This window comes from Lacinutrix jangbogonensis, from assembly GCF_000797445.1.
Lineage (GTDB): Bacteria > Bacteroidota > Bacteroidia > Flavobacteriales > Flavobacteriaceae > Lacinutrix > Lacinutrix jangbogonensis.
Genome location: NZ_JSWF01000024.1, coordinates 1 through 115,343, shown reverse-complemented (window position 1 = coordinate 115,343; position 115,343 = coordinate 1). Strand labels below are relative to the sequence as shown.

At 31.7% G+C, this 115,343-nt stretch carries 103 protein-coding genes, 1 pseudogene and 1 riboswitch (1 of these 105 running past the window's edge); of the genes and pseudogenes, 62 read left to right on the top strand and 42 right to left on the bottom strand.

Translation table 11 applies throughout. From position 1 onward, the window contains the following. Window positions 1-40, top strand: partial view of a dihydrolipoyl dehydrogenase gene (lpdA, locus tag RH82_RS06560; RefSeq protein WP_034059172.1) — the 3' portion only. It extends 1,361 nt beyond the left edge of the window; only the last 40 of its 1,401 coding nucleotides appear in the window; its start codon lies off the left edge, out of view; it ends in the stop codon at window positions 38-40. Window positions 41-43: 3 nt separating this feature from the next. After that, window positions 44-1,234, top strand: coding sequence for an enoyl-ACP reductase FabV (fabV, locus tag RH82_RS06555; RefSeq protein WP_034059171.1), 1,191 nt, complete (start codon window positions 44-46; stop codon window positions 1,232-1,234). Window positions 1,235-1,361: 127 nt separating this feature from the next. Here fabV and RH82_RS06550 read toward each other — a convergent pair whose 3' ends face one another. Together RH82_RS06550 and RH82_RS06545 are read right to left on the bottom strand one after the other, a co-directional pair. Next, window positions 1,362-2,072 carry a LytR/AlgR family response regulator transcription factor gene (locus tag RH82_RS06550; RefSeq protein WP_034059170.1) on the bottom strand — a complete coding sequence of 237 codons (711 nt, stop codon included), beginning with the start codon at window positions 2,070-2,072 and terminating at the stop codon, window positions 1,362-1,364. Continuing rightward, entirely contained in the window at window positions 2,065-3,135 is a 1,071-nt protein-coding gene (locus tag RH82_RS06545; protein ID WP_034059169.1) for a sensor histidine kinase, read from the bottom strand. The genes RH82_RS06550 and RH82_RS06545 overlap by 8 nt, the downstream gene beginning before the upstream one ends. A 191-nt stretch (window positions 3,136-3,326) precedes the next feature. Between RH82_RS06545 and RH82_RS06540 the strand changes: the two genes are divergently transcribed. Together RH82_RS06540 and RH82_RS06535 are read left to right on the top strand one after the other, a co-directional pair. Then, on the top strand, window positions 3,327-3,713 hold the full coding sequence (locus tag RH82_RS06540; protein ID WP_034059168.1) for a MotA/TolQ/ExbB proton channel family protein: 387 nt from the start codon (window positions 3,327-3,329) through the stop codon (window positions 3,711-3,713). A gap of 73 nt (window positions 3,714-3,786) precedes the next feature. After that, window positions 3,787-5,025: an alpha/beta hydrolase-fold protein gene (locus tag RH82_RS06535; protein ID WP_034059167.1), complete on the top strand. Its 1,239-nt coding sequence runs from the start codon at window positions 3,787-3,789 to the stop codon at window positions 5,023-5,025. Here RH82_RS06535 and RH82_RS06530 read toward each other — a convergent pair. Both RH82_RS06530 and RH82_RS06525 read right to left on the bottom strand, forming a co-directional pair. Then, window positions 5,020-5,610 carry a hypothetical protein gene (locus RH82_RS06530; RefSeq protein ID WP_034059166.1) on the bottom strand — a complete coding sequence of 197 codons (591 nt, stop codon included), beginning with the start codon at window positions 5,608-5,610 and terminating at the stop codon, window positions 5,020-5,022. The genes RH82_RS06535 and RH82_RS06530 overlap by 6 nt on opposite strands. A gap of 191 nt (window positions 5,611-5,801) precedes the next feature. Then, entirely contained in the window at window positions 5,802-7,157 is a 1,356-nt protein-coding gene (locus tag RH82_RS06525; protein WP_034059165.1) for a DEAD/DEAH box helicase, read from the bottom strand. Window positions 7,158-7,301: 144 nt separating this feature from the next. Here RH82_RS06525 and RH82_RS06520 point away from each other — a divergent pair, with 144 nt between their 5' ends. The 8 genes from RH82_RS06520 to RH82_RS06490 all read left to right on the top strand — a co-directional run bounded on the left by RH82_RS06520 (window position 7,302) and on the right by RH82_RS06490 (window position 27,302). Then, a complete protein-coding gene (locus RH82_RS06520; protein WP_034059164.1) occupies window positions 7,302-8,600 on the top strand; it encodes an anthranilate synthase component I family protein in 1,299 nt (432 codons plus the stop codon). 35 nt (window positions 8,601-8,635) lie between these two features. Then, a complete protein-coding gene (tilS, locus tag RH82_RS19080; RefSeq protein ID WP_316930905.1) occupies window positions 8,636-9,205 on the top strand; it encodes a tRNA lysidine(34) synthetase TilS in 570 nt (189 codons plus the stop codon). Between the two features lie 8 nt (window positions 9,206-9,213). Next, a complete protein-coding gene (tilS, locus tag RH82_RS19075; protein ID WP_316930904.1) occupies window positions 9,214-9,951 on the top strand; it encodes a tRNA lysidine(34) synthetase TilS in 738 nt (245 codons plus the stop codon). Beyond that, entirely contained in the window at window positions 9,948-11,957 is a 2,010-nt protein-coding gene (locus RH82_RS06510) for a protein-disulfide reductase DsbD family protein (protein ID WP_034059163.1), read from the top strand. Before tilS (RH82_RS19075) ends, RH82_RS06510 begins: the two co-directional genes overlap by 4 nt. Window positions 11,958-12,079: 122 nt before the next feature. Further along, a complete protein-coding gene (gene ade, locus RH82_RS06505) occupies window positions 12,080-13,699 on the top strand; it encodes an adenine deaminase (RefSeq protein ID WP_034059162.1) in 1,620 nt (539 codons plus the stop codon). A 330-nt stretch (window positions 13,700-14,029) separates the two neighbouring features. Then, complete coding sequence (locus RH82_RS06500) at window positions 14,030-21,886, top strand: T9SS-dependent choice-of-anchor J family protein (RefSeq protein ID WP_034059161.1); 7,857 nt, start codon at window positions 14,030-14,032, stop codon at window positions 21,884-21,886. Window positions 21,887-22,075: 189 nt separating this feature from the next. Then, window positions 22,076-25,657 (top strand): T9SS type A sorting domain-containing protein, encoded by a 3,582-nt coding sequence (locus RH82_RS06495; protein WP_034059160.1) that lies wholly within the window; start codon window positions 22,076-22,078, stop codon window positions 25,655-25,657. Between the two features lie 106 nt (window positions 25,658-25,763). After that, window positions 25,764-27,302, top strand: a complete 1,539-nt coding sequence (locus RH82_RS06490; RefSeq protein WP_034059159.1) for a YifB family Mg chelatase-like AAA ATPase — start codon at window positions 25,764-25,766, stop codon at window positions 27,300-27,302. Window positions 27,303-27,340: 38 nt separating this feature from the next. On the opposite strand, the gene RH82_RS06485 is transcribed toward RH82_RS06490, so the two are convergent. Next, entirely contained in the window at window positions 27,341-27,922 is a 582-nt protein-coding gene (locus RH82_RS06485; protein WP_034059158.1) for a class I SAM-dependent methyltransferase, read from the bottom strand. Between the two features lie 165 nt (window positions 27,923-28,087). On the opposite strand from RH82_RS06485, the gene RH82_RS06480 reads away from it, so the two are divergent. Continuing rightward, on the top strand, window positions 28,088-28,465 hold the full coding sequence (locus tag RH82_RS06480; protein ID WP_034059157.1) for a hypothetical protein: 378 nt from the start codon (window positions 28,088-28,090) through the stop codon (window positions 28,463-28,465). Window positions 28,466-29,389: 924 nt separating this feature from the next. On the opposite strand, the gene RH82_RS06475 is transcribed toward RH82_RS06480, so the two are convergent. From RH82_RS06475 to panB, 19 genes are all read right to left on the bottom strand, one after another. Then, window positions 29,390-30,016: an outer membrane beta-barrel protein gene (locus tag RH82_RS06475; RefSeq protein WP_034059156.1), complete on the bottom strand. Its 627-nt coding sequence runs from the start codon at window positions 30,014-30,016 to the stop codon at window positions 29,390-29,392. A gap of 73 nt (window positions 30,017-30,089) precedes the next feature. Further along, entirely contained in the window at window positions 30,090-31,637 is a 1,548-nt protein-coding gene (locus RH82_RS06470) for an IS1182 family transposase (protein ID WP_052158242.1), read from the bottom strand. Window positions 31,638-31,823: 186 nt separating this feature from the next. Then, a complete protein-coding gene (locus RH82_RS06465) occupies window positions 31,824-32,924 on the bottom strand; it encodes a DUF1254 domain-containing protein (protein WP_034059155.1) in 1,101 nt (366 codons plus the stop codon). A 202-nt stretch (window positions 32,925-33,126) separates the two neighbouring features. Next, complete coding sequence (locus RH82_RS06460) at window positions 33,127-33,888, bottom strand: sulfotransferase family protein (RefSeq protein ID WP_034059154.1); 762 nt, start codon at window positions 33,886-33,888, stop codon at window positions 33,127-33,129. A gap of 480 nt (window positions 33,889-34,368) precedes the next feature. Then, window positions 34,369-34,602 (bottom strand): VOC family protein, encoded by a 234-nt coding sequence (locus tag RH82_RS06455; RefSeq protein ID WP_316930903.1) that lies wholly within the window; start codon window positions 34,600-34,602, stop codon window positions 34,369-34,371. A gap of 168 nt (window positions 34,603-34,770) precedes the next feature. Then, window positions 34,771-34,980: a helix-turn-helix domain-containing protein gene (locus RH82_RS06450; protein ID WP_034059153.1), complete on the bottom strand. Its 210-nt coding sequence runs from the start codon at window positions 34,978-34,980 to the stop codon at window positions 34,771-34,773. Between the two features lie 3 nt (window positions 34,981-34,983). Continuing rightward, window positions 34,984-35,520, bottom strand: coding sequence for a DUF2975 domain-containing protein (locus RH82_RS06445; protein WP_034059152.1), 537 nt, complete (start codon window positions 35,518-35,520; stop codon window positions 34,984-34,986). 360 nt (window positions 35,521-35,880) lie between these two features. Further along, entirely contained in the window at window positions 35,881-36,633 is a 753-nt protein-coding gene (locus RH82_RS06440) for a CPBP family intramembrane glutamic endopeptidase (protein ID WP_034059219.1), read from the bottom strand. Window positions 36,634-36,856: 223 nt separating this feature from the next. Continuing rightward, window positions 36,857-38,047 (bottom strand): MFS transporter, encoded by a 1,191-nt coding sequence (locus RH82_RS06435; RefSeq protein ID WP_034059151.1) that lies wholly within the window; start codon window positions 38,045-38,047, stop codon window positions 36,857-36,859. Between the two features lie 172 nt (window positions 38,048-38,219). Beyond that, window positions 38,220-38,711 (bottom strand): nuclear transport factor 2 family protein, encoded by a 492-nt coding sequence (locus tag RH82_RS06430; protein WP_034059150.1) that lies wholly within the window; start codon window positions 38,709-38,711, stop codon window positions 38,220-38,222. A gap of 152 nt (window positions 38,712-38,863) precedes the next feature. Beyond that, the gene (locus RH82_RS06425; protein ID WP_034059149.1) at window positions 38,864-40,603 is read right to left on the bottom strand and encodes an amidohydrolase family protein; all 1,740 of its coding nucleotides are present in this window, start codon (window positions 40,601-40,603) and stop codon (window positions 38,864-38,866) included. 142 nt (window positions 40,604-40,745) lie between these two features. Then, on the bottom strand, window positions 40,746-41,174 hold the full coding sequence (locus RH82_RS06420) for a hypothetical protein (protein ID WP_034059148.1): 429 nt from the start codon (window positions 41,172-41,174) through the stop codon (window positions 40,746-40,748). Between the two features lie 379 nt (window positions 41,175-41,553). Then, window positions 41,554-42,819 carry a serine hydrolase domain-containing protein gene (locus tag RH82_RS06415; protein ID WP_034059147.1) on the bottom strand — a complete coding sequence of 422 codons (1,266 nt, stop codon included), beginning with the start codon at window positions 42,817-42,819 and terminating at the stop codon, window positions 41,554-41,556. Between the two features lie 137 nt (window positions 42,820-42,956). Continuing rightward, the gene (locus RH82_RS18360) at window positions 42,957-43,115 is read right to left on the bottom strand and encodes a hypothetical protein (RefSeq protein WP_156112431.1); all 159 of its coding nucleotides are present in this window, start codon (window positions 43,113-43,115) and stop codon (window positions 42,957-42,959) included. Beyond that, window positions 43,096-43,407, bottom strand: a complete 312-nt coding sequence (locus RH82_RS06410) for a hypothetical protein (RefSeq protein WP_034059146.1) — start codon at window positions 43,405-43,407, stop codon at window positions 43,096-43,098. The genes RH82_RS18360 and RH82_RS06410 overlap by 20 nt, the downstream gene beginning before the upstream one ends. A gap of 238 nt (window positions 43,408-43,645) precedes the next feature. Continuing rightward, window positions 43,646-45,016: an aldehyde dehydrogenase gene (locus tag RH82_RS06405; RefSeq protein WP_034059145.1), complete on the bottom strand. Its 1,371-nt coding sequence runs from the start codon at window positions 45,014-45,016 to the stop codon at window positions 43,646-43,648. Window positions 45,017-45,093: 77 nt separating this feature from the next. Beyond that, entirely contained in the window at window positions 45,094-45,792 is a 699-nt protein-coding gene (locus tag RH82_RS06400) for an RluA family pseudouridine synthase (protein ID WP_034059144.1), read from the bottom strand. A 99-nt stretch (window positions 45,793-45,891) separates the two neighbouring features. Then, window positions 45,892-46,158 (bottom strand): four helix bundle protein, encoded by a 267-nt coding sequence (locus tag RH82_RS06395; RefSeq protein ID WP_316930902.1) that lies wholly within the window; start codon window positions 46,156-46,158, stop codon window positions 45,892-45,894. Between the two features lie 84 nt (window positions 46,159-46,242). Continuing rightward, entirely contained in the window at window positions 46,243-47,061 is an 819-nt protein-coding gene (gene panB, locus RH82_RS06390) for a 3-methyl-2-oxobutanoate hydroxymethyltransferase (protein WP_034059143.1), read from the bottom strand. Between the two features lie 104 nt (window positions 47,062-47,165). Between panB and RH82_RS06385 the strand changes: the two genes are divergently transcribed. Further along, the gene (locus tag RH82_RS06385; protein WP_034059218.1) at window positions 47,166-47,624 is read left to right on the top strand and encodes a nuclear transport factor 2 family protein; all 459 of its coding nucleotides are present in this window, start codon (window positions 47,166-47,168) and stop codon (window positions 47,622-47,624) included. A gap of 75 nt (window positions 47,625-47,699) precedes the next feature. Here the strand turns inward: RH82_RS06385 and RH82_RS06380 are convergent, their stop codons facing one another. Next, on the bottom strand, window positions 47,700-49,124 hold the full coding sequence (locus tag RH82_RS06380) for an L-serine ammonia-lyase (RefSeq protein WP_034059142.1): 1,425 nt from the start codon (window positions 49,122-49,124) through the stop codon (window positions 47,700-47,702). A 122-nt stretch (window positions 49,125-49,246) separates the two neighbouring features. Then, complete coding sequence (locus RH82_RS06375; protein WP_034059141.1) at window positions 49,247-49,750, bottom strand: hypothetical protein; 504 nt, start codon at window positions 49,748-49,750, stop codon at window positions 49,247-49,249. Window positions 49,751-49,963: 213 nt separating this feature from the next. Here RH82_RS06375 and dnaK point away from each other — a divergent pair, with 213 nt between their 5' ends. Continuing rightward, complete coding sequence (gene dnaK, locus RH82_RS06370) at window positions 49,964-51,868, top strand: molecular chaperone DnaK (RefSeq protein WP_034059140.1); 1,905 nt, start codon at window positions 49,964-49,966, stop codon at window positions 51,866-51,868. A gap of 54 nt (window positions 51,869-51,922) precedes the next feature. Here dnaK and RH82_RS06365 read toward each other — a convergent pair whose 3' ends face one another. Next, complete coding sequence (locus RH82_RS06365) at window positions 51,923-52,825, bottom strand: Brp/Blh family beta-carotene 15,15'-dioxygenase (RefSeq protein ID WP_034059139.1); 903 nt, start codon at window positions 52,823-52,825, stop codon at window positions 51,923-51,925. 133 nt (window positions 52,826-52,958) lie between these two features. Between RH82_RS06365 and RH82_RS06360 the strand changes: the two genes are divergently transcribed. From RH82_RS06360 to RH82_RS06335, 6 genes are all read left to right on the top strand, one after another. Beyond that, window positions 52,959-53,690, top strand: coding sequence for a bacteriorhodopsin-like (locus RH82_RS06360; protein WP_034059138.1), 732 nt, complete (start codon window positions 52,959-52,961; stop codon window positions 53,688-53,690). 129 nt (window positions 53,691-53,819) lie between these two features. After that, window positions 53,820-54,554 carry a class I SAM-dependent methyltransferase gene (locus tag RH82_RS06355; RefSeq protein WP_034059137.1) on the top strand — a complete coding sequence of 245 codons (735 nt, stop codon included), beginning with the start codon at window positions 53,820-53,822 and terminating at the stop codon, window positions 54,552-54,554. A gap of 68 nt (window positions 54,555-54,622) precedes the next feature. Next, complete coding sequence (locus RH82_RS06350) at window positions 54,623-55,570, top strand: NAD(P)H-dependent flavin oxidoreductase (RefSeq protein ID WP_034059136.1); 948 nt, start codon at window positions 54,623-54,625, stop codon at window positions 55,568-55,570. A gap of 312 nt (window positions 55,571-55,882) precedes the next feature. Beyond that, the gene (locus tag RH82_RS06345) at window positions 55,883-57,196 is read left to right on the top strand and encodes a metal-dependent hydrolase family protein (protein WP_034059135.1); all 1,314 of its coding nucleotides are present in this window, start codon (window positions 55,883-55,885) and stop codon (window positions 57,194-57,196) included. Between the two features lie 170 nt (window positions 57,197-57,366). Then, a complete protein-coding gene (locus tag RH82_RS06340) occupies window positions 57,367-59,124 on the top strand; it encodes a serine hydrolase (RefSeq protein ID WP_034059134.1) in 1,758 nt (585 codons plus the stop codon). Between the two features lie 129 nt (window positions 59,125-59,253). Further along, window positions 59,254-59,383, top strand: a riboswitch (cobalamin riboswitch). Continuing rightward, a complete protein-coding gene (locus RH82_RS06335) occupies window positions 59,384-59,962 on the top strand; it encodes a PAS domain-containing protein (RefSeq protein WP_052158241.1) in 579 nt (192 codons plus the stop codon). 227 nt (window positions 59,963-60,189) lie between these two features. On the opposite strand, the gene RH82_RS06330 is transcribed toward RH82_RS06335, so the two are convergent. After that, entirely contained in the window at window positions 60,190-60,822 is a 633-nt protein-coding gene (locus RH82_RS06330) for an alpha/beta hydrolase (protein ID WP_034059133.1), read from the bottom strand. 48 nt (window positions 60,823-60,870) lie between these two features. On the opposite strand from RH82_RS06330, the gene RH82_RS06325 reads away from it, so the two are divergent. From RH82_RS06325 to RH82_RS06305, 5 genes are all read left to right on the top strand, one after another. Then, window positions 60,871-61,296: a PaaI family thioesterase gene (locus tag RH82_RS06325; protein ID WP_034059132.1), complete on the top strand. Its 426-nt coding sequence runs from the start codon at window positions 60,871-60,873 to the stop codon at window positions 61,294-61,296. 38 nt (window positions 61,297-61,334) lie between these two features. Then, complete coding sequence (locus RH82_RS06320) at window positions 61,335-62,471, top strand: chorismate-binding protein (RefSeq protein ID WP_034059131.1); 1,137 nt, start codon at window positions 61,335-61,337, stop codon at window positions 62,469-62,471. A gap of 39 nt (window positions 62,472-62,510) precedes the next feature. Continuing rightward, window positions 62,511-64,247, top strand: a complete 1,737-nt coding sequence (menD, locus tag RH82_RS06315; RefSeq protein ID WP_034059130.1) for a 2-succinyl-5-enolpyruvyl-6-hydroxy-3-cyclohexene-1-carboxylic-acid synthase — start codon at window positions 62,511-62,513, stop codon at window positions 64,245-64,247. A 114-nt stretch (window positions 64,248-64,361) separates the two neighbouring features. Further along, on the top strand, window positions 64,362-64,700 hold the full coding sequence (locus tag RH82_RS06310) for a DUF2853 family protein (RefSeq protein ID WP_034059216.1): 339 nt from the start codon (window positions 64,362-64,364) through the stop codon (window positions 64,698-64,700). Window positions 64,701-64,848: 148 nt separating this feature from the next. Then, on the top strand, window positions 64,849-65,685 hold the full coding sequence (locus RH82_RS06305) for a CvfB family protein (RefSeq protein WP_034059129.1): 837 nt from the start codon (window positions 64,849-64,851) through the stop codon (window positions 65,683-65,685). A 2-nt stretch (window positions 65,686-65,687) separates the two neighbouring features. Here the strand turns inward: RH82_RS06305 and RH82_RS06300 are convergent, their stop codons facing one another. Then, the gene (locus RH82_RS06300; RefSeq protein ID WP_034059128.1) at window positions 65,688-66,782 is read right to left on the bottom strand and encodes a C1 family peptidase; all 1,095 of its coding nucleotides are present in this window, start codon (window positions 66,780-66,782) and stop codon (window positions 65,688-65,690) included. Window positions 66,783-66,838: 56 nt separating this feature from the next. Between RH82_RS06300 and RH82_RS06295 the strand changes: the two genes are divergently transcribed. The 4 genes from RH82_RS06295 to RH82_RS06280 all read left to right on the top strand — a co-directional run bounded on the left by RH82_RS06295 (window position 66,839) and on the right by RH82_RS06280 (window position 69,983). Continuing rightward, window positions 66,839-67,678 (top strand): 1,4-dihydroxy-2-naphthoyl-CoA synthase, encoded by an 840-nt coding sequence (locus RH82_RS06295; RefSeq protein WP_034059127.1) that lies wholly within the window; start codon window positions 66,839-66,841, stop codon window positions 67,676-67,678. 64 nt (window positions 67,679-67,742) lie between these two features. Continuing rightward, a complete protein-coding gene (gene menA, locus RH82_RS06290; RefSeq protein ID WP_394330725.1) occupies window positions 67,743-68,678 on the top strand; it encodes a 1,4-dihydroxy-2-naphthoate octaprenyltransferase in 936 nt (311 codons plus the stop codon). 11 nt (window positions 68,679-68,689) lie between these two features. Then, on the top strand, window positions 68,690-69,268 hold the full coding sequence (locus RH82_RS17740; protein ID WP_052158240.1) for an SPOR domain-containing protein: 579 nt from the start codon (window positions 68,690-68,692) through the stop codon (window positions 69,266-69,268). Between the two features lie 37 nt (window positions 69,269-69,305). Continuing rightward, complete coding sequence (locus tag RH82_RS06280; protein WP_034059124.1) at window positions 69,306-69,983, top strand: metal-dependent hydrolase; 678 nt, start codon at window positions 69,306-69,308, stop codon at window positions 69,981-69,983. Here the strand turns inward: RH82_RS06280 and RH82_RS06275 are convergent. Next, window positions 69,980-70,879 (bottom strand): sterol desaturase family protein, encoded by a 900-nt coding sequence (locus RH82_RS06275; protein WP_034059122.1) that lies wholly within the window; start codon window positions 70,877-70,879, stop codon window positions 69,980-69,982. The genes RH82_RS06280 and RH82_RS06275 overlap by 4 nt on opposite strands. Window positions 70,880-71,184: 305 nt before the next feature. Between RH82_RS06275 and RH82_RS06270 the strand changes: the two genes are divergently transcribed. The 12 genes and pseudogenes from RH82_RS06270 (at window position 71,185) to RH82_RS06215 (ending at window position 86,810) form a co-directional block, all read left to right on the top strand. Next, window positions 71,185-71,871, top strand: coding sequence for a DUF2490 domain-containing protein (locus RH82_RS06270; RefSeq protein ID WP_034059121.1), 687 nt, complete (start codon window positions 71,185-71,187; stop codon window positions 71,869-71,871). 41 nt (window positions 71,872-71,912) lie between these two features. After that, window positions 71,913-72,671, top strand: coding sequence for a carbonic anhydrase family protein (locus RH82_RS06265; protein WP_034059119.1), 759 nt, complete (start codon window positions 71,913-71,915; stop codon window positions 72,669-72,671). 126 nt (window positions 72,672-72,797) lie between these two features. Beyond that, window positions 72,798-73,829 carry an o-succinylbenzoate synthase gene (locus RH82_RS06260; protein WP_034059118.1) on the top strand — a complete coding sequence of 344 codons (1,032 nt, stop codon included), beginning with the start codon at window positions 72,798-72,800 and terminating at the stop codon, window positions 73,827-73,829. A gap of 3 nt (window positions 73,830-73,832) precedes the next feature. After that, the gene (locus RH82_RS06255; protein WP_034059116.1) at window positions 73,833-74,789 is read left to right on the top strand and encodes a CPBP family intramembrane glutamic endopeptidase; all 957 of its coding nucleotides are present in this window, start codon (window positions 73,833-73,835) and stop codon (window positions 74,787-74,789) included. A gap of 3 nt (window positions 74,790-74,792) precedes the next feature. Next, complete coding sequence (locus tag RH82_RS06250) at window positions 74,793-75,878, top strand: AMP-binding protein (RefSeq protein ID WP_034059114.1); 1,086 nt, start codon at window positions 74,793-74,795, stop codon at window positions 75,876-75,878. 50 nt (window positions 75,879-75,928) lie between these two features. Then, window positions 75,929-77,689 carry a signal peptide peptidase SppA gene (sppA, locus tag RH82_RS06245; protein ID WP_034059113.1) on the top strand — a complete coding sequence of 587 codons (1,761 nt, stop codon included), beginning with the start codon at window positions 75,929-75,931 and terminating at the stop codon, window positions 77,687-77,689. A 325-nt stretch (window positions 77,690-78,014) separates the two neighbouring features. Continuing rightward, complete coding sequence (locus tag RH82_RS06240; RefSeq protein WP_034059111.1) at window positions 78,015-79,658, top strand: carboxypeptidase-like regulatory domain-containing protein; 1,644 nt, start codon at window positions 78,015-78,017, stop codon at window positions 79,656-79,658. 307 nt (window positions 79,659-79,965) lie between these two features. Beyond that, window positions 79,966-80,610: a vWA domain-containing protein gene (locus RH82_RS06235; RefSeq protein WP_034059109.1), complete on the top strand. Its 645-nt coding sequence runs from the start codon at window positions 79,966-79,968 to the stop codon at window positions 80,608-80,610. Window positions 80,611-80,718: 108 nt separating this feature from the next. Next, window positions 80,719-83,589: a VIT domain-containing protein gene (locus tag RH82_RS17735; protein ID WP_081979199.1), complete on the top strand. Its 2,871-nt coding sequence runs from the start codon at window positions 80,719-80,721 to the stop codon at window positions 83,587-83,589. 27 nt (window positions 83,590-83,616) lie between these two features. Further along, the gene (locus RH82_RS06225; RefSeq protein ID WP_156112430.1) at window positions 83,617-84,045 is read left to right on the top strand and encodes a YfaP family protein; all 429 of its coding nucleotides are present in this window, start codon (window positions 83,617-83,619) and stop codon (window positions 84,043-84,045) included. A gap of 171 nt (window positions 84,046-84,216) precedes the next feature. Beyond that, window positions 84,217-86,422: pseudogene (locus RH82_RS06220) on the top strand (YfbK domain-containing protein). Window positions 86,423-86,429: 7 nt separating this feature from the next. Next, complete coding sequence (locus RH82_RS06215; protein WP_034059106.1) at window positions 86,430-86,810, top strand: carboxypeptidase-like regulatory domain-containing protein; 381 nt, start codon at window positions 86,430-86,432, stop codon at window positions 86,808-86,810. A gap of 34 nt (window positions 86,811-86,844) precedes the next feature. Here RH82_RS06215 and RH82_RS06210 read toward each other — a convergent pair whose 3' ends face one another. The 4 genes from RH82_RS06210 to RH82_RS06195 are packed head-to-tail and all read right to left on the bottom strand — an operon-like array spanning window position 86,845 to window position 90,191. Continuing rightward, window positions 86,845-87,336 (bottom strand): hypothetical protein, encoded by a 492-nt coding sequence (locus tag RH82_RS06210; protein WP_034059104.1) that lies wholly within the window; start codon window positions 87,334-87,336, stop codon window positions 86,845-86,847. Next, complete coding sequence (locus RH82_RS06205) at window positions 87,311-87,721, bottom strand: hypothetical protein (protein WP_034059103.1); 411 nt, start codon at window positions 87,719-87,721, stop codon at window positions 87,311-87,313. Before RH82_RS06205 ends, RH82_RS06210 begins: the two co-directional genes overlap by 26 nt. Continuing rightward, a complete protein-coding gene (locus RH82_RS06200; protein ID WP_034059102.1) occupies window positions 87,718-88,560 on the bottom strand; it encodes a hypothetical protein in 843 nt (280 codons plus the stop codon). The genes RH82_RS06205 and RH82_RS06200 overlap by 4 nt, the downstream gene beginning before the upstream one ends. Before the next feature lie 2 nt (window positions 88,561-88,562). Next, on the bottom strand, window positions 88,563-90,191 hold the full coding sequence (locus tag RH82_RS06195) for an acyl-CoA carboxylase subunit beta (protein WP_034059101.1): 1,629 nt from the start codon (window positions 90,189-90,191) through the stop codon (window positions 88,563-88,565). A gap of 139 nt (window positions 90,192-90,330) precedes the next feature. On the opposite strand from RH82_RS06195, the gene RH82_RS06190 reads away from it, so the two are divergent. The 5 genes from RH82_RS06190 (at window position 90,331) to ettA (ending at window position 94,433) form a co-directional block, all read left to right on the top strand. Continuing rightward, window positions 90,331-90,861, top strand: a complete 531-nt coding sequence (locus RH82_RS06190) for an NADPH-dependent FMN reductase (protein ID WP_034059099.1) — start codon at window positions 90,331-90,333, stop codon at window positions 90,859-90,861. Window positions 90,862-90,863: 2 nt separating this feature from the next. Then, on the top strand, window positions 90,864-91,301 hold the full coding sequence (locus RH82_RS06185; protein WP_034059098.1) for a MarR family winged helix-turn-helix transcriptional regulator: 438 nt from the start codon (window positions 90,864-90,866) through the stop codon (window positions 91,299-91,301). A gap of 96 nt (window positions 91,302-91,397) precedes the next feature. After that, window positions 91,398-92,267, top strand: coding sequence for a pirin family protein (locus tag RH82_RS06180; RefSeq protein WP_034059213.1), 870 nt, complete (start codon window positions 91,398-91,400; stop codon window positions 92,265-92,267). Window positions 92,268-92,358: 91 nt separating this feature from the next. Further along, window positions 92,359-92,535 carry a CAL67264 family membrane protein gene (locus tag RH82_RS18615; RefSeq protein ID WP_164483829.1) on the top strand — a complete coding sequence of 59 codons (177 nt, stop codon included), beginning with the start codon at window positions 92,359-92,361 and terminating at the stop codon, window positions 92,533-92,535. A 206-nt stretch (window positions 92,536-92,741) separates the two neighbouring features. Next, window positions 92,742-94,433 carry an energy-dependent translational throttle protein EttA gene (gene ettA / locus RH82_RS06170; RefSeq protein ID WP_034059095.1) on the top strand — a complete coding sequence of 564 codons (1,692 nt, stop codon included), beginning with the start codon at window positions 92,742-92,744 and terminating at the stop codon, window positions 94,431-94,433. A 71-nt stretch (window positions 94,434-94,504) separates the two neighbouring features. Here ettA and RH82_RS06165 read toward each other — a convergent pair whose 3' ends face one another. Continuing rightward, on the bottom strand, window positions 94,505-95,278 hold the full coding sequence (locus RH82_RS06165) for an MBL fold metallo-hydrolase (protein WP_034059094.1): 774 nt from the start codon (window positions 95,276-95,278) through the stop codon (window positions 94,505-94,507). A 302-nt stretch (window positions 95,279-95,580) separates the two neighbouring features. On the opposite strand from RH82_RS06165, the gene RH82_RS06160 reads away from it, so the two are divergent. The 10 genes from RH82_RS06160 (at window position 95,581) to RH82_RS06120 (ending at window position 105,527) form a co-directional block, all read left to right on the top strand. Then, window positions 95,581-96,924 (top strand): hypothetical protein, encoded by a 1,344-nt coding sequence (locus RH82_RS06160; protein ID WP_034059092.1) that lies wholly within the window; start codon window positions 95,581-95,583, stop codon window positions 96,922-96,924. Between the two features lie 357 nt (window positions 96,925-97,281). Beyond that, window positions 97,282-98,337, top strand: coding sequence for a hypothetical protein (locus tag RH82_RS06155; protein WP_034059090.1), 1,056 nt, complete (start codon window positions 97,282-97,284; stop codon window positions 98,335-98,337). Window positions 98,338-98,509: 172 nt separating this feature from the next. Further along, entirely contained in the window at window positions 98,510-100,423 is a 1,914-nt protein-coding gene (locus RH82_RS06150; RefSeq protein WP_241148015.1) for an AAA family ATPase, read from the top strand. A 67-nt stretch (window positions 100,424-100,490) separates the two neighbouring features. After that, window positions 100,491-101,069, top strand: a complete 579-nt coding sequence (locus RH82_RS06145) for an NUDIX domain-containing protein (RefSeq protein ID WP_034059089.1) — start codon at window positions 100,491-100,493, stop codon at window positions 101,067-101,069. After that, entirely contained in the window at window positions 101,069-102,304 is a 1,236-nt protein-coding gene (locus tag RH82_RS06140) for a DUF6638 family protein (RefSeq protein ID WP_034059087.1), read from the top strand. The genes RH82_RS06145 and RH82_RS06140 overlap by 1 nt, the downstream gene beginning before the upstream one ends. A 136-nt stretch (window positions 102,305-102,440) precedes the next feature. After that, window positions 102,441-102,572 carry a four helix bundle protein gene (locus RH82_RS18780; RefSeq protein WP_241148014.1) on the top strand — a complete coding sequence of 44 codons (132 nt, stop codon included), beginning with the start codon at window positions 102,441-102,443 and terminating at the stop codon, window positions 102,570-102,572. 214 nt (window positions 102,573-102,786) lie between these two features. Next, the gene (locus RH82_RS06130) at window positions 102,787-103,314 is read left to right on the top strand and encodes a hypothetical protein (RefSeq protein WP_034059086.1); all 528 of its coding nucleotides are present in this window, start codon (window positions 102,787-102,789) and stop codon (window positions 103,312-103,314) included. Between the two features lie 80 nt (window positions 103,315-103,394). Continuing rightward, entirely contained in the window at window positions 103,395-105,143 is a 1,749-nt protein-coding gene (locus tag RH82_RS06125) for a hypothetical protein (RefSeq protein ID WP_034059085.1), read from the top strand. A gap of 80 nt (window positions 105,144-105,223) precedes the next feature. Next, window positions 105,224-105,337, top strand: coding sequence for a GIY-YIG nuclease family protein (locus tag RH82_RS19220; protein ID WP_394330723.1), 114 nt, complete (start codon window positions 105,224-105,226; stop codon window positions 105,335-105,337). Further along, window positions 105,309-105,527: a GIY-YIG nuclease family protein gene (locus tag RH82_RS06120; RefSeq protein WP_241148013.1), complete on the top strand. Its 219-nt coding sequence runs from the start codon at window positions 105,309-105,311 to the stop codon at window positions 105,525-105,527. Before RH82_RS19220 ends, RH82_RS06120 begins: the two co-directional genes overlap by 29 nt. Before the next feature lie 204 nt (window positions 105,528-105,731). On the opposite strand, the gene RH82_RS06115 is transcribed toward RH82_RS06120, so the two are convergent. Genes RH82_RS06115 through RH82_RS06105 form a run of 3 tightly spaced genes read right to left on the bottom strand, consistent with a single transcriptional unit; the run spans window position 105,732 to window position 107,504 of the window. Beyond that, window positions 105,732-106,202, bottom strand: coding sequence for a GNAT family N-acetyltransferase (locus tag RH82_RS06115; protein ID WP_034059084.1), 471 nt, complete (start codon window positions 106,200-106,202; stop codon window positions 105,732-105,734). Between the two features lies 1 nt (window position 106,203). Next, window positions 106,204-106,497: a hypothetical protein gene (locus tag RH82_RS06110; protein WP_034059082.1), complete on the bottom strand. Its 294-nt coding sequence runs from the start codon at window positions 106,495-106,497 to the stop codon at window positions 106,204-106,206. A 2-nt stretch (window positions 106,498-106,499) separates the two neighbouring features. Beyond that, window positions 106,500-107,504, bottom strand: a complete 1,005-nt coding sequence (locus RH82_RS06105) for a formimidoylglutamase (RefSeq protein WP_394330722.1) — start codon at window positions 107,502-107,504, stop codon at window positions 106,500-106,502. A gap of 127 nt (window positions 107,505-107,631) precedes the next feature. Here RH82_RS06105 and RH82_RS06100 point away from each other — a divergent pair, with 127 nt between their 5' ends. Next, window positions 107,632-108,540, top strand: coding sequence for a hypothetical protein (locus RH82_RS06100; protein WP_034059079.1), 909 nt, complete (start codon window positions 107,632-107,634; stop codon window positions 108,538-108,540). A gap of 51 nt (window positions 108,541-108,591) precedes the next feature. Here RH82_RS06100 and RH82_RS06095 read toward each other — a convergent pair whose 3' ends face one another. From RH82_RS06095 to fumC, 4 genes are all read right to left on the bottom strand, one after another. Continuing rightward, a complete protein-coding gene (locus RH82_RS06095; RefSeq protein ID WP_034059078.1) occupies window positions 108,592-109,161 on the bottom strand; it encodes a hypothetical protein in 570 nt (189 codons plus the stop codon). Next, on the bottom strand, window positions 109,145-110,380 hold the full coding sequence (hutI, locus tag RH82_RS06090) for an imidazolonepropionase (RefSeq protein WP_034059077.1): 1,236 nt from the start codon (window positions 110,378-110,380) through the stop codon (window positions 109,145-109,147). Before hutI ends, RH82_RS06095 begins: the two co-directional genes overlap by 17 nt. Window position 110,381: 1 nt before the next feature. Beyond that, a complete protein-coding gene (locus tag RH82_RS06085) occupies window positions 110,382-110,666 on the bottom strand; it encodes a hypothetical protein (RefSeq protein ID WP_034059076.1) in 285 nt (94 codons plus the stop codon). 147 nt (window positions 110,667-110,813) lie between these two features. Continuing rightward, window positions 110,814-112,211, bottom strand: coding sequence for a class II fumarate hydratase (gene fumC, locus RH82_RS06080; protein ID WP_034059074.1), 1,398 nt, complete (start codon window positions 112,209-112,211; stop codon window positions 110,814-110,816). Window positions 112,212-112,805: 594 nt separating this feature from the next. On the opposite strand from fumC, the gene RH82_RS18355 reads away from it, so the two are divergent. From RH82_RS18355 to RH82_RS06065, 4 genes are all read left to right on the top strand, one after another. Then, window positions 112,806-112,952, top strand: coding sequence for a hypothetical protein (locus RH82_RS18355; RefSeq protein ID WP_156112429.1), 147 nt, complete (start codon window positions 112,806-112,808; stop codon window positions 112,950-112,952). Window positions 112,953-113,129: 177 nt separating this feature from the next. Continuing rightward, window positions 113,130-113,339, top strand: a complete 210-nt coding sequence (locus RH82_RS06075; protein ID WP_162182449.1) for a hypothetical protein — start codon at window positions 113,130-113,132, stop codon at window positions 113,337-113,339. A 34-nt stretch (window positions 113,340-113,373) separates the two neighbouring features. After that, a complete protein-coding gene (guaD, locus tag RH82_RS06070) occupies window positions 113,374-114,705 on the top strand; it encodes a guanine deaminase (protein WP_034059071.1) in 1,332 nt (443 codons plus the stop codon). A gap of 385 nt (window positions 114,706-115,090) precedes the next feature. After that, the gene (locus RH82_RS06065; RefSeq protein ID WP_034059070.1) at window positions 115,091-115,270 is read left to right on the top strand and encodes a hypothetical protein; all 180 of its coding nucleotides are present in this window, start codon (window positions 115,091-115,093) and stop codon (window positions 115,268-115,270) included. The last annotated feature ends 73 nt before the right edge of the window (window positions 115,271-115,343 follow it).

The window sequence follows — 115,343 nt, the reverse complement described above, 5'->3', positions numbered from 1 at the left end:
AGCTTTAGCAGCAACAGAAGATCGCGCTTTACACGTATAAATTATGATAATAGAACCAAGAACAAGAGGCTTTATATGTTTAACCGCACATCCAAAAGGTTGTGAGCAAAACGTATTAAATCAAATAGAATATATTAAAGAACGACCAGTAAAAGAAGGTCCTAAAAAAGTATTAGTAATCGGCGCATCCACAGGTTTTGGATTAGCGTCACGTATTACAAGTGCTTACGGATCTGGTGCAGCTACTATTGGTGCTTTTTTCGAAAAGCCACCAAAAAAAGGACGTACAGCATCTCCTGGTTGGTACAATAGTGCAGCCTTCGAAGCGCAAGCTCATAAAGATGGTTTGTATGCAAAAAGTATAAATGGTGATGCGTTTTCAAATGAAATAAAAGCAGAAACTATTGACTTAATTAAACAAGATTTAGGAGAAATAGATTTGCTAATTTATAGTTTAGCTTCTCCTGTAAGAACACATCCAGATTCTGGAGAACGTTTTAAATCAGTTCTAAAACCTATCGGAAAAACATTTACAAATAATACTGTAGATTTTCATACTGGTGAGGTAAAGGAAATTTCAATAGAACCTTGTAATGAAGAGGAAATTGAAAATACTGTAACTGTAATGGGTGGTGAAGATTGGCAAATGTGGATCGATCAACTGAAAGCTGCTGGAGTTTTATCTGAAAATTTTAAGACGGTGGCTTATTCATATATTGGATCTTCATTAACTGAAGCGGTGTATAGAAATGGGACCATTGGTAAAGCAAAAGACCACTTAGAAGCAACAGCATTTAAAATTACAGATAGTTTAAATGATATCAACGGAAAAGCATACGTCTCTGTAAATAAAGCATTGGTAACACAAGCGAGTTCTGCTATTCCAGTAATTCCTTTGTATATTTCTTTATTATATAAAGTAATGAAAGCTGAAGGCACTCATGAAGGCTGTATTGAGCAAATTGAACGTTTATTTAATGCGCGCTTATATGCTGAAAATTTAGACTTAGATGAAGCTGGACGTATTAGAATTGACGATTGGGAAATGCGAGACGCTGTACAAGCGAAAGTTTTAGAACTTTGGAAACAAGCGACAACTGAAACATTACCGGAAATAGGAGATTTAAAAGGTTATGAAACAGATTTCTTTAATCTTTTTGGTTTTAAAGTTGAAGGTGTTGATTATGATGAGGATGTTGAAGAAGTCGTTAACGTTCCAAGTATAAAAGAATAAATTTTTATTATAAATATTTAAAAAAGCGAACTTTTAAGTTCGCTTTTTTTGTTTTAATACTGTTCTAAAATATTAAAAACGCCCTTTTGTCATTCCTGCTTTCGCGGGAATGACAAGCTCAATTATTTTAATACTTCTTCAAAACCGTCAAAACCTCCTTTTTATAACTCCTGCTTATTGGTAGTGCTTTATCCTCGATAGTAATATGCTCATTGGTAAAAGAAGTAATATGCTTTATAGAAATAATATACGAACGATGAATACGCATAAATTGCTGCTTTGGTAATTTAGCCTCAATAGCACTTATGGTTTCTCGCGTAACTATAGTTTCGTTTGGTAACATAATTTTGATGTAATCGCTATAGCTCTCAATATAAATAATAGATTTGAAGTCAATTTTTTGCATGCGCCGGTCTGAACGAACAAACATAAAATCGGTGTCCTCTTCGGTTTTACTTGCTATGCTTTCTATTGTATTGTAAACATCAAAATAGGTGTTTACGGCTTTTAATAAGCGTTCAAAAGCTATAGGCTTCAATAAATAATCTACGGCTTGCAATTCAAAACCTTCAACGGCATAATCACGATAGGCAGTTGTGAAAATAACTTTAATGTCTTTGTTTATTGATTTAGCGAATGCAATACCCGAAATTTCGGGCATATTAATATCAAGAAAAACCAAGTCTATTTTGTTATTACTTATGCAGTTAAAAGCTTCGATAGCATTACTACAACTTTTAACGATTTCTAGATTTTTTATTTTTGAGACATGAGACGCAATAATGTCTCTTGCGATAGGTTCGTCGTCTACAATAAGACAAGAGATTTGTTTAGACATTTTGTATTACGTTTTTTGTATCTAATTTGAAGAGTACTTCAAAAGTGGCTTCATTATCAGTAATTTCAAGTGTATATTGATCTTTATATAGCAATTCTAATCGCTTTTTAATATTCTCTAAACCAATTCCTGGTTTAGTATTAGTATTAGCTTGAGACGTGTTTTTTATGTTGAATATTAAATTATTTTCTTCACAAGAAATAGTAATGTCTATCTTAAGTGTTCCATTTTTTATGACGCCATGTTTAAAACTATTTTCAACAAATGGCATTAATAACATGGGTGCAATATTGGTGGTTTCTATAATGTCTTCTGCAATAAATGAAACAGATAGCGTATCATTAAAACGTAATTGCTCTAATGCGATATAGTCTTTTATATGGTTTGTTTCTTCAGTTAAACTAACAAAAGGTTTGTCGACTTGGTAAAGTATGTAATCCAAAAGATTTGATAGTTTTAGAATCATTTCAGGAGTTTCATCTGCTTTTTTTAAAGCAAAACCATACATCGTGTTGAGTGTATTAAATAAGAAATGCGGATGAATCTGCATTTTTAAATACTTCAATTCTTGTTCTTTTAATTTAAGTTGTGTTTCTAGTATTTTCTTTTCTAATTGATTGGTTTTAGTCGCGTTTTTTAAATTTAGCTTTAATAATTTAAAAGCACTAACTATAATAACTACGAGGTAAACACCTGTCGTTACAAAAAGCAGGTTTTTACTTATAGGATTCATTTTATCGTATTCGAAATCTGATAAAAAGATGAGGCTAAAAAAGATGGAAACAAAGATTAAATAAGCAGATACAATTAACGTGTATAGACTGTATAAACTAAAACGGAAATACTGTTTTGTAATTAAATAATTAGGAATTAATATATAAATAGAAACATAAGTTGTCGCTATTGTGATTGGCATTAAAAATAATGAAAAGTATAATGTTTGATTAAAATTAGTACTACCAACACCAAAAAAGTAAGTGTAAAACAAAAGCACGCCAAACCAGAAAAAGACATGTAATAATCCTTTACCAATTTTTTTTAAGATGTATTCCTTGTTCAGCATTATTTATAAATTATATTACAATAATAATATATTTTTATTTGAGAATAAATATTTGTAGGCGAATGACGGATTTAGCAATTGTTTTAACCTATTGTAAAATCGGTTGCTAAATTGGTAATCTGTCGCTTTTTATTTTTTAAAGTATAAATCTAAGCTATGTTTGAAGAATCTTAATCAAAACACTAACAATTATGAACGTATTATTTTCAAGATTTCTTGTAATGAATCCATTTATGGAAGGCGGGCCATTATTTATGTCACTTATTTTACTTTGCTTATTACTTTCTGTTTTCTTTATTATTAAAGGTTTTTTAAATCGTAAAAGAGACGAAGCACTTTCCAGGAGAATGCTTAAACTTACTATCGATTCAAGTCTTTTAGGTTTAGTTTTAGGTTTTCTGGGAGCAGTTATTGGTTTAATTACTGCTTTCGATTCTATCCAATCTATGGGTGATATGGATCCAGGTGTGTTTGCTGGCGGACTTAAAGTGTCTTTATTAACGGCAACTTTTGGGCTTTTTAGCTTTGTTATTTCTAGAATAGGCATTTTGCTTTTAAGGGCATTTTTTAAAGACTGATTTTTAAGCTTCTAAATAATTAATTTTCATCATCAATCAATCAATCAATCAATCAATCAATCAATCAATCACAATGCGAATAGTTATATCTATTATTTTTATTATTTTTTGTCATTTTACAACAGATGCTCAAGAGACTGAATTTGTTCATCGAAGTGGCATATTAGACAGTCTTTATTCTAAAACACTTAATGAAAATAGATCCATCTATATTCAAGTACCAGAAAGTTATCAATCTAATAGTACTAGAAAATATCCTGTAGCTTATATTATTGATGGTGAAGTATTCATGCCAGCTTTAAGTAATGTTCTAGAATATTATAGTGGTGGTTTTATGCCAGAAATGGTACTTGTTGGTATTTCTAATTCGGAAAATAGAACTAGAGATTTAACAATTTCTAAAGTAACTTCTAGGCAAGGAATGCCATTTAACCAAGAAAATGGTGAAGCAGATAACTTCCTGAAATTTATAAGCGAAGAATTGATTCCTTATGTAGAGCGCAACTATCCAGTTACTCGTTATAGAACTTTAATAGGGCATTCTTATGGCGGTTTGTTTGCAATCTATTCTTTAATTCATGAGCCTCAATTATTTGCTAATTATTTAAGCATAGATCCAAGTTTAGATTGGGATAATCAAACACTATTAAAACAAGCTGAAGAAACGCTAGCGAATAATAATTTGGATGGTAAAGCATTATATATGTCTTTAAGCGGTCAATTACATTGGCAGGATTCTAAAATTACAATAGATAATGTTATGCAAGACACTTCAGATTTTACTGTCTTTGCACGTTCTAATATAGCGTTTTCTAATATGATTAGTGAAAACAAGCAAAGCAAACTCTTTTATAAATGGCAGTTTTATCCTAATGATTTGCATGGTACAATACCATTACCTTCTATTAAAGATGGATTGTTAGCTCTTTTTGAGTGGTATCAGATGGAAAACACAGATCAAATAAATGCATTTGATACGACAAGGGATGAGCTATTAAATATTATTACACATAGAGAGCATAAACTTAGAAATCATTTTGGATATACAGAACCTCCATATTCAGAAGAACTTTTAAACACGTGTGGTTATATGAATATGGAAATGAATAAAACTGAAAAAGCAAAAATGTATTTTGAATTAGCTATTAAATATTTTCCAAATAGTGCTAATACTTACGATTCGCTTTCCGAATATTATGAATCACAAAAGGACTATGACAATGCTATTAAATTAGTTGCTAAAGCTTTTGAAATTAGTAAAAGTGAATTTCATAAAAACAGAATGGAATCTCTTAAGGCTAAAAAATTATAATTCTCTTATTAAATCTCTAATACGTAACCTGTTACTGTAATCGTTTTCATTGATATCTCTAACAAAGCAGAACGGACTAATAGTTTCAGATTTGACCTTTTTTGTGAGGTCTTCAACTGTAAAAGGTCCAAATTCTTTAGACTTTTCGATGTAATAAAACTCATGATCAAAAATGAGATCATTAGCTTTAGTCTTGTATTTTTTATGCAGAAACTGTTGCACATCTTCTAAAGAATTTAAAGCACTAGAATAACTGCTTTCATTTATAAAAATAGCACAATCGTCGGTTTCTAATCTATTAAGAATTAATACATCATTGTCTTTAAAATAAGCTTTAACAGTGGTTTTTCCATCTTCAGTTACAATAGAAAAAGTATTTTTTGTTTCTATACACCATGACGTTTCTGTAGTTGTTTCACTTTCAGAAATATGAAGTGTTTTTTCATCTTTAAAAACATAGATTGCTTTCTTTTTTGAAATGCCATTGACCAAAACCCAATGTTGATTTAAAAACAAATCTGTATAATGCGTTTCGTGATGAAACGGTTGCAAGTTTGGTAGTAAATTAAAAATAGCAGCGGACATAGTTAGGTTTAGAGCGTTTTTATAACAAACGAAAAACTAAAGATAATATTTTAAGTTGAAAGAAATTGCAATTGAAACCGCAGTTGAAAATGAACTCGATTTTGAAAATGAGAAAAAACACCGTTTCAAAAGAAAATTATTTTTTAATACTATATACTACTGACTCCAAACTGATTATTGCCTACTGAGGACTATTTATTCTTATTATACCTCTGATAATTTTTATCACCTCGTGTTTTAGGTTTCTTATATTTTGCTGCAATTTTAAACTTATAAGAGCCGCCTAGATTTTCTTTAGAATTCTTCTCAGATTTTTCATGAAAAGCAGGTCCTGGAGCATCTTCGTCTTTTAAACGTTTGTGAGGATTATTATGCTCTTTAATTTGTGGTCTTTCTTCTTCAATTAACTCTTTAGAAATCTCAACTTGAGAAGGTAATTGTTCAACATCAATGGTCATTTTCATTAATGTCTCGATATCTTCTATGGCATGATCATCCTTTTCAGTAGTAAACACATGAGCGTGTCCTTCGCGTTCAGCACGACCAGTTCTACCAATTCTATGCATGTAGTTTTCGGGAAAATCTGGAGTGTCGAAATTTATAACATGCGAGACATTATCAATATCTAATCCACGAGCCATTACATCTGTAGCAACTAATATTCTATTTGCGCCTTCGCGAAATTGCTCGATACTGCGCAATCTATAGTTTTGCGTTTTGTTAGAGTGTATTACGCAAAGCTCATCGTTGTATTCTTCTTCTAAAGCTTCAAAAAGGCGATCGGCCATTTTTTTATAGGCAACAAAAATTAAAACTTTATTATACGTCTCTTCATCTTGAAGTAAATGCTTTAGTAAATTTAACTTCGTATAAAAATTAGGAACTTTATAGCGTGTTTGCTTAATGTTTTCTAACGGTGTTCCAGAAGTTGCAATCGATACTTTTTCTGGAGACTTGAAGAAATCTACTATTAATTCATCTACATCTTTAGTCATAGTTGCAGAGAACATAATATTTTGACGACGTTCTGGTAGTAAATCGAAAATATTAATAAGTTGATGTCTAAAACCTAAATCTAGCATAACATCGACTTCATCGATAATTAATTTTTGAATAGATTTTAATTGTAATACATGACTTAAAGCTAAATCGTACATACGACCAGGAGTAGCCACCAAAATATCAATTCCTTCAGCAATAGCATGCTTTTGGGTATTAATATTTGTACCACCATAAACACCTAAAACACGTGTGTTTATGTATTTAGTTAGCTTTTCTATCTCATCGACTACTTGTACTACAAGTTCTCGAGTGGGTACTAAAACCAATATTCTCGGATTGTCTTGCTTAGAAAATTCTAAGTTTTTAAGCACAGGAAGCATATAACCAAAGGTTTTTCCAGTTCCAGTTTGTGCAATTCCAACCATGTCTTTTCCGCTGGCAACAACGCTAAAAGCTTCCGCTTGAATAGGAGTTGGCGTTGTAAAGCCTAAATCGTCAAGCGCGTTATATAATGGTGTATTTAAGTTTAAATCTCTAAAAGTCATGCTGCAAAGTTACTTTGTTAATATTGAATTCACTAATCATTTTTGTTTTGTATCATTATTATGAAGAGTTTCTACCTAAAATTTCACTTTCAGTTTAAAAAACGATTTAATTTTCGGTACTTTGGCATATGCAATCTGAAGCCATTGAGAACAAAGCAAAAACACACTATTAAAAACACTAAAATATTCAAGCAAAATCTATTGTCTTGGGCACAACAGTTTGATGAAGTGCTGTGGTTGGATTCTAATAATTACAGTCAGAAGTATTCTAGTTATGATGCTATTTTGGCTGTAGATGCGTTTACAGCAATACAAACCGATTATTTCAACGCCTTCGAAAAGCTTAAGGAATATTACAATACTACTAGCGATTGGATTTTTGGTTACTTAACTTACGATTTAAAGAACGATATAGAAGCTTTAAAATCTAATAATGATGATGCTTTAGAGTTTCCAGATTTGTATTTTTTTCAACCCAAAAAAATATTTTTGATTAAAGGAAACACGGTTGAAATGCTCTATTTAAAAGCAGTTGATGATGAGTTTAAAACCGATTTAGTCGAAATAGAACGATCTAAGAATCCAATAATAGAACAAGCGAGCACTATTAATCCCATAAAAATCAAACTAAAAATACATAAAGACGAGTATTTTGAGAAAGTAACAAAAGTACTATCACATATTAATAGAGGAGATATTTACGAAGCCAATTTTTGTCAAGAGTTCTTTGCCGAGAACACGAATATTAATGCTCTAGAAACCTACAATAAGCTTAACGCAATTTCAAAACCACCTTTTGCAACGTTTTTAAAACTAGGAACAAACTATTTATTATCTGCTTCTCCAGAACGTTACATAAAAAAAGAAGGTTCTAAAATTATTTCGCAACCTATTAAAGGGACTGCGAAACGCGATACAGATCATATTATGGATTCCATTTTAAAAAACGATTTACTGAGTGACGAAAAGGAGCGAAGTGAAAATATTATGATTGTTGATTTGGTTAGAAACGACCTTTCTCAAACGGCAAAAAAGGGTAGTGTTATGGTGGAAGAACTTTGTAATATTTATAGTTTCGACCAAGTGCATCAAATGATATCTACAGTAGTTTCAGATGTTAAAGACCGCACAAACCCTATCGATATTATTAGAACTACGTTTCCAATGGGAAGTATGACAGGAGCACCAAAAATTTCAGCAATGAAAATTATTGAAGACCTAGAAGAAACCAAACGTGGTTTGTATTCAGGAAGTGTTGGTTATATTTCGCCAGATGGAGATTTCGATTTTAATGTCGTGATAAGAAGTATTTTGTATAGTGAAGCAAACCAATATGTCTCTTATTCTGTTGGAGGAGCTATTACCGCTAAAAGCGAACCGCTTAAGGAATATGAAGAATGTTTAGTTAAGGCAAAGGCAATGCGAACAGTTTTAGAAAATTAGTGCCTTGAAAACTTCAAAAAACGTACATTTACAAAGTGCAAGAAATCTTTCAAAAACATATAAATAATCAGCTTAACTTTCTAAAAGAAAAGAAGCTGTTAGTCGCCATTTCTGGTGGATTAGACAGTGTTGCACTTACACATTTATGTAAAGAAGCAAAACTCAATATAGCACTTGCGCACTGCAATTTCAATTTGCGAGAAGAAGAAAGCAATGCTGACGAAGCATTTGTACTAAATTTAGCCGAAAATTTAGAATTAGAAGTTTTTATCCAACATTTTGACACTACTATTTATGCTCAAAAAAACAAGTTGTCAATACAAATGGCAGCGAGAGAATTGCGCTATAACTGGTTTCAAGAATTAGCAGAACAATTAAGTTTCGATTACATTTTAACAGCACATCATGCAGATGATAATCTAGAAACGTTCCTTATTAATCTAACGAGAGGAACGGGTTTAGAGGGGTTAACCGGGATCCCAGAAACCAACGAAAACATTGTAAGACCATTGTTGAAATTCTCAAGAGAAACAATTATAAGCTATGCTAGCCAACAAAAAAAGAATGGCGAGAAGATAGTAGTAATGCATCTACTAAATACCTGAGAAACCATTTGCGACATGAAGTTATTCCTAAATTAAAAGATACCAATTCGCAACTGCTTCATAATTTCGAGAATACTTTACAACACCTTAATGATACTTCAGATATTGTAGAAGAAAGCGTAAGAGCCGTTTTAAAACGAGCTATTGTAACTGTTAATAATGATGAAATAACCTATGATATTTCAGAATTTATCAAGCTTAATAATCCTAAGGCTTATTTAGTAGAAGTCTTTAAACCATTTGGATTTAATGCTTTTAATGATATCCAAGATTTATTAACTGCGCAAAGCGGAAAACAAATTTTTTCAGAAACGCACAGATTAATAAAAGACAGATCAAATATAATCCTAGCGGCAAGGCCTTCCGAAGAAGAAGATATTACAATAACTATTAATCACGAAGAAAAAGAAAAACCAATACACAATGGAGTTTTATGCTTCGAAGACGTTAATACAATTGAAAAAACTTCTAAAAATGAAATTTTTGTAAATGCAGAAACGTTAAGCTATCCATTAACTGTAAGGAAATGGAAAGAAGGCGACTATTTCCACCCTTTAGGAGGCAACGGGAAAAAGAAATTGAGCAAGTATTTTAAAGATGAAAAATTATCTTTGTTAGATAAGGAGAAATGTCTTTTATTGTGCTCGAATAAAGAAATTGTTTGGGTTTTAAGCTATAGAGCAGACGAACGCTTTAAAGTCACTAGAAACACTAATAAAATATTAAAAATAGCATTAAAAAAATGAAGAAAGTCCTAGCGTTATTACTCGTATTATTTTCTATGCAAACATTATTTGCACAGGTATTAGAGCCAGTGAAATGGACAAACGAGATTCAAAAAATTTCAGACAAAGAGTATGTTTTAGTTTACACAGCTAGCATAGAAGATCACTGGCATTTGTATTCGCAAAATTTACCAGAAGATGGAGCTTTACCAACTGAATTTTTATATGATTCTATCAATAAAACTAACAATTATAATTTAGTAGGAAAGGCTTTTGAAAGCGAATCGATTACAAAATTCGACAAGGTTTTTGAAATGGATTTAACCTTTTTTGATATCGAAGCAACTTTTGCTCAAAAAATAGAAATATTAAATTCTGATTTTAAGGAGATTAAAAGTGAGATTTCTTTTCAAGCTTGTGATGATGCTAGATGTATTTATGAATTTGAACCTGTGTCATTTAATATAAGTAATGCAAAAGCACTTTCTAAAGATGTTGCAAAGTTAATAGGATCTAAAGTTGAAATAAAAAACAGAAAGCTTGAAAGCTCTGATAAAGCTGTTTATGTCAAAGAGGAAAAGATCGAAAGTAAAGGACTTTGGGCTACATTTTTTACATCATTCTTTTTAGGGTTTTTAGTGTTATTAACACCTTGCGTATTTCCAATGATACCAATGACTGTTAGCTTTTTTACTAAACAGAGTAAGACAAAAGCAGCAGGTCGAAAAAACGCAATTTTATATGGTATTTTTATTATTGTTATTTATACGCTTTTAGGAACTGCTATTTCGGCTATGTTTGGAAGTAATGCGATGTATGCATTTTCTACAGGTGTTACATTTAATGCTATAATGTTTGTTGCATTATTATTATTTGCATTTTCATTTATGGGAGCATTTGAAATTATGTTACCAAATTCTTGGGCTAATAAAGTAGATTCTCAAGCTAATAGAGGAGGAATAGTTGGTATCTTTTTTATGGCTTTGGCATTAGCTGTAGTCTCTTTTTCTTGTACTTTTCCAATTGCTGGTACAGCATTGTTAGATGCAGCAACAAAAGGAGGTATTGCTCCAATAATAAGTATGCTTGGTTTTTCTACTGCAATTGCTTTACCATTTGCATTATTTGCATTTTTCCCAAGTTGGTTAAACTCTTTACCAAAATCTGGGGGATGGTTAAATACAGTAAAAGTGGTGTTAGGGTTTTTAGAATTGGCATTTGCATTTAAGTTTTTATCAATGGTCGATCTAGTTCTGGATTGGCATTTTTTAACAAGAGAGTTATTTTTAGCAATTTGGATAGCAATTTTTGGAACTCTAGGATTATATTTATTAGGTAAGATTAAGTTACCACACGATTCAGATTTAAAGCATATTTCTGTTGGCAGATTATGTATGGCTATCATAACGTTATCTTTTACATTTTATTTAATACCAGGACTTTGGGGAGCTCCTCTAAAATTAATTAGCGGTTTTCCACCTCCAATGAGCACAAATAGCGAATCACCTTATGGTGTTGGTTTTATGAAAAAACAAAGAAGTGTATCTGGAAGTTCTTCATTTCAAGAATTGCCAGAACATGCACATCTTGGACCCAATGATATTGTTGCCTTTCATAACTTAGATGAAGGTTTAACTTATGCTAAAAAGGTTAATAAGCCTGTAATGATTGATTTTACAGGAAAAACTTGTGCAAATTGTAGAAAAATGGAAGAAAAGGTTTGGATCGAAGATAAGATTTCTAAAGTATTAAATGAAGACATTGTTTTGATATCATTATATGTTGATGATAGTAAAAAATTACCAAAAGAGGAACGGTACGAATCTAAATTGACAGGAAATACAGTAAGAACTTATGGGCAGAAATGGTTAGAATATCAACAAGTAAATTACAATACTAACGCACAACCATTATATGTAATAAAAGATGTAGAGGGAAACGATTTAAATGAAGCTGTTGGTTATACTCCGGATGAAAAAGAATATTTGAATTGGCTAAAGGCTGGTATAGGTAATTTTAAGAAGTAATAAACTCATTTTAGTGAGGCGTAAGTATGGAATCTTACGATTTGAAATCGCCATATAAAATATAATAAACATAGGAATCTGCATTAAATTGTTAAGATTCCTTTTTTTTCAATGCAATCAATATGAAACTCCAAGGAAACATAGTAGACATCGAAAACCAACGCATCTACAAAGGTGAAATCACTATTGAAGCAGATAAAATTGTTTCTATTGTAGAAAAAGAACACGATATAAATCATTATATATTACCAGGCTTTATAGATGCCCACATTCATATAGAAAGTTCTATGTTAGTGCCAAGCGAGTTTGCAAAAATAGCAGTAAAACATGGCACAGTTTCTACGGTTAGCGATCCACACGAAATTGCCAATGTTTTAGGCGTAAAAGGTGTAGAGTTCATGATTGAAAATGGAAAGCAAACACCATTTAAATTCAATTTTGGAGCACCTTCTTGTGTTCCTGCAACTAGTTTTGAGTCAGCTGGTGCAGTTATAGATTCTGAAGACATTAAAACCTTAATGGCAAATCCAGATATTAAATATCTTGCCGAAATGATGAATTATCCAGGTGTGCTTTTCGATGATGAAGAAGTGCTTAAAAAAATAGCTTGGGCAAAACACAATAATAAACCTATTGATGGACATGCTCCAGGTTTACGAGGAGACGCTATTACAAAATATATAGCAGCAGGTATTTCTACAGATCATGAATGTTTTTCTTACAACGAAGCTTTAGAAAAACTTCAAAAAGGTATGAAAGTAATTATTCGAGAAGGCAGTGCTGCAAAGAACTTTGAAGCTTTAATAGCTTTACTTCCAGAACATTTTGAAAACATGATGTTTTGTAGTGACGATAAACATCCAGACGATTTACTCTTAGGCCATATCAATCAGCTTTGTGCGCGTGCAATAGCAAAAGGAATCAATGTATTTAAAGTCCTTCAAGTGGCTTGTATTAATCCTATAAAGCATTACAATCTTGATGTTGGTTTACTGCAAGTTGGTGATCCAGCAGATTGTGTTGTAATTGAAGATTTAAAAGACTTTAAAACACTTCAAACCTATATTAATGGTGAGCTAGTTTTTGATAATGGTATTTCAAATATTAAACATGTTGAATTTGAAAACCTAAATAATTTCAACACAGATAAAAAGCAAGTATCAGATTTTCGATTCGAATCTAATGCAAAACAAATTCGAGTAATTGAATGTTTAGATGGCGAGTTAGTCACTAATGAAATTATCGCCAATGCTACAATTGAAGCAGGTAATTTAGTGTCAAACACCAAAACCGATGTGCTAAAGATGGTCGTTGTAAATCGTTATAAAAACGATAAACCAGCCATTGCATTTATCAAAAATTTCGGACTTAAAGAAGGCGCGATTGCAAGTTCTGTGGGCCATGATTCTCATAACATTATTGCTGTCGGAGTAGATGACGAAGCTATTTGTAAAGCTGTTAATCTCCTCATTGAAAACGAAGGCGGTATTTGCGCTATTAGTGATGCTGAAGAAAAAGTAGTAGCACTTCCTGTTGCAGGTATTATGAGTGATCAAAATGCTGAAACTATTGGCAGGCAATATTCTGAATTAGATACAATGGCAAAACAATTAGGTAGCATACTTCATGCGCCTTATATGAGTTTGTCTTTTATGGCATTACTTGTTATTCCTTCATTAAAATTGAGTGATAAAGGCTTGTTTAGTGGGAAGAATTTTGAATTTACGTCTTTAGAAGTTTAATTTCTGATCCAGTATATTATGGTTGTTAAAATGGGTGAAATTCATCCAAATAAGAACCATTCAATATAATATCTTATTTATTATTGATATCTCAGTAATTACCTCGTATTAATATGTATTTCCTATATTTTAATAGAGTGCAGTTAGAAATTGTTAATATTTTGGCGGTTTTTAAATAGCATTCTTATTTTTTGTTCAAATATTAATATAATTAATCTGATAAGCTGAATTCAAGAATGATAAAAACTTTGAGCTAGTAAAGAATAGTAGTGGTTTAATTCTTACAGATTTATTGTATTTTCGTAAGCTTACAATGGATCTATTTACTTTATGAAAAAATATTTACTAGTATCACTTTCCGTTTTTTGTTTTACATTTTATTGCAATGCGCAAAATGTAACTATTCCAGATGAAGATTTTAAAGTAGCTTTATTAAATCATATACCAATAATTGATAGTGATGGAGATGGAGAAATCCAAACAGCAGAAGCTATTGATTTTAGTGGTATTTTAGATGTTTCACAAAGTAATATTTCTAATTTAACAGGTTTGGAAGCTTTTGTAAATATTAAAGAGTTGTTGTGCAATAATAACGCTTTAACAAGTATTGATATTACTAATAACACCTTACTTATAAATCTTAATTGCGCAGCAAACGTATTAACAGAGTTAATCATCTCACAAAACACTGCATTAGATGAAGTCTCTTGTAACGGTAACAATTTAACAACAATAAACACCAGTTTAAACACTAATTTAAAGGTGTTAAATGTTGCTGCAAATTCTATTTCATCTTTAAATTTAAGTACAAATATTGCTTTAAAAAGCTTAAAAATAGATTTTACCCCAATAACATCAATAGATATTAGTAATAATATTAATCTAGAAATTTTTAAAGCGACTTACTGTTATAGTCTAGGGAATGTAAATTTTACAAATAATACGCTATTAGAGCAAATATGGCTTTGGTATTCAAACCAAACAACTATTGATGTCTCTAATATGTCTAATTTGAGACTGTTGTATTTAAGAAACTTAAACCTTAATGCTTTAAATGTTTCTAATAATCCTAATCTTTTTAACCTTTATGTAACCAATAATTATATTAGTGAGCTTGATATTAGTAATAATCTATTGCTTGCTTATTTATCTGTAGACGAATTTTTAATTAATACGATTGATGTATCAAATAACACAAGTTTAGAGTGGTTAGATGTTAGCGGTAATCAATTAGAAAGTATTAATGCTAGAAATGGAACCAATACATTGTTTACAAATTTTCAAGTAGATAATGCGTCAAGCCTTCAATCTATTTGTGTGGATGATATTACTTATGCTACGACTAATTTCAATATACCAACAACAAGTTATTTTTCAGAAATTTGTAGTGCAGATGATTGTGATGCGTTTGCTGTAAATTATAGTGAAGGTTTCGAAACACTTCCTCAGCCAATAATAAATCCCTGTTGGAGAAAAGTTCCTAATACTTATAGTTCCAGCAGTTATTATGTGCAAACTACAAATAATAGTCACACAGGAAACAATGGCGTAACGTTAAGATCTAACAATACTTCAGATGCCTTTTTAATAACACCAGAGTTAATAGATTTTAATTCGAGTAAACGTATTTCTTTTTGGGTACAATCTGGAGCGCAAACAACATTAAGTATTGGTACACTTTCTGATCCAAACGATAGTTCGACCTATACGCTTTATAGTGAAATAGATAGTAACGATTCTAATGGATACCAATGGAGAGAATATAAAATTGATTTTTCAGAGTACAGTGGAAGCGATGTTTATGTAGGTTTTAAGTTGACTACTAATGCATTAATTAATTTAGATGATTTCCAATATTTAGAATCTCCTAGCTGTGTTGAACCTGCAAATATGACTTCACTTGCCTATTCTACAGAAGCTATTTTAAATTGGTCTGATAATGTAGATGCAACAAGTTGGGATATTGAATATGGAGAAGAAGGCTTTGCACAAGGAACAGGAACACTAGTAAATACAACAACAAAACCTTATACATTAACAGGATTAACAGCACTTACAGATTATAGCTTTTATGTAAGAGCTAATTGTGGTGCTAGCGATCAAGGTGGTTGGTCTAGCGCATCAAATTTCATAACTATTTGCCAAGCACTTACTGCTGAGTATAATTATGGTTTTGACGATTCTTATCCAACCGAATTTTATGAATGCTGGAACCAAGAAGGGAGTTCTTACATAGCATCATCTGGAGGGAATACACCGCAATCTGTAGGGTATATAAATATGTACACTTATGCTGTGGCTTCACTAATAATTACACCAGAATTAGCAGATTTAAACACCACAAAACGTATTAAGTTATGGGTTAATAATAAAGATGGAGATTCTGGATTGACAATTGGTACCATTCAAAACCCAAATGATTTATCAACCTTTACACCATATCAAACCTTTACTTCTTCAGAACTACCTTTAGACGAATGGAAGAAACTAATAATTAATTTCGATACATATTCTGGTACAGATAGGTTTATAGGAATACGCCAAGATACAAGTGTTTCTGGAGCAGATATTTACGTAGACGATTTTACGTACCAAGTTATTCCTTCGTGTTTAGAACCAACTAACCTTGAAGTAACAGCGCTAACAGACACAGAAATAAGTATACAATGGCTAGAACAAGCAACTGCTAACAGTTGGGAAATAGAATATGGTATTTCAGGTTTTGTGCAAGGTAATGGAACCGTTAGTAATGCTTCAGTAGAAAATAATACAATTTCAGGTTTAATTCCAGACACACAATATGATATTTATGTAAGATCAAATTGTAGTCCATCAGATGCTAGTGAGTGGATAACTATCTATAATATAAATACAACTTGCGGACCAACAGTAGCCAATTACGAGCAACATTTTGATGCTAGTTTTGATATGGCTAATTGCTGGTTAACTATACCAGAAGTGCCTACAGGAAACACCAATGCTTACGAAGTCACAATTTCTAATCAATACAAAGTAGGAACATCAGGTTATAGTGCACGTTTTGTAGATTACGATTTAGATACTAATGTGTTTTTAATTTCACCAGAATTTAGTGATTTAGCAAGTGGAAATACAAGAGTAAAATTTTGGTTGCATACACGTTATAGCGATGCTCACATTATCGTTGGTACTATTTCAGACCCGACAGATAAAAGTACATTTACACCAATTGAAACGATCTTAAATACAGATATGCTGTATAGAGAATGGAAGCAGTTTAGTATAAATTTAGATGGCTATACAGGTACAGATATGCGTTTAGCTTTTAAAATGGAATTAACAGGAGAGGCTTCAAATATATACGACTTTATATATTTCGATGCTTTCGAGTACACAACGATACCAACCTGCCAAACACCAACATTGCTTGAGAATTCAGATATTTCTAATGGAGAACTTACCTTAGTTTGGCAAGAAAATAATGGCGCTACACAATGGGAAATTGAATATGGCGAAGCTGGCTTTTGGCTAGGTGATGGTGCAGTAATACAAACCACTTCTAATCCCTATAATGTTCAAGGTTTAGCATTAGATACGACTTACGATTTTTATGTAAGAACTATTTGCGATAGTAATAATGTAAGTGATTGGTCTGAAAAAACAACTGTCGATTTTGGTTGTGGAGAATCTTATAACGTAGGTTATACTCAAGATTTTAATAGCACAACATTAGATGGATGTTGGACAGCTTATGAGTTTCCTTCAAATAATTATTATACAGTAATTGAAGTTTCAGATGTTGCTTACAATGGCGCTTCAGGGCATTCTATGTATTTACAAGATAGTTCAAACTATTCAAGCAATGGTGTTCTATTGGTTTCACCAGTACTTAATAATTTGAGCATAGATAAAAAAGTAGAGTTTTATATTCATAATTATAATAAAGGTTTAATTGTTGGTACAATGAGTAACCCTAATGATTACTCAACATTCGAAGAATTAGAGGTGATTGTTGGTTCTGTAAACAATTCAACTTGGGAAAAGCGCGTAGTCTATTTAACAAACTATAACGGAACAGATAAACATATTGCTTTTAGACAGAAAAAATTAAGTTCAAGCTATGGAAACCAAGTATATATTGATGATTTCACATATTTACAGTCGGTAATTTGTAACACACCAACAGATTTTGCAACTACTAACATTTTAGATAATAGTGTAGATTTATCATGGACAGGTTCTGGAGTAGAAGCAGAGTGGGAAATTGAATATGAAGAAGTAGGCTCTTTTAATTCGGAAGTTTTAGTTTTAGTAACCTCAGAAACATATACAATAGAAAATTTAATAGAAGGTACAGATTATACAGTAAAGTTAAGAGCTAAGTGTGATAATGATTCTTTGTATTCCGAATGGACAGATACCTTAACTTTTAGTACAGGTTGTGAGATAAAAACAGCAAACTATTTTGAATCTTTTGAATTTGAAAACGAATTATCGCCTTGTTGGTCTAAAATAGTGAGTGGGCAAACGCCTGTTATTTATCCTGTCGAAAATTATACAGTAGGAGGTAGCTATAACTATCAGGTATTGCCAGTATCAGGAAATCAATTTCTTAATTTTAGAAATACGCAAGACATTACAGAAAGGTATCTTATTTCTAGAGCATTGGCTGGTATTGATAATACTAAGCGTATACGATTTAGTTTAATTTCAAGAGCATATTCTTCATCTTCAAGTTACAATAGCACTACAATAGAAATTGGCACAATGTCCGATCCTGCAGATGCTTCCACATTTACTTTGGTCGATATTATTCAGCCTGAAGAAATGAGTGAATTTAAAACCAATGGATTAGAAACAGCGCCTTGGAAAGAACATACTATATATTTCGATAATTACACAGGAACAGATAGTTATATTGTTATTAAGGCTGGAAATGAAGATCTAAGAAGTGAATTTATGCTTGATGATTTCTATTTTGAAGACATTCCATTGTGTACAGAACCACTATATCCAGAAGTTATAGACGAACGTTATGATGCAGTAGATATTACATGGGATTCTTACCAGAATGCATCACCAGTTTCATGGGAAATTGAATATGGACCAACAGATTTTATATTAGGAACAGGAACAACCTTAACAGCTTCAAGTACTAATTTTACAATACCAAATCTATTAGACGATAGCGCTTACGATTTTTATATAAGAGCCAATTGCGGAAGTGTTTTTAGTGCGTGGTCTGTTAAGCAAACATTTAAAACAAAGTGTACTGGTTTTGGAGTAGGGTATTTTGAAAACTTTGATGCACAAGCAGACGGTTTTATAGGTGGTTGTTGGACAGGTTTAAGACCAGCAGCAACAGGTAATCCATATTGGGATGAATCTACAAATACAAATACAGTACCTACAATAAGTGATAATTATTCATCTATAGCACATTCTGCTCCAAATGTAGTACGATTATTTAATGAAGTGTATCACCCAAGTCCAAATGCTTCAGATGAAATAATTTTAGTCTCTCCTAGATTAATAGCGTTGGATAATTATAAAGTGATCTCATTTTGGTTAAATCCAGATTCTAGTGCTTATGCAACACCTTCAGAAATTGTTATAGGTACTTTATCAGATCCCGATGATTATTCAACATTCACACCATATTACACTATTACAAATGCTTATGAAAATGAAGATACTTGGACAAAATACGAAATAGATTTATCCAACTACTATTTAACAGATGAGTACATTGGTATTAGACAAGCAGAAATAAATGAGCGTCAATTAGTATTAATAGACGATTTTGAATACACACAAAGTGGTTGCGTTACACCAACAGGTTTAGCAGCATTACAATCTAACAATCAGGAAGTAACGTTTTCATGGCAAGACAATAATACAGCACAAACACCAAATGCTTGGGAAATAGAATATGGACAAACAGGATTTACACAAGGTTCTGGTACAATTGTAACTGCAAACACGAATCCGTTTACAGTTCAAAATATATCTGCTTTTTCTACATACGATTATTATGTAAGAGCAAATTGTAATGCAACAGATGGTTACAGTAATTGGAGTGTAGCTTACACGTTTAATGTTAGTTGCACGTTTTCGGCACCATTTTACGAAGATTTCGATCAATACCAAGCATCTAATGGAAGTAATGCTCCAATTCCAAACTTTTGCTGGACAAGATCTAGTGATTTATTTAGATCTGGAGTAGCAGATATTAGTAGTTTCTACGCTACTTTTGGTAGTTCTCCAAATAGTGGGTTTGTTGGTTTTTCTAGTGCTTTTTCTGGAAATCCTGAACCACTTCCTGGATATTTAGCAACGCCATTTCTTGCAGATTTCGATAATACAAAATTGATTAAATTCTCATTACGTAACGAGTCTCAAGGTACCCAGTCTAACTATAACATAAGTGGAATTGTAGTAGGAACCATGAGTAATCCTATAGATAGAAGCACATTTACTCCTTTTACCACAATTGAAGCTTCAGAAATAGCAATTTTTGGGCGAGAGTTTGTGGTCGATTTTTCTACTTATACTGGGACAGATAAACATATCGCTTTTATGCATGACACTGCTAATACAACAAATGTGTATATAGATAATGTTACTTATAAAAACATACCTACATGTATGGAGCCAATACATGTTAAAATCGATGGTTTTAGCGATACTACAGTAACATTATCTTGGGAAAACATAAATGGTTCTGGAAATTATGATATAGAATATGGAGCAACAGGATTTACACAAGGTACAGGAACAGTTATAAACACTTCTAATACAATACACCAAATCTCTAGTTTAGTACAAAGTGCTAGTTATCAGTTTTATGTAAGATCTAGTTGTGCAACAGAAAACAGTATATGGATTGGGCCAATAAATGTTACTACAGCTTGTAATACCGAAAGCTTACCGTGGCACGAGAATTTCAACACCATGTCTAATTATGGTCCTAATCAATTACCAGACTGTTTTTATGGCGAAAACGAGTGGGTTTCTAGCAATACTAATATTAGCAGTTACCAAGTTGGTGAAGACGATACACATTATATCTATTTTACGTATGATACTATTGGTGAATACCCTGCTTTAATAACGCCAATGTTTAATTTAGAAGCAGGTACAACGTATAGTTTTGGTTTTAAAATGAGGAAAGAAGCTGGAGATTACAGTTTTCAAAGTGTAAGAGTAAAAACAGGACTTGGAAACACGCACGAATCGATGACTAATTTCTTAAATTATTTTTCTGATTTCGATTTCGGGTTTTACGATTTTCATCCAATAGAAACTACATTTACTCCAGTCGTTTCTGGAGCCTATTCTTTTGGGTTATACTTTACTTTTTCTTCTCCAGTACATACACTTACTTTAGATTCTTTTTCGTTGGAAAGTGGATATGAAGGCCTGCTAGATCCAGAAACAGCTCCAGAAGTTTTCGATTTTGAAACAGGATTACCACCTTCTTTTGTTTTAGAGGAAACAGAAGAAACTTTTTGTAGTGTGGTTACAGAACCTGGTACTAATAAAACAGGTAACAAAGCAATAAGTATGAAGCTGAGGTCTACTCTAGAAAATTGGGTAGACACTTCAAACAATAATCAAAAATGGGTAAGCAATCAAAATGGAATTAATAAAATTAATTTTGAAATAGATGCCACAAGCGAATCTAGCTTGTTTATGAGTTTTGATTTAAAACAGTTCTATGCTAATAATCCAAACGAATCTATGTTTAGAATCATAGCCAATGGAAATGTAATATTGGATAATATTTATGCGACATCTAATACGGATTACACAAATTATGAAGTTGATTTATCTAGTTTAGTTGGAAGCAATATTAGAATTTCCTTACAACAATTAGGAAGACATTTAGGTGTTAACCCAAATCCATCTGATGAGGCTTATGTTGATAATATAAAATTCTCAAATGGATCGACATTAAGTGCCGAAGATTTTAATTTTAGGGGCTTAACCTATTATCCAAACCCAATTGATGCTGTTTTTTATCTTCAGAATAACACAAATATAGATAGCATTGAAATCTATAATATACTTGGGCAAAACGTTTATAAAACTGCTATTAACGCTACAAGTAGTAGTATTAATTTTAATGATTTGCCATCTGCAGTGTACTTTATAAAAATTAGGATAGATAATACCGAAAGAACATTAAAAGTAATTAAAAAATAAATCACATATTTAATACTACGTTTATAACCTTTCAAGAATTTAAAATCTTGAAAGGTTTTTTACCGCCTGCTTTTATGTCTTTAATTCAAAAATAAATATTTTAACTAAAGTTAATAGTTAAAAAAAACTAAAGCATATTGTCTGTTTATCGATAATATATTAGTTTTGAACATCTTAAAAACATACGCTTTGAAACTAAAATTTCTATTTCCTGTGCTCTTTATATTTACGACTCTTTGTAACGCTCAAGTTGGTTTTCAACAAAATGTAGTAATAGACCAAACATTTGGAACTGTAACACCAAGGGAAAGCGTTATTGTAGATACAAATAATGATGGCTATCAAGATGTTATTGCCATTGGCTCAGGAGAACTCGTCTGGTTTAAAAATATAGATGGATTAGGGAACTATAGTAAACCAATTCCGATTTTATCAAATAATTATGGCGTTAGCCATATCAACGCTAAAGATATTAATGGTGATAATAGTGTAGATTTAATTTATTTACAGAGTTTAGGCGGAGACAAGCAAATAATGTGGTCTCAAAATGATGGCAACGGTGTTTTTGGTTCTCCTCAACAACTTTTCACCCTTAATAATACTTTAAATATAAGATTACAGGTTACAGATATTGATGGAGACGGAGATAATGATATCGGTTTTGGTAATGCTGGTTATGTAGGTTGGTTAGATAATGATGATACAAGTTTTACGGTAAATTCACTTTTGGGAGGAAACAGTAATACAGGAAATAACTACGATAGTTCCGTTTTTGTTGATATTGATAATGATAATAGATTAGATATTATTGCAGATTTAGGGTACAATTTAAGAGCATATAAACACGAAACGGATGGGACAGTCACGTTTTTAGAAACGATGTCTACATTCGCTCAGGGAAAATTTGTTACGGGAGGCGATGTTGATGGTGATGGAGATAATGATGTATTAAGAATTTTTGTAAATGGAGGTGGAGACAGAAAAATAAGATGGTACGAAAACACAGATGGTGCTGGTACATTTGCAAATGCGCAAATACTATTCGATTTGCCAGATTTACAGTATACAAGTAATTCAGATTCTAACAATTTACAGCTTATAGATATTAATAACGACGATGATTTAGATATAATAATAAGCCAGTCTAATTTAGGTAGACTATCTTTTTATGAAAACTTGGGAGCTGCCACTTTTGCTACAGAAAGTATTGTAGCAAGTAGCTTTATAAACATTAATAGTTTCGATATTCAGGATATAGATGATAATGGAACTCTAGATATTGTTACAACCTCTAGAGAAGATAATCAAGTCTCATGGTTTAGTAATACAGATGGTTTAGGTAGTTTTAGTACCGAAAATAAAATAACAACTATTGCTTACTCTGTAAATCATGTTGATGTAGCAGATTTTAATGGAGATGGTTTTTTAGACTTAGTTTCAACTTCGCATAACGACAATAAAGTCGCTTGGTATAAAAATATAGATGGTTTAGGTGATTTTTCTGAAGAGCAAATTTTAATTTCAAATACATCGCCCGCAACAAGAGATGCCTTCGCTGTAGACATAGATAATGATATGGATACAGATGTTTTAGTCCGTACTTATTTAGATAATAATATAGACGAATTTCAAATCCTTTGGTTCGAGAATGATGGTAATGGTAATTTTACTCAAGAACATGTAATACTAACAACACCTGATGATATAAATCAAATTAACTATGCAGATATAGATAATGATGGTGATTTCGATATTATTTACAGAATGGATTATAACGTATTAAAACTTACCAAAAACAATGGAGATGGTACGTTTGCAGCACCACAAGATATTACTACAATACCAAGTAGTGCTATAATGAGAAGTTTTAAGCTTGTGGATATGGATAACGATAGTTATATAGATATTATTACTGTAAATAATGACGCTATTGTTTGGTATAAAAACAACGGACTTGGTGCCTATAATTCTTATACTACTATTGCCGCAATAACCAATTCTACGAGTGTTTTTGTTGCCGATATTAATGGCGATACTTTTAACGATGTCTTATTTGCTGAAACTTTTAGTAATAAAGTAGGCTATTATCTTGGTACTAATGCACAAGCTACCGCTTTTAATGTTAGAGTGATTTCATCACAAATACCTGTTAATCCTGCTGTAATTTATGCTTTAGATATCGACAATGATGGCGATCAAGATATGATTACAAACTCTGATGAGAACGCTAAATTTATTTGGTTTGAAAACGATGGATTTGCTAATTTTGGAGATCCAATAGAAATTTCAAGCGTTATTGGAGATCTTAATTATATTACAAATGCAGATATAAATAATGATGGTATTGAAGATCTAATTACCACTTCTTATAGCGACAGTAAAATAGCTTGGTTCCAAAATTTAGGTGCATTTACTAACTCTATTTCTGGTGTCGTTCGTTTAGATGCTAATGCAGACGGTTGTGATGCAACAGATGCTGTGGTTCCTAATTTGTTAATTGTTGGAGATAATGGAGTCAACACTTTTTCAACATTTACCCAGGCAGATGGCAGTTATAATCTACAAGCTAATCAAGAAAATTATACGGCTTCTATTTCTTCGGCTTTGCCTAATTACTATACGAGTAATCCTACTAGTTACACTTACGATTATACTGGGCTAAATCATATTAATAATTCCGGATCAAATTTTTGTATTGAAGCAAGCCAAACTATAAATGATTTGGCAGTTGTAATTTATCCAAGTTTAAACGAACCAAGACCTGGTTTTGATACATCTTATCAATTGGTTTATAGAAATAATGGAACTGTTCCTTTAAGCGGCGGCTCTGTAGTTTTTCAATACGATGATTCTAAATTAAATTTATTGAATGCTTCTGAAACAATAGACACTCAAACTACAAATACACTTACTTTTAATTATAGCGATCTAAATCCGTTCGAAATTAGAACTATTACATTAAATTTTAATGTTTATGCACCACCAACTACTGGTATTGGTGATGTTTTAAATAATATAGTAACCGTAAATCCTGTTGGTAGTGATGATTTTTCAGAGGATAATATCTTCAATTTAGAGCAAGTACTTATAGGGTCTTACGATCCAAATGATATTAGAGTTTTAGAGGGTGAAACGATAATGACAGATGAGGCAAGCAAATATTTACATTATATTATTCGTTTTCAAAATACTGGAACGGCTAGTGCTATAAATGTGCGTGTTAATAATGTTTTAGATAGCAAATTTGATTGGTCAACAATGCAATTAGAAAGTTTAAGTCATACTGGCCGTGTAGAAATAACCAATGGAAATAATATAAACTTTATTTTTGATGCTATTAATTTACCAGATAGCACCACAGACGAACCTAATTCGCATGGTTTTATTACCTATAAAATTAAGCCTAAAAGTAATGTAGGAGTTGGAGATGTTTTTAGCAATACTGCGGATATTTTCTTCGATTATAATCTTCCAATTACTACAAACACAGCAACAACAGAAATTATAGACACACTTTATATAGAAACATTTGAAACAACAAACATTTCAATTTTTCCAAATCCAGCAAACAACATTCTAAATATAAAAGGAACTAATGCTATAAATGCTGTAACTATTTACGACCTTAATGGAAGATTATTAAAACAATTAAGCTTTCCACAAGCAAAGAACACGCATCAAATAGATATCGATAGATTATCTAATGGTATTTATTTCTTAGAAATTAGAACAGGAATTTCAAAAGAAACCCTAAAATTTATTAAAGAGTAATTCAGCTCTATTAAGCTAAATATTTAAAACCTTTCAAGAATTCAAATCTTGAAAGGTTTTTTGTTACAATCTATTTTCTTACATTTAGTAACTAAACTAACCATTTATGCTTAAAAAAGTTTTTGCAAGTGCTGTATTTGGAGTCGAGGCTTCTACAATAATTGTAGAGGTAAATGTAGATTCTGGAATAGGTTACCATCTTGTTGGGCTTCCAGATAACGCAATAAAAGAAAGTAATTATCGTATTGCAGCGGCTTTACAAAATAATGGCTATAAGATTCCTGGAAAAAAAATAATTATTAATATGTCTCCTGCAGATTTGCGGAAAGAAGGAAGTGCATACGATTTAACACTGGCAATAGGTATTCTTGTTGCTACCAAGCAAATTAAAGCCGAAGATTTAGAAGATTATGTAATTATGGGGGAATTATCTCTCGATGGTAGTTTACAACCCATAAAAGGCGCTTTGCCAATTGCCATTAAAGCAAAAGAGGAAGGTTTTAAAGGTTTTATTTTACCAATGCAAAATGCAAAAGAAGCAGCTATTGTTAGCGATTTAAAAGTATATGGAATCGATAATATTAAACAGATTATTAATTTTTTCGATAAAAATGAAGCCTTAGAGGAAACTATAATTAATACGCGAGAAGAATTTTATAAAAATTTAGATTATCCCGATTTTGATTTTGCCGATGTTAAAGGTCAAGAAGGCATAAAACGCTGTATGGAAATTGCAGCTGCTGGTGGGCATAATATTATTTTGGTTGGACCTCCAGGAGCTGGTAAAACCATGTTAGCAAAGCGTTTACCAAGTATTTTGCCTCCTATGTCGCTTAAAGAAGCTTTGGAGACCACAAAAATACATTCTGTTGTTGGTCGTGTAAAAGCAAACTCAGGTTTAATGTCTCAGCGTCCTTTTAGGAGTCCACATCACACGATTTCAAACGTTGCTCTTGTTGGAGGTGGCAGTTACCCGCAACCTGGAGAAATCTCTTTATGCCATAATGGTGTGTTGTTTTTAGATGAATTACCCGAATTTAAGCGCGAAGTTCTTGAAGTTATGCGACAACCCTTAGAAGACAGAGAAGTTACTATTTCTAGAGCTAAATTTACAGTGACTTATCCATCATCTTTTATGTTGGTTGCAAGCATGAATCCAAGTCCGAGTGGTTATTTTAACGATCCAGATTCACCTATAACCTCAAGTCCAGCAGAAATGCAACGCTATTTAAGTAAAATTTCTGGACCATTATTAGACAGAATAGATATTCATATAGAAGTTACTCCTGTGCCTTTCGATAAATTGTCAGATGAAAGAAAAGGCGAATCCTCTATAGATATTAGAAAGCGGGTTACTAAAGCGCGGGAAAGACAAACCGAACGTTTTTTAGATTCTGAAACTGTGCATTATAATGCACAAATGAATGTGAGGCAAATTAGAACACATTGTAAGTTAGATGAGGCTTCAAAAACATTATTAAAAACGGCTATGGAACGTTTAAACTTATCTGCCAGAGCCTACGATCGTATATTAAAAGTATCAAGAACGATTGCAGATTTAGAAGGAGCACAAGATATTATTGGCGATCATTTAAGTGAAGCCATTCAATATAGAAGTTTAGATAGAGAAGGTTGGTTGGGCTAAGCTTATTACAGTTCTAAAGGTGTTTTTTTTATAATACATTAGACAATAATCCCTAATCCGTGATGATGAGGATAATTGTAGACTTTCTTTCCAGTATGTTTCGCAATATCAAAAACAGCTTTTTTTACAGCAGGAAAGCTTTCTGTATCATGAAAAACGCAGCATTTACTGTGCTGCACGGCCCAAAGACCACATTCATACGTTTCTTTGTAATTATGAACAATATCTACATGTGCAAAATCGTAGTGTTCCTTGTCTTTTTTTATCCAATCTTTATAATCTGATTTATATAAATCAATATTCTCAAACTGTTCTAGTGATTTTTTCGTTTTATCGTAATGATCTCCCTTATGGGTTGTATGATCATCACCAATAAAAATATCAATGCCTTTTACTTTTTTGAAATAATTAGAAAATACTACTGCTGAATAACCAAACTCTACACCAAACTCAATACAATTATCTCTTCCAATATCGAAACGGTCTAATATATCTTCAATAACCAACTCTAAACCTTTCCATGCCGTCGGAATTTCAATTATATTTTCAGGTGTGCTTTTTTTAATTGGTTTATAAGTGGTTAGGGGATACCTTAGATTTAGAAATAATTTTTTAAACATAATTCTAATTTTTTATTGGTTTCTATTATATGTGTAACAAGTTAACAAAATTAATTTAAGCTTATAAATGTTTAAGTTGAATTATATGTGATAATATGAATCGTACATGTTATTTATAAATATATTTTGTTTAAATTTACTACTAATTTAATTAAACAAAATATTATGAAAAAAATTTTATTTTTTACGTTTATTTTTGCGTTTTCAGCCTCATTGTCAGCACAACAATTATCTAAAGTGAGTGCTAGTGATTTGAAAAAGGATGGAATGGAAGCAATTTCTAAGGAAAAACCAAATTTGGAGTCGCAAATAAAAAGTGCTTTAATGAAGGATGAGGACTTACAAAAAGATACTATAAACTATTTAAAGTCTAATCCTGATACCGCAAAATCTTTGACTAGTATAGTTCTAAAAAACAAAGAATCTATTAATGGAATTATGAAATCTATTTTAGGTGATAATGTACTATCTAAAGTCGCTGTTGATTATATTTCTGAAAATCCGGAATTATTAAAAAAAGTAATGAAACTAATTGGGAAGTAAATCACCGATTTTTAATTTAAACTTAAAAAACGCCCCTTTAAAAAGGGTCGTTTTTTTTGTGAATTATTATATTAATTATATGATTTCGGTATGAGTAATTCTAATGTAATTATTTAGAAATCAGTTATCCTTCTTTCAATTTTAAGCCTTAATGATTGGCTTGCAGTACTATAAAGCAATACTAAAGAAGGGTGGTTTTTAGTCTGTAATATTTTTGATACTATCTTCAGGTTTGGCCACTCAATGGTAGTTTTTATTTTATTCATTATTTCATCATTGCACACAACGTTTATGTAAATGGAAAGTTGCGGGTTTACATGCGAGGAATTTTCGAAGGAAATTTAGACGTAACAAACGTGCAACGACCTTTATTTAAGAACAAAACCAGCAATTTTTCACATACGGTGTTGTGCACAGTTTTTTATTTTTCCGTCAGTTTTTAATTATTATTGTCGGTTCTTCATAACCGCATTCAAATATTTTGAGCTTTATATTTAGTTTTTTATACATCTTCAATGTTTGATTATGATGAGTGTATTCCGTTTCTCCATATTCCAAATTGATTTTAGTATTTAAATCGTCGGTCAGAATATATTCTTTTTCAAAAATACTGCATTTTGGTCCATAAATTTTTAGACGAATTTTGTCGTTAATAATGTCCTTTGTTTTAATAAAGAAAATGCTAATTCCGTCAAAATCGGATATATCAGTTTCGATTCTTTTTCGCCAGAGTATATTTCAATAATTGAACTTATTATAGTATCGTTAGTAGTTTTCTCAACAGTCAATAGGTCAATTCTAAACTGTTTTTTTTTAGTTGAGTTTTGTCCATTCGTTTGAATTGAAAAAAGAATTACAAACACGCAACGACCTTTGGTTAAGCACTAAACCGTAATTATTTTTATACGGTGTTGTGCAACGTTTTTATATTTCAATCATTAATATAATTCCGATTGAATTTAGGTTTTTCATTTTCTGCTTGTAATTTATCCCAACATTATTATTTGACTCAAATTTGCTAAAATCAGACTGTCCATTATAATTTATTCCCGCACTAAAATTATCAAACATTTCAAATACAAATCCAACTCCAATTTGTGCTCCAAAATTCCAACCATCATAAACGTCTTTTTGAGTATTATTTAGAAAACGATATTCGTCTTTAATTATATTCTGTCCGTAAAAGCCTAAATTAGCAAATACTCTAAAATTTTCAGACAATTTAGAACCCACAGTAAATAATAATGGGACTTTTAATAATGTTCTTTCGTGGTAAAAGTTTCCAACAGAATTAAATCCATTACCTGATAATTCGTTCATTCCAATTCCAGCTGCAATTCCGAACTTTTGATTTATGTTATAGTTCAAAAGAATTTCTCCACTGTTGCTGTTCAGATTATAATTTGGTTCGTTATCGTTTTCCACAATTCCGTATCCAATTCCGCCATATCCAATTAAATTAAATTTGGATTCTTTTTCTTTGTCTTGAGCTTGTATCAAATTAAAGCTCAAAAAGAAGATAAATAGTAAAATGTAATTCGATTTTTTCATTGATTTTCGTTTTTTTTTTAATGTTGCACAACGTCAGTTCGTCTAAAAACCGCCAATAATTTTATAAATTTATTCAAAAATAAGCTATTTGTTTGGTTGTACTTTTAGGGGATGCATTTTCAATAAAATATACAGTTAACTTTTTTAAGTGTTCAAAAGACTTTAAAAGCTTATTTAGGCGTTTTTTTATACCTATTTCTAGCCAAAATAAGATGATATGTTTGATCAATCGATCAATACCAATACTATTCATAATTCTTTTTAGATTGTATGCAATGAAAATAAAGCCAACGTCCGCAGAGGCTCTTTCTTTGGTTTTTTTGGTCATAATGTGGTCAAATCCCCATTGCCTTTTCATAGTACCAAAAGGATGCTCTACTATGGCTTGTCTTTGTGCGTATATTTCTGGATTTTTGCTAATGTTATTTTTGTTTATATCGAGCGCCTCTGCAAACTCGTGTCGTTCAATGATTCTTTGATATTTGGCTTTGGTGCAATCGTTTTTTACTGGACATAATTTACAATTTTTGGTTTTATATTGTTTTACTCGATACACTCTTTTGTTGTACCAATTTCCATTAGTTTTTAATGTTTCACCGGCAGGACAGCAATAAGTGTCTTGTACTTTATTGTAAATAAATTCACTAACATTATAGGCTTTATCAGGAGCATTAGAAGCAGGGTTAGGAACACAAACGTGAGTGGTTACTCCAAGTTTTTGAGATTTATGAATTTGCTCCGCAGTATAATAACCTTTATCAAATACAGCATCAAAGGTGTTGTTACCCACTATTTCAATCGCATTTTCTACCATGGAAGTCATAGCGTGCTTATCGTTATTATTGGTGAGATCGTAATCAATAGGGATTTTATGTTTATGGTCTACAGTAGATTGTACATTATAACAAACTTCGGTAACAACTCCTCTAATAACAAGCTGTCTAGCTTCTGGGTCTGAGCTAGAGAATTGTTTTTCACCTGTTTGTTTTAATTGTTTTTCAATAGCTTGATACTGTTTCTTGTGTTTGTTTTGTTTGGCAATTTTTGTTTCAATCACTTTTTTCTTATCACCATCAGCAGTTTCTAATGCATTACAATATTGAGCAAGCTTCGTTTCTATGTAGGCAATATGTCTATCAATTTTCTTTTGGTTGTAATTGTTTTTCTTGGAGTTTTGTGCTCTAAGTTTGGTTCCATCACCCGCAAGTAAAACACCTCCAATAAGGTCTAGGTTCTTAGCAATATTTACAGTGGCTCTAAACACTTTTTTAATGGATTTTGGATTGTCCCTTCTAAAATTAGAGATGGTATTATGGTCTGGAACAAGTCCTTTTATAAGCCACATCAATTCCACATTTCTAATATATTCCTTTTCTAATGCTCGAGAAGATCTTATTTTATTAAGATAGCCGTAGATGTAAAGTTTTAATAAATCTTTTGGATGAAATGGCGGGCGACCATTTTTATTAAACCGAATATCTTTAAACCCCAAAGCAACAACATCTTGTGAATTTACAAAGGCATCAATAAAGCGTACAGGATTATTTTCTGCTATTAATTGTTCTATTGTTTCGGGAATTAAAACGGCTTGTTTTCTGTTAAAACCTTGAATGTAGCTCATAACTAAAGATACAAATTATCAATGTTTTATACCAATATTTAAGTGCTCAGTTTTTAGACAGTCTGACGTTTAGTATATGAAGCGTAGCATCCTGCAAGGTGCTATGATTTTATATACAATGTTGTATGCCGTTTATTTTACTTTTTCATTCAAATCAACATTTACCACACAGCACATTGAATTTTATCATTCTTTAGATACTACTTTCATCAACGGAGCAATACGATAATTTTGCTTATAAACTTTTTCAGAAGGTTGGTAATGGCGAATTGTAATATTAAAAAACCTTGTTGGATTATCGATTTCTATGTTGTTTGGCGCATCTGTTCTACAACCAAAACTTAATGTATATGTTCCATCTTCATTTCTTTTAGCCGTATTGGAACTAAAGTTTGCTAAATCGTTAAATATGAAACCATTTTTATCATATACAGTAACCGACCAAAAGGCTTTATTCCCTGGGTCTTCAAAAGTCAATTGATAACTATCACCTGTAGAGAAATCCCCTGCTGATTCATATATATTATCAACCATTTGTGCTCCACCCCAGCCAATTGCAGCACCAAGTTGGTGCTTTTCGTCAGTATAAGTATTACCCGATTCATCTTGTGGGTCAGTAAACATACCTTGCATTCCAGAAACACCGTCTCTTTTTACAATGACAGGAAGTTTAGACTTCAGTTCATTTTCTACTTTGTCAAACGATTCTTTGTTTACCGGAACAGCGGAAAATATTTCAGTTGAATTGGCCTCAATAAGCATTTTATCTTGTATTTCATTTGCTTCTGACTCTGTAAAAGTACCATCAAGACGAACAATAAGATACAAATGCGAACCTATATGTGTGTTTAATTCAATTTTACCAGGACCATATTTCATTGCTTGAATCCGGTGATCTTCGGTTACAGGTTGAATCGACATATATTTACCTTCAGGAATTTCCGGCATTGTAATCGAAGCTCCTTTAGAGACATCCAAAACAGCCATAGAATAATAAGTATCACGATTCATTCGTACAACTGGCTGATTGTCTGTTTGTGTCAATTGGCGCAGGTGTAAAAAAGTGTTGACTCCAACTAAATCTTGACTCTTAAGAATTTGACGCGAGGTTTCGGCTGTCGGATACGTTTCGGCCGTCACCATTCTTCCATTATCAGAAAAAAAAGCATCTAGCGAGATAGCCTTCTCTGATGTTGATTTATCAGCCTTTGCTTTTTCTTCTTTCTTTGTTGACTGGCAGCTAGCTACTGCAATTAATAGTATCACTGCTAAGATTGTTTTTTTCATAAGTTAATTTTTGATTACTCGTTTTGTTGAATATTTTTTGTTGTAAGTATTTTTAATGGCATACAACGTTCTTGTATATGAAAAGTAGCGGTTTTTACTCACTAACTTTTCGGATTATAACTGATTTTAATTTTATTATTTATCTTGCGTTTAAGCACATAAACCGCTATTTTTTATATACGGTGTTGGCAGTAGTGTGTTTTTATTCTAACCAGTCACTGCAATTCCAGCCTAAAATTTCCTCTACTTTATGGATGTCATATTTAAATCTACTTTGCAAATATTCGTTATCTTCTTTAGATATATGAGAATGTTTTTCACGTTTATGAACAGTTTTTCGTTCAAAGGTAAATTCATTTGGATTGACTCCTAAAAAATTGAATATATCAAAAAGTATTTTTTCTTGATTTGTATTGAATTCCTCATATTTAATAAACATCAATTGGTTATCTGGAAAATACCTTTTATACCGCTTAATCTGTTCTGAATATAATCCTCTGTCAATATAAGAATACACTCTATGTTGAAGAGGTAATGATTCTTTTATTCTATTTGATTCATTCCTTATTGCATTACTAAAAGTTTCCTTGTCAGAATTTTTGTCAAATTCCATATTCCAATGGGAAAAAGCCCTAGTTATTGGGTTTCTAAGTATAAAAATCAATTTTATATTTGGATTGTATTCCCATATTCTGTCACAACTTGGTTTCCAATAAATGTATATTGGTGTAGCTTCTCCATATATCTTTTTTTTAGATTTAAAATCAAATCTATTTTCATAGTTAGAATATCTAATTTTTGCATTTGAAAATACACCCTCATTATCAAAAAAATGTAGTTCTTTACTTTCTGCCATTCCTATTTGGGGATGTTTTCGTAAATAATAATCTAAAGCAGTTGTACCTCCTTTTTGGGTGCCTCCTACAATAAAATCTATTTTTCGTCTTCTTTTGAATAATTGCATTGTGATTTTCTTTTTACATTACTGCCAACAAAGATATATAGTTAGTATTAACTATATATCCATTATATGTGCACTAAGGTAATAAATGTATTTTATACATTAAAAATGTTTAAGAAGGAGTATAGATGTAATTTTGGTCTTATGTTTTCATAACGATAACGCTTGTATTTAGACGGCGCTGTTCTTTTTAAGAATCAATAAAGCGGTCTTAGTTGGCAAACATTAGTTGTTAATACAGCGGTTTCTCTTTATTGTGTTGTCAGTTATTCACAGCCAAAAATATCCTCTTCATGCCTATATGGTGTCTGTTTTTAGATTGGTTTTAAGGCTTTCTTTAGGATTGAGGTTTGTCGCATTGTTAGGGTTTACAATTTGTTTTTTTCAAACTACTATCTGGGTCAAGTATGGTAATTTTTTTTATCCCCAAGGTTTGGTTTCTAATGTTCCATTTGGATGAATAGTTGTTTTATTATCTAATAATTATTTGTAAAAGCTATCAATATTATTGGTTCTAATATAAGCTTGGCTATAATTTTCTTTAGGTGCAAGTTCTTTAAATTTAAAGAAGTGAATTTGTATTTTGTCTTTTTCCATCATTAAAGAACCATCAAAGTCAGCATTCCCATATTCTTGAAACCCTAATTTATTTGTTTTAAATGCTCTCGTAACATTTTTGATACGCATTGGTAATTTCGGATTAATATCAGTTAGCATAATGCTACTATTTGTTCTATTAAATTTAAATTCAATTTGAAATTTTTAGTCTGCCACGTTTTTATGTAGGGCTAAAATAGTTTGTTTTCAATGCTTTAGCTATTTACATTTGTCCTATTAAGGATATGGTTTTATAGAGCGTCATAGGTTTTAATGTAAAGGTTCTTCTTAATTATTTTTAGAGTATTCTAATATATCTCCGGGTTGGCAATCTAATGCTTCACAAACAGCTTCAAGTGTACTAAACCTAATCGCTTTAACTTTACTTGTCTTTAGTTTTGATAAATTGGCTAATGATATATTTACAGTTTCCGATAATTCGTTAAGCGACATTTTACGTTTTGCCATCATAACATCCATGTTTACAATAATTGCCATAGTCTATACAGTTTCTTCTAATTCTTCTTGATATTCAACTCCTTTTGAAAATATAGTGGCAATAATATAGATTACTGCTGCCATTAAAATAAATGCTTGGCTGTCTGCCCAAAATGGATTTAACATATCAATATTATATCCATGAGGTTGTAATTTTTTAGCGGTATGCTGTGCTAAATAGCTTATTAGTCCAATTATAAATGTGTAGTAACTAATTTTCGAAATTTGTCTTGAAACAAATCTATTGAACGGTTTTGATAGATTAATTTTACTGACTAATTTGATGACTTCATAAAAAAGTAATGCTTTCATAACAGAGATAATTAATATAAAAGTGTACATGCTGAAGAAAGTCCATTTACTACGTTGATACATTTCGCTTAAGTCTAACTTTTGATATAGGTTTTGTACAAATTCAGGATTGTACAGACTGAAAATAAAGTTTACAATCAAGCCTCCGGCTTCAATGCATAAACCAACGAAGATGATCCAGGCAACAACCTTTAGACCTGTAAACACGTAATTGTTTGTTTTTGACATAATAATAGTATTATTAAATATATTACAAATATAGATAAATATTTATTGATAAACGATAAATATATTATTTTTATTGATAAATATATTTTTAAATAAAAAACAAGTGTTGTATTAAATATTAGAAATATCTTTAAATTTATGGAGCGTTTTCAAGACATACGATAGTATATAATTTTTGGTAATTCTAAATTGCTTTAGTTTTTTTTAGACCTAACCATTTTGAATGTTGTAGTCTTATTTCAAGGCATTGAAAATATTTAAACCGGCTATTTACGTTGATTACGCGGCAAATTTAGCAAATGAAAATCGATTAAAAACACGTGAATATTTTTGTAAATAGTCTTGAACTCGTAAATAATTTTATTTAGTATTTACAGTAGTATTTTCTTTTTCCCATTTCTTGATAATTACAAACCATATAACGACTGATACTCCTAAAATCGTTAGTTTTTCTGTTCCGTCAATTCCATTTTTAATTAGCGCATTGAACATCATAATTTGTATAATGAGATGAAAACAAGCACTAGCCAATATCGATTTTGTGGCTTCTGCTACTTGACCGATTCCCCAACTGCCAAAAACCATCATTGCAAAAAAGAAAAGATTATCTCCAAGAGTCGCTTTTGTTAAGAAAGTTAAATGCCATAAGTACCATATAAATCCGATTATTAAATATTTTTGCCATGATTTTAATGTTTTCAATTCCTCTTGTAAATATCCTCTCCAGCCATATTCTTCCATTATGCAGTAGAGTAAAGTTGCTATTATTGCTATAAAACCATAAAGATGCGATTCTATTTTAAAATCATTTTTCACTCCAATTAGTGTTAAAATTATAATTGGAATGATTACCATTATAAGACTTTTTGATTTTGATGTTCCCAAAAGTGTTGTTTCTGTTTTTCTCTTTTTTTTCAATAGTGAGATCGCTATTAAAGCAGCTATAATGACACCGCTGCCTTCAAGAAGTACAGAAGTTATAATGAAAATCCAAGCGGGTAATCTCTCTAATTCAGATTTGAGTTCAAAAATATCAAACCTAAAAATGTTTGATATTGTTATTGCTATTAAGAGGAATATTAATACTCTTTTCCAATTGATCTGTTCATTCATTTTTTTAACCATTATTAGATTAGAATGTAAAACTCGACTACTATTTTTTTTATAAATAGTTTTACTTACCGAATTGTAGTATAGTGGTTCTGAATTGTCATGATATTACTGTTAAGGTATGGTATAATATTAGTGACCTATTTTCAACACCCAAGCTGGCCAATATAGCTCGAATAGAAAATATGTGAACATTTTTGTGAATAAGCTTATATTAGTATCTGATTTATAGGGTGTTGTGTATTGTTATCTTATTTTTTCTTCTCAATGCAATCAAACCCAAAATAGGCCCTATCGCCAAAATGGAATAAATGCCATTTGAATTTGTCAATGCTATCATTCCAGTAATAAATTGAATGCTAATTATGGTTATTGAAAACCCAATGCAATTAACAATTGTAAGTGCAGTGCCTTTTATTTCTGCTGAGGCATTTTGAGCGACTAACGTTGATAAAAGCGGTGAGTCTGCAATAACAACCATTCCCCAAAAAATAAGAAAACCAATAAATAAGCTTTCAAATGGACTCGTAAATATAAAAGGTGAGATGAGGCAACAGCCACAAGATAAGAGTAGTGCAGTAAAGGCTGTTTTTTTTGTTCCCACCGTTTGCGCAATATAAGCTCCAAGTACGCAGGCCAAACCGCCTATTCCAATTATTAGGAATGATAAAATTGGGATATTGAATAGTACTTGAGGATGTGCAATACTATATTTTTTTAGCATGATGGGCACAAATACCCAAAACGCATATAACTCCCACATGTGGCCAAAATAACCAAAAGCGACAGCGCGAAACTTTCGATTGCGAAATACACTAAAAAATGCTGAAAGGTCTGTGTGTTGACTTGTTTTTCTATAGGGACCATCAGGAACAAGAATGACCATCAATAAGCCACCCAATACAGCAAGAGATGACGTTGCTATTAGTACAGATTTCCATGGATAGGTATTAGTTATCTCATTCAGTAAATGGGGAAATGCAGTACCTAACACTAATGCACCAACTAAAAACCCAAGCGACTTCCCAAGGCCTTTTTTATAGTAATCCGCGGCAATTTTCATTCCAACGGGATAGATACCTGCAAGAAAAAAACCAGTAAAAAAACGAAGAGAAAGTAGACTAACTAAATTGTTAGCTTCCCATATTATCCCTAAATTAAATAGAGCTCCAAGTAATGCACTGATTAAAAACACTTTTGACGGTGAAAAGCGATCGGCAATAGTCATTATAGCGAAAATTAGCGTACCAATAATAAAACCAAATTGTACGGCCGAGGATAAATGTCCTAAAGCACTGGAGTTAAGTCCAAAATTTGTTACAAGATCATTTATCACACCATTCCCAGCAAACCAAAGTGACGTGCAGCAGAACTGCGAGATTACAATTACTGGAAGTATTAATTTAGAGTGTTTCAATTCAAATAGTATTCAATTGTAATCAACATTTAATATAAGGTTAATTACCGATTTTAAGGACTAAAGTAAATAAATAACTGATAACAGTTATTGAAGACTTGAGTAAGTACGTTAGAATATGCAATAAATTATACGCTATTTAGGTTAGCTAATGGCATTTTCTTAAGTTTAATTAATGAAGACTAATTACTTTTGAAATTAACCAGTTTGTTTCTTCTTTTTTCCAAACCATAATGAATTTACTTGCTTTTGATTTAGCATTAGGTTCTTGATTGTTGTAAAATTTGTGATATCCAATTTCTATGGCACCATAATCTTTTATTGGATACACTTCTATGCTTCCTTCAATCAAAGTTCTATTAACTTTCTCGCAAATATTTTGTTCAATTGCAGTTAGGATATCTTGTTTTGAAGTGGATAAACCTCCTTTGTCATGAAAGAATTCCAAATCTTCTGAATATAGTGCTGCTTGTTTTTTTAAATCACAGGTATTGTATGCCTCGAAATATTCTTTATCCTTAGCAACAATAATGTCGTAGACTTCTTTATCGATAGGGGTATACGCGGTTTCTAAAATTTCTTTATATGTGTCTTGTGAATATAGCAATGAACTAGTGAATACGAAGATTAAGATAAATACCGCTTTAATTTTTTTTGGAATCATTTGAGTTTAGATTATCGATTATTGTTTTAGCACAGCTAACAGTCTAGTATATTAAAAGCAATGATTTTTATTTTATGATTATACTATTCGTTTAATCCTTAAAGCACTATTTCTTTATAGAAAGTTAAGTATTGCCTTCTGTTCTATTTTGCTTACTGAATAAAATACACCTTTTTAATTTTATTGTTTTCAATATGATAAATGGCAACTGCTTCAATAATTTTATTTCCAAATTGAACACGCTCTTTATCAATAACAATATTGCCTTGCACAATTCTTTCTTTTAATTCACAATGTAGATTTGGCGTATTCTCAAACATACTAGAATATTGCTTTCTCATTGTTTCTTTACCCTTATAAAGTAGCTTTTCAGGATACGAATACACTTCAACATCCTCAGCATATGGTTCTAAAAAAGCTTCTAAATTTCTAAAGTTATATGCATTTAATTGTCTTTGTGCCAAATCTACTGGTGTGTCTTTCAATAAGTTTTTAGGGTTAAAAACGACACCTTTATTTATAACAAGGTCTATTTTTGTTAGGTTTTCAAGGTTGTTAACTGGGTTGTCATTTACAAGGATAAGATTTGCTTTTTTGCCAACACTTACACTTCCGAATTCATTTTCTTTATCAAGGATTTTAGCACCATTAATGGTAGAAGCCGTCAAGATTTGCCAATTACTCATCCCGCTTTTTTTCATGGCTTGTAGCTCGGCTAGATAAGAAGAAGCATGCAAAGTGCCAATATTTCCAGCATCTGTACCAGTTGCGATTAAAACGCCAGCGTCTGACAGTATTTTAAGATTGGCCCTGCTAATAGAATTAGCTTTGTTTAAACGCGCAATACTTTCATTTGAATTTGAACCTTTTTTGTAATTATTGATTAATAAAGTGTTTGGTAAATGTTTTAAATCCAATAAAGAACCCAATTGATATGGATCTGCTTTTAGCAATTCATAATTGCTCATTTCTGTTTTTTGACCGAATGTATTTACATACCCATCGTGTACTATTAATGTTGGGCAGAGGATGGTGTTGTTGTTTTTTAACAGTTTTACAAAATCATCATTTATAATTTCGTCATCTACGCTATGTACCAAATAATCGGCGCCGTTTTCTATAGCTAATTGTGCAGTAATTCTTTGGGTTGCGTGTACAGCAACTTTTAAATTGTTTATATGTGCTTCGTCAATAATTGCTTTTACAATAGGCAGATTTTTTAAAGCACTTTCTTCTATACTTAAACCGTCGGCTCCAGCGATATACCATATTTTGATAAAATCTGGTTTATATTCTAGTTGTTTTTTTACACCGTTAATACCGTCTTTAATGGTTTTTGTTAAAGTGAAAGGCTCATCATTCCCTAAATTTTTATACACTTCAGGTTCGAAAGTAGTCAATAACGGACCAGTTATAAAAATCGTTGGAGAAAACGCCTTGTCTGTAAAATCTTCACGTTGTTTAAGGAAATGATAATTAGCACCAACATCAATAACGGAAGTAATACCGTTTTGTAAATACCTTCGCAATTTATTCTCCATATTCTCTTTTGCCAACGCTATTTCTTGGGTATAACTCTTGTCTTTCCTTAAATCAATAACATCTGGACGGGTATATAGACCTCCGTTTTGGAAAAAATGTATATGTGCATCCGTTAATCCAGGAACAAGATATTTTTCTGTTCCATCAATAACTGTTGCGTTTTTAGGAACTTTTACTCTTTTAGTAGGCTCAATAGTAGTGATTAAATCATTTGTAATAACCACCGTTTGGTTTGGAATAAGTTTGTGGTTTTCTACATCTGTAATGGTTACGTTCGTAATATAAGTTTGAGAGAAGACTGAGAAAAAAGATAGTAAAGAAAGAAAGGAGAAGAAGGTTTTAGTGGTCATATAATTTTTGTTTTATTAATTCACTATTTATTATCCGCCATACTTGTGTCTAAAATGTTTGTATAGATTAAGTTAGCATTTATAAATTTATGTATATAAATCACAAATAGAACATAAAAAGAGACATAATGTTGTTTTTCTTTTAAAAACTTATTCTTGTCATTGTTATAAAAATTAATACCAGTGTCAAGACTCCTATAGTAGTTGTGAAATTTCCTATTTTTTTAGATTTCGTCCATCCCGACAATGAAATCATAATTGCTAAAGAAAACAGTCCAATCATAAAAGTAGCCATTCCAATTATTCTTGGTATCAAAAAGTCATCTGTAGCAACATTTTTCAAATAGCCGCCCGGTGTTGTTATCATTGATATTTGTATCATAGCAAATACAGAAACAAGAAAACAGCCCGCGGATAGAGTTGCCGATTTTAAAATGCTATTGGTTAGTTTATCGTTTTTGTCAGAAACTAATAAATTTGCTACTACTGTAATAGAAAAACCACTTAGTAATGAGCTTATCAGAATGGTTTGATTAGCTAAGGTATTCCAATATTGTAATGTGATTTCCATTCTTAATTCGAGTTTTTTAAATTATTGACAACATTTTTGTTTAAAATTAGTTGCGTGTTTGAGCACTAAATTTAGTAAATAAAGCATAGATATAAATTCAATGTTTTCTTTTTTTAACAAATAGTTTGTTAATTACTACGTATACAATTAAATATATAAATATTACTCCAGCGATTATTACACACCAAGTTCGAGAATAGTTATTTTTATATTAGTTCAGTATTGTAAACTCTAATATAATAAAAAGGTGAAATGCAAATCCAATAAAAATTGGACGAGCGGTAGTTTTTAGAATGTTCTTCATTCAAAATTAATGCAAAGGTTTTTTGGTGTTGGTAAATAACCATGCAATTAATTTATATGCGGTTTTATGCGCTGGCTATTCTGTGCTCAATTTATTAAAATAGGTATCCATTTTATCCCAAATGGCATAATACTCCAATTCTCTAGCGCGTTCGTCATTTCCCATATCGCAATTAATAACAATATATCTCCCGGTCTTTTTCTTTTTGTCAAAAAACATCCATGTTGCAACGCCAGCGTCACCACCGGAATGTCCAACAAAACCTAATGCACTATGACCAATAAAAATGGCCGGATTATAATCTTCATCATAGGGGTTTCCTGTGCTGCGTTTACCTTCTTCAAAATTGTTTGCACTTAGTTGTTCTGTAAAAAGTTCTTTATAACTTTCTTTTTTCAGCAATGTTCCTTCTCCAGAATACCCTTTAATTAATTCAAAGAGATACTTTGCCATATCGCTACTCGATGAAATCAACATGCCATCAGGATAGGTTATTGCAGTATAAAAAGGTAAAAGAGTATTATCATTTCTATATAATCTTGAATGCTTTTTTATGTCTACATCTTCTAATGACCAACCTGAAGAATTCATTTCTAATGGTTTTAAAATATGTTCTTTTGTAAACGAATCAAATGGTTGACCTGTTGCTTTTTCAATTATTAGCGCACATAAAGTTGCGCCTATATTTGAATAGTTATAACGCTCTCCTGGTTTAAAGTTGATATAATTATCATCTTGATAGTATGCTCTATCTATTTCTAAATACCTCTTAAGATATTCTTCCATCGGTATCTCTTTTTCAGGCGTGTTTAATTGTTGTTCAGGGTAATCTGTACTTATATTGGTTAGGTCTTGATTCTCCTTAAGAATCCATGAACGGTTCATATATTGTTCTGTATCATTGATTCCGGAAGTGTGCGTAGCCAAATGTCTTATTGTTATAATTTCATTAGGGTGATTAGGGTTAATAACCTTAAAAGGTATATAATCTTGAATGGGGTCGTCAAGATTTAGTTTACCCATTTCTTTGGCCTTCATTAAAGAAATACCAATTAATGTTTTAGAAACCGAAGCTATGTGCTGTATTGTATTTTTAGTATACTTTTCTTTTGCTTCACTATTGGAAAATCCAAAGCCTTTTTCGTAAAGCACTCCGTGTTGATTGACCATTGCAACTGCAAATCCGTTTATTTGTCCACTTTTCTGAATAGAATCCAATGCTGCTGTCAGAGAATTTTTCGCAATTTGATTTTTACTTAAAGCGGTGATGTTGTTTTTTTTAGCTTGATTGCAGGAAGAAAAAGCAATTGCGATGATTATAATTAAAGTTGTTTTTTTCATTTGAACTATTAGTTTATTTTAAAGATTAAAAAGTTTGATTTTTGTTGCAGTTTTATTTTTTTTACTTGCTTACAATTGTTTTTTATATGGTGTGATGCGTTTTTAAGCGTATCGTTCTCGATAATTTGATATCTAAACTAAGATTTTTCGTTATCGTTAAATTTCGTAAAGTTTACAGAGGTAATAGAATCAGAAATAGAAGTGATTGATAAAGTTTCTTTTTTGCCTTTCCTATCGTATGAGTAATTATATTTCATAAAAATAGCGTCGACTTCATTAGGTTCGAAGGCTATCATTTTGAGCTTTGTCAATAATATATTCTTTATTTACGAATGTTTTATATTCAGAACCAAATTCAATGTCCTCTGTTTTGTAGCCTATTTTTTGATAAAATAAATCTTTGTTATTTCTGTAGTACGTCCGTCTTATAGTTTTTCCATATTTATTCCAAAATTCCTTGAACTCAAAAAGAACATTTCCATTGTCATCTGTTTTGATTTTCTCAATGGAAAGAGTGTCAATAATGTTTTCGTTATCATCTATTGAAACTTCAAATGTTGTTTTGTTAATATTCGATGTAATAGACAAAATGGTTGCTGATAATCTTGTTAGCCCTTATATTGATTAGTTTTGTTGTCAAATAAAAGATCAGATTCACAAGATTGAAGTGTCATTAAAAAGTATAGAAAAATTTTGGTTTTTCTCATTGGTTGAGTTTGGTCTAATGGCTCACAACATATATATCTTAAGTAGCTTTGTTCGAGAATTGTGTAGTAATGTAATAAATGCAGTTTATACTTTAAAGATGTTTAAGAATGAATATAAGTTAAAGCCACTTAAACACTTTTTTTATAAAGCTCAATTTTCCTTTGTATGGTGCGTATCTTACTGGTAAATCTAACCAGTTTCCTTTTTTTACAACAGCTTTTTTATGCGAAAACGTATCGAAAGATAACTTACCATGGTATGCGCCAATACCGCTATTTCCTGTGCCACCAAAAGGTAATCTGTGGTTTGCAAAATGGATTACAGTATCATTTATACAACCACCACCAAAGGCATATTTTTCTATTATTTTCCCAGCTTTAGCTGAATTTGTACTAAAGACATAGAGCGATAATGGTTTTTCGTATTTATGAATTGTGGTTTCTATTTCAGCTTCATTTTTATAAGAAAGCACAGGGAGAATGGGACCAAAAATTTCATCTTTCATGACTTCGCTATCCATTTGAGGCTCATCTATTAGAGTCGGAGCGATGTAGCGTATTTTAGCATCCGTTTGTCCACCAATAATACACTTTTCGTTGTCTAGCATTTTGGCTAAACGCTTAAAATTCATGTCGTTAACAATTCTACAAAAATCTTTAGATGTACTTGGGTTATTAGAATATGCCTTATCGATTTCAATTTGCATGGCTTTATAAAAGGCTTCTTTTTTACTGTGATGAATTAATATGTAATCTGGAGCTATACAGGTTTGTCCTGCATTTAAAAATTTGCCCCAAACAATACGTTTAGCTGTGAGTTTAATATTCGCAGTCTCATCAATGATGCATGGGTTTTTTCCGCCTAATTCTAAAGTTAATGGTGTGAGGTGTTCTGCCGCAGCTTTGGCTACAATTTTTCCAACATTTACACTTCCTGTAAAGAAGATATAATCCCAACGTTGTGCTAATAATTCTGTAGAAACTGCAACACCACCTTCGGTAACACTAACGTGTTCAGGTTTAAAAACGGTATCAATAATACTTTTTAAAAGCGCCGAAGTATTTGGTGTGAGTTCACTTGGTTTTAAAAGAACAGTGTTTCCAGCTGCAATTGCAGCAACCATTGGTGCTATCGCTAATTGATACGGGTAATTCCAAGGTGCAATAATTAGGGTTTGCCCAAAAGGTTCAGAATATAATCTATCTGTAGAAGGGAAGTTTAATAAAGCAGGAATAACTCTTTTTGGTTTAGCCCATTTACTAAGATTCTTAATCATTAAATCTAAGTCTGAAAGTACCACGGTAGTTTCAGTTAAAACCGATTCAAAAGCAGGTTTTTTAAAGTCTTTTGCTAAGGCTTCAATAATTTCATTTTCGCGCTTAATGAGCTCCGTTTTCAAGTGTTTTAAAACCTGTTTCCTAAAAGCTACGTTTTTAGTTTCACCAGTTTTAAAATACTCTTTTTGAGATTGTAGTAATTCAGGAATCATAGAAGTCGATTAGAATAGTAAAGTTACGAAACTTAATTTGTAATCATGGTTTCATTATAAGCAGTGAAATGGTCACTTTATTTTAAGCAAGCGTCCCAAATAGCATCCTTAGGTAAAGGCGCAGTGATATGTAATTCAATATTAGAAACAGGATGAATAAACTTAATGTTTCTAGCATGTAAACTAATACTTGCATCTTTATTACTACGATCGAAACCATATTTTAAATCCCCTTTTATTGGACTTCCAATGCTAGACAATTGTGCACGTATTTGATGGTGGCGTCCCGTTTCAAGATTTACTTCTAGTAAATAATAATTATCTAAAGTCTTTATTGTTTTATAATGAAGGATCGCCTTTTTGCTATCTGGTATTTCGTTTATATACGCTCTAGATTTATTGTTTTTTGGGTTTTTTTTAAGCCAATGGATTAAAGTGTCAGCTTCTTTATCAGGTTTATTTTTTACTAAAGCCCAATACGTTTTCGAGATGTCTTTAGACACAAATAGTTTATTTAAGCGAGGTAAAGCTTTACTTGTTTTTGAGAATATTACCAAACCAGTAGTTGGTCTATCAAGTCTGTGAACGGTTCCTAAATATACGCTGCCAGGTTTGTTATATTTTTTGGAAATGTATTCTTTAACAACATCGCTTAAGGGCTTATCTCCAGTTTTATCGCCTTGTACAATATCTCCTGCGCGTTTGTTTACCACGATGATGTGATTGTCTTCGTGGATTACAAGTAAATTAGATTTATTAGATAATGTCTTCGACATTTTGGATTGTTAGATTAGTTTCAAGGTTGATTTAAATTTCGAGGTCATTTTAATAATCGAATTTAAATTTTTTAAAAGTGATTCTAATTCTTCCTGATTTTAGAATTTTAAATCAGAAGTAATTAGTAATTGTGTTTCAATTTCATATGCAGAACCTAAAGAGATTTGAAGAAATATTGCAAAATCTTTATTTGATTGCCTAGAAGAACTTTCAGCTATATTTGAATCAATAGACACGGAAGCTCTTCGTAATTGATTTGTCAATCCAAATTTTTTAGCATCAGGAAATCTTGAAGTTATAGCATAAATTTCAGAACAAAATAGTCTGCTTTTTTTCCAAACTTCTAAACCTTTAAATCTATGCATCTTTTTTTGATTAGTTCTCGATTTTTAGATTGCTACAATTCAATGGAGTAAGAAACGAAAAATCCAGCAATCTAATAATCCCTATTAATACTGCTCGTTATCATTAGGGAAATCGCCACTCTTAACATCCTCACCATATTGCGTAAAGGCGTTGGTCATTTCTTCATATAAATTCATGTATCTACGTAAAAAACGCGGATTAAACTCGTGTGTCATTCCTACCATATCATGTGTTACTAACACTTGACCATCAACACCATTTCCAGCACCAATACCAATTACAGGAATAGAAACACTTTCAGCAACTTCTTGTGCTAATTTTGCAGGGATTTTTTCTAAAACAAGACCAAAACAGCCAGCTTTTTCAAGCATTAGCGCATCTTCTTTAAGTTGTATAGCTTCTTGTTCTTCTTTTGCGCGAACAGTATAAGTTCCAAACTTATAAATAGATTGTGGCGTTAAGCCTAAATGTCCCATTACCGGAATTCCTGCATTAAGAATGCGTTTTATAGACTCTTTAACTTCTTTTCCACCTTCCATTTTTACAGCATGTCCACCAGATTCCTTCATAATTCTAATGGCAGAACGCAAAGCTTCTTTAGGATCACTTTGGTAACTTCCAAAAGGTAAATCTACAACAACTAAAGCTCTGTGAATAGCACGAATAACAGAAGACGCATGATAAATCATCTGGTCTAAAGTAATAGGTAAAGTAGTTTCGTGTCCAGCCATGACATTACTGGCAGAATCTCCAACCAAAATAACATCAATTCCAGCGCCATCAACAATTTTTGCCATGGTATAATCGTAAGCAGTAAGCATGGAGATTTTCTCTCCACGTTTTTTCATATCGACAAGCGATTTTACGGTTACTCTTTTATATTCTTTTTTTGCTACAGACATTTAGTTTAAATTAAGATAGATTGTAAAAATACTAAATTTACTATATAAAGCACGATTTTTATTTACAGATGAAAAACAATACATTGCAAGTAAATAATTTAATTATGAAGTACTTTGTTATAATATTTACACTTTTTTTCTTCGGAAATATTAATGCGCAATCTGAAGCCGAAACACAAGTAAAACAGACTATCGAGACTTTTTTTGAAGGTTTCCATAAACAAGACAGTACTATAATGATGTCTCTCATGCATAAAGATTTGCAGTTACAGTCCATAGGGAAAAATAAGGAAGGTGTTCTACAATTATCAACAACTAAGGCTTCAGATTTTATAAAATCAATAGTTTCAATCCCTAAAGATCAAAAATTTGAAGAAAAAATTCTAAGCTATAATATTCAAATAGACGGAAATATGGCTAATGCTTGGACGGCATATGAATTTTGGTTTAACGGACAATTTAGCCATTGTGGCGTGAATTCTTTTCAGCTTATAAAAGAAAATGACACTTGGCAGATTTTCTATTTAGTGGATACTAGGCGTCGAGAAGGATGCGGAAAATAAATCATCTTGATTGTTCGATTAACTCGACTTTTCGATTAGTTAGAATCCAACAATCCAACAATCCAACAATCTAGTTTAACAATCCGCCATGTTAACCCTAACAGCTAATCCACCTTTGGAGGTTTCCTTATACTTGTTATTCATGTCTTTTGCTGTTTCCCACATGGTTTCAACAACTTTATCTAAAGGTACTTTTACGTTTTTAGGATCTGTATCTAATGCTAATTCGGCAGCATTTATAGCTTTAATTGCTCCCATTGCATTGCGTTCTATACAAGGAATTTGAACCAAGCCACCAATAGGATCACATGTTAAACCTAAATGATGTTCCATAGCAATTTCTGCTGCAATCATAACTTGTTCTGATGAGCCACCTAATAATTCGCATAAAGCACCCGCTGCCATTGCTGAACTTACACCAATTTCGGCCTGACAGCCGCCCATTGCAGCAGAGATTGTTGCACCTTTTTTAAAGATACTTCCTATTTCTCCAGCGACTAATAAAAATTGTTTTATGTGTTTAAAATCGGCATCATGGTTTTCAATAACCAAATAATACATTAAAACAGATGGTATTACGCCTGCGCTTCCATTAGTTGGAGCAGTAACAACACGACCCAAAGCAGCATTAACTTCGTTTACAGATAAAGCAAAACAGCTTACCCATTTTAATATTTGTCTAAATTTAACCTCACTTTGTCTTATAGATTGTAACCAATCTTGAGAGGTAACGTAAGGCATTTCAATATTTAGTTTTTTATGCATGTCGAAAGCACGACGTCTTACATTTAAACCTCCAGGTAAAGTACCTTCTGTATGGCAGCCTGTAAACATACAATCGAGCATGGTTTGCCAAATACGTTGTAATTCGAAATCTATAGTTTTGTCATCTCTAAGGGATCTTTCATTTTCTAAAACAATTTCAGAAATCTGCTTGTTTTCACTTTTACAAAACGCTTGTAATTCTGATGCTTTATCTATAGGAAAAGGAAATTCACTTTTAAGTACTGCATTTTCAGCATCAACAGTTCGTTCTTCCTTTATAACAAAACCACCACCAATAGAGTAGAAGGTCGATTGGTGAATTTCGGTATTTAAGCTAAAGGCAGTAAATGTAATGGCATTAGAATGAAAAGGAAGGAATACGCGATTGAAAATAATTTCAGAATGGCGATCAAAGTCTATTATTTTTTCATTTCCTAAAACTAGTTTTTCAGTATTATCGATAGATGCAATAATAATATCAATAGTTTCGGTGGGTATATATTCTGGATCACTTCCGCTTAAACCTAGCATAACTGCCAAATCTGTCGCATGACCTTTGCCTGTTAAAGATAACGAGCCATATAAATCTATTTGGATTCTGGTAACATCGTTAAAAACATGGTCTTCTTTTAATTCTGAAAGCCAACGCTCTGCAGCACGCCACGGTCCTAAAGTGTGAGAACTCGATGGTCCTACACCAATTTTAAGCATGTCAAAAATTGAAATACATTCCATAATTACTATTACGTTTTAGTATCACAAATATAGCTTTTTGTTTATGTATTAGACATAAAAAAACAGCTCTGATATAAATTATCAAAACTGTTTACTGTTTTTATTTTTAAAGGTTGTAAAACTTATCTTTTAGTAAAGGCGGTAATATCATAAAGTGCCATAACAACTTCTATATTTGAATAATCCGTTTTACCAATATTATCTGCTGGGATAACAACGACTCTAAATACTTGATTTTGAGTAAATGAAGCATCTAATAGTGAGAAATCTGTGGTCCCATCGAGAAAGAAACGCACGTCCAGTTGTGTAAAGTCATAATTATATACCAAGTTGCCATCATTAAATTGGACTGTTTGTGGCATAAGCCTCCAAATATCTTGTCCATTTAAGGTTTCCCATAAGACATAGACTAAAGTAACATCTGTAGGAAACACTTCAAAGTTGTAAGCTTCAATGTATTCGTAATTGTTGGAAGCATCAAGATCTAATGTGATTTCAAAGGCAGAAGAGACTATGATGCCGCCATCTTGACCATCAAAGCCATCGAAACCGGGAGGGCCTTGAGGACCTTCACAAGATGTTAATAATAAAGCGAATACTGCAATAAAAGATAATATGCGTGTCATAATATTTAGATTTATTTAATGTATATCAAAACTAATACCAAAGTAGATTATAATAGAAATAATTTTTAAATATAAAAGCTGACATGATGTCATATTTTTTCTAATGGCATAATCATTGTCTTTATGGAGTAGTAAATAATTAACAAAATTCATTTCGCTTTTGCTGAAGTATTTTTATAACAAAAAGCGGGAAACTTAAAACAAATATAAATTATGAGTAAAATTATTGGAATCGATTTAGGAACTACCAACTCTTGCGTTTCTGTAATGGAAGGTAACGAGCCAGTAGTTATCCCTAATGCAGAAGGAAAAAGAACAACACCATCTGTAATTGCCTTTGTAGAAGGTGGGGAAATTAAAGTTGGAGATCCAGCGAAAAGACAAGCAGTAACTAACCCAACAAAAACAGTTTATTCTATTAAACGTTTTATGGGAAACAAGTATTCTGAGTCTAAAAAAGAAGCAGAACGTGTACCTTACAAAGTAGTAAAAGGAGATAATGACACACCACGTGTTGATATTGATGGTCGTTTATATACACCACAAGAATTATCTGCTATGATTCTTCAGAAAATGAAGAAAACTGCTGAAGATTATTTAGGAACTTCAGTTACAGAAGCAGTTATTACTGTACCAGCATATTTTAACGATGCGCAACGTCAAGCAACTAAAGAAGCTGGAGAAATTTCAGGTTTAAAAGTACGTCGTATCATCAACGAGCCAACAGCAGCAGCTTTAGCTTATGGTATGGACAAAAAAGGAATTGACCAAAAAATCGTTGTTTTCGATTTTGGTGGTGGAACGCATGATGTATCAATCCTTGAATTAGGAGATGGTGTATTTGAAGTGTTATCTACAGATGGAGACACACACTTAGGTGGTGACGACGTAGATCAAAAAATAATTAATTGGTTAGCAGACGAGTTTAACGCTGAAGAGTCTATGGATTTACGTAAAGATCCAATGTCTTTACAACGTTTAAAAGAAGCTGCAGAAAAAGCTAAGATTGAATTATCTGCTTCAGAGCAAACAGAAATTAATTTACCATACATTACGGCTACTGCAAGTGGACCAAAACACTTAGTACGTACATTAACACGTTCTAAATTCGAGCAGTTAATTAATGATTTAGTAAAAAGAACAATAGAACCTTGTGCAACAGCTTTAAAAGCAGCAGGATTATCTAAAAGTGATATCGACGAAGTAATTTTAGTTGGTGGATCTACACGTATTCCAGCTGTACAACAAGCAGTAGAAAAGTTTTTCGCAAAAACACCTTCTAAAGGTGTAAACCCTGATGAAGTTGTTTCTTTAGGAGCAGCAATTCAAGGTGGTGTATTATCTGGAGATGTTAAAGATGTATTACTTTTAGATGTAACACCTTTATCGTTAGGTATCGAAACAATGGGTAACGTAATGACGAAACTTATTGAAGCAAATACAACGATTCCAACTAAAAAGTCTCAAGTATTCTCTACAGCAGCAGACAACCAACCTTCAGTGGAAATCCACGTATTACAAGGTGAAAGAGCTATGGCAGCAGATAATAAAACAATTGGACGTTTTCATTTAAGCGATATTCCACCATCACAGAGAGGTGTACCACAAATTGAAGTAACTTTCGATATTGATGCTAACGGAATAATTAAAGTTTCTGCTACAGATAAGGCAACTAACAAGACACAAGATATTAGAATCGAAGCGTCTTCTGGTTTAACTGAAGATGAAATTAAAGCAATGAGAGCTGATGCAGAAGCAAATGCAGAAGCAGATGCAAAAGCATCAGAAAATGCTAAGAAATTAAACGAAGCAGATTCTATGATTTTCCAAACAGAAAATCAACTTAAAGAATTTGGTGATAAATTATCTGATGATAAAAAAGCACCAATTGAAGAAGCTTTAGCTGAATTAAAAGTAGCTTACGAAACTAAAGATGTTGCAGTTATCGCCCCAGCTTTAGATAAACTTAACGAAGTTTGGAAAGTAGCTAGCGAAGAAATGTACAAAGCACAAGCAGATGCTCAAGGTGGAGCAGCTGGACCAGAAGCAGGAGCAGAAGAACCAGCTCAAGCTGAAAGTGACAATGTTGAAGATGTAGATTTCGAAGAAGTGAAATAAGCATTTTATTATTCTTGCGAAGGCAGGAATCCATTACATATTAAAACGCAATCATTAATTTGGTTGCGTTTTTTTATGCGCAAACATTTTATTTATTACAATTGAGTGCGGAAAAGTAACAGCAGCAATAAAAGAGAAGAATACTGCATAAAATAATTTTTGATCTTTAAAAATATAATAAACTCCAGCGATCCCTATTAAAGAGATAACCCAATAAGGAGATGCTTTTTTAAAATAAAGCAGAATATTTTTTTTGCTAAAATCTCCGTAGATAAATGTTATTTGTTCAAACAGAGAAGGAATGCTATGCCAAAAAATAAAATAAATAGTAAATCCCCAAATTAATGTAGAGGATTTAAAAATGATAAAGAAAACAAGGATATAGAAGAATTCTTTTAGAATATCCTTTTTATAAGTTTCAGATTTAAAAATCAAATACAGTGATAATAAAATAAAGGCACTACCAACAGTTATTGTGCTATAGGTAATTAAACGTTCATTAATGTTATATTCAGTTATGGACTTAACAACTTCAATAACTTCAGTTTTATTAATTATAAATAAAAGAAAGAGAATTAGTAAACCATAAACCAGGTAAAATAGATTGTTAATCCATTTAGAAGCCTGTAGCGCTCTGTTTTCCCAATGTTGTTCGCCAAAATGGAAGGCGCTAAAGATAATGAATAGTACTAAAGCTAGTATTGGAATAAAGTAGAACACTACAACAGCAGTTAAAACGGTGAGTAAATATATTGACAATATTTTTACAAATGGATAGGCCGCTTTAGAATTAGATAATGAGTCAATTAGTAATATGTCGTTTGAGCCATGTAATATTCCAAAGGACAAAATGAGAATAAAACCCAAAACAACCTCGAATTCACTTGAGAATTTGGTTGCTATCCAAAGTCCAAAAAAACTTAGTACTATTGGTAAAATTTTAATTTTTGACGACATTACTTACAATATTAGTAATTAAAATCAAAATTTTATGTTAAAATAATAATTATTTTGTTCAATCATTAGTATTATAGGTTAAACAATTATATATTTGTGTAAGAGATTTAACTAATAATTAAACAAAATTATCATGAACAATTTACTACTATTTACCGACGTAACGTCTAAGATGGATCCAACGGATTATGTAGGATTCACATTTTTTGTTGGTTGTATGGCTATGATGGCCGCATCAGCATTTTTCTTTTTATCATTAAATCAGTTCGATAAGAAATGGAGAACATCTGTTCTCGTTTCTGGGCTAATTACATTTATTGCAGCCGTTCATTATTTCTACATGAGAGATTATTGGGCTGTAAACATGGAGTCTCCTACTTTCTTTAGGTATGTAGATTGGATATTGACTGTGCCATTAATGTGTGTTGAGTTTTACCTAATATTAAAAGTAGCAGGAGCAAAGCCATCTCTAATGTGGAAACTAATAGGTTTATCTGTTATCATGTTAGTTACAGGTTACTTTGGTGAAGCAGTCTTTCCAAGTCAAGCAGCACTATGGGGATTCATTTCTGGAGCAGCATACTTTGTGATTGTTTATGAAATTTGGTTAGGTAGTGCTAAGAAATTAGCAGTGGCAGCTGGAGGTGAAATATTAAAAGCACACAAAATTCTGTGCTGGTTTGTACTTGTTGGATGGGCAATTTATCCATTAGGTTACATGTTGGGAACAGAAGGGTGGTATACAAGCTTCATTGGTTCAGGTAGTGTTGATGTAGTATATAACATTGCAGATGCTATAAATAAGATAGGCTTTGGTCTTGTAATTTATGCTTTAGCGGTTAAAAAAAATGATGCTCTTTCTTAATATTTTTGTTGGTTGGTTAGTAATTATTATTTAAAAGTATCATTAGAACGCAATCATTAATTTGGTTGCGTTTTTTGTATATAAATCATTGTAATAAATTAATTTAGCAACAACAAATTATATTAATTAATGTATAATAACATAAAAAAGATAATAAAGAATATTATGCCTCAATCGTTTATTTATAAAAACGAGAAAGCCTTACGACGTGCTATTTCTTTAATGTATTTAGGAAATAAGTTTCAATGTAATCTTTGTGATTTTAAGATGTCAAAATTTATTGAGAACGTAAGAGGAAATAAACTCTGTCCTAAATGTGGAAGTGTTTCTAGGTCAAGGCGATTGTGGTATGTGCTAGAGAATGAAATAGAAAGTAAAATCATGCTTCATTTTTCGCCATCATTTAAATTAAGTGAAAATATTAAAAATTCTAATGTAAAAGAATATATAACATCAGATTATATTGGTGAGTTTAAAGCAGATAAACAATTAGATATTTTGGATATTGATGAACCAGATAATTATTTTGATGTCATAGTATGTTATTATGTTCTTGAGCACATTGATCTAGATAATAAAGCTATGTTGGAACTTTATAGAATATTAAACGAAAATGGAGTGTGTTATATTCAAACACCTTTTAAAGAAGGTGATATTTATGAAGATAACAGTATCGTTTCAAAAGAACAAAGATTAATGCATTTTGGTCAGGAAGATCATTTAAGAATTTATTCTGTATCAGGCTTAATTAACCGCCTTGAACATGTTGGTTTTACTACTAAAGCGATTCATTATAATGAAAATAATGATAATGTTTTTGGTTTTTCAAATACCGAAACAATTATAAAAGCCTTTAAAAAATAATATCTTAGTTTTATTGTTATGCATGCATAATAAAATAAAGATTATATTTGTTAAAACTATTTTAGACGATGCAAACCAAACTTACACAACTCTTAAACATAAAATATCCAATTATTCAAGCACCAATGTTTTTGGTCTCTAACGTTGGAATGGTAACAGAAGCTATGAATAATGGAATAGCAGGTTGTATTCCAGCACTTAATTACAGAACGCTTGATGAATTAAGAGCTGTATTAAAAGAGCTTAAAGCTAATAAAGTTGAAGGTGGATCGTTTGGGTTTAACTTAATTGTAAATAAATCTAATATTAAATACAAAGGACAGTTAGAAGTCATTTGCGAGGAAGGCTGCGATTTTATTATCACGTCTTTAGGAAGTCCAGAAGAAACTATTAAGCAAGCTCATAAAGTTGGTATTAAAGTGTTTTGTGATGTAACCGATTTGCGTTTCGCAGAAAAAGTACAACAATTAGGAGCAGATGCTGCTATTGCAGTTAATAATGAAGCTGGTGGACACAGAGGAAATTTAACACCTGAAGAATTAACAAACCAATTAAGTAAAGCATTAAGCATTCCAGTAATCTCTGCTGGAGGCGTTGGTTGTAAAGCAGATATTGATAGAATGATAAGTTATGGAGCAGAAGGCGTTAGCGTTGGAAGCCCGTTTATAGCATCTATAGAAGCAGGAGTTACAGACGACTACAAACAAGCTTGTGTAGATTATGGTGCAGAAGATATTGTAATGACTGAACGTATTTCAGGGACACCTTGTACAGTAATAAATACACCTTATGTTCAAAAAATAGGTACTAAGCAGACTTGGTTAGAAACTGTTTTAAATAAAAATAAGAAATTAAAAAAATGGGTGAAGATGGTTCGTTTTTCAATTGGTATGAAAGCTGCCGAAAATGCTGCTAAAAAAGTGACTTATAAAACCGTTTGGGTAGCAGGACCAAGTATTGCACATACTAAAGCGATATTGCCTGTCAAGGATATAATTGCTAAGCTGGTGGGTTAATAACGAAACTCTAAATATTTTGAGTAGATAAACCTTATTCGTTGAACCATTTATGACCGTACTATTTGCAATTTGAGCGATATAAATAGGAAAAGGAATATCGATTTTTGTTATAAGGTTTTTTTTTTAAGAAGATTTTATATTATGGTTCTAACCAATTTAATATCAATGGTTTTGATTTTTGTTCAAACTTGACTTTTTAAAATAAATAGTCGAACTTCGTTTAACGTCTTATAAAATTCATTTGTACTTAACTTGCGGTAAGTATTGAAACAAGCTTTTTTTTACTAAACGTTATAACCAATATAAAATATGAAATTATTTAAAACTATTTTATTCTTCACCTTTATTTTAACAACGCTATTTAGTAACCTCTATGCTCAGAATATAACTATTATTCATGCAGGAAAGTTGCTTGCTGTTCCAGGAAAAGGTGTCGAAACAGAGAAAACCATAATTATTGAAAACGGATTAATTTCTAGTGTAAAAGACGGGTTTCTTAATCCCGAACAATTGGGTTATGCTCAGGATAGCGTTAATCTAATAGATCTTAGTAAAAAGTTTGTCATGCCTGGTTTAATAGATATGCATACACATATAACTGGAGAACGTAACCCAAATAGAAATCCACATGAATGGCTAACCCTAAATGACGAAGATTTTGCATTAGAAGCCATTCCATACTTAAAAATCACCTTACAATCTGGGTTTACTACTGTAAGAAACCTTGGAGCGAAGTACACAAATATTAATGCGCTTAAAAGGGCAATTGCAAAAGGAATTATAAGTGGCCCAAGAATTATTGCCTCAACAGGTGCTGTATCTGCCACAGGAGGTCATGGCGATTTTCATGGTTATAGATCGGAAGTTCTTAATGCTTTAGAAAAAGATGTAGCGATTTGCAATGGAGCAGATGATTGCAGACGTGCAGTAAGAGCCTTGGTTAAACAAGGTGCTGATGTAATTAAGGTTACTGCAACAGGTGGTGTATTAAGTAATACTTCTGCAGGAGTTGGGCAGCAATTAACAGATGATGAGTTACTCGCTATTGTAGAAACAGCACATTCGCTAGGAAGAAAAGTAGCAGCACATGCACATGCAGCAGATGGCATCAATGCAGCTTTGAGAGCAGGCGTAGATTCTATAGAACACGGCTCTTATTTAGACGATGAATCTGTGATGCTTTTCAAGAAAAATGATGCTTACTTAGTTCCTACGCTTCTTGCAGGTGTTTATTTGGGTGAAGAGTCTAAAATAAATGATCAAATCCCACCTTTTATTGTTAAAAAAATAGAACAGGTAATACCTGTTGTTGAAGCCTCTTTTAGAAGAGCAGTAAAAGGAAATGTTAACATAGCTTTTGGAACTGATTCTGGTGTTAGTAAACACGGAACCAATGCCAGAGAGTTTGAACTTATGGTAAAGTATGGAATGAGTCCAGAAGCATCCATTAAAACTGCTACTATAAACGCAGCTACTTTATTAGGAATGTTTGATGAAATTGGGTCTATTGAAAAAGGAAAAATCGCAGACCTCATTGCTGTTGATGGCGATCCGCTTACCAATATAAGTATTTTAAAAAATGTTCAGTTTGTAATGAAATCTGGTGAAGTTTTCAAGGATTAAATGGCTATGTAACGGTTATGGAATTCCCAAATATTTTAAAAACTAATTTAGTCTATAAATAACTGGTTTTTAAGAGTAAAATTAATGTTTTAAAATAATAGCTCATTTTTATTGTAACTTATTGGCATGATTAGTCGTCATATATTTTTAATCAATCAGAAACTACTATTATGAAACAACAATTAAAGCATCAGTATTTGAGATCAAATGCTTTAATGTTCTTAGCATTATTATTTTTTATCAATGTCTCTTTTGGGCAAAGTAAACAAGAACAAATCACCAAACTCATTGAGACCTATACAGAATACAAAACATTTAATGGTTCTGTTTTAGTAGCAGAACAAGGTAAAGTTATTTATAAAAAAGGATTTGGCTTTGCTAATATGGAATGGGATATTCCAAACGCTCCCAATACAAAACACAGATTAGGTTCTATAACCAAACAGTTTACTGGGATGCTAATTCTCCAATTAGTAGAAGCTGGTAAAATGGATTTGCAAGCACCAATAACTAAATACCTTCCGGATTACCCTAAAGCTAATGGTGATATTATTACAATACATCATCTATTAACCCATACTTCTGGTATTCCAAATTACACAGCATTTCCAGGTTTTTTTAAAAACGACAGTAGAGATCCGTACACACCAACAGAATTTGTAAAAACATTCTCTAGTATGGATTTAGAGTTTACGCCAGGCGATAGGTTTAACTACAGTAATTCTGCTTATTTTCTATTGGGTGCTTTAATAGAAAAAGTTTCAGGTAAAAGCTACGAGCAAATGCTACAGGAAAACATATTTACACCGCTTAATATGAAAAATTCTGGTTTCGATAATCATGCTACTATTTTAAAAAATAGAGCAACAGGTTACCAAAAAGAAGGAGAAGCGTTTGTAAATTCAAATTACCTAGACATGAGTATTCCCTATGCCGCAGGATCTTTATATTCTACAGTCGAAGATTTATACCTTTGGGATCAAGCTTTATATACTAATAAATTACTTTCAGAAAAGTCTATGGATTTATTTTTTGGTAATCATATAAAAGCAGGAAGTGGCTATTATGGTTATGGATGGTTTATGGGTAGTGAGCCTATTGGCAATACCGAAGAGAGTATAGCAACAATTAATCATGGCGGAGGAATAAATGGTTTTAATACCTTAATAACTAGAGCACTTTCAGACAAATCTTTAATTGTATTGTTAAACAATACAGGAGGAGCACCACTTAATGATATGGCAGAAGCTATTCGTGGTATTATGTATGGTAAGTCGTACGATTTTCCTAAAAAATCTGTTGCAAATGCATTTTATGATAAGATTTTAGCGAAAGGAATGGATAAAGCATTGATACATTATAATACTATTAAATTGTCTAGTGATTATGATTTAGTCGAAAGTGATATGAATAGTATGGGTTATAAATTATTGCAATCTGAAAAAGTAGATGAAGCAATTACTGTATTTAAGCTTAATGTGGACGCTTTTCCAGAATCTTTTAATGCGTACGATAGTTATGCTGAAGCCTTAATGAATAGCGGAAACAAAGAACAAGCTGTAGTAAATTATAAAAAGTCTGTAGAAATAAACCCAAATAACAAAAATGGGATTGATTTTTTAAAGACATTAGGAGTAGATGTTTCTAATTTAGTAAAAGAAGTCGTTGTTGCAGATGCAATATTACAAAGCTATCTTGGTAAATATGAATTGGCTCCAACATTTATACTCACAGTTACTAAAGACGGTAACCAACTAAAAGCTCAAGCCACAGGACAACCCGTATTTGATGTTTTTCCAAAATCTGAAAACGTATTTTATCTTAAAGTAGTTACTGCACAACTTACGTTTAATAAAAATGAGAGTGGAGCAATAGAAAGCGTTACACTATTGCAAGGCGGAAATGAAATTGTGGGAAAGAAAATGTAAAAAGTTTAAGTAGTAAACTATTCAAAAACCCTTGAAATTTTGAAGGGTTTTTTATTTTGGAAGAAATTATCCTTTTTCTCAGGACATATTTTTCATAAAATAATATTAAGAAATTGTAAGTTAATATATTAAGTGTTATTCTTGCAAGGTATAAGGTCATTTCAAAAGGAATTGTGTTAAAATCACAAGCTGTCGCGCAACTGTAATTAATAATAACCATTATTATAAGCCAGATACTTGCCTTTACTAATTAATAATAATGCTTTCGCGATATGGAGCTGCTAATAGTTATGGAAAAACACTTATTCCTAACTATTATTGTTTCATTCTAGAGCGTTTTAAAATGAAACTAATGAAAAACACACCACTTCGAGCACCATTAAAAAGTTGGGACTTTTATGCTTCGTTTCTTGATAGGCAAGCTTTAGAATTTAGTAAAAATTCTGATATAGAAGTTTTAGAAGATTATAAGGAGAAGTATAACTGGTCTTTTAATATTAAAGAAGAATTACCGAAACTAAATTTTGATGTTATAATTTTAACCAATATTGATCAAGAAATTGAATGGGTTAATAAAGGTTTTAAAAAAATGACTGGGTATCCTGTAAATTTTACAAAAGGTAAAACACCGAGGTTTTTGCAAGGAGAAAAGACTTCGTTAGAAACTTCAAGTCGAATAAGAGATAATATTGAAAAGCAATTTCGATTTAAAGAAAAGGTCCTAAATTACAGAAAAAACGGAGATGTTTATATCTGTGAAATTGAAATAGTGCCATTAAAAAATAAAGAAGGAATACTAACGCATTTGTTAGCTTTAGAAAAAGAAGTTTATAGATAGTAATGAATTTAGTTATATAACAAACTAATAGAAATTTCTTTTTACCGGTTTTCTCGTCTTTTCATTATAATAAGTCAATTCTGTTTAAATATTAGATAGCTTCTTATTTTCTATGATGAAAATCGAGTAACTAAACTAATAAAAGAATCTTTCTAAATCTTTAATGAAATATCGTGTTTAAATTGAAGAGACTGCCATGTTCTTGGTCCTCGCAATGACAGAAAGCCTCAAACCAATCCATTAATAATAGCCACATTAACCACATGTTTGCCATCGAAAGGAATAATGCTCAGATCATTTCCAAATAATTCTTGAGCACGTTCCGTTTCGTGAGCAATGCGTTCTTCATTTAAGTATTCATCTTCAATACCATAAACTAAAGAAACTTTCGCTTTTAAAAACTTAAAATCTTCAGCAATTAATTCCTTAGGTAATCCACCAGAATGTAATATTAATTGCGAACATTGTAATTGCCTGTTTTTAATATATCGCGAGGCAACACTAACACCTTGAGAATAGCCTAAAACGATGAGGTTTATATTTTCTGGAATACGTTCTTCAGCTAAAACAGCATCAAAGTAATTCATGATGTTTTCTGTTTCAGCTAAAGTGTTTTCTTTTGTTAACCAACTTGCTCCAACATGTTTAAATCCGCTTTGATAATATAAACTAGGCGCTTGAGGTGCAATAATGTAATTATCTTCAGTATTTAAGTCTTTAAAATAACGTATAAAAAATTTACTTAAATAACCCATACCATGACAAACAAACCAAACCGTTTTAGTGTTTTCGGTTAAGATATTTAAAGTAGAATAGGGCTTTTTTGTACTGTAAAATATTTCCTTTTGGGTTGATTGCATTGCGTGTTTTGTTTCGTATTTTTGAGGTCATAAAAATACGGTAAATAGATGAATATTTCTAAAACAGAAATGCTTGCTCAAGCGAACGCTACAAGTAAAAACACATTAATGGAAACTTTAAACATCGAAATTGTAGATTTTGGTGACGATTTTCTAATTGCTAGAATGCCGGTAACATCGAGAGTACACCAACCTGACGGTGTTTTACATGGAGGCGCAACGGCAGCTTTAGCCGAAAGTGTTGGTAGTTTTGCTTCTCATATTTTTACAGATACAGATAAAATGTTTGTACGTGGTTTAGAGATTACTGCAAATCATTTAAAAAGTGTAACGGAAGGTTTTGTTTATGCAAAAGCTACCTTTTTACATAAAGGAAGAACAACGCAATTATTAGATATTAGAGTAACAGATGAAGCCAATAATCTAGTGTCTATTTGTAGATTATCTACTATTTCGTTACCAAAAAAGAAATAGATTTCCGTCTTCACGGAAATGAAAAAAATATATAATTAATGCAGTCAGAAGATTTTTTTGAAATTGCCCAGAATCATTTTGACGATGCTTTGCCATTTGTGCTGTATCGTAAACCTAATGTTTCGGTTGTAAAAGGAGTGTTTCAAAATGATGATACTGTTTATACTTCTAAGGATTTAACAGAAATCGGATTTGTTTTTGCGCCTTTCGATTCTAAAAAACAAACGGTTTTAATGCCTACAGCGCAATCAGCAACATTAGAAACCGAATTTATCATTCTAGAAAAAAAGCAGGAAATCGAAGATTCAGCGAAGCTAATCCACAGTAAAGAAGTGGAAAAATCAAATGAAGCACGAGACTTTCATCTTAATCTCGTTTCAAAAGCAATAAAAGCTATTGAAAATAATACGTTTAAAAAAGTAGTATTATCCAGAAAGGAAGACGTAAAACTTTCCGAAGCAAACCCTATTCAACTTTTTAAACGCTTGTTATCGCAATACAAAACAGCCTTTGTATATTGTTGGTATCATCCCAAAATAGGGTTATGGCTTGGTGCAACTCCAGAAACCTTGCTAAGTGTAACAGGAAGTAGATTTACGACAATGGCTTTAGCAGGAACTCAAGAATATAAAGGAGATGATACTCCAATTTGGAAAGCTAAAGAAACCGAAGAACAACAACTCGTAACTGATTTTTTAGTCGGTAGTTTACAACCTTTAGTTAGCAGTTTAAGTGTTGCACCTGTAGAAACTATAAAAGCAGGGGATTTACTGCATTTACGAACGAAGGTTTCTGGTATTTTAAGTTCAAATTTAAAAGCTGTTGTTGAGATGTTGCATCCAACTCCAGCAGTTTGTGGCTTGCCAAAAACGGTGACCAAACAATTTATTTTAGAAAATGAAAACTATAATCGTGAGTTTTATACCGGTTTTTTAGGCGAATTAAATAGCAAAGAAGAAACCAGAAGAAATACTAATCGGCGTAATGTTGAGAATAACGCCTATAATGCTGTTAAAACAGTTTCCAATCTATTTGTTAACCTCCGTTGTATGCAATTAACAGACATAAAAGCAAGTGTTTATATTGGTGGAGGTATTACCAAAGACTCTATTCCAGAGAATGAATGGGACGAAACTGTAAATAAAACCCAAACAATGAAAAAGGTGTTGTTTTAGAAGTTTTTAAATAGGCTATTTTGTATTTTTGTTATAGAAATGATATATCCAAAAATTCCACTTGCTCAAACCGTTGTGCAGCTTTGTAAAGCTAAAAACATACAGCATATTGTGTTATCTCCAGGAAGCCGAAATGCACCTTTAACCATCGGTTTTACTCACGACCCTTTTTTTAAAAGTTATAGTATTGTAGATGAGCGTTGTGCAGCATTTTTTGCATTAGGTATTGCACAACAAATTCAAGAACCTGTTGCGGTTGTTTGTACTTCTGGTAGTGCATTGTTAAATTATTATCCAGCGGTTGCGGAAGCTTTTTATAGCAATATTCCTTTAGTAGTTTTAAGTGCAGACAGACCAAAACACTTGGTTGGAATTGGTGATGGGCAAACCATAAATCAAGAAGAGGTTTATAAAAATCATATTTTATATTCGGCAAATTTAAAACAAGATTTACAAGAAACAAATAAACTTGAAAACGACGAATTTTCAATACTAAAAAGTATTGAGAATAAGCTTGATTTACAAAATACAGTTCAGCAAAACAATGAAATACAGATAAATAAAGCCCTTAATATTTCGGTTTCACAAAAAGGACCTGTGCATATTAACGTTCCTTTTAATGAGCCTTTGTATGATATGGTCGAGGAACTAGTTGTGAACCCAGAAGTCATTCCGCTAGAAAAAACGGATACTACAAATGAAGATTTTAGTGCTTTTACTAAGCTTTGGAATAATTCAAAACGTAAATTGGTTTTAGTAGGAGTAAACCAACCCAATACTATTGCCCAAAAGTATTTAGATATTTTAGCAGAAGACGAAAGTGTCTTAATACTTACAGAAACAACATCTAATATTCACCATGAGCGTTTTATTCCTGGAATCGATAAATTAATTGGTGCTTTAAATACTGAAGAATTAGAAGCTTTAAAACCTGATATATTATTAACTTTTGGAGGGCTTGTTGTGTCTAAAAAGATTAAAAAATACTTAAGAACATATAAACCTAAACAGCATTGGCATATTGGTGAGCACAATGCAAATGATACATATTTTAGTTTAAATAAAGTGTTTAAAATACCTGTTAATGCATTCTTTTTTGAATTTTTAGAACACGTAAAACCTGAGCAAAGCGACTATAATAGTTTTTGGCTTAGAGCTTTTAACAGTAGAAGAGAAAAGCATGAAACTTATATGAAGGCGATTCCTTTTAGCGATTTTAAGGTTTTCGATGTTTTACTAAAATCAATACCCAGCCAATCACAATTACAAGTAGGTAATAGTTCTGCTATTAGATATACACAGCTTTTCGATTTAAATAAATCATTAGAAGTCTTTTGTAATAGAGGTACAAGTGGAATAGATGGAAGCACGAGTACAGCTATTGGTGCTGCAACGGCTTCTAAATTACAAACCACTTTTATTACTGGGGATTTAAGTTTTCTCTATGACAGTAATGCCTTTTGGAATAATTATATTCCTAATAATTTTAGAGTTATTGTTGTGAATAATGAAGGAGGAGGTATTTTTAGAATTTTACCTGGACATAAAAACACAAAAAATTTCGATCAATATTTTGAAACTAAGCATAACTTGACTGCCAAGCAACTGTGCGAAATGTATAATTTTGAATACAAAACAGCATCAAACGAGAATGAATTGTCTCACGCTTTAGATACTTTTTATAACGAAACGTTGAAGCCAAAATTACTTGAAGTGTTTACACCTAGTAAAGAAAATGACACCATTCTGCTTAACTATTTTAGTAAAATTAAGTAATTCAACGGGTATATTCTACTTTTTATCGATATTGTGGTTGTAAATTAATAAATGAATAATTTTATTAATGCAAAAAAATTGTATATTTATAAAGAATTAAAACAAACTAAAATTATGAGTAAAAGGGATGATCTAATTGTAAAATACGCAGCAGACTTAAAAGACAAATGTGGTACAAATCCAGATATGGATTTTTTAACCAAAGTAACAATTGGTTGTGGACCCTCTATTTATAATAAAGATTCTGCAACAGTTTCAGGTACAGATCCATCTGAACTGGCAACAGTAAAAAATAATTTCTTAATTAAGAAATTAGGTTTAAATGATAGTGCAGACTTAGATAAGGCAATAGATTCAGTAATTGAAACTTACGGTCGTTCTAATAAAAACAAGTACAGAGCGGTAGTTTATTATTTATTAGCTAAGCACTTTAAAAAAGAATCAGTTTACTAATTAAATAAAGTATTATATAATTTACTAAAGCGTTATAACTTATGTTGTAACGCTTTTTTCTTGTCCTGAACTTTTATTAGGATATTGAAATTACTTTCAAATGAAAAAAAACAACACATTTGAGTATTAATATTAGTATTTTTGCAACATGATAAATATTGGAGAATTTAATACGTTAGAAATCCTTAGAGATACCGAACCTGGTATGTTTTTAGGAGATACAGATGGTAATGAAGTTTTATTACCAAACCGTTATGTAGAAGACGTTTTTAAAGTTGGAGACGATATAGAAGTATTTATCTACTTAGATAATGAGGAACGTATGGTTGCTGTAACCGATGAGCCACATATTACAAAAGGAGATTTTGCAGTTTTACGTTGTAATACAGTAAACGATTATGGTGCTTTCCTTGATTGGGGAATGGTAAAGGAATTATTTTGTCCGTTTAAAGAACAAGCCTTCCCAATGAAAAAAGGAGGTTGGTATTTAGTACATTGTTATCTTGATGAAAAGTCTGAAAGACTTGTAGCCTCCAGTAAAACAAATCGGTTTTTAGATAATACAGAATTATCAGTTTCAGATTTTGAGGAAGTAGAATTAATAGTCTCGCATCCAAGTGATTTTGGAATGAATGTTATTGTAAATAAACAGCATATTGGTTTAATTTATAAGGATAATATTTTTCAAGAAATAAGCATTGGAGATCGTTTAAAAGGTATCGTTAAAAAAGTAAGACCTGGAAATAAGTTAGATATTGCTTTAGGCCAAATTGGTTTTAGAAATATAGAACCAAATGCAAAGAAAATTTTAGAAGCACTTCAAGACAATTCTGGATATTTACCATTGCATGATAAATCTTCACCAGAAGCCATTAAAGAGACTTTTGAAATGAGTAAAAAGAATTTCAAAAAGGCCGTTGGTACACTTTACAAACAAAAGCAAATTACCATCGATAAAGATGGCATTCGCTTAGTTCAAGCCTAAATTTATTTTTGCATAATAGCTTTTGGGATGGCATCTTTATGTAAGGTAATAGAAATGGTTTTTAGTTTCATATAAGCTTCACTCATATTTATATAGCCATCATTTCCAACATTTTTATTTCCCCAAGAATTTTTTACTTTGTAATACGTGTTTCCATTTTGGTCTTTTAGAATACCAACAATATGCATTAAATGGTCGTCTGTAGTATTAAAATTTTCAAATTCTTGTTGTCTAAACTCAGGAGTAATTTCTTTTTCTGGCATAATCTCTAATAACGCATTAACGTCACCATCTTCTGGTACAACTGCAATACCATGTTTAGATGAGAATGTTTTTTCGCTCACATCGCAATCTAACTCTATAGTAAACCCATTGTTTAATGCATAGTTTATGGTAGTCATAAATTCATTTAATTTCATATTATAAAAACTTCCGTTAGAAAAATTATCAGGAATATTTAAAATAAAATTAGCACAATATGGTTTATGTGAAAACGAAGTAATTGTAATATAGTCTTCTGGAATAATTTTAGTCATTTCTAAAAAAGATTGAGGTGTATATTGCACACCTTCATAATTAAAAGAAACTACTTTATCTCCTAAATGTTGATCAAGTATATTTTCTACATCTGTTTTCCAATTACCAGGATATTTCTTTTCATCCTTTAAATAGACTGTCAGTACTTTCTTTAATGTATCTGCTAATTTAGAGTGGTTGTGTTTGTCTTCATTTTCATGTAAACCAGAGAACACCTTATTAGGGACAATGCCATTGTCAGTCATACTATTAATAACGTCGTGTGCCAAACCACCTTGGCTAAATTGTGCTTTGCCTTGTCTCATAACATAATTCCATGCTTTATCAGTATAGGTATGTCTAACCGAGTACATTTCAGAAAGATCAATACGTTTTCCTGTAAGTCTAATAATTTCACTTTCAAAAAATGAGGAAGCCGAAAAACTCCAGCATGTGCCAGTGCTTCCTTGACTAATAACATCTGTAGCCTCTAAATCTACAATAGTTTTAAATTGATAAGATTGCGAAAAACCGAAAAATGAAGCAAAAAGTAAAACGCATAGCAAGTTGTTATTTTTCATAGTAAGACATGTATTTATTTATTTAAAATGATTTATTTTTGACTAAAATAAGAAAAATGAGCAAGCCAGATTGGAAAACCGTTAAAGAATATGAAGATATTACTTATAAAAAAAGTAATGGTGTAGCACGAATTGCCTTTAACAGACCAAATGTTAGAAATGCATTTAGACCAAAAACAACTAAAGAACTCTACGATGCTTTTTACGATGCACAAGAAGATATTAATATTGGAGTGGTATTATTATCCGCTGAAGGTCCATCTACAAAAGATGGTATCTATTCATTTTGTTCTGGAGGCGATCAAAAAGCGAGAGGTCATAAAGGTTATGTTGGAGAAGACGGTTACCATAGGTTAAATATCTTAGAAGTACAACGCTTAATTAGGTTTATGCCAAAAGCTGTAATTGCAGTAGTTCCAGGTTGGGCAGTTGGTGGTGGACATAGTTTGCATGTAGTTTGCGATTTAACTTTAGCTAGTAAAGAACACGCGATTTTTAAGCAAACAGATGCAGATGTTACCAGTTTTGATGGTGGTTATGGTTCTGCATACCTTGCAAAAATGGTAGGACAGAAAAAAGCTCGTGAAATTTTCTTTTTAGGACGAAATTATTCTGCTCAAGAAGCATATGACATGGGAATGGTAAATGCAGTAATTCCTCACGATGAGTTAGAAGATACAGCTTATACTTGGGCTCAAGAAATATTGGAAAAATCGCCAACCTCTATTAAGATGCTTAAATTCGCAATGAATTTAACAGATGATGGCATGGTTGGACAGCAAGTATTTGCAGGCGAAGCTACACGTTTAGCTTACATGACAGATGAAGCAAAAGAAGGTAGAGATGCCTTTTTAGAAAAAAGAAAGCCTAACTTTCCTAAACAATGGATTCCTTAATGGACTTACAATTAACGCATAACGATTTTAGTTTTTTGAATTCATAAATAAAGAGAAATTGACTATAAAACATTGGCTTGCTGCTGCTCGATTACGAACATTACCACTTTCTATTTCTGGGATAATTGTAGGATGTTCTTTAGGAAGCACAAATTTTCATCTTTTTAATGAGACGGGTTTTTTTTGTTGTTTTGGTTGTCCTAGTGTTTTAGAATCCTCAATTTTTTGGTTAGCAATATTAACGACCATAGGATTTCAAGTCTTATCCAACTTCGCAAACGATTATGGAGATGGCATAAAAGGTACAGACGATAATAGAGTAGGAGAGCAACGTTTAGTTGCTTCTGGTATAATTACACCAAAGCAAATGAAACGTGCTATGGTAATTACAGCTATCCTAACTTTAATTGTCGCTTTATTATTGATTTACAAGGCTTTTGGTGTAGATAATTTTGGATATTCTGTGTTGTTTTTTATTTTAGGAATTGTTTCTATTGCAGCAGCAATAAAATATACTGTAGGTAAAAATGCGTATGGCTATTCTGGCTTTGGAGATGTCTTTGTGTTTGTCTTTTTTGGCTGGTTAGGTGTCGTTGGTAGCTGTTTTTTATACACAAAAGCAATTAATTGGGATGTTTTTTTGCCAGCAACAAGCATTGGTTTATTAAGCGTTGCAGTGCTTAATCTTAATAATATGCGAGATAGAATTGAAGATGCTAAAGCAAATAAAAATACTTTAGTCGTTAAAATTGGAAGTCAGAACGCAAAAATTTATCATTATTCTTTAATTATTACAGCATTAATTTGCGCACTACTTTATGTTCAGCTTCATTATTATTCTGCAATTCAGTATTTATTTTTAATAGCATTTATTCCTCTAATACTAAATATGGTTGTGGTTGCTAGAAATGTTATTCATAAAGATTTAGATGGAGAATTAAAAAAAGTAGCCCTAAGCACCTTTTTATTTGCTATATTATTTGCAATATTTAATACTTAAACCAATTTATTATGCCACATGTTGAAGAACAAGATTATAAAAATTTATTAGCGTTTCAAGATAGTAACGAAGCGCTAACAAAAGAGGTTAACCATACCAAAGAACAAAAAAGAAAGGTAACCATTTTAAGTATTATTTTGGCCTGCTTATTTTTTTTAACGCTTGCTACCTTTATATTCTATGTGTTTAGTTACTCTAAAGATTATGTAAAAGTTCAAGAATACCAACAAATAATTGAAACTGATAGTCTAGAGGCTTACAAACAAAAAATTATAAACTTAGAACAAAAATCAACTAGTTTGGAGCAAATGATTGCTAATGTAGAAGTTCAAGAATCTATCAAAGATCAAATAATTTATGCTGTGCAAATAGGAGCTTTTAAAGAAAGAGACTTGAGTTTGTTTTCTTCAAATTTGGTTAATTTTACAGAAATAAGTGAAAGTGGCTATAATAAATATGCTTTAGGTAATTTTAGTACATTACAAGAAGCACAAGACTTTAGAGGAGAATTAGTAAAACTAGGTTTTAAGGACGCTTTTATCGCATCGTTTAAAAACGATAAACGCTTAAAAATAGAAGAAGCTAATTAAAAGTATTCTTAATAGATAACAGTAATAAATTATAACTATGAAAATCACATTTTATGGTCATGCGTGTATAAGCATACAAATTGACGATGTTAATATTCTTGTAGATCCTTTTATTACTGGAAACTCAAAAGCATCACATATAAATATTAACGATATAGAAGCCGATTACATTCTTGTAACACATGCCCATGAAGATCATATTTTAGATGTTGAAGCCATTGCACTTCGTACTAAGGCCGTTATAGTTTCTAATTATGAAATCGCTTCATATTTTGGAGGTTTAGGACTTGAAAACCATCCAATGAATCATGGAGGAACTTGGGGTTTTGATTTTGGGAGCTTAAAATATGTAAATGCTATTCATTCTTCTTCTTTTCCAGATGGTAGTTATGGCGGACAACCAGGAGGCTTTGTAATAGAAGGACAACATAAAAATATTTACATTGCTGGAGATACAGCCTTAACTTTCGATATGAAACTTATTCCACTACAAACCAAACTAGATCTAGCTATTTTACCTATTGGCGATAATTTTACAATGGGAATTGATGATGCTATTATAGCCAGTGATTTTGTGGAGTGTGATAAAATTTTGGGTTATCATTTTGATACTTTTGGTTATATCGAAATTGACCATGACGTTGCTAAACGTAAATTTTTTGATAAGAATAAAGATTTAATGCTTTTAGAAATAGGAGAAAGTATTGCTCTTTAGTTATTTTTAGCATTCTTAGATTCCATCCATTCTTTTCGCAAATCATCGCTTGAAATACCACTTCCATCATGTTTCCAACCAGGTGGTTTAATTAAATATAACACTCTGCTTTTTATAGACTTTTTACCACTAAAGGCGTCTTTAAGCATATAGAACCATTCTGAAAATGCAATTTTAATTGGGTTGTTGGTCTTTATGTTTTCTACCAAACCATAGACTACTTTTTCTTCATCTAATTCCGCTTGAAAAGTACCAAATAATTTATCCCAAATAATAAATATTCCTGCATGGTTTCTATCGAGATAAATAGGATTACTTCCATGGTGTACACGATGATGAGAAGGCGTGTTAAAGAGGGCTTCAAACCATTTGGGTAATTTGTTAATGGTTTCAGTATGTATCCAAAATTGATAGATTAAACTAACTGACATTTGTAAAATTATCATTCCAGGATGAAAACCAAAAAGCGGTAAGGCTAACCAAAAAATAAAAGTATAGAAGCCGCCAGACCAAGTTTGTCTTAAGGCTGTACTTAAATTATATCTTTCTGAAGAATGATGTACTACATGTGAAGCCCAAAACAGTCTGCATTGATGAGATATTCTATGAAACCAATAATAACAAAAATCGTCTGCAAACAGAAGTAAGGTGAAACTCCACCAGGCCATTGGTATAGTAAACAATCTATAATTATTATAGACATATAAAAAGCATATTAGCACTATTGCTTTACTAATAAAGTTTAGCATTACATTAACAATCCCCATAGCAATGGACGTTAAAGCATCTTTAATATCATAAGTTTTATGTTGCTTAAAAATAGCATAAGCTTCTAAAAAAAGGGAGGCAGCAAAAAATGGGATTGCAAATAAAATTAGATTTGGGAATGTACTCATTAGCTATGAAATATTTAATACCAAGTTGGGTTTGTCAACAGGTGATTTTGATAACACTTAATAAAGCAATTTACAACAAAAAATATTTTTATAATTATACAAGCTACTCGTTCCTCGTGTTTTTTTTAGAACTAAAATAAATGGATCTATTCTCTCTGGTTTTATTATTTTGAACTGGCTTTAAATATGTGCTTAGTATTTTGCTTTTAGATGTTGGTTATGTGTTAAATATTGGTTAATTTAATCATTATAAGCGCAAATATAATAGTATTACTATTGTATTTGCGCTTATAACATTTTATAATATGAGTAAAGCTATTGTTTTCGTTTTTATATTGTTTTCTTCGGTTGCATTTTCTCAAGTGGATGAGTCTAAAACGGGTGCTTGGTATATGTATTTTTTTAATCATCAATTTAAAGATAGTGAATTTGGTATTCAAGGCGATATTCAACATCGAAATTGGAATCTGGCAGGAGATTTAGAGCAATTATTAGTAAGAACAGGTTTAACATATGCTCCTAAAGACGCCGATGTTAAGTTTACTTTGGGCTATGCTAATATTACTTCAGGAGTCTTTGGTGATAGTGATGACACTTCTGGAGAAAATAGAATCTACCAAGAAGCATTAATTCCTCAAAAAATATTAGGTCGCGTTTTTTTAACACATCGCTTTAGATATGAACAACGTTTTGTAGAAAATCAAGATTTTAGAACGCGTTACCGTTATAATGTATTCGTTAACATACCAATTAATAAAAAGACTTTGGATGAAAAGGCTATTTATGCAGCTTTTTATAATGAGCTATTTATCAATGGACAAGAACGTATAGGCGACAATAGATCTGTTGAATTGTTCGATAGAAACAGAACATATCTAGGAATAGGTTACATCTTAAAACCATCTATACGTTTTCAATTCGGTTGGATGAATCAAAAGACAGTTAACTGGGGAAAAGGCCAACTTCAATTTAGTGTACACCATAATTTTTAATTAATTAAGTATCATTTTATAAATTCAAAACAATAATCAACATGAAAAATCATTTAAAAAGTTTAGGTTTAGTAGTATTAGTTTTCGGTATGTTTTCTTGTCAAGAAGAGAAAAAGGAAGTTAAAGAAGTTGCTATTGAAACCGCAGAAGTAAAGCAAAATACAATAAAAAGTATTCTTACAGCTCGAGAACAGGCCAACATGACACCAGATGAAATTATTGGGCGTCTAATAAAAGGAAATGAAAACTTTATAAGTAATAACTTAACGCAGCGCGATCATTCAGCACAACGCAGAATGGCAACCATAGGTCAATACCCAAAAGCCATTGTATTATCTTGTGTAGATAGTCGTGTTCCAGTAGAAGATGTTTTCGACCTTGGAATAGGAGATATTTTTGTAGCACGTGTAGCAGGTAATATTGAAAACAGAGATATTGTTGGTTCTATGGAATTTGCAACTGCTGTAGCAGGATCTAAATTAGTGATCGTAATGGGTCATACTCAGTGTGGCGCCGTTAAGCATGCAATAGATAATACAGATGCTAAATCTATGAATATGCTTGCTTTAGACGATTTGCTAAAAGAGATTAAACCATCTATAGATATGACAGAGAAAACAGGAGAAGTGTCTTCTGAAAACACCAAATTCACTAACACTGTTATTAATAATAATGCCTTAAAAACGGTTGAAGATATTAAGAAACAATCTCCTAAGTTAAAACAATTAGAAGCAGCAGGTAAAATAAAAATTGTGGCAGCTGTTTATGATATGGAAACAGGTCGTGTTAATTTTCTATAATATTTAATTAATCTTTAAAATATTTGAGTTAGTCTTTAAATTATTTGTAAGAGTCATTTAAGTTGATGTTTTTTGTAAAAAAAAAGCGTCAACTTTTTATATTTCTGTGTATTTTTGATGTGAAAAATGAAAGCAACTTACCACAAACATATTCTTAATTTTAAACAACCTAGTGGAACTTCGCGAGGTGTTTTAAAAACGAAAGAAACTTGGTTTATTATAATAACTTCGGAAGGAAAAAGAGGTGTTGGAGAATGTGGCATTCTTCGAGGTTTATCTGTAGACGATAGACCAGATTATCAAGCACAACTTAAATACACTTGCGAAAACATAACTAAAGGTTTGGCTTTTCTTTTAGCTAAAAACATAGAGTTCCCAAGTATTCAAATAGGCTTAGAAATGGCTTTTAGATCTTTTAAAACTGAAGATGATTTTGATTTATTTCCATCAAAATTCACGAAAAATGAAGCTACGATTTCAATAAACGGTTTAATTTGGATGGGAACGGAAGCCTTTATGAAGCAACAAATTCAAGATAAAATTGAAGCGGGCTTTAAATGCATCAAACTTAAAATTGGAGCCATAGATTTTGAAACAGAATTAAGTTTACTAAAAGGTATTAGAAAGCATTTCAGCGAAAGCGATATAGAATTACGTGTTGATGCCAATGGCGCTTTTAATCCAGATACTGCATTAGACAAATTAAAACGGTTAAGCGATTTTAAATTGCACTCTATTGAGCAACCAATTAAGCAACACCAATTTGAAGCCATGGCTAATTTGTGTGAGAAATCAACATTACCGATTGCTTTAGACGAAGAACTAATAGGTGTTTTTACAACAGACAAAAAAATAGAATTACTGCAAACTATAAAACCACAATATATAATACTAAAACCCAGTTTTATTGGTGGCTTTTCAGGAACAGATGAGTGGATAACTTTAGCAGAAAAACAAGATATAAATTGGTGGATTACCAGTGCTTTAGAAAGTAATGTAGGCCTTAGTGCCATTGCACAATATACGTATTTAAAACAGAATAAAATGCCTCAAGGATTAGGAACAGGAAGTTTGTTTACTAACAATTTTCAATCGCCTTTACAAGTAAAAAATGGTACCTTGCAATACACTAATAAAAATTGGAATTTTAATTTATAGATTATGAATTATATACAACAGGCTTTTAAGGTTAAGCATGAGTTTTGGAGATATCTGGTTGGTTCTGGAATAATCATTGCTGGAGCCATAATTGGACAAATTCCTTTTACATTTGTGGCACTTTTTAAGGCTGTGGAAGAAGGTGGTTCTGTTTTTTCGATGACAGAACAAGAATTAATGACTGTTTTAGAGCCAAATCTAAATTTATTTCTTTTGTTACTTTCTTTTGCTTTTGCATTATTAGCATTGTTTTTAGTGGTAAAACATCTACATAAACAATCTATAAAGGAGCTAACTACTGCAAGAGAAAAAATAGATTGGAAGCGTATTTGGTTTGCTTTCATTTTTTGGGGAATACTATCATCAGGCTTAGTTTTATTGGATTATTATTTAGCTCCAGAAGGTTATGTTTGGAATTTTGAATTAGAACGTTTTTTAATTTTAGCTTTAATTGCAATCATACTAATACCAATTCAAACGAGTACAGAAGAGTATGTTTTTAGAGGTTATTTAATGCAAGGTCTTGGTACCTTAGCGAAAAACCGATGGTTTCCTTTACTTGTGACTTCTTTTATTTTTGGAGGTTTGCACATTTTTAATCCAGAAGTGGGTAAATTGGGCTATGTCGTTATGGTATATTATATTGGAACGGGTTTGTTTTTAGGTATTATTACACTTATGGATGAAGGTATGGAATTAGCATTAGGGTTTCATGCTGCTAATAATTTATTTGGAGCATTATTAGTCTCAGCAGATTGGACGGTTTTACAAACACATTCTATTTTTAAAGATATTTCAGAACCAGGAGTTGGTTTTACCGATATTGCTTTACCAGTTTTTATTATCTTCCCAATTATCATTTTTATCTTTGCTAAAGTTTATAAATGGACCAATTGGAAAGAAAAACTATTTGGAAAAGTTGTAGAGCCACCAGAAGAAAACTACAAAATAATAGACTAATACATGCCGATTTTCGATACAGTTCATGAGTGTTTTAAGTATCATGGAACACATTATAATTTTAAGACTTTAAAAGCTCTTGCATTACAGTTAATAGAAAGCGAGGCGTCTTATAATAATGATATTGGCGAATTTTTATTACAATGGCAAGACAAAGCTAATACAATAGCACTTAAAACTTCTGGATCTACTGGTATTCCAAAAACAATAATAATTGAAAAACAAGCGATGGTAAATAGTGCTCTTGCAACAGGTGCTCATTTTAACTTACAACCAAGTAATTCCGCACTTTTATGTTTACCAGCGCATTATATAGCAGGAAAAATGATGCTCGTTCGTGCTCTAGTTTTAGGTCTTGAATTGGATAGTATAGAACCAAAATCTAATTTAGAAATAGCTGAAGAAAAGCACTACCATTTTACTGCAATGGTGCCCTTACAACTTGAAAAAAATAGAGGTAAATTAAAGTCAATTAAAACGATTATAGTTGGAGGAGCACAAGTGTCTTCAGCCTTAAAAATTAAATTACAAGATTTAAAAACTACTATTTTTGAGACTTATGGCATGACGGAAACAGTGTCGCATATTGCTGTAAAACAATTAAATAATTTTACATCATTGCGAGTCGGTGCGACGTGGCAATCTGTGGTTAATTACTTCAAAGTCTTACCAAACATAAATATCTCACAAGATAATAGAGACTGTCTTATTATTAATGCACCACAGTTTTCTAAAAATGAAATAATAACTAACGATGTAGTTCAAATGCATTCTAAAAATGAATTTGAATGGTTAGGTCGTTTCGATAACATAATAAATTCTGGAGGCTTAAAAATAAATCCAGAACAAGTAGAAGAACAACTTAAAAAAACGATAAAGGAACGTTTTTTTATAGCTTCAGAAAAAAATGAGACTTTAGGACAACAGTTAATATTAATTGTTGAAGCTGAATTTGTAACACTGAAACCTTCAGATTTTATGACATTAAATAAATTTGAGAAACCAAAAAATATTTATGTAATTTCTAAATTTATTGAAACATCTTCTGGTAAAATTAACAGAAAAGATACCTTGAAATTATTGAAGTAAACTTTAACTATCACTTTAATAATACTAATAGCTTAATAAAAATTAATATTATGAATTTTATAAAACGCGTATTTTCAACAGTTATAGGCATATTTGTTTTTCTATTTATTTGTTTCGGATTTTTAATACTGATTGGTATGCTGGTAGGATCCTCTTCAGATGACACATTAACTGTTAGAAAAAATTCAATTTTAGAACTTAAATTAGATTTCCCAATAAAAGATTATGCAGCACAAACAACCTTTAAGGACTATCCTTTTTTAGATGAAAACGAAAAAAATGGTCTTTTCGATTTAATTTATGCCATAGATTACGCATCAACAGATGAGAATATTAAGGGTGTTTCAATAGATAATAATTTTGTAATGGCAGGAATGTCTCAAACAAAAGCGCTAAGAGACGCACTTTTAAAATTTAAAGAATCAGGAAAATTTATAGTGTCTTATGGAGATGTTTACTCGCAAAAAGATTACTATTTAAACTCAGTTGCAGATACATTATATATAAACCCTGTTGGCATTTTGGAATTTAAAGGCTTATCTACAGAGCGTTTATATTTTAAAGATTTTCAAGAAAAATCGGGTATAAAAATGGAAGTTGTTAGGTTAGGGAAATATAAAAGTGCGGTAGAACCTTATTTGGAAAACGAAATGAGCGAAAATAACCGCGAGCAAATAAGTGCGTATTTAAATGGTATTTGGAGTGAAGTAAAAAAGGAAGTATCGGTAAGTAGAAACATTTCAACAGAACAATTAAATACAATAGCAGACAACTTACTATCTAGAACACCACAACTGGCTTTAAGCTCAGGCTTGATTGATAAAATAGGATATCATGATGAGTATATAAAAGGGATAAAAAGGGCGCTTGGTGTAAGCAATAAAAAAGAGTTAAATACGATCCTAATTGAAGACTATGCCTTGTATGCATCCAATAAAAAGCCATATACTGCAAAAGATAAAATAGCTGTAATTTATACCGAAGGTCAGATTTTTTATGGAGAAGGCGACGAAACATCTGTTGGGCAAGGCGCAGTTAATAGATCCTTAGAAAAAGCACGTAACGATGATAAGATTAAAGCTATAGTTTTACGCGTAAACTCTCCCGGAGGAAGTGCTTTGGCTAGTGAACTTATTTGGAGAGAAATAGAACTCACCAAAAAAGTTAAACCAATAATAGTTTCAATGGGAGACGTTGCTGCTTCTGGTGGCTATTATATTGCGTGTAATGCTAATAGAATATTCGCAGAACCTACAACAATAACAGGTAGTATTGGAGTATTTGGAACTTTACCAAATGTAAAAGGATTGGCAGATAAATGGGGCATTAACGCAGAGCAGGTGGTTACTAATAAAAATGCGGTGGCTTATAGCTTATTTGAACCAATGAACGACAACCAGCGTAATTTTATTAAAGAAAGTATTGCGTCTGTTTACAATTTGTTTACTAATAGAGTAGCACAAGGTCGTAATATGACGCAAGAGGCTGTACATGACATTGCACAAGGTAGAGTTTGGACAGGTGCAGATGCCGTAAATAATGGATTGGTAGACCAGCTAGGTGGTTTAGATGCTGCTTTAGCTTATGCAGCAGAGCTTACAGAAGTAGAAGAGTATAGAATAATTCAATATCCAGTTTTCGATAAAAATTTGAAGGCTATGTTAAAAGGTTTTGGATTAGTGCAATCTAAAGAAGCCCTAATGAAAGAAGAATTAGGAGCAGAAAATTATAAGATTTTACAAGAAATTAAAACAATGACTAAGCAAAAAGGAATTCAACTTATGTTTCCTTTTGCTACAGAAATCAAATAGTTTTTATTGCTTCAGAAGATGACCGAATACTTGGAAAACTTGTTATTATTGATGTTTAAGGTGAAGACATCGATTTAGAGGATTCTGTATGTATAAAGCTAAACTCATTTTCTAAACTAAAATACGTATAGTATGTAAAAGAGTTTGTTTTTAAGTCTCGCGGAAAACTATAAGAGCATAAACTTTAAATAAAATTAATAGAGTAAAAAGTACTTTCACGCATTCAAAAGTATGTTTCACGCATTGAAAAGGTGTGTTTACTCATTATACTTTTATTATATAACAACTAATTATTAGTTTTATATGAACCAAAAAATCAAATATTATGAAAACAGTTTTAAAATTATTTATGACTATTTGCATAGCTTCACAAAGCTTTTCGCAAAACTTAGTGTCTCAAGAAAAGGAGATTATTAGTGGTATTGTATTAGACGAAGATGGAAATCCGTTTCCTCATGTCACCATCAATATTCAAGATACGGCAGACGGAACACAAACTAACTTATTTGGAAATTATTCGTTAAATGTTTCTGTAGGTAAAACCTTAATTTTTAATTTTAATGGCTATGCCAATAAGGAAGTGAAAGTGTTGAACGCAAATACCATTAATATTAATATGAAGAGAACACCAATTAGAGATGGTGATGTAGTTATGCTTGCTATGGGTTTAGAAAAGAAAAAAGATAGAATAGGATATGGTTATAAAGAAGTTAATAATAACCTATTAACACATGCAAATAATCCTAATGCGTTAGTAAGTTTAGATGGGAAAGTAAGCGGCTTAGACGTATTAATGTCTAGTAATGGAAATGTTCCTGCTATAAGGTTAAGAGGTAATAGATCGCTTAGAGGCGATAACAATGCATTAGTAGTAATAGATGGAGCGATTTCAACCTATGCTTTTTTCGAAACTCTAGATCCTTACTTAATAGATACTATAACTGTTTTAAAAGGAGCAAATGGAGCAGCTCTATATGGCAGCCAAGGCAGTAATGGAGTTGTTGTTGTTAAATTAAAAAAAGGGACAGGAAGCGTCAATAATACAAAATTTTATAAGCCAAAAACAGTAAAATATAGAGGTAGTTTAAAAGTAAAAAACACGAATACTAAACCGTCGTACATAAAAGCTTTAAAGCGTCAATCTAGTCCAGAAAAAGCCTATAAGCTATATGAAACTCAAAGAGAAGACTATAAGGACCATAATTCTTATTACGTAGATGTTTACAGTTTTTTCGCTAATGCTAATGATAAAGAGAATAGTAAAAAGGTTTTAAATGATGTTGTAATTTCTAACATAGATAATTATGAAACATTAAAAGGTTTAGCTATGAAACTACAAGCAGATAAAGAGTACGATTTAGCAAGTTCTGTTTATAAGCGATTATTAATACTAAGACCAAGAAACGCACAATCTTATATAGATTTGGCTCAGATTTATAACGAAAAGGGTAAAACACAACGTGCTTTTAACTTATTTACAGATTTACTAGAATTAACCAAAGCGGCATCAAAAATTAATGGTGTTGTTAAAAATGAAGTTAATGCTATGCTTCAAACCTCTAAAAATATTGATGATTCTAAATTAGAATCTTATTATAAGCTAAATAGTACTTTCGATATTAGAATATTGGCAAGTTGGAATAGAGAAAATAGTAATGTTAACTTACAAGTTATAGATCCTTCTTTAGAAATAGCTTCAAAAGACAATCCAAGAACGCGATTAGGTGGAGAGCTTATAAATGTAAACGATGCTTTTGGTCCAGAAGAATATACTATTAGAAATGCTCGCAAAGGTGACTATTTTATTGGATTAAAATATAATGATGCTAATAAATCTAAGGATGAAGCCGTATTTGTTAAACTAATTATTTATAAAAATTTTGGTAAACGAAACCAAAAGAAAGAAGTAAAAATCATTAAATTAGATAAGTCTAATGGAGAAAGCATAGTTGCTAAAATAACGATCTAAAAAAAGAATTATATTTGATTAAAAAGAAACGCGAAAGCGTTTCTTTTTTTTGTTTATGCCAAATGAATTTTGAAATAATTGAATGTAAATTTTAATTATTTTTTCTAGAGGCTATATAGAGAAACATAAGTATATCTGCTATTAGGCGTATGTTTTATATAGAAATTACGCCATCGTTTTGAGGTTTTTTTGTTATTATTAATTTAAAAGTAATGTTCACTCACTAAAAGTACCTGTTCACTCATTCTGTGTTTTATAACATAGACTTTGGTTATAGTTTTACACTAAACTTTTAAAACCAAAGATTATGAAAACAGTATTCATTTTATTTGTTACGCTAATAAGCTTAACATCACTTTCCGCCCAAAATGGTATAGAAACACAATCTGTTTCCTTAGATCATTTAATAACTTTTGTAGCAAATCACTTTCCTTTAAAGGTTCCAGTTAATAATGCAAATACTAATGCAACAGAAGAAACTAAAACGAGGCAAATAAGCTTCATTCTGGAAACTTCTAAAAGCAATTATTCTTCAGAAGATAAAATTATTCTTCAACAAGCATTCAAATTTTTAACGACACGTTTAATTAAAGAGGACAAAATTTCGGTTTTTGTTTATGCTGGACAAAACGGGTTGTTACTCGATCGTGTTTCGGCTAAAGACATAAAAAAAATGTTGTCTGTAATTAGCGATGTGAAATCTAGTATAACAGAAACACATAACGATGGTATTGCTATGGCATATAAACAAGCGCAAGAGCATTTTGACGAAACAGCAGATAATAGTGTTGTTATGGTAAGAAACCCGAATGCAATGATAGATAAGACTGAAACGCCAAAAATTGAAGTAGCAACACTTCAGAAACGAACTACAAAAGGTAAAGGGAATAACGTTGTTTTATTGACAGCCATAACATTATTACCAGAAATAATCTCACTAATAAAAGACTAACATTTTAAATTAATCCGTATCAAACGCGCATGCTAAAAATAGAGCCATTTTAGTTCATGATTAACAGAGAATAACATGTGACAATTAATAATTAATAAATATAAACTTATGAAAAATGTATTAAAATTACTCTTTGTGTGCTTTGCAATAGTGCAAGTACAAGCGCAAGACATACCATCTATAAAAGTTGGCGAAGACAAATTGGGAATTACTTCTTTGGACATTAAAGTAGAAGTCGTAGGGAATATTGCAACCACAACTTACGATATGCTATTCTATAACCCAACAAATACCGTGTTGGAAGGCGAATTAAGTTTCCCGCTTGGCGAAGGTCAAGATGTTTCTAGATTGGCATTAGATGTAAACGGAAAACTTCGAGAAGCCGTAGTTGTAGAAAAGGAGCAAGGTAGAGTTGCTTTCGAAGCTGTTGTAAGACGCGGTGTAGATCCAATATTACTTGAAAAAGGAACAGGTAATAATTATAAAGCGCGTATTTATCCAATTTTTGCTAAAAGGCATAAGCGTATCGTTTTAGCGCATGAACAAGAATTAGTATTGAGTGAGAATGCACATTATTTTCAGTTGCCTTTAGGTTTTAAAAAGAACTTAGACCATTTTAGTTTTACAATGCAAGTGTTCGATCAGAAACTGGCGCCTTCCTTAGATGAAGGCAGTCTGGGAGATTTTAAATTTAATACTATTAATAAAAATTTTTATGCAAAAGTTGTAAAAGAAAACTACACACCAAGTAATGCTTTAACTATTAAAATACCTCAAGAACTTAGTAATAAAACGATTGTTTCAGAAGACTATTTCTATATCTACAAGAAGCTAGATACAGAAAAAAGAGCACGTAAGAAATCGAAAACGATAACCATATTTTGGGATGTTTCTTTATCTATGGAAAACAGAGATTTAGAAAAAGAGATTTCTTTTCTAAACGATTATTTAAAACATTTAGGAGATGTAAAAGTGAAACTAGTAAGCTTTAGTAATACCATTATTAAAGAGAAGGCTTTTAAAATTGAAAATGGAAATTGGACCAATTTAAAAATGGAGCTCGCCAATTCTATTTACGATGGCGGTACATCTTATTCGAATTTATTTAATAGTATCGATACAGACGAAATACTTTTGTTCTCTGATGGTATGCGAAATTTAAGTGCGCTTTCTGCTAAAACAAGTCAGCCATTTTTTGTTATCAATAGTATTATTAAAGGCAATCATGCTAAATTAAATACTATTGCAGAAGCTTCAAACGGAAAATATATCAACTTAAAAAACACTAGTGTTAGCGATGCTATCGACGAAATAATATACCAGTCATTTAAATTTTTGGGAGCTTCAGTAAACAATAAGAGTATAGAATTTTATCCTAATAAACCCACTACAGTTTCTAACGATTTTTCTATTTCGGGTAAAGGTTTCAAAGTAAATGATGTCATTACATTAAATTTCGGATACGGAAACGATAGCACTCAAAAAGAACAAATCACTATTACAAATGATATTGAAAACCAGCTCGTAAAACGTATTTGGGCACAGCAGAAATTAAATATACTTCAGCAAAAAAGTGAAGAAAATAAAGATCAAATTATTACGCACAGTAAAAAGTACAATGTAATAAGTAATCACACATCTTTAATAGTCTTAGAAACCGTTTGGGATTATGTGAAATACAAAATTACTCCACCAAAAGAGTTGTTAGCAGAGTACAATAGTATTATGGAGCGTAATAGAAATACGCAAGTTGTTTCTGGAACTAACATAGAGAATAAGGACTCCGATTTAGAAATTGAAGATGCTGTGGTTTCAAAAGCTAATGCACCCGCAAATAGTAACGGAACTATTTTTGGAACTATTACAGATCAAGATGGTTTGCCGCTTCCAGGCGTTAATGTTCTTTTAAAAGGAACGTCAAATGGAACAACTACAGATTTTGATGGAAATTATACCATTCCAGCTTTAACCGGAAATACTTTGGTGTTTTCTTACGTAGGTAATACTTCTGAAGTTGATGTTACTAATTCTTCAAACATTAGTTTTAGTATTACTGAAAACTCTTTAGATGAAGTTGTAATTACTGCATTAGGAATTAAAAGAAAGAAAGATGAAGTTACAAGTGCTTATCAAATAGTTAAAACCGAAGAATTAACGAAAGCAAACAATCCAAATGTTGTTAATAGTTTATCAGGGAAAGTAAGCGGATTACAAATTACTCAAAATACTAATGGCGTAAATGGTGAAACAAGAATTGTATTACGAGGAAACCGTTCTATTTCTGGAAATAATCAAGCATTAATTGTTATTGATGGTGCAATTTCTAGTACAGAAATACTAAACGCTATAGACCCTAATCAAATTCGTTCTATAAATGTTATAAAAGGAGCAAGTGGATCTGCTTTATATGGTTCGCAAAGCAGTAATGGTGTAATTGTAGTGACTACAACACCAGAATTAAGGTTTAATTCTAATAGCGCGTCTAATAATTCTCCAAAGAAAAGAGTGACCTATAGAGGAAGGCTTAAAATTAAAAACCAAACTAATAATGCTGTTTATATTAAAGAACTATCTAAAGCTCAAAATGTAGAGCAAGCTTATAAAATATATTTAGCACAAAGAGAAAATTACAGTAGTTTTCCTGCTTATTATATTGATGTTTACGATTTCTTTTCGCAATATAAAAATAGCGATTATAGCTTGAGAATATTAACAAATATTGCAGAAATAGATTTCGATAATTACGAGTTGTTACGTGTGTTTGCTTATAAATTAGAAGCTATAAATAATTACAAATTAGCGAGTTTTATTTTCGATCAGGTTTTAAAATTAAGACCAGAAGATTCGCAATCGTATAGAGATTTAGCTTTAGCGTATCAAGAAATTGGAGAAACACAAAAAGCTTTCGATTTATTAAATAAAATAATAAGTGGCGCTGTTTATGAAAATAAAGGACGAAGAAAGTTTCAAGGTATGTAAACCATTACTAAAAATGAAATTAATAAGTTGCTCCAAAATACTTCTAAAGTGAATGATGATTCCCTAGATAGTTATAATAAAATTGAAACAAATTTTGATGTTAGAGTGGTTATAGACTGGAATCACAACGACACAGATATCGATTTACACATTATAGATCCAAATTTCGAGGAATGCTCTTATAAAAACGTAAAAACTCAAATAGGAGGAGAGCTTTCAAAAGACATGACGCAAGGTTTTGGGCCAGAAGAATTTACAATTAGAAACGCAAAAGATGGAGCGTATTTTGTAAAAGTAAATTACTATGGCGATAGATATCAAAAAATTGAAAACCCAACGTTTATGAAAGTTACAGTATTTAGAAATTTTGGTAAGCCAAATGAAACAAAAGAGATTAAAGTTGTTAGGCTATCTAAATCTAAAGACAACCAGATAGTTGCAAAGATTGAGGTTTAAACCTAATGTTTATTAAGTATAGTTTTTAAAAAAGGAACGCAATTGCGTTCCTTTTTTTGTTTTACCTAATGAATGTGTCGTTTCCCTCAACGAAAAGGATTCTTTACTCATTACTTATTTTTTAAAGTGTTGTTTCTCCCTAGTTTTGTTTTAAACTAAAAACTAATAATCATGAAAAAAGTGTTAAAACTGCTTATCGTATTATTTGCAACATTGCAAATTCAAGCACAACAAAAAGAAATTACTGGAACCATATCAGATGGAAGTCATTTACCATTACCAGGAGTGAATGTTCTTGTAAAAGGAACCAGTAATGGAACAACTACAGACTTTAATGGTAACTATGCTATTATGGCTAAAGTAGGAGATGTTATTGTTTATTCTTATGTTGGCAATACCGTTGAGAAAACAGTTGGAGCATTAAATAATATAAGTTTTCCAATAGCTATGAATACACTTGAAGAAGTAGTAGTAACATCTCTGGGAATTAAAAGAAAAAAAGATAATATAACGCACGTTTACCAAAGTGTAAAAGTTAATGGTAATCGGTCCTCAAATTCTTATCGAGGTTATTATAATGCTTCAAAGGAAACCAAAAGAACAAATGTATCTATAAAGAAACTATTAAGGCAAAATAATCCATCGGTTGTAAATTCTTTATCTGGTAAAGTTTCAGGATTAACTATTACCCAGAATAACAATGGCGTAAATGGAGGTACTCGAATTGTTTTAAGAGGAAATCGTTCTATTAAAGGAGGAAATCAAGCTTTAGTCGTTATTGATGGAAAAATTACAACTACAAAAGAATTGAACAAACTAAAGGCGAAAAACATAAAAGCAGTTAATGTTATAAAAGGAGCAGCCGGAAGTGCATTATACGGTTCTCAAGGTAATAATGGTGTTATAGTTGTAGTTACAAAAAGAGGAAACTATAAATTGTCTAAAGAAGTTAAAGCGGCAATACAAAAACAATCATTTATTAGACGTAATAGTCCACAACCGCTTCAAGATACTTATGTGGAAATTATAGAAAACAATTTTGAAATCACTAATACCTCACCACTTTCTACGTTTTCTATAGATGTAGATAAAGCGTCTTATAGTAACGTTAGACGTATGATTAACAATGGACAAACTATTGCTCCTGATGCGATTAAAATAGAAGAAATGGTGAATTATTTCGATTATAATTATCTGCAACCAACAAGTAAACATCCATTCTCTATTAATACGGAATTCGCAAACGCAAATTGTTAAAATTGGGTTACAAGGCAAAACTTTTAAAAATGAATTGCTTCCAGCATCTAATCTTACATTTTTAATTGATGTTTCTGGTTCAATGAGTGCTCAAAATAAATTACCGCTTTTAAAAGAAGCTTTTAAATTATTGGTAAATCAACTTAGAGAACAAGATAAAGTTTCTATTGTAGTTTATGCAGGAGCTGCAGGAGTTGTACTAAAGCCAACTTATGGGAACAATAAAAAAGAGATTTTATATGCCTTAGATAATTTAAAATCTGGTGGTTCTACAGCAGGAGGAGCTGGAATTAATTTAGCTTATAAATTAGCTGAAGAAAATTTTAAAAAAGAAGGAAATAATCGAGTAATCCTGGCTACTGATGGAGACTTTAATGTAGGCGCTTCAAGCGATAGAAGTATGAAGAAATTAATAGAAGAGAAACGTAAATCCGGAGTGTTTTTATCCGTTTTAGGCTTTGGATATGGTAATTATCAAGATTCGAAATTAGAGATTTTAGCAGATAAAGGGAATGGTAATCATGCGTACATAGATACCATGCAAGAAGCACAAAAAGTATTTGGTAAAGAGTTTGGAGGAACACTTTATACTATAGCAAAAGACGTAAAGATCCAGGTTGAGTTTAATCCAAAAAAAGTTCAAGCTTACAGATTAATTGGATATGAAAACAGATTATTAGAAGATAAAGACTTTGTAGATGATACAAAAGATGCTGGAGAATTAGGAAGTGGACATACGGTAACTGCACTTTATGAAGTAATTCCTTTTGGAGTAAAAAGTGATTATTTAAAGGAGGTTTCAGATTTAAAATATACCATAACTGAAGTAAATAATGATTTTTCAGACGAACTACTAACTGTGAAATTTAGATATAAGCAACCTGATGGCTTTAAGAGTATAGAAATGGTTCATATACAAAAAGATGAAATAAAGGAGCCTTCAGAAGATTTGAAATTTGCTTCAGCTGTTGCATTATTCGGGATGAAATTAAGAGAATCTAGTTACTTTAACAATACAACAATTGAAGATGTAATTACTTTAGCTGAAAGTGGGAGAGGAATGGATAAATTAGGCTATAGAGCAGAATTTATTAGACTTATTTCATCGCTAAATCAATAAAAACATAATGAAAATTAGTTTGCTAATCATTATTTTACTGTTTACTTCTATTCATTTAACAGCACAACAAAAAGAAATAACAGGAACACTATTAGATGAAGATCATTTACCGTTACCAGGAGTTAAAATTGAGGTAAATGGATTAGAAACTGATGGTATTTCAGATTTCGATGGAAAATATGCTGTAGTTGCTAAATATAATGATGTCATTACTTTTAGATATATTGATTTTCATATTGAAAAAACAGTGACTTCAAAAAATGAAATGAGTTTTACTTTAATAATCCCTGAAGAATTTCAAAAAGTCATTACTTCTAATTGTGGGTTTAACCGTGGTCGTTTTGCTCCTCAAATTACATACCAATATGCAATAATTAAATTTAGATAATGCTAAAAAAAAGGAACGCAATGCGTTCTTTTTTTTATTCTTCATGAAAAAACATAATTCTAGAATTCTTCTTTTTTAAAACTTCTTTACCTTTCTTATGTTGCGCCATAAAGGTTTTGTAGCTCGTTCCTTTGCAGATACCATAAGAATAATGATATTTTAATAATTCGAAATCAAAATCAGATAAGGTTGAATTTTCATTAAAGCAACCCGAGAAATAATTAGAACATTCCAACATATTATTAAATTTAAAATTACCAAGACTTTGAAAAAAAAGCTTTTTCAGTGCTATAAGTTTTAATTTTTCATTAAAGTTTATGCTTGTTATAATTTTTACGCTTGTCTTGTAGATTTGGCTTTTCTCATTCCAATACATATAGTACTCAGATGCTTTATTGTTTATCATTCGCGATTCATATTCAAAATCACCAGAATTGTAAATAATATAATTAGAATCCTCTACATTTTTTACTACATTAATATTAAGAGAATCGATTTTATTAACTAAAGAATTTGCGAAAACCATAAATTCTTTTTAGTTTTTTAGGGAACGATTTTGAGAAAAAGAGTGAGATGTCATTTTTCCAGTACCTCATTCTTGACTTGTTTTTTAAACTATCATTGTAATACACAAAGGCAACTTTTGTATACGCTTCTAAAAAGGTAGAGTCTTTATATTCGTATGGTACTCCAACACCTTTTGGCTTATAATTCTCCAATACCACTAATGTATCATTATCCTTAAATACAAAATTTAGACTATCCTTTTTTGTTAATGGCTTTTTAAACTTTTGTTTGTAATACTTTAAAGGTATTAGTGCTCTTGAATGGTCTTCTTTATTAGCTTTGTGCTCTTGAGCAAAAGTGAGTATTGAAAAAAACGTAATAAGTATAGTAATTAATAGTCTCATTTGTGTAGTTGTTTCCTTAATTCAATTAGAGTATCAAATTGTCCTAAATTTACTTTAAAATTATATAAATACTGATAATGATATTTGAGCATTATTATATCATAATCAGTAACAAATTCTATTTCACTTGATGGTTTATTATATAATAATGAAACTTTAGGAGCATATTTAGATTCAAAAAAGTTGCCTAATGATCTAAAAAAACCTTTTTTGAGTTTTATTAAAAATGATGCGTCGTTAATTATTGATCTATTTATCTTGTAATGACAAGAAATTAATTTCGAATTTTCGTTAGCATAAAACTTATAGGTCATCTCACTAAAAGTGTCATTAATCATTTCATTTTCAGTTAACTCAGTTTTTTGTTTTTGAGTAAACGCACTCACGTCTATATCTAAAACATCAATAAAATAATTAGCTTTTTCAAAATCATCTGTAAAAGAAAAGCTTAGATTATCTATAGCTGGAATATCTTCAATAAATGCTATGAATTTTAGTTTTATGTTTTTCGGTAAGTCTTCATCCAAAAAAATATAAACTGGACCTATAATTTGAGTGATGTTACGATTTTCGTAACGCCCAAAGGCATGCCATTTATATTTTCTTGTAAAATTAGTATTATCTAACAAAGAAAAATCTTTCAAAAAATTTAATTGCGACGAGTCTATCTCTACTATCGTAGTGTCCAAAGTAATAGTCGTTTTTTTTGGAAACCTTAAAGTTATAGATTTGTTTGAATTTGCAATTCTGTACGATTTCTTCAATTTAATAATGCTTTCTTCTTGAGAAAAAACCTGAATAGAAATAATACAAAAAAATGTAATTATTAGATGCTTCATAATTAAACTTGTAAAACACCCATATTAAAAGGCTTTTCAATAGGAGCGTGGTTAGCAGCTTCAATGCCCATAGAAATCCAAGTTCTTGTCTCTAAAGGATTTATTACAGCGTCAGTCCAAATTCTAGAAGCGGCATAGTAAGGCGACACTTGATTGTCATACCTATCTTTTATTTTATTAAAGAGTTCTGCTTCTTTTTCTGGCGTAATTTTTTCACCTTTCTTTTCAAGCGAAGCTTTTTCAATTTGAAGCAATACTTTAGCAGCAGAGTTTCCGCTCATAACAGCCAATTCGGCACTTGGCCAAGCGACTATTAATCTTGGGTCATAAGCTTTTCCACACATGGCATAATTTCCTGCACCATAACTATTTCCAATAATAATCGTGAATTTTGGTACAACAGAGTTGCTAACAGCATTTACCATTTTGGCACCATCTTTTATAATACCGCCATGTTCACTTTTACTACCAACCATAAAACCGGTTACATCCTGCAAGAATACTAAAGGTATTTTTTTCTGATTACAATTAGCAATAAAACGTGTTGCTTTATCTGCACTATCATTATAAATTACACCGCCAAACTGCATTTCTCCATTTTTAGTTTTCACTAATTTTCGTTGATTAGCAACAATACCAACTGCCCAACCATCAATTCTTGCATAACCTGTAAGAATTGTTTGTCCATAACCTTCTTTATATTGTTCAAATTCAGATTTATCTACCAAACGGCTTATGATGTCTAACATATCATATTGCGCATTTCTTTCTTTTGGTAGAATTCCGAAAATATCATCTTCATTCTCTTTTGGTTTAAAAGAATCCGTTTTGCTAAAACCAGCTTTGTCATAATCACCAATCTTATCAACAATAAATTTTATTTTATCAAGCGCATCTTTATCATCTTTGGCTTTGTAATCCGTAACACCAGAAATTTCACAATGTGTAGTGGCACCACCTAGAGTTTCATTATCTATAGATTCTCCAATTGCAGCTTTTACCAAATAACTTCCCGCAAGAAAAATACTTGCTGTTTTATCAACAATTAGGGCTTCGTCACTCATAATTGGTAAATATGCTCCACCAGCAACACAACTTCCCATAACAGCCGAAATTTGTGTAATACCCATACTACTCATTACAGCGTTATTTCTGAAAATACGTCCAAAATGTTCTTTATCAGGGAAAATTTCATCTTGCATTGGTAAATAAACACCAGCAGAATCTACTAAATAAATAATAGGTAATCTGTTTTCTATGGATATCTCTTGTGCACGTAAATTCTTTTTTCCGGTAATAGGAAACCAAGCTCCAGCCTTTACTGTGGCATCATTAGCAACAACAATACACTGCCTTCCTTTTACATAACCAATCTTAACAACGACACCTCCAGAAGGGCAGCCACCATGCTCTGCATACATTCCATCTCCAGCAAAAGCTCCAATCTCAATCGATTTAGATTTAGCGTCTAGTAAATAGTCAACACGCTCTCTAGCAGTCATCTTGCCTTTTGCCTTATGCTTATCTATACGCTTTTGTCCACCTCCTAATTTAACATGTGCAAAGCGTTTTTTTAAATCTGAAACTAGAAGTTTATTGTGATCTTCATTCTTATTGAAGTTGATGTCCATACATTTTATTTTTTACGAATTTACAAAACAAGTTGTTGGTTTAAAAACGAATGTTTTGTTAAATAATATTCCAAGGAAATACATTCCTTGGGATATGTTGAATTGTTATTGTATATTTGTATGAAATTATAATATAAATATGAAAAAAATAATAGCATTTGCAGGAAGTAATAGTAAACAATCTATAAATAAACAATTAGCAACGTATGCTTCTAGTATAGTGAAAAACGTTGAAGTTGAAGTTTTGGATTTAAACGATTTTGACTTACCAATTTATGGTATGGATTATGAAATAGCAAACGGGATTCCTGATGCAGCAAAAGTATTCCTAGATAAAATTAAGGCTTCAGATGGAATAATTTTGTCTTTAGCAGAACACAATGGAGCTTACGCTACGATTTTTAAAAATATTTTTGATTGGATGTCTAGAATTGATGGTAAACTTTGGAGTGATAAGCCAATGCTTTTAATGGCAACATCACCAGGTCAAAGAGGTGGAGCAACAGCTTTAGAAATAGCAAAAGGACGTTTTCCGTTTATGGGAGGCAATATAGTAGAAGATTTTTCTTTGCCTTCTTTTGGTGAAAATTTTTCAGAAGGAAAGATTACAAACAAAGAATTAAATACGAGTTTAAGAAGTAAAGTAACAGTATTTCAAGAAGCGTTATAACGATGGGGAATATTTCTAAAGACATAAATTCTACTTTTCCAAGTAAAAAAATTAAAGCGAAGCTTAATATTATTTACACTGCAAACTGGTTAAATAGCAAGCAAAATATATTTTTTAAACCTTTTGGAATATCGCCTCAACAATATAATATTTTAAGAATATTAAAAGGAGCGGCAAAACCTTTAAAAGTACAAACTATTAAAGAAAGAATGGTAGAAAGAGCGCCAAATGCAACGCGCTTAATGGACAAACTTTGTGCTAAAACTCTAATAATGCGCATGCCATGTCCAAGCGACAGAAGAGTTGTGCACATTGAAATAACAAATCAAGGATTAAAATTATTAGAAGATATTTCAAATACAAAAAGAGAAGATTTACTTCTTAATTTAAATGAAGCCGAAGCGGAGCAGTTAAGTGATTTACTGGACAAAATGCGATAATAAATTCCTGCGAAAGCAGGAATTTCAAAAACAGCAAGATTAAACTATTTTTTTGATCATTTATTTTCCATGGAAAATAATATAATAACAATTAAAATGAAAACAAACACAATAAAAAATATAGGAAGAAGTGATTTTGTAAATATGGGACCGATACAATTGCGTCAACCCATACCAACACAAGACATAGATATGGTAGATCCATTTATACTATTGCATCATTACGGGCCTTATGCTATAGACAAAAAAAATAACCCGTTCGATTTGGGACCACATCCACACAGAGGTTTTGAACCCATAACATTTTTAATTCAAGGCGAACAATTACATAGAGATTCACTTGGTAATGAAAGTGTTGTAAAAGCGGGAGATGTGCAATGGACAACAGCAGGAAGAGGAATTATTCATGCCGAAGGACCAACTAAAGAATTTGTTGAAAAAGGAGGTACACTTGAAGGAATTCAACTATGGTTAAATTTACCAGCATCAAAAAAGATGATAGAACCTAATTATCAACATGTAAAACATGAAGATTTTAATGTAGTAACTTCTAAAGATAGCAAGATAAAAATTAGAGTGGTTGCTGGTAGTTTTGAAGGACAAACAGGAAAAATAGCAACGCAGACAGCTGTAAATGCTTATTTGATTGATACTGAAGAAGGTGGGATGCATACTATTTCAATTGATAGTTCACATCAAACAGTAGTTTACCTATTAGAAGGAAATGTAAGTATAAATGGAGCAGTAGATTTAATACAAGATAAAAATCAATTAGTAGAATTTAATCAAGATGGAAATCAATTTTCAATTGAAAGTAAATCAAAAAGTAAACTCTTGTTTTTATCTGGAGCACCTCTAAATGAAAAGGTTAAATCTTATGGGCCTTATGTCATGAATACGCAAACAGAAATTATGGAAGCCATGCGCGATTACCAAATGGGTAAAATGGGTTTTCTTACGAGTTAAAATTAAGCATCCTTTTAGGATGCTTTTTTTATACAAAAAACCGATATTTGTAATTCGACTCAATATGAAAAAATAAAATAAAATTATGGCAATGAATAAAAACACAGTCTTAGCTTGGGCTACTACTATAATGATAATAGTAGGTTTAGGTTTAATAGGCTTAGGAGCTTTTAGATATAACGAAGTTGCTGGTTGGGGATTTGCAGCTGTTGGAGTAGGTTTTTTTGCTATTGCATGGGTTTTTAATGCTTTAAAAGGAAGGGTTTAAACCCAATGTAAAGTGGGATTATAAAAAATAAAAATAAATACCTTGCTAGCAAGTATTTTATTTTTTATAGCGCAGAAGTATCAAATTAAAAGTAGGAGTTTAAATGTCTAGCGAAGGTTAACTTATAAATAAAAAATAATAAGGTAGAGGTTAATGACATTTACTAAAACAACTTAACATTTTATAACAAAACAAATAATAATATTATGTCTGACGATAAAAAAATAATATTTTCAATGTCTGGTTTAACCAAGACATATAAAAGTGCAAACACTCCAGTTTTAAAGAACATTTACTTAAGTTTTTTCTATGGAGCAAAAATTGGAATACTTGGACTTAACGGTTCGGGTAAATCTACATTATTAAAAATAATTGCTGGAGTAGATAAAAATTATCAAGGTGATGTTGTTTTTTCACAAGACTATTCTGTTGGTTATTTAGAACAAGAACCACAACTTGATGAAGATAAAACAGTAATGGAAATAGTAAGAGAAGGAGCAGCCGAAACAGTTGCTATTCTTGACGAGTATAACAGTATCAACGATCAATTTGGTTTAGAGGAAGTTTATAGCGATGCCGATAAGATGGATAAGCTAATGGCGAGACAAGCTATTTTGCAAGATGAAATAGATGCTGCCAACGCTTGGGAATTAGACACCAAGCTAGAAATAGCAATGGATGCTTTAAGAACGCCTGATGGAGATAAAAAAATAGCAGTATTATCTGGAGGAGAAAGACGTCGTGTAGCTTTATGTCGTTTGTTATTACAAGAACCGGACGTTTTACTTTTAGATGAGCCTACTAACCATTTAGATGCAGAATCTGTTCATTGGTTAGAGCATCATTTAGCACAATATAAAGGTACTGTAATCGCAGTAACGCACGATAGATACTTTTTAGATAATGTTGCCGGTTGGATTTTAGAATTGGATAGAGGAGAAGGTATACCTTGGAAAGGAAACTATTCGTCTTGGTTAGATCAAAAGTCTAAACGCTTAGCGCAAGAAAGTAAAACGGCTTCTAAAAGACAAAAAACTTTAGAGCGTGAACTGGAATGGGTAAAGCAAGGTGCAAAAGGAAGACAAACAAAGCAAAAGGCACGTTTAAATAACTACGATAAGTTAATGAGTCAAGATCAAAAGCAACTTGACGAAAAACTAGAGATATACATTCCAAATGGTCCACGTTTAGGAACTAATGTTATTGAAGCTTCTGGCGTTAGCAAGGCTTACGGAGATAAATTATTGTACGAAGATTTAAACTTCAATCTACCACAAGCGGGAATTGTAGGTATTATTGGCCCAAATGGTGCTGGTAAAACGACCATCTTTAGGATGATAATGGGAGAAGAAACTTCAGATAAAGGTGAATTTAAGGTTGGAGAAACTGCAAAGATTGCCTATGTAGATCAAAAACATTCAAATATCGATCCGAGTAAAACAATTTGGCAAAACTTTAGTGATGAGCAAGAGTTGGTGATGATGGGAGGGAAAGAAGTTAATTCTAGAGCGTATTTAAGTCGTTTTAATTTCTCTGGTGGAGAACAGAATAAAAAGGTAGAACTTTTATCTGGAGGAGAACGTAACCGTTTGCATTTGGCTATGACGCTTAAAGAAGAAGGTAATGTCCTGCTTTTAGATGAGCCTACTAACGATTTAGATGTTAACACGTTAAGAGCTTTAGAAGAAGGTCTTGAGAGCTTTGCAGGTTGTGCAGTAGTTATTAGTCACGATAGATGGTTTTTAGATCGTGTTTGTACGCATATTCTAGCTTTTGAAGGCGATAGTCAAGTTTATTTCTTCGAAGGCGGATTTAGTGAATATGAAGAGAATAAAAAGAAACGCCTTGGTGGAGATTTAATGCCAAAACGTATTAAGTATAAAAAACTAATTAGATAATAGGTTTACTTAAAGAGTATAAAAAAAGCAGACACGTAAGTCTGCTTTTTTTTGTTTATATAAATCGCTAATTACTTTTCGCTAGTATTTGGGTACCAGTCTAATTGCACAACTTCAATGTCTTTAGTATTCCTGTTCACTAAAGACTTAAATGTTTTTACGTCACTATAACCTTCAGTACCACGATAATGATAAGGGTATACCTGTTTTGGTTTAAAACTTAAAACAGCATCAACAGCACTTTCAATCGTCATTGTATATGGTAAATTCATACAAACAAAAGCTTTATCTATGTTTTCTAGTTTACGCATTTCAGGAATGTCTTCAGTATCACCAGAAATATAAACACGTTGCTTACCAAAAGTTAAAACATAACCATTTCCTCTGCCTTTAGAATGGTATTTTAACGCTTCTTCACGTAAATTATACATTGGAATCGCTTCTACGGTAAAAACATCGTATTTTGCTTTACTGCCATTATTTAAAGCATTTGTTTTAGATCTAAAACTTTTTGGTAATAATTCATAAACAGCTTCTGGAGCAATAATCTGAGTACTGTTTAAATCTAGAGATTCTATAGTGTTTAAATGCATGTGGTCGCTATGTATGTCAGTAATTAAAACATAATCAGCTTTTGGGAATGTTTCAAAAGCTTCCTTACCGCCTGTTGGATCTACATAAATAGTTTTTCCATTATATTCTATAACCATCGTGGCGTGTTCGATAGGTGTAATTTTTAATTCAGCAATTTCAGAATTATTGTCTATGCTTTCTGTTTTTGTATCGCTTTTACATGCTAATATGCAGAGAGATAATGCAATAATAAAGGTGTGTTTTATTTTCATATTTAATGGTTTAATTAGAAGCGCCAAAGGTAATTTCTTTATTTCAGAATCTAAAATTGTAACAATTAAATAAAAGTTAATACATATAAGTATGCGATTTTATTTCAGAAGTAATATTTTTTAACGAAATTGCTTTTTGAATTCATATTAATTTTTTAGTTTTAAATCGAAAAGTTTAGTGTTTTACTGTAGTAACGTTTATAAAAAAGAACAAAACTAGAGTGCAAAATGTAGATTTTACAGGTAAAAGAAAGAATATGAATGCTAAAAATAATGTAGAACCTTAAAACCACATATATCCTATGTCTGACGATTTTGATTTATTAGAAACTAACGCACAAGAGAAAACCGAAAAAGTAGATGTTAATTGGGGAAAAGCGATAGATACCATGAAATCTAAGCTTGCCCAAGAAGACGATCCAGAAAGTCGACAGAAAATTTTAAACGCGACATTAGACGATGTTGTACATATGGCTGAAAAAGACAGAACAACGCTTTTAGATGCTATTAAAGATTTAACAGACTATCAAGACGAAGTTGGTATCCTTTTCGAACGTTTCTCTTCGCTTAACGAAAAGGAACAAAAAGTTATCGATGATGCTCAAAAAGCATTAGAACGTGCAAAAATAGAATTAGAAGATGCTCAAAATAAACCAGACACTTGGTGGAATAACCTGTGGGGAAGAAAAAGTAAAATTAAGAGTACTGAGCAATCTTTAAAAGAAGTTGAAAAAACACGTGCTGGAGCAGATAATAAAGCAAAAGCAATGTTTCAAGAACGTATTGAAAGCGCAGATGTACAAACGCTTTTAAGCGAGCTCTCTTACAAATCTCAAGCAGCGGTTACACGTTTAAAAAATCGTGAAGTTGAAATTAAAGAAGTAGAAGAAAAGCTTAAAGATGCCATTGTAGAAGCGTCTAAAAATCATACAAAAGCATTAGAGAAAAAGAAAGAAACTGAAGATAAATTAGAGGAGCAATATGCTTTACTTAAACAATCACGTCAAGCTTTAGAAGAAGTAGCAGATAAACAATCTCCTGCGTATTCAGAGGCATTATCTAAAGTGACAACATTAGAGCAGAAAGTTGAAGAGCTAGAAGGACTTAAAAACGCCTATACAACGCTTGCAGCATCAAAAGATAGCTTCGTACATAAGCATAATTTAACGATTAAAGTACTAACGTCTTTACGTTCAAACTTACAAACGCATCGTGCGAAATTAAAGAGTGATACAGACGAACGTCTTAAGTATTACGATGGTTACGTTGTGGCCTTAAAAGCAAGAACAGATCAAGAATTTGCAGCTATTTTAGAGCATTTAGGTGTTAAGACGGACGAACATATTGGAGAGACTTTAGCATCTATGCATACAGCAAGTGCAAAAGCACGTCAAGAAATGATGGACAATATTCCAGTTCACGAAAAAGTTATGCAAGGTGTATATGGTAGTTATGCCGAAGCTTTACAAGAGATTCGTGCAAAGGATAGTGATATCCAAAAGAACTTTGCCGAGCGTTATGGAATTGACATGAAAGAAATGTTTGAAGACTATTACGCGGCAGATGCAAACGCGCCTTCAGGTGATGGTGACGCTGCCCCAGCTCCAAAAAAGGAAGAGTCTAGCGACGACGATTTGTTAGGTTAAAAAAATGATGGAGTTACCTGCTTTTGTTTATAATGGCAAAAGTAGATCAGGCTTTCCGATATATCCTTTTCGAAAAACAAAAAGGATTTCATATCAATTGCGAAGTAATCAGGAGTTCTAATTCATCAAATGAGATTGAATGAGTAATCCTTGGCGCATACGCTATTATTTTTATGTTCAACCATAAGCGAATTCAATTTCTAAAATGGTGATTTAGTATAAATATATGGAAACACTCTGTATTAATTTCCACATAACTCAGCAAATTTTAGTTTATCAATCAACACAAGAGCAAACAATAAGTATAACAATCGTAAGAACTGTCCACTTCTAACTTTTTACTTTTAACTAATTTAAATGTCATTAAACCACATAGTAACGCCGTTAGATTCTGCTGTTTTAGATAGTAAAGAGCAATACGTGTTCTATCATAGAAAAGTAGATTTCGCTTTAAAAGAACTCATTACTAGTGTGCAATTCAATAAACTGTGTACCGAACAAGAGATGACGTATTTTAAGCAATACAGCGATTTACTTCTGTATTCCATCGAAGCTATGCGTGTAAAATACATGTACGACGACGAAGATAATATGAAAGTCGATTTAACAGATTCAGGTTTCCCTAATTATCTTGAGTTTCGTTACCTATATAACGACTTATCATTACGCGATAATTACTTAAATAAGTTAAAAGACGTTTCAGAATTACAAGAAGAGTTTCTAACGCAATTAATGCATAAAAAAGAACCCATAAAACGCGATAAACTCTTTCAAGCGGCGTCAATTGTGTATTACACTTCGGTAGAACAAAAGTATATTTTTAACCGTTTTGTGCAAGGTAAAATTATAACTGCAGAAAAAGGGAGTCAAGCCGAATACATGATAAGTTGGAGTTTTTATGATGTTTCATTAAACAGACCATTCATTTGTTTTATGTATTTTTATTATGATGGGAAAAATCCTGATGACGAAAAAGAAGAAATCTACGAGGCTTTAAAAAATGTAGCCGATAGAAAAATGGCATTAGATACAATGGCTTATGGTATAGATAGGCGTTTAAAAAATGTAAAACCAAAGCATATAAAACGTATTGATTTAGGACCATTCCATAATATTTTTGCGAAAGACGAAAACATTTTAACGCATAGTATTTTAGAAAGTATCGCTAAAAAAGAAGTGCCATTAGAATCTTACGCCTTATCCTTTAAAATAGACGAAGTCTTTTCTGGTAGTGAATTTAAAGAAGGTGGTTACTTTACTAAGCAAACGTTACAAAGGTGGAGCGATATCGTAAAGCAAAAGTATGTATTTGCACCACATCGTATCATTCAATTATTATATAACAAGAATCCTGAAATTATGAATAAGCTGGCAAAACCACCTTTTCGAGTAGCAGATCTTAAAATGAAATAAAAAGTACGCAGTCTGCAGTAGGCAGTTTGCAGTTAATTTGGAGTGTAAATAAAAGAATACTAACAAAGCAAGAGTAAGAAAAGCAGAGTGATACTGCCTACTGAAGACTGCCAACTGAAGACTAATAAATGGAACACAATTCAACATTTCCAATAAAAAAAATGAACTAGACATGCTTCGAGACGAAGCCAGCGGTTATTTAAAAAGTGTACAATGGGAACAAGGTGCAAGAGCCAAGAATAAAGATAAAGACGCTAAAGACGAATCAATATTACTGTATTTGTCACGTGCTAATAATGGCAGTGGAGCAAATGATATTACTTCGGTTTCTAAAACCATTTTAGCTTTAAAAAAGCGATTGTTACCAGATTCTATTGCCATCCCTGTGCATTTAAATCAGACGCTTTTTGCAGTACAAGAAGGTATTGCTTTAGGTATTTGGGTAAAAGATAGTTATTACGATGCTTCAGGTTTATCAAGCTTATACGAACGCAAGTCTGCTTTAGATTCTAGCGGAAAGCGTGAGTTTGAAAGTAAAATGCAAACGGCAACAGCATTTATGTTGTTTTCAATGGCTTATAATATTTTACATAATTTAAAACCATTGGCATCGGACGATTTATCTGTTATGAAACAGAAATTTGCTGGACTTCCTGAAGTGTCGTTAATGTCACCTCTAAAAGGTATTGCGTGTAGTTTGTTTTATTTTGATAAATATTTAGGTCATCCAGATATTATTAAAAGCGATAAAGATGTAATCGATTTTACAGTTGTTTATTTTGAAGCCTTAATAGACGAAATTCAGTTGCGTAAAAGTAGCTTAGAATATACTGAAACCATTGTCGATAGAACCTACAAACTGGAGAACAGTGAGTTTGCTATTTCGGGTTGGGACAATGTTTTTGCAGGAACAGCAAAAAGCATAGAATTTAATAAAATTCAGTTTGAGCAAATAGTAGGAAATCGAGATGCAAAGCACTTTGCAAGGCGTTTAACAGAACGCATGTTGAGTTATGATTTCGAGGCTAAAAAGAATCCGTTTCAAGAACTAGGTGGTTTTATGCCAGTTTTTATGGGCTACGGAATTCCAGGAACAGGAAAGAGTATGCTTATTGCTGCCATTGCCACACGATTAAAAGAACATTGCGATAATTTAGATATTCCATTTTTATTTCACCCAATGCCAGATACTTTAATTAGTACCTTTCAAGGTGGTTCTGCCGAAAAAATGGTAGAGTGGATGAAACCGATGCAAGATCCTTCAAAGTTAATTTTTGCTCCTATTGATGATGCAGAGAATAATCTACAGGAAAGAACTTCACAAGGTGTCTCAGCAGGTGTAAAAGAAGTTATTGGTGTTTTTCTAAGATATACTGAAGGTGCTTATGCAGTAAACTATGGAAATAGTTCTATTGGATTATTCACCAATTTACCAGAAATGCTAGATAAAGCTGTGATTTCTCGTGTACAAGGTCGTTTTAAAATTGATGGCGCTCGAACAGAACACGATTTTTTAGATCAAGATCATTTGTGGTGGAGGAAACTGGATAAAACAATGCCGGATTTCGTTAATATGGCAAGTCCTAAAGACTACGAATATTTAAAAGATCAAGGTTTAGCTAAAAATATGGGAGACATTTTAAATAGTGTCGAAAAACCAAGTGAAGCCAGAGTTTTAGAGGCTTACGATAAAGCGGAAAAGCTTCATAACACCAATGACCATCTGTTTTATGCAGGTTTATATAAAGAAATTCAGAAAATATTTCCATTCTTTTCATCTCGAGATGTTAGGAATATTCAATCTGCAATTTCATTACGTTTAACAGATTTCGATTTAGAACAAGATTGGTTCGATAAGCCTGAGATTTATTTCAAACAAGATTACGACACAAAATTTAATATGCTTCAGGAATTAATGAAGCAAAACATGAGGGGATTAAACTTTTCAGATATTAGAAGACAAGAAGTTGTGCGCTATTTGGATAATGTGGCTACTATTGCAGATACAGACTTTAAGCGTAAAGTAGATGCAAGAGTCAACCAAATGAATATTGATTTAAAGGCTAGAGATAGCTTTGGTAATTAAATATGAATTCTAATGTCCTAAAGGAAATAGTAAGAAAGAGGAGTTAATTACTAGAATAAAAATGTAGGTGGCAAGCAGAATAAAAAACATAATAGATAAAACATTGTCCAAAGGTTGGGCAACTTTGAGTGAAATGTCTTTTGATTATAAAATGAGTTCTGGTGATTGGGTTCGTAAAAAAAGAGAATCTTATAATCGAGGAGATGGCGCAACAATTCTTTTATATAATAAGGGTAAAGGAACTGTGATTTTGGTGAAACAGTTTAGGATTTCAGCTTTTTTAAACGACTCTAAATCTGGTTTTGTATTAGAAACATGTGCTGGGATGTTAGATAAAGATAACCCTGAAACATGTGTTATTAGAGAAGTTGAAGAAGAAACTGGTTATAGAATAAAAAATGTAAAAAAGGTTTTTGAAGCTTATTCTTCGCCAGGAGCATTAACCGAAAAACTATATTATTTTATTGGAGAATATAGTGCTGAAATGAAAGTAAGTGCAGGAGGAGGATTAGAAAGCGAACAAGAAGATATCGAAGTTTTGGAGGTGTCATTTGAGTCCGCTTTAAAAGGCATTGAAACTGGTGAGATTGAAGATGCTAAAACCATTATACTATTGCAATACGCGCAGATTAATAATTTAATTTAATGCAAAAACTAAAACAAGCAAATTTATTCAGAAGCGATCTCATTCCTATTAGTGGTAAGTTGGTCGAGCGTTATAATAAATGTTTAGTAAAACTTGGTTTTATGCCAACCAAACTAATAACATTTTCTATAGATGGTAAAGGTTGGAGTCCGGAAATTGCTGAAGAAAAAAAGAACTTACATTATCTAAATAATGGAGAGGCGAATCCGCATGCTATATTAATCTCACCTTTACAAAAAGGGAAACCTGTTTATGTTCCATTTCATACTTTCGATCGTGAAATGATGCAATATGTGTTTAGAACTCATGAAGCTAAAATTAATAATATCACACGAGATAGTGCGATATGTATTGATTTCGATCAAAATATTGATGCCTATTACGAGCCTTTAGATGTTTTAAAATATAACGAAGTAAATATCAATTTTCATTTAATAGATAATCTAGATACCGTTAGAAAAAAACAGTTAGAACTTGTGCATACATTTAAGCAAGGCAATAATTTTATAGATGAAGATATTCATGCACAACTATTAGAATCTGCAAAAAAATATGGAGATTTAAGACATCGTGATTTAGAATTACATGAACTTCAGATTACAACAAATTCGTTTTATACAAAGGCCTTTGGAGGTGTTTACGTGCTTCGAGATTTTATTAAAGAAATTGTAGTGTTCGAAGATGAAAAGTGGCATAAAGAAGCAATTAAAGACACCACTTACGATGTGTTGATATATCACATTTCGCAACCTGAATTAATGGATAAACTGCGAGATCATATCATTATTGAATGTGATCTTGATATTGAAGTGAAAACCGAACGTTATGAACGTATAAAAAAATTCATTTTTGCTGAAGCGATAAAAGAATCACAACATGCAATAAAAGATGTCTTAAATGATAAAGTATTAAATAAGAGTTATTTAAACAAGCTGCCTATAGAAGATAGAAAGCGTGTGATGAGTGTTGAACGTTATCTCGAAAAATTAGAATTAAGTAACCAATATAAAATTGCAGATATTATAGATTTAAAGTTTTTTGAAGCTTTACACAAACCACATTCATCGTTAAACGCTAAACATCAAGATTTAATTTGGAAGCTTTTAATTAATGTTTCTGCAAAAGATGTGTTATTTTTATACTGGTACGATAAAGAACAGTTTTACAAATCGTACACTACTTGGAGCGACTCTTTAAAAGATTGGGTAATCCAGGAAATCAGTAACAATATATAGCGTTTTTATGCTCATAGGTTTAGAAGCTTGAAGTAGGAAGTTTTACATAGCGAGCAGTTGTAATTTATATATAATAATGAAATTTAAGTTTGAAGGTTTAATTATATAGCAGAAAGGAATGGATTTATGAGAAGAGATGAACCTTCTTTCTAGAACATTTCCAAAAGACGAACTTTACAATTTATCATCACAACTTAAACGAGCAACAGATTCTATTGCTTTAAATATTTCTGAAGGTTCTATTTTTGCAATCGAGAAAGGAGTATAGAAAGTTTTTGGGTTATTTCATTCGCTCTTTAGCTGAAGTTGTAACTTGTTTACATAAAGCGAATAGACGTAAGTATTTAAAAGAATAAAAATTTAACGAATAGTACGAAGCATGTTTCAACGTAATGAATATGATGATTGCTTTTAGAAATAAAATCAAAGATTAACCAGCAAGAATAGAGAACTTCAAACTTCGTGCTACAAACTTAATAATAATGTTAACAATCGAAATAATTACATTTATTGGTTCAATTTTATTTGGAATAGTACTCTATTGGAGAGAATCTAAGAGCAATAGAGTCTATAAGTTTTTTAATGCATTATTCTATTCAAAAGATTTACAGATGAAAATAGGAAGCAAAAAAGGCTTTTTGTATCAACAATCCTTTTTAATGCGCTTAGTGTATTTGGGAGCCTTGTATTTATTAGTAATAGTAATCATTCAATTTTTAATTCCATTCGATATGGGATTAGTACAAATAATAGCACCAAGTTTATTTGGTACTTTAGTAGGAACCTACCTAGCAAATTTCGTATTTAAATCCTCAGAAGTAATAGATGAAAAAGGAGATTCTTTAGTAGATGTTGTAAAAGATACCGTTGAAAAAGGAAAGGATTTTATAAAAGATTTAGAAGCTAGAGATGACAAAATTGATGAAGAACCAATAAAAGAAACAAAAGAAGAGCCTGAAGCTCCGAAAAAGAGTGCGAGACAACGATTGAAGGATAAAGGACATTTATAATTGTCATTCCTGCGAAAACAGGAATTCAAATAAAATTTAGAATTAATTTAATGAAATTCCTGCTTTTGCAGGAAAATGTTATGATAAAAAACTACTGGAATAAAGGCGGAAAACAAAAGCGGATTGTCATCATTGTAAGTCTAATAGTAATTGCATTATTATTCTTCCTGCGAGACGATTACCAACCAGCGTTGCTGTTTGTTAGAAAATTTATATTCATAATTTTACTATGTGGAGTAGTCCTTTTCTTTGGGCTAAGGCTTTTTAGAAAGCAAGCTTCAACAGGAAAACGCATATTTATGTTAGCAGTATTAGCTGTGTTTTTTGGAGCTTTATATTTTGTTGGATGGAAAATGGAATTATACGATTATATGAAAACGTATAATGTATTTAACGATTTAAATAAAGTTAATATTAGTACGTTACCATTAACGCAAAACGAACGTATTCAGCCATTAAAAAACATCCATTCTATGGGAAATGAGAGTGTTGGCGAAACTAAGGATGTGTCCTTACCTCATTTAGTTCGTGTAGATGGAGAAAACAAATGGACTATGGCAATCCAACCAACGGAGAAATACTACTGGCAAGGATTGCGAGATAATACAGAAGAAGTTTTTTCTGTGTCGAGTACAACGCCATTTCCGCGCTTCTCTAACGAAAACAGGATTCCTGTAACCTTTGCTATTGGTGAGTCGCTTAAATTTAGCCGAAACACCTACAATGCGGTTGTGCAACGTTTTAATCCGTGGATGCTTATAAATTATGAACCAAGCGATACGTTTTATATGAAAAACGATACAGGACAATGGGTCGAAGTTGTAAGTTTAATACGATGGAAAGGCTTCTTTTTTCCTTATCCATCTTTTGGTGGTGTTATGATTATTGCAAACGGAGAACATGATGCTAGAGATTATATAGAGCGTATTACCATTGGAAAAGGAGAATACATCGCTCCAGAGAAAATGAAGAACTTTCCATATTTAACAAAACAGAATACATTAGCAGAGAAAGTATCTCGTCTACAAGCAGAATCTTTAAAATTCTTAGGTGGTTTTAGCGATCCATTACCTTGGAATATGGAAACAGCAGTTAAGATTCCGGATTTAGCAGACGACCAGAATCAGCAACCATTTGTAACAGATTTTAATTTCGAAGACACTAAAATTGGCGCTTACAGTGGTTTATACCATTGGTTTGGTTTAGAGCCAGTAGGAGATGAGCGTACAAGTTTAACATACAGTGTTTTTGTACCAGCAGATGGAACAGATATATTATACTATTACGACCATGCAACAAGGAAACAAGGTTATGCAGGTGTTTCGGCAATGCCTTTAAAAGTAATAGAATCGCGTAAAGAATTTGATTGGTCTGTTAATAAGCCAGTAGAATTTAGACCCTATATTAAAGATATTGCAGGACGTAGAAGACTCTTTTTCTTAGGAACAATTTCTGCAATTCGAGAAGGTTCAGATAATTTTGATGGTGCAGCAACTCCAGATTTGGCTATAATAGATAGCGAATATCGCGATGTGATTTGGATAGATGTTAAACATCCAAGTGGTTGGGAGAAAGAGATTTATAACCAATTAAACGAAGCATGGCGTTCTAGCGAAGGTATAGGTAACTATTTTGTTGAAGACACAAAAATTATTGATGTTGTTGGTGATGATCTTAAAAAAATCACAATCAACCCAATCGACAATGTAGACAATAAGGAGTTGTCTGTAGAGGAACTACAACGTAAAGTAGATTCTATTAAAAGTATCAAAAATTCTCAAAAAAGAATGCGTTTAAAACGTGAGTTAGATTCTTTGAGTGGTTTGTGAAACTTAGTTTTGGTTCATAATTACGAGCTTTTCAATAGAAAAAAGCGTGGTAATCTTATGAACCAAAACTAAGTTTTTAAATGCACAAATCCCATATGTATTTTATGTGTAATAAAAACAACACTACAATTTATGTTGGGTCATCAACTAATTTAATAAAAAGAGTTGAACCAATACAAAACAAAAGCTTTTAAAGGATATACTTCAAAATATAATTGTGATAAATTGGTGTATTGTGAAGAATATGATTCTATAGATGAAGCCATAGTTAGAGAATTACAAATAAAGAAAGGAAACAGAAAGAATACAGGCAAACCAATTAATTCAATAAATCCTGAGTGGAAAGATTTATCTGATGGTTGGTTATTTTATTTTGATAAATAGAGATATTGATATTTCATGAGATTGTCAAGTCGCTAAAAAGCTTCTCGCAATGACGCCGCAGTTTAGTGTTTTTCATAATAACATAATGATATGTCATTACGCCATTATTTCATTAGAAAAATGGTAATCTGTTTGTTATGTATTAGTAGCTTCATGAAATTCCCACGTCGTCCCTTCGTCTCTTCTCGAAATGACAATTCATTTTTAATCATCTAAATAATACTCCATCTTAATATCACAACGTTTGTATGGACAATTATCTTCAACAGCAATTTCTTTAAAGCCAAATTTTCTATAGAGATAGATTGCATTTTCAAGCTTTCTACTAGAATAGAGTAGTAGCCTATTAAATTCCTCCGCTTTTGCAAATTGAATACAATGTTCTATTAATTGCTGACCAATTTTAAGTCCACGATATTCTGGAGAAACAGCCATTTTGGTTAATTCGAAAGCCTCTTGTTTAGGTAATGGCATTAAAGCATAAGTTCCAATAATGTTATTATTCAGTTTTGCAAAAAAGATATAGCCTCCTTTATTAATGATATACTTTTTTGGATTAGAAAGGACTTCTTCATCATAAGGTTCAACATAGAAAGAGGTTTTAAGCCACTCAATATTTAACTTGTAAAAGTCTTTTGAAAATTCAATATTAAAAGGAATAATGTCTAAGCTCATTTTAACTAGAATAAGAATTAGTAATTAACAGCATTCCCATTGTAATTAAAGATATAAATAAAGTTAAAATATAAGTAGATTGTTTTAGGTTCTTCTTTCTAAAGCTATCAATTATCGCCCAAATAGGAAGACAAACGAGTCCTAAAAGCGCAGGAATAGTCAATAACTCGCCAATAACTCTAATAAATTGAAATTCTATTTTAAAATAGTAAACGAAAAGTATAAAACAGAAATACGCAAGCACTATAATAGTGGCTTTAAGTCTGTTTTTTTCAAATTTAATTCTGCTTTCCATAATTAATTACTATTGGCTCTTATAAAATCTGTTATTAAATATGTAATCAATTTACCAACTTGAGTAGCTGTTTTTTTTGTTGGTGCTGCTTCACAAATATGAAGGTAGCTCGTTTTTTTATGACTGCCAAAAAAGTGAACAAACTGTCGGGCTTGATTCACCGAAAATCCTGAAGGCGTTTGTGCGCTACTTGGCACATTTGCTATAGCATCACAATCTATTTCTATACCAAAAGCGTCTTGAGATACATATTTTAAGGCTTTCTTCATTTCAGATTTATATTTATAAATCTTTTGAACTTCAATAGACTCAAAAGTATTATATTTAATACTATTGTCTGCGTTTAAAGCTTCGTTTAAAATATTCTGAGAGTTGTAATTTTTATGTATTCCAAAGATGAAATAACGATTCAAAAATCCTTCCGCGAAAGCGTAACTAAAACCATTACCACTATGTCTACCTTCCAGGGCTCTAAAATCTGTATGTGCATCGAAATTTACAACGTTTATTTTCTTGTTTAAAGCTAAAGATGACCCTTTAATATTGCCATAGGCGTTATTGTGTCCTCCTCCAATGACTATTGGAATTTTACCAGCTTTAACAACATTGTAAATAACATCACTAACTTCTTTATCTATTTCCGAGACTAAAGCTCTAGCTTTTTTAATGTGTTTCTCATTGTTTTGATCCCATTTCGAAAGTTGTTTTTGTGCTTCAGAAAAATCTAAATGGCCTAAGATCAATAATTGTTCTGGACGATTAAGATGATTATTTTGTGTATTTAACAAAATTTTAATTGTAGCATCCCAAGCTTTGGAAGCTCCTGATTTTCCGTAGTTTGCAAAAACGCCAACAGCTTCAGGGATACCGATTAATACATGCTTAACGTCTAAATTTATTAAGTCGTCGTATATGTTTGTAAGTGATGGTAATATAATAATTTGCTCTCCAAATTTAGATTCTCCAGAACGTGTAACTACAAGTTCTTCAATTTTAGATTTGGACATTAACACAAGTTTATTCATAACGTTTATTCATGCGTTTAAAAGACTAAAATTAATGTTTTAAAAGTAAATAAAATGTATTCTAACAAAAATAAATAAATATATTTGAACTCTTAAAAATAAAATAATTATGACAAATAACACAGCAAACAAAGGCTTAAAAATTGCATTAGGAATTGCAATCGCTTTATTAATGGCATTGGCTATTTATTCATTCTCTTCGATACAAGAGAGTAATAAAGTAAAAAATGATTTAGTTGAAGAAAAGACTAAGGTTTTAACAGAATTAAACCAAATGATTGCACAATATGATGTTGCAATGGATGAAAACGATGTTGTTAACCAAAATTTAATTGAAGCTAAAGCACGCACTCAGGATTTAATAGATGCTTTAAAAGTATCTGAAACTAATGTGAAAAGTTTATTGAAATACAAAAGTAAATATATAGCATTACAAGAGGAAATGGATATTATTTTATCTGAAAATGATAAGCTAAAAGTAGAAAACCAAATGCTTGCTATAAGTTTAGATAGCACAAAAATTCAATTAGAGGATCGTGATATTTATGCAGATTCACTTCGTATGTATTCAGATTCGCTTTTAGAAAAAAATACTGCTTTAGCAGATGTGGTTGAAAGTGCGTCGGTATTGTCTGCAAACAGTATGACTGTTTCTGGTGTAATTGAGCGCTCTTCTGGAAAACTCATTCCAACAGAACGTGCAGGTCGTAGCGATAAAATTAGAGTATGTTTTACTGTGGCCAAGAACAAATTGGTTGAAGTTGGAGATAAGGAATTGTTTGTACAAGTTATAGATCCTAAAAACAATGTTTTAGGTTCTAATGCGCAAGTTGTTTTTGGCGAAGAAATTTTAAACTATAGTTTGATTAGTAAGTTTAATTATGAAAATCAAAGTTTACCAATTTGCGAATACATTTCAAAGAAAAATAAGAAAGACGATTTTGAAAAAGGACTGTATAAAGTAAACGTTTTTAATGGAAAAGAATTAGTAACAAGTGCTGTTTTCTCCATGCGCTAAGAATTAATTATGCATAAAAAAAAGCCTGAATATTTAAAATTTCAGCTTTTTTTATGTACTTATGGCAGTAATACACTGCTCGCGAATGTTCCAAATATCTTCAAAACTATAAGTTATATTGTGGTCTAAAACCCATTGTTTTAAATAGTTTTGATGTAGTTGTATTTTAAAATCTCCAATGTTGTTGGGAAGAATTTTGGTTTCAGTAAGTAAAGAATTTTCAAAAGAAGCATCAGAAATAGTTGTTCTAGTGATATCTATAATACTTTCATTTATTTTTAAATACGTGTGCGCTTCGGGAATATAATCTAAAGTATAACGTTCTAAAATACTACCAACGCCTTTTGTATTGGCGTTATTCATTTTATAAATACCTATACAAAGTTGAACACTATTCTTATTGTTTTCAATAGCGACTTGTTTTAAAAAAGCATGTTTTGTGGAGCACGTTCCTTTGTGCTCGAGTAATACTGAAGTATAATTACTTCGACTCTTAGTCCTTCCATAAGGCAAGTTTTTAATATGATTGCTAAGTGCTACAAAATCGTTTATGCCATTCGCTTTACAAAGTGAAGAACATGGGAAATTGCTTTCAATATTAAAATTAAATCTGTTCACCATTTATGATCACTTTATCGATATTATTATCTCCAAAAGCATAAGGTAAGAAATTGTAACTCGGTACTTTTTTAGTAATAATTAAGTTCGCTTTTTTGCCTTTAGTAATACTTCCGTAAAGGTTGCTAATTCCCATAGCATAAGCGCCATTTATTGTCGCAGCATTAATAGCTTCTTCGGGTGTTAACTTCATTTTTATACAAGCAGTACTTACAACAAAATTCATGTTTCCAGAAGGTGTAGAACCCGGGTTAAAATCTGTTGCCAAAGCAAGAGGTAATCCAGCATCTATAATTTGTCTTCCTGGAGTATAGGGAATACTTAAAAAGTAAGAACATGACGGTAAAGCAACAGGCATGGTATCGCTACCTTTAAGTGCTTTAATATCGTCTTCGTTTAATTCTTCTAAATGATCTACACTTAGCGCCTTATATTTTACTGCCAAGGCAACACCGCCAAAAGCATTAAACTGATTGACATGAATTTTAGGTGTTAAATGATATTGTTTTGCGGCTACAAGAATTTGTTCTGTATCTTCTAAAGAGAAATAGCCTTTTTCACAAAAAACATCCACATAATTAGCCAAGTTTTCTTTGGCAATCTTAGGCATCATCTCATTAATTATCAAGTCTAAATACCCTTGTTTATTGTCTTTATATTCTTTTGGTAAGGCATGAGCTCCAAGAAATGTTGCTTTTACCTTTATAGGAAATTCTTTTTTTATCCGTTTGATAACGCGAAGCATTTTTAGCTCGTTTTCTGTAGATAAGCCATAACCAGATTTTATTTCTAAAGCACCAGAACCCAATTGCATGACGTTTTTTACACGCGCAATGGATTGTTGGTATAAATCTTCTTCGCTAGTGTTTTCGAGCATTTTTGCACTATTTAAAATACCACCACCTCTGTTGGCTATTTCGGCGTAAGACAAGCCGTTTATTCTATCTACAAATTCCTGTTCTCGATGTCCTGCATATACAATGTGTGTATGAGAATCGCACCAGGTTGGTAGTACTATTTGTCCGCTAGCATCTATAACAGTATCAACAGTATCATATTTACAGTTTTCCATACTGCCAAAATCCACAATAGTATCGTGCTCTATAAATACATACCCATTTTTAAGTGCTGGCAATGTTTTCATTGCTTCACCAGAAACTTTTAAAACATTAGAGTCTCTAATTTGTAATAATTCTTTTATGTTTTTTATGAGTAGAGACATATTATAGTGTTTGTGTGTAATCGGTTATGTAAAGCGTATAAGCAGCAATAAACATGATAATAATACCTAAAAGACTTATTATCCAATTGTATTTTTTTGTAAAAAGACGTGACACAAAATAGAGTAGAAGTGTCGTAATACCAATGAGTGCTGGAACCCATTTTAAAATAACCTCTACCATTCCTGCACCAGAATAATCTGCTGTAAACGATATAGATAGTGTGATTATTTCTACAATAATTATAGCAATAATGTTATTTTTAGGATTGTTTAAATGGGTAATCATAAGCCAAATATAGATAAAATGAAAAAAACCGATTATAGTAAAAAGATAATCGGTTTTATAGTATTAAAATTTAATACACTAGTTGTAATTCCTGTCAAGGTAGGCATCCACTTTTATATTATAGGTTTTTGCTTGCGCAGGATTAGGTTACTTCAATCCACCAACCATATTTTCTGGTTTTACCCATGCATCATAATCTTCGGCAGTTACATAGCCTAAATTAACAGCTTCTGTTTTTAAGGTTGTTCCGTTTTTATGAGCAGTATTTGCTATTTCAGCCGCTTTATAATACCCGATTTTGGTATTTAAAGCAGTCACTAACATTAACGAATTATTTAATAATTCTTTAATAATAGCGTGATTAGGCTCTATCCCTGCAGCGCAATGTTCTTCGAAACTTACACAAGCATCACCAATTAACTGTGCAGATTGTAAAATGTTTGCAGCCATCATTGGTTTAAAAACATTAAGCTCATAATGGCCTTGTGTACCGCCAACAGTTACCGCAACATCGTTACCCATAACTTGAGCACAAACCATAGTTAACGCTTCACATTGTGTTGGATTTACTTTTCCAGGCATAATTGAACTTCCAGGTTCGTTTGCTGGAATAATAATTTCACCAATTCCAGAACGCGGTCCAGAAGCCATCATACGGATATCGTTTGCTATTTTGTTTAACGAAACAGCGAGTTGTTTTAGTGCACCATGAGATTCTACAATAGCATCGTGTGCAGCTAAAGCTTCAAACTTATTTTCGGCAGTTATAAATGGTAAATTGGTAAATTTAGCAATGTATTTAGCTACTAAAACATCGTAACCATTTGGTGTGTTTAAGCCAGTGCCAACAGCAGTTCCACCTAAAGCTAATTCAGATAAATGTGGTAATGTGTTTTCTAAAGCTTTTATGCCGTGGTTTAATTGCGAAACATAACCAGAAAACTCCTGACCTAATGTTAAAGGAGTTGCATCCATTAAATGTGTACGCCCAATTTTTACAACGTCTTTAAAAGCGATTACTTTAGCTTGTAAAGTATCACGTAATTGTTTTACACCGGGAATCGTGTTTTCTACTATCTTTTTATATGCCGCAATATGCATTCCTGTTGGAAACGTATCGTTAGACGATTGCGATTTGTTGACATCGTCGTTTGGTTGAATCGTTTTCTCGCCTTCACCAACAACTTTTCCTGCAATTTGATGTGCTCTGTTAGCCACAACTTCATTGACGTTCATATTAGACTGCGTCCCAGAACCCGTTTGCCAGATTACTAATGGAAATTGGTCATCGTGCTTGCCCTCTAAAATTTCATCACAAACTTGAGCGATTAAATCACGTTTTGCAGAATCTAAAACGCCTAATTCTGTATTTGTATAAGCAGCAGCTTTTTTCAGGTATGCAAAACCGTAAACCACTTCTAAAGGCATAGATGCTGATAAGCCAATTTTAAAATTATTTCTTGAACGTTCCGTTTGCGCGCCCCAAAGTTTGTTTGAAGGCACTTTTACGTCACCCATTGTGTCTTTTTCTATTCTAAATTCCATGTATTGTTTGGTTTGTTTTAGGTTGGCTAATTTACGAAATTTTGATTGAAATTTTTGATTGAATGTTGATAAGTTTTAGTCTCAATATACGTTGTAGTTTCGATTACTATTTTAAAAACACTAACGTCATCTAACGTTAAATATAGCATTGAAACGATTTCTTATCAGCGAGATATTGTACTTTATTTTGATCTACCAATAAACAATGATGTTTTTTTAGAAAAATACGCTACTACCTTTTGAAAAACATATTAAAATGGAAAGTATAGTATAAACGTAATTGGAGAAATCGTATTTTTAGTGCTGCATTTTAATCTCACAGTAATAACATAAAGAGAGTAGATCAACGTGTTATAGGTTAGCACAATAAATTTAAAAAACGTTAATATTTTATTTAAGTAATACAAATAGTGTTAAGACGAATTTGAATCAATAGGGTTGAAGCCATTATAAATGGGCATTTCTAAATACTAACCGATATAATTTTGAGTAACTAAATTGTTTTGCTTAAAAAAACTATATTTATGTAATATTTTTAATAAATCATTAAACTATTTAGTATTCTCCGCGGTAGACTGAAGAACAAAATTAGTCATGAAAAAAACTTTAATTTCTTTAGTTATATTTATAATATTTAATACTAGCTTCCATGTGCAACACGCAACAGATATACTTATTCAAGAAGCAACAGGAATAGCACTGCCAAAAGAAGGTGTTACAGAATATGTACAAATGAATTAGTAATTACAACGTCTACACGTCTAACAGAGTTATTATCGCTCGAACTAAGTAGTGTTATTGTATATCAAGGCGCAGCAGATGCCATTATTGGAGTTGGTTTTTAGGTCACAGAAAGCTTGCGCTTAATACCAAGGTGTGTTACTTTCTGTAGATTATTTTACAAAAAATCACATAGTATTGGGAATCTTAAAATTGGATCCAGAAACCAGCTATTTTTACTTTTATGAATTCATTAATAAAATTGATAAATTTGAATTAGGGATTAAAGGCGAGCAATTTGTGGCTAACGGACTATATTTTGAGCGTGGTCTTGAACCTTCTTTCTTAATATTCACCGGCCCAAAGTATGATTTTGAATTTAAACAATATAGATTAGCAATTAGATAGCTATAACATTTAGATAAATAATGAAACCAAAAAAATGAAAAAAACAACAATTTTAAGAGGCGCTACACTTTCTTTTTATGCAGATCCTTTCGTTGAAGGAGACGATAATTCTTATAATTTTATAAAGGACGCTTTGGTATTTCTAAAGGAAGGTGAAATTACAGAAATTGGAGCCTATGAGGTGTTAAAAAATCAAATACCTGAAGGCTTTGAAATAACCGATTATTCAGGTCATTTAATTACACCTGGATTTATTGATACCCATGTTCATTATCCACAAACTACAATGATTGGTGCATATGGGCAGCAGTTATTAGAATGGTTAACGAATTATACCTTCCCTACAGAAGCAAAATTTAAAGATAAAGAACATGCAAGATCCGTTGCGAAAATGTTTTTAAAACAAACCATTAAAGCAGGTACAACAACCTCTATGGTTTATGGTACCGTTTTTAAAGATTCGGTAAATGCCTTTTTTGAAGAAAGCGAAAAGCTAGGAACACGCATGTTGTGCGGTAAAGTATTGATGGATAGAAATGCACCGGAAGAAATATTAGATACTGCGGAATCTGGTTATAATGATAGTAAAGAGTTGATCGAAAAATGGCATAATAATGGAAGACAACTGTATGTTATTACACCCAGATTTGCACCAACGTCTACTAGAGAACAATTAAAATTGGCTGGTAAATTATTTAACGAATACCCAGATGTCTTTATGCAAACTCATTTGTGCGAAAATGAAGGTGAAATGGCTTGGGTAAAAGAACTATTTCCTGAAAGAAAATCGTACTTAGATGTCTATGATCATTATGGTTTAGTGGGAAAACGAGCTGTATTTGGGCATTGTGTGCATTTCGAAGATGAAGATTTTGAAACAATGAGTAAAAAGGAAGCTTCTATTTCGCATTGTCCCACTTCCAATCTATTTTTAGGCTCAGGTTTGTTCGATTTAAAAAAGGCAAAAACAGGAAAGCATCCAGTGGCTGTTGGTTTAGGAACAGACTTAGGCGCAGGAACAAGTTTTAGTCAACTGCAAACATTAAATGAAGCTTACAAAATTGCTGAAATGAGAGGAAATGCTATGACGGCAATTCAAGGGTATTTTCTAGCGACACGCGGAGGAGCCGAGTCTCTAGGTTTAGAGAATAAAATAGGTAGCTTAGAGAAAGGTATGGAAGCCGATATTACCATATGGGATTTAACGTCAACAGAAATTATAGATTATAGATTGGAGTTTGCAAAAGACTTAGAAGAGAAACTCTTTGTACAGATGATTTTAGCTGATGATAGAGCCGTTCATGCCACTTATGTAAATGGCGAAAAAGTATATGATACTAAAAACAACTATTATAAACTAGATTAATATGGCAGATTCAAAAACAGGTACTGAAAGTGGTCCTAGGGCTTGTTTCTTATGAGGATGAGTAACGCTTTTGTAGTCTCATAATTAGTGATTTAAATTAATAATAAAGAGTAGACGATAGCACTGTTTATTTGTTCTACAATAAAAATAGACATAAATGTTCATACTTTAATATGAAAAAAATCATGTTAGAGTAGTCATATGTTTTGTGCTTTTAGGTTTCCTTAGTTGTGCAGAAATGCTAACACAGATGTCCTTAAATGAGATAAACGAACGATTAAAACCATTCCGTTAACAAGTCTGTTAATAATTCTAAACTTTATATTGTTTAAAAAAAGAGTTTAACTTATCTTTGTGGAAGATTTAAAACAAGACACAAACAATTATGTTCGAATTCGATCAATATTTAGGCTTTTTAGCATTCTTAACTATATTAACTATAGGTTTCTGGTTAATGATATTTTTAATAACATTTGTTGTTCCTTATTGGATTGGCGGAAGTTTATTAGAGCGTTTTAACGAAATTAAAGAAGAAAAGAAAGCGAAGCGAGAAAGCCAAGCTTAATTTATTTGTACTGAACTGGTTTTAGTCTTTCACTATTATATAGTTTGGATTAAAAAATAAAGAGATAAAAAAA

What these genes read in the sequence shown, in the direction of transcription:
- RH82_RS06255 (WP_034059116.1), top strand. Translation starts at nt 73,833, where the DNA reads ATGAATTATATACAACAGGCTTTTAAGGTTAAGCATGAGTTTTGGAGA.
- RH82_RS06085 (WP_034059076.1), bottom strand. Translation starts at nt 110,666, where the DNA reads ATGATTACCCATTTAAACAATCCTAAAAATAACATTATTGCTATAATT.
- RH82_RS06280 (WP_034059124.1), top strand. Translation starts at nt 69,306, where the DNA reads ATGAAAATCACATTTTATGGTCATGCGTGTATAAGCATACAAATTGAC.
- RH82_RS06530 (WP_034059166.1), bottom strand. Translation starts at nt 5,610, where the DNA reads ATGTCCGCTGCTATTTTTAATTTACTACCAAACTTGCAACCGTTTCAT.
- RH82_RS06200 (WP_034059102.1), bottom strand. Translation starts at nt 88,560, where the DNA reads ATGAAGCATCTAATAATTACATTTTTTTGTATTATTTCTATTCAGGTT.
- RH82_RS06475 (WP_034059156.1), bottom strand. Translation starts at nt 30,016, where the DNA reads ATGAAAAAATCGAATTACATTTTACTATTTATCTTCTTTTTGAGCTTT.
- menD (WP_034059130.1), top strand. Translation starts at nt 62,511, where the DNA reads ATGATATATCCAAAAATTCCACTTGCTCAAACCGTTGTGCAGCTTTGT.
- RH82_RS18355 (WP_156112429.1), top strand. Translation starts at nt 112,806, where the DNA reads ATGAAAAAAACTTTAATTTCTTTAGTTATATTTATAATATTTAATACT.
- RH82_RS06445 (WP_034059152.1), bottom strand. Translation starts at nt 35,520, where the DNA reads ATGTCAAAAACAAACAATTACGTGTTTACAGGTCTAAAGGTTGTTGCC.
- hutI (WP_034059077.1), bottom strand. Translation starts at nt 110,380, where the DNA reads ATGTCTCTACTCATAAAAAACATAAAAGAATTATTACAAATTAGAGAC.
- RH82_RS06500 (WP_034059161.1), top strand. Translation starts at nt 14,030, where the DNA reads ATGAAAAAATATTTACTAGTATCACTTTCCGTTTTTTGTTTTACATTT.
- RH82_RS06105 (WP_394330722.1), bottom strand. Translation starts at nt 107,504, where the DNA reads ATGTCCAAATCTAAAATTGAAGAACTTGTAGTTACACGTTCTGGAGAA.
- RH82_RS06385 (WP_034059218.1), top strand. Translation starts at nt 47,166, where the DNA reads ATGAAGTACTTTGTTATAATATTTACACTTTTTTTCTTCGGAAATATT.
- RH82_RS06180 (WP_034059213.1), top strand. Translation starts at nt 91,398, where the DNA reads ATGAAAACAAACACAATAAAAAATATAGGAAGAAGTGATTTTGTAAAT.
- RH82_RS06440 (WP_034059219.1), bottom strand. Translation starts at nt 36,633, where the DNA reads ATGAATGAACAGATCAATTGGAAAAGAGTATTAATATTCCTCTTAATA.
- RH82_RS06265 (WP_034059119.1), top strand. Translation starts at nt 71,913, where the DNA reads ATGAAAAATCATTTAAAAAGTTTAGGTTTAGTAGTATTAGTTTTCGGT.
- RH82_RS06470 (WP_052158242.1), bottom strand. Translation starts at nt 31,637, where the DNA reads ATGAGCTACATTCAAGGTTTTAACAGAAAACAAGCCGTTTTAATTCCC.
- ettA (WP_034059095.1), top strand. Translation starts at nt 92,742, where the DNA reads ATGTCTGACGATAAAAAAATAATATTTTCAATGTCTGGTTTAACCAAG.
- RH82_RS06190 (WP_034059099.1), top strand. Translation starts at nt 90,331, where the DNA reads ATGAAAAAAATAATAGCATTTGCAGGAAGTAATAGTAAACAATCTATA.
- RH82_RS06140 (WP_034059087.1), top strand. Translation starts at nt 101,069, where the DNA reads ATGCAAAAACTAAAACAAGCAAATTTATTCAGAAGCGATCTCATTCCT.
- RH82_RS06295 (WP_034059127.1), top strand. Translation starts at nt 66,839, where the DNA reads ATGAGCAAGCCAGATTGGAAAACCGTTAAAGAATATGAAGATATTACT.
- RH82_RS06405 (WP_034059145.1), bottom strand. Translation starts at nt 45,016, where the DNA reads ATGATTCCTGAATTACTACAATCTCAAAAAGAGTATTTTAAAACTGGT.
- RH82_RS06355 (WP_034059137.1), top strand. Translation starts at nt 53,820, where the DNA reads ATGTATAATAACATAAAAAAGATAATAAAGAATATTATGCCTCAATCG.
- RH82_RS06395 (WP_316930902.1), bottom strand. Translation starts at nt 46,158, where the DNA reads ATGCATAGATTTAAAGGTTTAGAAGTTTGGAAAAAAAGCAGACTATTT.
- RH82_RS06065 (WP_034059070.1), top strand. Translation starts at nt 115,091, where the DNA reads ATGTTCGAATTCGATCAATATTTAGGCTTTTTAGCATTCTTAACTATA.
- sppA (WP_034059113.1), top strand. Translation starts at nt 75,929, where the DNA reads ATGAATTTTATAAAACGCGTATTTTCAACAGTTATAGGCATATTTGTT.
- RH82_RS06550 (WP_034059170.1), bottom strand. Translation starts at nt 2,072, where the DNA reads ATGTCTAAACAAATCTCTTGTCTTATTGTAGACGACGAACCTATCGCA.
- RH82_RS19220 (WP_394330723.1), top strand. Translation starts at nt 105,224, where the DNA reads ATGCACAAATCCCATATGTATTTTATGTGTAATAAAAACAACACTACA.
- RH82_RS06525 (WP_034059165.1), bottom strand. Translation starts at nt 7,157, where the DNA reads ATGACTTTTAGAGATTTAAACTTAAATACACCATTATATAACGCGCTT.
- RH82_RS06490 (WP_034059159.1), top strand. Translation starts at nt 25,764, where the DNA reads ATGCTTAAAAAAGTTTTTGCAAGTGCTGTATTTGGAGTCGAGGCTTCT.
- RH82_RS06325 (WP_034059132.1), top strand. Translation starts at nt 60,871, where the DNA reads ATGAATATTTCTAAAACAGAAATGCTTGCTCAAGCGAACGCTACAAGT.
- RH82_RS06480 (WP_034059157.1), top strand. Translation starts at nt 28,088, where the DNA reads ATGAAAAAAATTTTATTTTTTACGTTTATTTTTGCGTTTTCAGCCTCA.
- RH82_RS06260 (WP_034059118.1), top strand. Translation starts at nt 72,798, where the DNA reads ATGAAAGCAACTTACCACAAACATATTCTTAATTTTAAACAACCTAGT.
- RH82_RS06420 (WP_034059148.1), bottom strand. Translation starts at nt 41,174, where the DNA reads ATGGAAATCACATTACAATATTGGAATACCTTAGCTAATCAAACCATT.
- RH82_RS06100 (WP_034059079.1), top strand. Translation starts at nt 107,632, where the DNA reads ATGACAAATAACACAGCAAACAAAGGCTTAAAAATTGCATTAGGAATT.
- RH82_RS06115 (WP_034059084.1), bottom strand. Translation starts at nt 106,202, where the DNA reads ATGAGCTTAGACATTATTCCTTTTAATATTGAATTTTCAAAAGACTTT.
- RH82_RS06160 (WP_034059092.1), top strand. Translation starts at nt 95,581, where the DNA reads ATGTCTGACGATTTTGATTTATTAGAAACTAACGCACAAGAGAAAACC.
- RH82_RS18615 (WP_164483829.1), top strand. Translation starts at nt 92,359, where the DNA reads ATGAATAAAAACACAGTCTTAGCTTGGGCTACTACTATAATGATAATA.
- RH82_RS06345 (WP_034059135.1), top strand. Translation starts at nt 55,883, where the DNA reads ATGAAATTATTTAAAACTATTTTATTCTTCACCTTTATTTTAACAACG.
- guaD (WP_034059071.1), top strand. Translation starts at nt 113,374, where the DNA reads ATGAAAAAAACAACAATTTTAAGAGGCGCTACACTTTCTTTTTATGCA.
- RH82_RS06465 (WP_034059155.1), bottom strand. Translation starts at nt 32,924, where the DNA reads ATGAAAAAAACAATCTTAGCAGTGATACTATTAATTGCAGTAGCTAGC.
- RH82_RS06320 (WP_034059131.1), top strand. Translation starts at nt 61,335, where the DNA reads ATGCAGTCAGAAGATTTTTTTGAAATTGCCCAGAATCATTTTGACGAT.
- RH82_RS06150 (WP_241148015.1), top strand. Translation starts at nt 98,510, where the DNA reads ATGCTTCGAGACGAAGCCAGCGGTTATTTAAAAAGTGTACAATGGGAA.
- RH82_RS06310 (WP_034059216.1), top strand. Translation starts at nt 64,362, where the DNA reads ATGAGTAAAAGGGATGATCTAATTGTAAAATACGCAGCAGACTTAAAA.
- RH82_RS06155 (WP_034059090.1), top strand. Translation starts at nt 97,282, where the DNA reads ATGTCATTAAACCACATAGTAACGCCGTTAGATTCTGCTGTTTTAGAT.
- RH82_RS06365 (WP_034059139.1), bottom strand. Translation starts at nt 52,825, where the DNA reads ATGTCGTCAAAAATTAAAATTTTACCAATAGTACTAAGTTTTTTTGGA.
- dnaK (WP_034059140.1), top strand. Translation starts at nt 49,964, where the DNA reads ATGAGTAAAATTATTGGAATCGATTTAGGAACTACCAACTCTTGCGTT.
- RH82_RS06205 (WP_034059103.1), bottom strand. Translation starts at nt 87,721, where the DNA reads ATGAGACTATTAATTACTATACTTATTACGTTTTTTTCAATACTCACT.
- RH82_RS17740 (WP_052158240.1), top strand. Translation starts at nt 68,690, where the DNA reads ATGCCACATGTTGAAGAACAAGATTATAAAAATTTATTAGCGTTTCAA.
- RH82_RS06375 (WP_034059141.1), bottom strand. Translation starts at nt 49,750, where the DNA reads ATGACACGCATATTATCTTTTATTGCAGTATTCGCTTTATTATTAACA.
- RH82_RS06510 (WP_034059163.1), top strand. Translation starts at nt 9,948, where the DNA reads ATGAAGAAAGTCCTAGCGTTATTACTCGTATTATTTTCTATGCAAACA.
- RH82_RS06455 (WP_316930903.1), bottom strand. Translation starts at nt 34,602, where the DNA reads ATGCTAACTGATATTAATCCGAAATTACCAATGCGTATCAAAAATGTT.
- RH82_RS06485 (WP_034059158.1), bottom strand. Translation starts at nt 27,922, where the DNA reads ATGTTTAAAAAATTATTTCTAAATCTAAGGTATCCCCTAACCACTTAT.
- RH82_RS06275 (WP_034059122.1), bottom strand. Translation starts at nt 70,879, where the DNA reads ATGAGTACATTCCCAAATCTAATTTTATTTGCAATCCCATTTTTTGCT.
- panB (WP_034059143.1), bottom strand. Translation starts at nt 47,061, where the DNA reads ATGTCTGTAGCAAAAAAAGAATATAAAAGAGTAACCGTAAAATCGCTT.
- RH82_RS06130 (WP_034059086.1), top strand. Translation starts at nt 102,787, where the DNA reads ATGTTAACAATCGAAATAATTACATTTATTGGTTCAATTTTATTTGGA.
- fumC (WP_034059074.1), bottom strand. Translation starts at nt 112,211, where the DNA reads ATGGAATTTAGAATAGAAAAAGACACAATGGGTGACGTAAAAGTGCCT.
- RH82_RS06300 (WP_034059128.1), bottom strand. Translation starts at nt 66,782, where the DNA reads ATGAAAAATAACAACTTGCTATGCGTTTTACTTTTTGCTTCATTTTTC.
- fabV (WP_034059171.1), top strand. Translation starts at nt 44, where the DNA reads ATGATAATAGAACCAAGAACAAGAGGCTTTATATGTTTAACCGCACAT.
- RH82_RS06450 (WP_034059153.1), bottom strand. Translation starts at nt 34,980, where the DNA reads ATGGCAATTATTGTAAACATGGATGTTATGATGGCAAAACGTAAAATG.
- RH82_RS06305 (WP_034059129.1), top strand. Translation starts at nt 64,849, where the DNA reads ATGATAAATATTGGAGAATTTAATACGTTAGAAATCCTTAGAGATACC.
- RH82_RS06110 (WP_034059082.1), bottom strand. Translation starts at nt 106,497, where the DNA reads ATGGAAAGCAGAATTAAATTTGAAAAAAACAGACTTAAAGCCACTATT.
- RH82_RS06125 (WP_034059085.1), top strand. Translation starts at nt 103,395, where the DNA reads ATGATAAAAAACTACTGGAATAAAGGCGGAAAACAAAAGCGGATTGTC.
- RH82_RS06540 (WP_034059168.1), top strand. Translation starts at nt 3,327, where the DNA reads ATGAACGTATTATTTTCAAGATTTCTTGTAATGAATCCATTTATGGAA.
- RH82_RS06425 (WP_034059149.1), bottom strand. Translation starts at nt 40,603, where the DNA reads ATGACCACTAAAACCTTCTTCTCCTTTCTTTCTTTACTATCTTTTTTC.
- RH82_RS06095 (WP_034059078.1), bottom strand. Translation starts at nt 109,161, where the DNA reads ATGGTGAACAGATTTAATTTTAATATTGAAAGCAATTTCCCATGTTCT.
- RH82_RS06165 (WP_034059094.1), bottom strand. Translation starts at nt 95,278, where the DNA reads ATGAAAATAAAACACACCTTTATTATTGCATTATCTCTCTGCATATTA.
- RH82_RS06270 (WP_034059121.1), top strand. Translation starts at nt 71,185, where the DNA reads ATGAGTAAAGCTATTGTTTTCGTTTTTATATTGTTTTCTTCGGTTGCA.
- RH82_RS06240 (WP_034059111.1), top strand. Translation starts at nt 78,015, where the DNA reads ATGAAAACAGTTTTAAAATTATTTATGACTATTTGCATAGCTTCACAA.
- RH82_RS06195 (WP_034059101.1), bottom strand. Translation starts at nt 90,191, where the DNA reads ATGGACATCAACTTCAATAAGAATGAAGATCACAATAAACTTCTAGTT.
- ade (WP_034059162.1), top strand. Translation starts at nt 12,080, where the DNA reads ATGAAACTCCAAGGAAACATAGTAGACATCGAAAACCAACGCATCTAC.
- RH82_RS18780 (WP_241148014.1), top strand. Translation starts at nt 102,441, where the DNA reads ATGAACCTTCTTTCTAGAACATTTCCAAAAGACGAACTTTACAATTTA.
- RH82_RS06535 (WP_034059167.1), top strand. Translation starts at nt 3,787, where the DNA reads ATGCGAATAGTTATATCTATTATTTTTATTATTTTTTGTCATTTTACA.
- RH82_RS06185 (WP_034059098.1), top strand. Translation starts at nt 90,864, where the DNA reads ATGGGGAATATTTCTAAAGACATAAATTCTACTTTTCCAAGTAAAAAA.
- RH82_RS06400 (WP_034059144.1), bottom strand. Translation starts at nt 45,792, where the DNA reads ATGTCGAAGACATTATCTAATAAATCTAATTTACTTGTAATCCACGAA.
- RH82_RS06460 (WP_034059154.1), bottom strand. Translation starts at nt 33,888, where the DNA reads ATGCAATTATTCAAAAGAAGACGAAAAATAGATTTTATTGTAGGAGGC.
- RH82_RS06250 (WP_034059114.1), top strand. Translation starts at nt 74,793, where the DNA reads ATGCCGATTTTCGATACAGTTCATGAGTGTTTTAAGTATCATGGAACA.
- RH82_RS06330 (WP_034059133.1), bottom strand. Translation starts at nt 60,822, where the DNA reads ATGCAATCAACCCAAAAGGAAATATTTTACAGTACAAAAAAGCCCTAT.
- RH82_RS06415 (WP_034059147.1), bottom strand. Translation starts at nt 42,819, where the DNA reads ATGAAAAAAACAACTTTAATTATAATCATCGCAATTGCTTTTTCTTCC.
- RH82_RS17735 (WP_081979199.1), top strand. Translation starts at nt 80,719, where the DNA reads ATGAAAAATGTATTAAAATTACTCTTTGTGTGCTTTGCAATAGTGCAA.
- RH82_RS06210 (WP_034059104.1), bottom strand. Translation starts at nt 87,336, where the DNA reads ATGGTTTTCGCAAATTCTTTAGTTAATAAAATCGATTCTCTTAATATT.
- RH82_RS06380 (WP_034059142.1), bottom strand. Translation starts at nt 49,124, where the DNA reads ATGGAATGTATTTCAATTTTTGACATGCTTAAAATTGGTGTAGGACCA.
- RH82_RS06545 (WP_034059169.1), bottom strand. Translation starts at nt 3,135, where the DNA reads ATGCTGAACAAGGAATACATCTTAAAAAAAATTGGTAAAGGATTATTA.
- RH82_RS06430 (WP_034059150.1), bottom strand. Translation starts at nt 38,711, where the DNA reads ATGATTCCAAAAAAAATTAAAGCGGTATTTATCTTAATCTTCGTATTC.
- RH82_RS06360 (WP_034059138.1), top strand. Translation starts at nt 52,959, where the DNA reads ATGAACAATTTACTACTATTTACCGACGTAACGTCTAAGATGGATCCA.
- RH82_RS18360 (WP_156112431.1), bottom strand. Translation starts at nt 43,115, where the DNA reads ATGATAGCCTTCGAACCTAATGAAGTCGACGCTATTTTTATGAAATAT.
- RH82_RS06235 (WP_034059109.1), top strand. Translation starts at nt 79,966, where the DNA reads ATGAAAACAGTATTCATTTTATTTGTTACGCTAATAAGCTTAACATCA.
- RH82_RS06340 (WP_034059134.1), top strand. Translation starts at nt 57,367, where the DNA reads ATGAAACAACAATTAAAGCATCAGTATTTGAGATCAAATGCTTTAATG.
- RH82_RS06350 (WP_034059136.1), top strand. Translation starts at nt 54,623, where the DNA reads ATGCAAACCAAACTTACACAACTCTTAAACATAAAATATCCAATTATT.
- RH82_RS06335 (WP_052158241.1), top strand. Translation starts at nt 59,384, where the DNA reads ATGCTTTCGCGATATGGAGCTGCTAATAGTTATGGAAAAACACTTATT.
- RH82_RS06215 (WP_034059106.1), top strand. Translation starts at nt 86,430, where the DNA reads ATGAAAATTAGTTTGCTAATCATTATTTTACTGTTTACTTCTATTCAT.